General features: G+C 73.3%; 109 protein-coding genes, 2 tRNA genes, 1 other RNA gene, 1 pseudogene and 1 riboswitch (2 of these 114 running past the window's edge). Of the genes and pseudogenes, 59 read left to right on the top strand and 54 right to left on the bottom strand.

Translation table 11 applies throughout. The features are described 5' to 3' along the window. The 3 genes from D7147_RS16815 to D7147_RS16805 all read left to right on the top strand — a co-directional run. On the top strand, positions 1 to 2,109 hold the 3' portion of the coding sequence (locus D7147_RS16815) for an MMPL family transporter (protein ID WP_120678639.1). 3 nt of this gene lie to the left of the window's left edge; the window shows 2,109 of its 2,112 coding nt (coding positions 4-2,112); the start codon falls outside the window, past its left edge; its stop codon occupies positions 2,107 to 2,109. Beyond that, a complete protein-coding gene (locus tag D7147_RS16810; RefSeq protein ID WP_120678955.1) occupies positions 2,109 to 3,368 on the top strand; it encodes an NAD(P)/FAD-dependent oxidoreductase in 1,260 nt (419 codons plus the stop codon). The genes D7147_RS16815 and D7147_RS16810 overlap by 1 nt, the downstream gene beginning before the upstream one ends. 236 nt (positions 3,369 to 3,604) lie before the next feature. Further along, positions 3,605 to 3,678, top strand: a tRNA-Ile gene (locus tag D7147_RS16805). A gap of 327 nt (positions 3,679 to 4,005) precedes the next feature. Here the strand turns inward: D7147_RS16805 and D7147_RS16800 are convergent. From D7147_RS16800 to D7147_RS16785, 4 genes are all read right to left on the bottom strand, one after another. Next, positions 4,006 to 4,428 carry a hypothetical protein gene (locus tag D7147_RS16800; protein WP_233563171.1) on the bottom strand — a complete coding sequence of 141 codons (423 nt, stop codon included), beginning with the start codon at positions 4,426 to 4,428 and terminating at the stop codon, positions 4,006 to 4,008. A 381-nt stretch (positions 4,429 to 4,809) separates the two neighbouring features. Further along, the gene (locus D7147_RS16795) at positions 4,810 to 5,235 is read right to left on the bottom strand and encodes an integrase (protein ID WP_120678951.1); all 426 of its coding nucleotides are present in this window, start codon (positions 5,233 to 5,235) and stop codon (positions 4,810 to 4,812) included. A gap of 84 nt (positions 5,236 to 5,319) precedes the next feature. After that, entirely contained in the window at positions 5,320 to 5,685 is a 366-nt protein-coding gene (locus D7147_RS16790; RefSeq protein ID WP_120678637.1) for a hypothetical protein, read from the bottom strand. Between the two features lie 375 nt (positions 5,686 to 6,060). After that, on the bottom strand, positions 6,061 to 6,738 hold the full coding sequence (locus D7147_RS16785) for an alpha/beta hydrolase (protein WP_158609362.1): 678 nt from the start codon (positions 6,736 to 6,738) through the stop codon (positions 6,061 to 6,063). A gap of 104 nt (positions 6,739 to 6,842) precedes the next feature. On the opposite strand from D7147_RS16785, the gene D7147_RS16780 reads away from it, so the two are divergent. Both D7147_RS16780 and D7147_RS16775 read left to right on the top strand, forming a co-directional pair. Beyond that, positions 6,843 to 7,466 carry a TetR/AcrR family transcriptional regulator gene (locus tag D7147_RS16780; RefSeq protein WP_120678633.1) on the top strand — a complete coding sequence of 208 codons (624 nt, stop codon included), beginning with the start codon at positions 6,843 to 6,845 and terminating at the stop codon, positions 7,464 to 7,466. 32 nt (positions 7,467 to 7,498) lie between these two features. After that, entirely contained in the window at positions 7,499 to 8,425 is a 927-nt protein-coding gene (locus tag D7147_RS16775; RefSeq protein ID WP_147437406.1) for a phosphotransferase family protein, read from the top strand. Between the two features lie 32 nt (positions 8,426 to 8,457). Here the strand turns inward: D7147_RS16775 and D7147_RS16770 are convergent, their stop codons facing one another. Beyond that, positions 8,458 to 8,961: an SRPBCC family protein gene (locus D7147_RS16770; protein WP_120678630.1), complete on the bottom strand. Its 504-nt coding sequence runs from the start codon at positions 8,959 to 8,961 to the stop codon at positions 8,458 to 8,460. Positions 8,962 to 9,713: 752 nt separating this feature from the next. Here D7147_RS16770 and D7147_RS16765 point away from each other — a divergent pair. The 5 genes from D7147_RS16765 to D7147_RS33080 all read left to right on the top strand — a co-directional run bounded on the left by D7147_RS16765 (position 9,714) and on the right by D7147_RS33080 (position 14,482). Next, positions 9,714 to 9,983, top strand: a complete 270-nt coding sequence (locus tag D7147_RS16765; protein ID WP_120678628.1) for a hypothetical protein — start codon at positions 9,714 to 9,716, stop codon at positions 9,981 to 9,983. Further along, positions 9,983 to 11,020, top strand: a complete 1,038-nt coding sequence (locus D7147_RS16760; protein ID WP_120678626.1) for a hypothetical protein — start codon at positions 9,983 to 9,985, stop codon at positions 11,018 to 11,020. The genes D7147_RS16765 and D7147_RS16760 overlap by 1 nt, the downstream gene beginning before the upstream one ends. 167 nt (positions 11,021 to 11,187) lie before the next feature. Beyond that, the gene (locus tag D7147_RS16755; protein ID WP_120678624.1) at positions 11,188 to 12,117 is read left to right on the top strand and encodes an LLM class F420-dependent oxidoreductase; all 930 of its coding nucleotides are present in this window, start codon (positions 11,188 to 11,190) and stop codon (positions 12,115 to 12,117) included. Between the two features lie 320 nt (positions 12,118 to 12,437). Continuing rightward, a complete protein-coding gene (locus D7147_RS33085) occupies positions 12,438 to 13,193 on the top strand; it encodes a hypothetical protein (RefSeq protein ID WP_147437405.1) in 756 nt (251 codons plus the stop codon). A 50-nt stretch (positions 13,194 to 13,243) separates the two neighbouring features. Continuing rightward, positions 13,244 to 14,482 (top strand): FAD-binding protein, encoded by a 1,239-nt coding sequence (locus tag D7147_RS33080; protein WP_120678949.1) that lies wholly within the window; start codon positions 13,244 to 13,246, stop codon positions 14,480 to 14,482. Positions 14,483 to 14,546: 64 nt separating this feature from the next. On the opposite strand, the gene D7147_RS16735 is transcribed toward D7147_RS33080, so the two are convergent. Continuing rightward, a complete protein-coding gene (locus D7147_RS16735; protein ID WP_120678619.1) occupies positions 14,547 to 15,692 on the bottom strand; it encodes a site-2 protease family protein in 1,146 nt (381 codons plus the stop codon). A gap of 294 nt (positions 15,693 to 15,986) precedes the next feature. Between D7147_RS16735 and D7147_RS16730 the strand changes: the two genes are divergently transcribed. Then, complete coding sequence (locus tag D7147_RS16730) at positions 15,987 to 18,086, top strand: prolyl oligopeptidase family serine peptidase (protein WP_233563170.1); 2,100 nt, start codon at positions 15,987 to 15,989, stop codon at positions 18,084 to 18,086. 136 nt (positions 18,087 to 18,222) lie between these two features. Here the strand turns inward: D7147_RS16730 and D7147_RS16725 are convergent, their stop codons facing one another. Next, positions 18,223 to 19,077, bottom strand: coding sequence for an alpha/beta hydrolase (locus D7147_RS16725; protein ID WP_120678617.1), 855 nt, complete (start codon positions 19,075 to 19,077; stop codon positions 18,223 to 18,225). 314 nt (positions 19,078 to 19,391) lie between these two features. Between D7147_RS16725 and D7147_RS16720 the strand changes: the two genes are divergently transcribed. Genes D7147_RS16720 through D7147_RS16705 form a run of 4 tightly spaced genes read left to right on the top strand, consistent with a single transcriptional unit; the run spans position 19,392 to position 22,876 of the window. After that, positions 19,392 to 20,291 (top strand): ABC transporter ATP-binding protein, encoded by a 900-nt coding sequence (locus D7147_RS16720; protein WP_120678614.1) that lies wholly within the window; start codon positions 19,392 to 19,394, stop codon positions 20,289 to 20,291. Positions 20,292 to 20,293: 2 nt separating this feature from the next. Further along, the gene (locus tag D7147_RS16715) at positions 20,294 to 21,094 is read left to right on the top strand and encodes an ABC transporter permease (RefSeq protein WP_120678612.1); all 801 of its coding nucleotides are present in this window, start codon (positions 20,294 to 20,296) and stop codon (positions 21,092 to 21,094) included. A 28-nt stretch (positions 21,095 to 21,122) separates the two neighbouring features. Further along, complete coding sequence (locus D7147_RS16710; protein WP_120678610.1) at positions 21,123 to 22,256, top strand: sensor histidine kinase; 1,134 nt, start codon at positions 21,123 to 21,125, stop codon at positions 22,254 to 22,256. Further along, the gene (locus D7147_RS16705; protein WP_120678608.1) at positions 22,253 to 22,876 is read left to right on the top strand and encodes a response regulator transcription factor; all 624 of its coding nucleotides are present in this window, start codon (positions 22,253 to 22,255) and stop codon (positions 22,874 to 22,876) included. Before D7147_RS16710 ends, D7147_RS16705 begins: the two co-directional genes overlap by 4 nt. A gap of 69 nt (positions 22,877 to 22,945) precedes the next feature. Here D7147_RS16705 and D7147_RS16700 read toward each other — a convergent pair whose 3' ends face one another. Continuing rightward, positions 22,946 to 23,854: a L,D-transpeptidase gene (locus D7147_RS16700; RefSeq protein ID WP_233563169.1), complete on the bottom strand. Its 909-nt coding sequence runs from the start codon at positions 23,852 to 23,854 to the stop codon at positions 22,946 to 22,948. Positions 23,855 to 24,031: 177 nt separating this feature from the next. Between D7147_RS16700 and D7147_RS16695 the strand changes: the two genes are divergently transcribed. Beyond that, entirely contained in the window at positions 24,032 to 25,633 is a 1,602-nt protein-coding gene (locus tag D7147_RS16695) for a ferric reductase-like transmembrane domain-containing protein (RefSeq protein WP_233563168.1), read from the top strand. Continuing rightward, positions 25,630 to 27,099: an NADH-quinone oxidoreductase subunit NuoF family protein gene (locus tag D7147_RS16690; protein WP_120678604.1), complete on the top strand. Its 1,470-nt coding sequence runs from the start codon at positions 25,630 to 25,632 to the stop codon at positions 27,097 to 27,099. The genes D7147_RS16695 and D7147_RS16690 overlap by 4 nt, the downstream gene beginning before the upstream one ends. Before the next feature lie 96 nt (positions 27,100 to 27,195). Here D7147_RS16690 and serS read toward each other — a convergent pair whose 3' ends face one another. The 3 genes from serS to D7147_RS16675 form a co-directional block, all read right to left on the bottom strand. Further along, positions 27,196 to 28,482 carry a serine--tRNA ligase gene (gene serS, locus D7147_RS16685; protein WP_120678943.1) on the bottom strand — a complete coding sequence of 429 codons (1,287 nt, stop codon included), beginning with the start codon at positions 28,480 to 28,482 and terminating at the stop codon, positions 27,196 to 27,198. Between the two features lie 189 nt (positions 28,483 to 28,671). Further along, positions 28,672 to 29,748: a DNA polymerase III subunit beta family protein gene (locus D7147_RS16680; RefSeq protein WP_120678941.1), complete on the bottom strand. Its 1,077-nt coding sequence runs from the start codon at positions 29,746 to 29,748 to the stop codon at positions 28,672 to 28,674. A gap of 31 nt (positions 29,749 to 29,779) precedes the next feature. Then, the gene (locus D7147_RS16675) at positions 29,780 to 30,988 is read right to left on the bottom strand and encodes a saccharopine dehydrogenase family protein (protein ID WP_120678602.1); all 1,209 of its coding nucleotides are present in this window, start codon (positions 30,986 to 30,988) and stop codon (positions 29,780 to 29,782) included. A gap of 114 nt (positions 30,989 to 31,102) precedes the next feature. Between D7147_RS16675 and D7147_RS16670 the strand changes: the two genes are divergently transcribed. Further along, on the top strand, positions 31,103 to 34,090 hold the full coding sequence (locus tag D7147_RS16670) for a LuxR C-terminal-related transcriptional regulator (RefSeq protein ID WP_407663354.1): 2,988 nt from the start codon (positions 31,103 to 31,105) through the stop codon (positions 34,088 to 34,090). Here the strand turns inward: D7147_RS16670 and D7147_RS16665 are convergent. The 3 genes from D7147_RS16665 to D7147_RS16655 are packed head-to-tail and all read right to left on the bottom strand — an operon-like array spanning position 34,087 to position 35,870. Then, positions 34,087 to 34,635 (bottom strand): DsbA family protein, encoded by a 549-nt coding sequence (locus D7147_RS16665; protein ID WP_120678601.1) that lies wholly within the window; start codon positions 34,633 to 34,635, stop codon positions 34,087 to 34,089. The two genes, D7147_RS16670 and D7147_RS16665, sit on opposite strands and share 4 nt — an antisense overlap. Further along, positions 34,632 to 35,129 (bottom strand): redoxin domain-containing protein, encoded by a 498-nt coding sequence (locus D7147_RS16660; RefSeq protein WP_120678599.1) that lies wholly within the window; start codon positions 35,127 to 35,129, stop codon positions 34,632 to 34,634. Before D7147_RS16660 ends, D7147_RS16665 begins: the two co-directional genes overlap by 4 nt. 54 nt (positions 35,130 to 35,183) lie before the next feature. Further along, entirely contained in the window at positions 35,184 to 35,870 is a 687-nt protein-coding gene (locus tag D7147_RS16655) for a BON domain-containing protein (RefSeq protein WP_120678596.1), read from the bottom strand. Positions 35,871 to 36,044: 174 nt separating this feature from the next. Between D7147_RS16655 and D7147_RS16650 the strand changes: the two genes are divergently transcribed. Next, on the top strand, positions 36,045 to 36,683 hold the full coding sequence (locus D7147_RS16650) for a maleylpyruvate isomerase N-terminal domain-containing protein (protein ID WP_120678594.1): 639 nt from the start codon (positions 36,045 to 36,047) through the stop codon (positions 36,681 to 36,683). A gap of 116 nt (positions 36,684 to 36,799) precedes the next feature. Here D7147_RS16650 and D7147_RS16645 read toward each other — a convergent pair whose 3' ends face one another. After that, a complete protein-coding gene (locus D7147_RS16645) occupies positions 36,800 to 37,207 on the bottom strand; it encodes a hypothetical protein (protein WP_120678592.1) in 408 nt (135 codons plus the stop codon). Between the two features lie 243 nt (positions 37,208 to 37,450). Further along, on the bottom strand, positions 37,451 to 37,591 hold the full coding sequence (locus tag D7147_RS32445; RefSeq protein WP_158609361.1) for a hypothetical protein: 141 nt from the start codon (positions 37,589 to 37,591) through the stop codon (positions 37,451 to 37,453). Positions 37,592 to 37,930: 339 nt separating this feature from the next. Between D7147_RS32445 and D7147_RS16640 the strand changes: the two genes are divergently transcribed. Both D7147_RS16640 and D7147_RS16635 read left to right on the top strand, forming a co-directional pair. Beyond that, entirely contained in the window at positions 37,931 to 38,293 is a 363-nt protein-coding gene (locus tag D7147_RS16640) for an STAS domain-containing protein (RefSeq protein WP_120678590.1), read from the top strand. A 223-nt stretch (positions 38,294 to 38,516) separates the two neighbouring features. After that, the gene (locus D7147_RS16635; RefSeq protein WP_120678588.1) at positions 38,517 to 38,987 is read left to right on the top strand and encodes an SRPBCC family protein; all 471 of its coding nucleotides are present in this window, start codon (positions 38,517 to 38,519) and stop codon (positions 38,985 to 38,987) included. Positions 38,988 to 39,014: 27 nt separating this feature from the next. Here D7147_RS16635 and D7147_RS16630 read toward each other — a convergent pair whose 3' ends face one another. From D7147_RS16630 to D7147_RS16605, 6 genes are all read right to left on the bottom strand, one after another. After that, positions 39,015 to 39,533, bottom strand: coding sequence for a hypothetical protein (locus D7147_RS16630; protein WP_120678586.1), 519 nt, complete (start codon positions 39,531 to 39,533; stop codon positions 39,015 to 39,017). Between the two features lie 125 nt (positions 39,534 to 39,658). Next, positions 39,659 to 40,723 carry a coiled-coil domain-containing protein gene (locus D7147_RS16625; protein ID WP_199734196.1) on the bottom strand — a complete coding sequence of 355 codons (1,065 nt, stop codon included), beginning with the start codon at positions 40,721 to 40,723 and terminating at the stop codon, positions 39,659 to 39,661. A gap of 13 nt (positions 40,724 to 40,736) precedes the next feature. Beyond that, positions 40,737 to 40,866: riboswitch (cyclic di-AMP (ydaO/yuaA leader) on the bottom strand. Between the two features lie 152 nt (positions 40,867 to 41,018). Then, complete coding sequence (locus tag D7147_RS16620; protein ID WP_120678937.1) at positions 41,019 to 41,933, bottom strand: cation diffusion facilitator family transporter; 915 nt, start codon at positions 41,931 to 41,933, stop codon at positions 41,019 to 41,021. Positions 41,934 to 42,039: 106 nt separating this feature from the next. Next, the gene (locus D7147_RS16615; RefSeq protein ID WP_120678582.1) at positions 42,040 to 44,157 is read right to left on the bottom strand and encodes a HelD family protein; all 2,118 of its coding nucleotides are present in this window, start codon (positions 44,155 to 44,157) and stop codon (positions 42,040 to 42,042) included. Positions 44,158 to 44,284: 127 nt separating this feature from the next. Beyond that, positions 44,285 to 45,223, bottom strand: coding sequence for an alpha/beta fold hydrolase (locus tag D7147_RS16610; protein WP_120678580.1), 939 nt, complete (start codon positions 45,221 to 45,223; stop codon positions 44,285 to 44,287). A 263-nt stretch (positions 45,224 to 45,486) separates the two neighbouring features. Next, entirely contained in the window at positions 45,487 to 45,816 is a 330-nt protein-coding gene (locus tag D7147_RS16605) for a hypothetical protein (RefSeq protein WP_120678578.1), read from the bottom strand. Positions 45,817 to 46,135: 319 nt separating this feature from the next. Here D7147_RS16605 and D7147_RS16600 point away from each other — a divergent pair, with 319 nt between their 5' ends. Both D7147_RS16600 and D7147_RS16595 read left to right on the top strand, forming a co-directional pair. After that, a complete protein-coding gene (locus tag D7147_RS16600) occupies positions 46,136 to 46,627 on the top strand; it encodes a DUF3145 domain-containing protein (protein ID WP_120678576.1) in 492 nt (163 codons plus the stop codon). 95 nt (positions 46,628 to 46,722) lie between these two features. Continuing rightward, positions 46,723 to 48,453 carry a glycoside hydrolase family 3 protein gene (locus D7147_RS16595; protein ID WP_120678574.1) on the top strand — a complete coding sequence of 577 codons (1,731 nt, stop codon included), beginning with the start codon at positions 46,723 to 46,725 and terminating at the stop codon, positions 48,451 to 48,453. Positions 48,454 to 48,458: 5 nt separating this feature from the next. On the opposite strand, the gene D7147_RS16590 is transcribed toward D7147_RS16595, so the two are convergent. Together D7147_RS16590 and D7147_RS16585 are read right to left on the bottom strand one after the other, a co-directional pair. Further along, positions 48,459 to 50,291 (bottom strand): potassium channel family protein, encoded by a 1,833-nt coding sequence (locus D7147_RS16590; RefSeq protein ID WP_120678571.1) that lies wholly within the window; start codon positions 50,289 to 50,291, stop codon positions 48,459 to 48,461. Positions 50,292 to 50,363: 72 nt separating this feature from the next. Further along, on the bottom strand, positions 50,364 to 51,263 hold the full coding sequence (locus D7147_RS16585; protein ID WP_120678569.1) for a helix-turn-helix domain-containing protein: 900 nt from the start codon (positions 51,261 to 51,263) through the stop codon (positions 50,364 to 50,366). Between the two features lie 95 nt (positions 51,264 to 51,358). On the opposite strand from D7147_RS16585, the gene D7147_RS16580 reads away from it, so the two are divergent. After that, a complete protein-coding gene (locus D7147_RS16580; protein WP_120678568.1) occupies positions 51,359 to 51,577 on the top strand; it encodes a hypothetical protein in 219 nt (72 codons plus the stop codon). A gap of 74 nt (positions 51,578 to 51,651) precedes the next feature. Here D7147_RS16580 and fabF read toward each other — a convergent pair whose 3' ends face one another. The 7 genes and pseudogenes from fabF to D7147_RS16545 all read right to left on the bottom strand — a co-directional run bounded on the left by fabF (position 51,652) and on the right by D7147_RS16545 (position 58,593). Further along, positions 51,652 to 52,878 (bottom strand): beta-ketoacyl-ACP synthase II, encoded by a 1,227-nt coding sequence (gene fabF, locus D7147_RS16575; protein WP_120678566.1) that lies wholly within the window; start codon positions 52,876 to 52,878, stop codon positions 51,652 to 51,654. 2 nt (positions 52,879 to 52,880) lie between these two features. Beyond that, positions 52,881 to 53,120: an acyl carrier protein gene (locus tag D7147_RS16570; RefSeq protein ID WP_120678564.1), complete on the bottom strand. Its 240-nt coding sequence runs from the start codon at positions 53,118 to 53,120 to the stop codon at positions 52,881 to 52,883. Between the two features lie 86 nt (positions 53,121 to 53,206). Beyond that, positions 53,207 to 54,151 carry a beta-ketoacyl-ACP synthase III gene (locus D7147_RS16565; protein WP_120678562.1) on the bottom strand — a complete coding sequence of 315 codons (945 nt, stop codon included), beginning with the start codon at positions 54,149 to 54,151 and terminating at the stop codon, positions 53,207 to 53,209. Between the two features lie 127 nt (positions 54,152 to 54,278). Further along, a pseudogene (locus tag D7147_RS16560) lies at positions 54,279 to 55,196 on the bottom strand (ACP S-malonyltransferase); the annotation flags it as partial. A 78-nt stretch (positions 55,197 to 55,274) separates the two neighbouring features. Then, the gene (locus D7147_RS16555; protein ID WP_120678558.1) at positions 55,275 to 56,552 is read right to left on the bottom strand and encodes a PucR family transcriptional regulator; all 1,278 of its coding nucleotides are present in this window, start codon (positions 56,550 to 56,552) and stop codon (positions 55,275 to 55,277) included. 77 nt (positions 56,553 to 56,629) lie between these two features. Next, complete coding sequence (locus D7147_RS16550) at positions 56,630 to 57,400, bottom strand: response regulator transcription factor (protein ID WP_325050660.1); 771 nt, start codon at positions 57,398 to 57,400, stop codon at positions 56,630 to 56,632. Next, the gene (locus D7147_RS16545; protein ID WP_120678555.1) at positions 57,397 to 58,593 is read right to left on the bottom strand and encodes a sensor histidine kinase; all 1,197 of its coding nucleotides are present in this window, start codon (positions 58,591 to 58,593) and stop codon (positions 57,397 to 57,399) included. Before D7147_RS16545 ends, D7147_RS16550 begins: the two co-directional genes overlap by 4 nt. A 210-nt stretch (positions 58,594 to 58,803) precedes the next feature. Between D7147_RS16545 and D7147_RS33535 the strand changes: the two genes are divergently transcribed. Further along, complete coding sequence (locus D7147_RS33535) at positions 58,804 to 59,175, top strand: hypothetical protein (RefSeq protein ID WP_120678552.1); 372 nt, start codon at positions 58,804 to 58,806, stop codon at positions 59,173 to 59,175. Positions 59,176 to 59,244: 69 nt separating this feature from the next. Here D7147_RS33535 and D7147_RS16535 read toward each other — a convergent pair whose 3' ends face one another. Next, the gene (locus tag D7147_RS16535) at positions 59,245 to 59,895 is read right to left on the bottom strand and encodes a hypothetical protein (RefSeq protein WP_120678551.1); all 651 of its coding nucleotides are present in this window, start codon (positions 59,893 to 59,895) and stop codon (positions 59,245 to 59,247) included. A gap of 270 nt (positions 59,896 to 60,165) precedes the next feature. Between D7147_RS16535 and D7147_RS16530 the strand changes: the two genes are divergently transcribed. Next, positions 60,166 to 60,774, top strand: a complete 609-nt coding sequence (locus tag D7147_RS16530) for a copper resistance CopC family protein (protein WP_233563167.1) — start codon at positions 60,166 to 60,168, stop codon at positions 60,772 to 60,774. Between the two features lie 512 nt (positions 60,775 to 61,286). Here D7147_RS16530 and gltX read toward each other — a convergent pair. From gltX to D7147_RS16515, 3 genes are read right to left on the bottom strand one after another with little or no spacing between them, the layout of a single operon-like run. Further along, positions 61,287 to 62,696, bottom strand: a complete 1,410-nt coding sequence (gene gltX / locus D7147_RS16525; protein WP_120678547.1) for a glutamate--tRNA ligase — start codon at positions 62,694 to 62,696, stop codon at positions 61,287 to 61,289. 47 nt (positions 62,697 to 62,743) lie between these two features. Beyond that, complete coding sequence (locus tag D7147_RS16520; RefSeq protein WP_120678545.1) at positions 62,744 to 64,021, bottom strand: MFS transporter; 1,278 nt, start codon at positions 64,019 to 64,021, stop codon at positions 62,744 to 62,746. Then, positions 64,018 to 65,367, bottom strand: coding sequence for a GH1 family beta-glucosidase (locus tag D7147_RS16515; protein ID WP_120678543.1), 1,350 nt, complete (start codon positions 65,365 to 65,367; stop codon positions 64,018 to 64,020). The genes D7147_RS16520 and D7147_RS16515 overlap by 4 nt, the downstream gene beginning before the upstream one ends. 187 nt (positions 65,368 to 65,554) lie before the next feature. On the opposite strand from D7147_RS16515, the gene D7147_RS16510 reads away from it, so the two are divergent. Beyond that, on the top strand, positions 65,555 to 66,001 hold the full coding sequence (locus tag D7147_RS16510) for an SRPBCC family protein (protein ID WP_120678541.1): 447 nt from the start codon (positions 65,555 to 65,557) through the stop codon (positions 65,999 to 66,001). A 199-nt stretch (positions 66,002 to 66,200) separates the two neighbouring features. On the opposite strand, the gene aceE is transcribed toward D7147_RS16510, so the two are convergent. Further along, entirely contained in the window at positions 66,201 to 68,945 is a 2,745-nt protein-coding gene (gene aceE, locus D7147_RS16505; RefSeq protein WP_120678539.1) for a pyruvate dehydrogenase (acetyl-transferring), homodimeric type, read from the bottom strand. A gap of 176 nt (positions 68,946 to 69,121) precedes the next feature. Here aceE and D7147_RS16500 point away from each other — a divergent pair, with 176 nt between their 5' ends. From D7147_RS16500 to D7147_RS16470, 7 genes are all read left to right on the top strand, one after another. After that, positions 69,122 to 69,493, top strand: a complete 372-nt coding sequence (locus tag D7147_RS16500; protein ID WP_199716526.1) for a hypothetical protein — start codon at positions 69,122 to 69,124, stop codon at positions 69,491 to 69,493. Between the two features lie 26 nt (positions 69,494 to 69,519). Then, positions 69,520 to 69,924 carry a secondary thiamine-phosphate synthase enzyme YjbQ gene (locus D7147_RS16495; RefSeq protein ID WP_199716525.1) on the top strand — a complete coding sequence of 135 codons (405 nt, stop codon included), beginning with the start codon at positions 69,520 to 69,522 and terminating at the stop codon, positions 69,922 to 69,924. 52 nt (positions 69,925 to 69,976) lie between these two features. Next, complete coding sequence (locus D7147_RS16490; protein ID WP_120678535.1) at positions 69,977 to 70,456, top strand: MarR family winged helix-turn-helix transcriptional regulator; 480 nt, start codon at positions 69,977 to 69,979, stop codon at positions 70,454 to 70,456. Positions 70,457 to 70,630: 174 nt separating this feature from the next. After that, a complete protein-coding gene (locus D7147_RS16485; protein WP_407663363.1) occupies positions 70,631 to 73,111 on the top strand; it encodes a thiamine pyrophosphate-dependent enzyme in 2,481 nt (826 codons plus the stop codon). Positions 73,112 to 73,221: 110 nt separating this feature from the next. Continuing rightward, positions 73,222 to 73,659, top strand: a complete 438-nt coding sequence (locus D7147_RS16480) for a DUF3052 domain-containing protein (RefSeq protein ID WP_120678531.1) — start codon at positions 73,222 to 73,224, stop codon at positions 73,657 to 73,659. A gap of 108 nt (positions 73,660 to 73,767) precedes the next feature. Next, the gene (locus D7147_RS16475) at positions 73,768 to 74,232 is read left to right on the top strand and encodes a peroxiredoxin (RefSeq protein WP_120678529.1); all 465 of its coding nucleotides are present in this window, start codon (positions 73,768 to 73,770) and stop codon (positions 74,230 to 74,232) included. Between the two features lie 80 nt (positions 74,233 to 74,312). After that, positions 74,313 to 74,384, top strand: a tRNA-Val gene (locus tag D7147_RS16470). Here the strand turns inward: D7147_RS16470 and D7147_RS33700 are convergent. The 4 genes from D7147_RS33700 to D7147_RS16450 all read right to left on the bottom strand — a co-directional run bounded on the left by D7147_RS33700 (position 74,344) and on the right by D7147_RS16450 (position 77,570). Continuing rightward, entirely contained in the window at positions 74,344 to 75,216 is an 873-nt protein-coding gene (locus D7147_RS33700; RefSeq protein ID WP_120678934.1) for a GNAT family N-acetyltransferase, read from the bottom strand. The genes D7147_RS16470 and D7147_RS33700 overlap by 41 nt on opposite strands. A gap of 49 nt (positions 75,217 to 75,265) precedes the next feature. Next, positions 75,266 to 76,558: an MFS transporter gene (locus D7147_RS16460; protein WP_120678527.1), complete on the bottom strand. Its 1,293-nt coding sequence runs from the start codon at positions 76,556 to 76,558 to the stop codon at positions 75,266 to 75,268. Then, entirely contained in the window at positions 76,555 to 77,091 is a 537-nt protein-coding gene (locus D7147_RS16455) for an ArsR/SmtB family transcription factor (RefSeq protein WP_120678525.1), read from the bottom strand. The genes D7147_RS16460 and D7147_RS16455 overlap by 4 nt, the downstream gene beginning before the upstream one ends. A gap of 215 nt (positions 77,092 to 77,306) precedes the next feature. Then, positions 77,307 to 77,570, bottom strand: coding sequence for a hypothetical protein (locus D7147_RS16450; protein ID WP_147434604.1), 264 nt, complete (start codon positions 77,568 to 77,570; stop codon positions 77,307 to 77,309). A 116-nt stretch (positions 77,571 to 77,686) separates the two neighbouring features. On the opposite strand from D7147_RS16450, the gene D7147_RS16445 reads away from it, so the two are divergent. Continuing rightward, positions 77,687 to 78,100, top strand: a complete 414-nt coding sequence (locus D7147_RS16445) for a cupin domain-containing protein (protein WP_120678521.1) — start codon at positions 77,687 to 77,689, stop codon at positions 78,098 to 78,100. Positions 78,101 to 78,128: 28 nt separating this feature from the next. On the opposite strand, the gene D7147_RS16440 is transcribed toward D7147_RS16445, so the two are convergent. Continuing rightward, the gene (locus D7147_RS16440) at positions 78,129 to 78,839 is read right to left on the bottom strand and encodes a SanA/YdcF family protein (protein ID WP_120678519.1); all 711 of its coding nucleotides are present in this window, start codon (positions 78,837 to 78,839) and stop codon (positions 78,129 to 78,131) included. A 71-nt stretch (positions 78,840 to 78,910) separates the two neighbouring features. Here D7147_RS16440 and D7147_RS16435 point away from each other — a divergent pair, with 71 nt between their 5' ends. Together D7147_RS16435 and D7147_RS16430 are read left to right on the top strand one after the other, a co-directional pair. Further along, a complete protein-coding gene (locus D7147_RS16435) occupies positions 78,911 to 79,420 on the top strand; it encodes a mycothiol transferase (protein WP_120678517.1) in 510 nt (169 codons plus the stop codon). Between the two features lie 87 nt (positions 79,421 to 79,507). Further along, the gene (locus tag D7147_RS16430; protein WP_199734189.1) at positions 79,508 to 80,413 is read left to right on the top strand and encodes an aminoglycoside phosphotransferase family protein; all 906 of its coding nucleotides are present in this window, start codon (positions 79,508 to 79,510) and stop codon (positions 80,411 to 80,413) included. A gap of 11 nt (positions 80,414 to 80,424) precedes the next feature. Here the strand turns inward: D7147_RS16430 and D7147_RS16425 are convergent, their stop codons facing one another. The 7 genes from D7147_RS16425 to D7147_RS16395 form a co-directional block, all read right to left on the bottom strand. Next, positions 80,425 to 80,934 (bottom strand): GNAT family N-acetyltransferase, encoded by a 510-nt coding sequence (locus D7147_RS16425; protein WP_120678513.1) that lies wholly within the window; start codon positions 80,932 to 80,934, stop codon positions 80,425 to 80,427. 199 nt (positions 80,935 to 81,133) lie between these two features. Next, a complete protein-coding gene (locus D7147_RS16420) occupies positions 81,134 to 82,144 on the bottom strand; it encodes a hypothetical protein (protein WP_147437404.1) in 1,011 nt (336 codons plus the stop codon). A 96-nt stretch (positions 82,145 to 82,240) separates the two neighbouring features. After that, the gene (locus D7147_RS16415; RefSeq protein ID WP_120678509.1) at positions 82,241 to 82,633 is read right to left on the bottom strand and encodes a hypothetical protein; all 393 of its coding nucleotides are present in this window, start codon (positions 82,631 to 82,633) and stop codon (positions 82,241 to 82,243) included. A 189-nt stretch (positions 82,634 to 82,822) separates the two neighbouring features. Then, positions 82,823 to 83,566, bottom strand: coding sequence for an SDR family oxidoreductase (locus D7147_RS16410; RefSeq protein WP_120678507.1), 744 nt, complete (start codon positions 83,564 to 83,566; stop codon positions 82,823 to 82,825). Between the two features lie 173 nt (positions 83,567 to 83,739). Beyond that, complete coding sequence (locus D7147_RS16405; protein WP_147437403.1) at positions 83,740 to 84,327, bottom strand: Pr6Pr family membrane protein; 588 nt, start codon at positions 84,325 to 84,327, stop codon at positions 83,740 to 83,742. A gap of 20 nt (positions 84,328 to 84,347) precedes the next feature. Beyond that, positions 84,348 to 85,547, bottom strand: coding sequence for a glycosyltransferase (locus D7147_RS16400; RefSeq protein WP_120678503.1), 1,200 nt, complete (start codon positions 85,545 to 85,547; stop codon positions 84,348 to 84,350). Positions 85,548 to 85,560: 13 nt separating this feature from the next. After that, positions 85,561 to 86,160, bottom strand: coding sequence for a dihydrofolate reductase family protein (locus D7147_RS16395; RefSeq protein WP_120678501.1), 600 nt, complete (start codon positions 86,158 to 86,160; stop codon positions 85,561 to 85,563). 78 nt (positions 86,161 to 86,238) lie between these two features. Here D7147_RS16395 and D7147_RS16390 point away from each other — a divergent pair, with 78 nt between their 5' ends. From D7147_RS16390 to D7147_RS16380, 3 genes are all read left to right on the top strand, one after another. Further along, entirely contained in the window at positions 86,239 to 86,856 is a 618-nt protein-coding gene (locus D7147_RS16390) for a TetR/AcrR family transcriptional regulator (protein WP_120678499.1), read from the top strand. After that, entirely contained in the window at positions 86,853 to 87,356 is a 504-nt protein-coding gene (locus tag D7147_RS16385; RefSeq protein ID WP_120678497.1) for a GNAT family N-acetyltransferase, read from the top strand. Before D7147_RS16390 ends, D7147_RS16385 begins: the two co-directional genes overlap by 4 nt. Before the next feature lie 83 nt (positions 87,357 to 87,439). Then, positions 87,440 to 88,582 (top strand): polysaccharide pyruvyl transferase family protein, encoded by a 1,143-nt coding sequence (locus tag D7147_RS16380; protein ID WP_120678495.1) that lies wholly within the window; start codon positions 87,440 to 87,442, stop codon positions 88,580 to 88,582. Positions 88,583 to 88,591: 9 nt separating this feature from the next. Here D7147_RS16380 and D7147_RS16375 read toward each other — a convergent pair whose 3' ends face one another. Beyond that, the gene (locus D7147_RS16375; protein ID WP_120678492.1) at positions 88,592 to 88,798 is read right to left on the bottom strand and encodes a hypothetical protein; all 207 of its coding nucleotides are present in this window, start codon (positions 88,796 to 88,798) and stop codon (positions 88,592 to 88,594) included. A 78-nt stretch (positions 88,799 to 88,876) separates the two neighbouring features. On the opposite strand from D7147_RS16375, the gene D7147_RS16370 reads away from it, so the two are divergent. The 3 genes from D7147_RS16370 to D7147_RS16360 all read left to right on the top strand — a co-directional run bounded on the left by D7147_RS16370 (position 88,877) and on the right by D7147_RS16360 (position 93,504). Then, on the top strand, positions 88,877 to 89,398 hold the full coding sequence (locus tag D7147_RS16370; protein WP_120678490.1) for a DinB family protein: 522 nt from the start codon (positions 88,877 to 88,879) through the stop codon (positions 89,396 to 89,398). 111 nt (positions 89,399 to 89,509) lie between these two features. Beyond that, positions 89,510 to 92,605: a DEAD/DEAH box helicase gene (locus D7147_RS16365; RefSeq protein ID WP_120678488.1), complete on the top strand. Its 3,096-nt coding sequence runs from the start codon at positions 89,510 to 89,512 to the stop codon at positions 92,603 to 92,605. Further along, positions 92,602 to 93,504, top strand: coding sequence for an SWIM zinc finger family protein (locus D7147_RS16360; RefSeq protein ID WP_120678486.1), 903 nt, complete (start codon positions 92,602 to 92,604; stop codon positions 93,502 to 93,504). The genes D7147_RS16365 and D7147_RS16360 overlap by 4 nt, the downstream gene beginning before the upstream one ends. A gap of 103 nt (positions 93,505 to 93,607) precedes the next feature. On the opposite strand, the gene D7147_RS16355 is transcribed toward D7147_RS16360, so the two are convergent. Next, entirely contained in the window at positions 93,608 to 93,865 is a 258-nt protein-coding gene (locus D7147_RS16355; protein ID WP_120678484.1) for a DUF3040 domain-containing protein, read from the bottom strand. A gap of 997 nt (positions 93,866 to 94,862) precedes the next feature. Next, positions 94,863 to 95,534 (bottom strand): bifunctional DNA primase/polymerase, encoded by a 672-nt coding sequence (locus D7147_RS16350; RefSeq protein ID WP_120678483.1) that lies wholly within the window; start codon positions 95,532 to 95,534, stop codon positions 94,863 to 94,865. Between the two features lie 246 nt (positions 95,535 to 95,780). Here D7147_RS16350 and D7147_RS16345 point away from each other — a divergent pair, with 246 nt between their 5' ends. The 9 genes from D7147_RS16345 (at position 95,781) to mctP (ending at position 105,376) form a co-directional block, all read left to right on the top strand. Beyond that, entirely contained in the window at positions 95,781 to 97,010 is a 1,230-nt protein-coding gene (locus D7147_RS16345; protein WP_120678481.1) for a helix-turn-helix domain-containing protein, read from the top strand. A gap of 16 nt (positions 97,011 to 97,026) precedes the next feature. Then, positions 97,027 to 97,599 carry a flavoprotein gene (locus D7147_RS16340; RefSeq protein WP_120678479.1) on the top strand — a complete coding sequence of 191 codons (573 nt, stop codon included), beginning with the start codon at positions 97,027 to 97,029 and terminating at the stop codon, positions 97,597 to 97,599. 117 nt (positions 97,600 to 97,716) lie between these two features. Next, positions 97,717 to 98,547, top strand: coding sequence for a Nif3-like dinuclear metal center hexameric protein (locus D7147_RS16335; protein WP_199716537.1), 831 nt, complete (start codon positions 97,717 to 97,719; stop codon positions 98,545 to 98,547). Further along, positions 98,544 to 99,281, top strand: coding sequence for a zinc ribbon domain-containing protein (locus D7147_RS16330; protein WP_120678474.1), 738 nt, complete (start codon positions 98,544 to 98,546; stop codon positions 99,279 to 99,281). The genes D7147_RS16335 and D7147_RS16330 overlap by 4 nt, the downstream gene beginning before the upstream one ends. A 5-nt stretch (positions 99,282 to 99,286) precedes the next feature. Further along, positions 99,287 to 100,510, top strand: a complete 1,224-nt coding sequence (locus D7147_RS16325; protein ID WP_120678472.1) for a bifunctional RNase H/acid phosphatase — start codon at positions 99,287 to 99,289, stop codon at positions 100,508 to 100,510. Continuing rightward, entirely contained in the window at positions 100,444 to 100,674 is a 231-nt protein-coding gene (locus D7147_RS33695; RefSeq protein WP_407663353.1) for a putative leader peptide, read from the top strand. Before D7147_RS16325 ends, D7147_RS33695 begins: the two co-directional genes overlap by 67 nt. 114 nt (positions 100,675 to 100,788) lie before the next feature. Then, a complete protein-coding gene (locus D7147_RS16320; RefSeq protein ID WP_120678471.1) occupies positions 100,789 to 103,245 on the top strand; it encodes a M14 family zinc carboxypeptidase in 2,457 nt (818 codons plus the stop codon). Between the two features lie 239 nt (positions 103,246 to 103,484). Continuing rightward, positions 103,485 to 103,727 carry a DUF3311 domain-containing protein gene (locus tag D7147_RS16315; RefSeq protein WP_120678469.1) on the top strand — a complete coding sequence of 81 codons (243 nt, stop codon included), beginning with the start codon at positions 103,485 to 103,487 and terminating at the stop codon, positions 103,725 to 103,727. Next, positions 103,727 to 105,376: a monocarboxylate uptake permease MctP gene (gene mctP / locus D7147_RS16310; RefSeq protein WP_120678467.1), complete on the top strand. Its 1,650-nt coding sequence runs from the start codon at positions 103,727 to 103,729 to the stop codon at positions 105,374 to 105,376. The genes D7147_RS16315 and mctP overlap by 1 nt, the downstream gene beginning before the upstream one ends. 69 nt (positions 105,377 to 105,445) lie before the next feature. Here mctP and D7147_RS16305 read toward each other — a convergent pair whose 3' ends face one another. Next, entirely contained in the window at positions 105,446 to 105,919 is a 474-nt protein-coding gene (locus tag D7147_RS16305) for a MarR family winged helix-turn-helix transcriptional regulator (RefSeq protein WP_120678465.1), read from the bottom strand. A gap of 53 nt (positions 105,920 to 105,972) precedes the next feature. On the opposite strand from D7147_RS16305, the gene D7147_RS16300 reads away from it, so the two are divergent. Then, complete coding sequence (locus tag D7147_RS16300) at positions 105,973 to 107,205, top strand: MFS transporter (protein WP_120678463.1); 1,233 nt, start codon at positions 105,973 to 105,975, stop codon at positions 107,203 to 107,205. A gap of 179 nt (positions 107,206 to 107,384) precedes the next feature. Here the strand turns inward: D7147_RS16300 and D7147_RS16295 are convergent, their stop codons facing one another. Next, a complete protein-coding gene (locus D7147_RS16295; RefSeq protein WP_120678461.1) occupies positions 107,385 to 108,146 on the bottom strand; it encodes a sulfite exporter TauE/SafE family protein in 762 nt (253 codons plus the stop codon). 170 nt (positions 108,147 to 108,316) lie between these two features. Between D7147_RS16295 and rnpB the strand changes: the two genes are divergently transcribed. From rnpB to D7147_RS16275, 4 genes are all read left to right on the top strand, one after another. Continuing rightward, an RNA gene (gene rnpB / locus D7147_RS16290) (RNase P RNA component class A) lies at positions 108,317 to 108,731 on the top strand. A 414-nt stretch (positions 108,732 to 109,145) separates the two neighbouring features. Beyond that, positions 109,146 to 109,361: a hypothetical protein gene (locus tag D7147_RS16285; RefSeq protein ID WP_233563166.1), complete on the top strand. Its 216-nt coding sequence runs from the start codon at positions 109,146 to 109,148 to the stop codon at positions 109,359 to 109,361. Between the two features lie 412 nt (positions 109,362 to 109,773). Beyond that, complete coding sequence (locus D7147_RS16280; RefSeq protein WP_120678456.1) at positions 109,774 to 110,055, top strand: DUF7660 family protein; 282 nt, start codon at positions 109,774 to 109,776, stop codon at positions 110,053 to 110,055. Positions 110,056 to 110,223: 168 nt separating this feature from the next. Further along, entirely contained in the window at positions 110,224 to 111,021 is a 798-nt protein-coding gene (locus D7147_RS16275) for a DUF4259 domain-containing protein (protein WP_147437402.1), read from the top strand. Positions 111,022 to 111,153: 132 nt separating this feature from the next. Here D7147_RS16275 and D7147_RS16270 read toward each other — a convergent pair whose 3' ends face one another. Then, on the bottom strand, positions 111,154 to 111,645 hold the full coding sequence (locus tag D7147_RS16270; RefSeq protein WP_147437401.1) for a hypothetical protein: 492 nt from the start codon (positions 111,643 to 111,645) through the stop codon (positions 111,154 to 111,156). Between the two features lie 99 nt (positions 111,646 to 111,744). Between D7147_RS16270 and D7147_RS16265 the strand changes: the two genes are divergently transcribed. Further along, positions 111,745 to 112,083 (top strand): hypothetical protein, encoded by a 339-nt coding sequence (locus D7147_RS16265; RefSeq protein WP_120678450.1) that lies wholly within the window; start codon positions 111,745 to 111,747, stop codon positions 112,081 to 112,083. 90 nt (positions 112,084 to 112,173) lie between these two features. After that, positions 112,174 to 112,211: the start of a hypothetical protein gene (locus D7147_RS16260; RefSeq protein WP_120678448.1), read on the top strand. 169 nt of this gene lie beyond the right edge of the window; 38 of the gene's 207 nt are visible here — the first part of the coding sequence; its start codon is at positions 112,174 to 112,176; the stop codon falls past the right edge of the window.

Here is a 112,211-nt window from a genome sequence, read left to right as displayed (position 1 = left end):
TCCGGAGCGCTGGGTCGCAGCCGGGCCACCCTGATCGCGCTCGTCGTGGTGCTGGCGTGGCTGGTCGTCGGCGGGGTCGCCGGCCCGTTCTCCGGACGGCTGGGCGACGTGGCCACGAACGACAACGCCGCGTTCCTGCCCGCCGACGCGGAGGCCACCCGGGCCCAGGAACGCTCCCGCGGCTTCGTCCAGCAGGAGACCACGCCCGCCCTCGTCGTCTACGAACGCACCACCGGCCTCACCGAGGCGGACAGGCGGAAGGTGGCCGCCGACGCCGAGCGCTTCGCCCAGGTGCCCGGGGTGGTCAAACCGCTGCCGCCGCCCATCCCCAGCGCCGACGGGCAGGCGCTGCAGGTCGTCGTACCGATCGACGACGCCGAGGGCGAGCGGATCGGCACGGTCGTCGAGCAGCTGCGCGACATCACCGGCGACGGTAGTGGCGGGCTACGGGTGGACGTCGCCGGGCCGGCCGGCCTGCTCGCCGACCTGATCGAGGTCTTCTCCGCCATCGACGGGGCGTTGCTGCTGGTCACCCTCTGCGTGGTGCTGGTGATCCTGCTCGTGGTCTACCGCAGCCCGGTGCTCTGGGTCTTCCCGCTGCTCGCGGCGGGGATGTCGTACGCCCTGGCGTCGCTCTTCGTCTACCTGCTCGCCGACGCCGACCTGATCACCCTCAACGGGCAGGCGCAGGGCATCCTCACCGTGCTCGTCTTCGGCGCCGGCACCGACTACGCGTTGCTGCTGGTGGCCCGCTACCGCGAGGAGCTGCACCGGCACGAGCGCCCGTGGGGCGCGATGCGGGCCGCGTGGCGGGGCGCCGCCCCCGCCGTCATCGCCTCCGGCGGCACCGTCATCCTCAGCCTGCTCTGCCTCCTGCTCTCCAGCCTGAACTCGAACCGGGCGCTCGGCCCGGTCGCCGCCGTCGGCATCGCCGCGACCCTGCTGGTGATGCTCACGTTCCTGCCGGCGCTGCTGGTGCTCGGCGGCCGGTGGGCGTTCTGGCCCCGACAGCCCCGGTACGACCCGACCACCACGCAGCTCGAGCACGGGATCTGGAGCCAGGTGGCCGGCTTCGTGGCCCGCCGCGCCCGCCCGGTCTGGCTGCTCACCGCCGTCGGCCTGGGCGTGCTCGCGATCGGCCTCACCCAGCTCGGCACCACGACGCTGGGCCAGTCCGACCTCTTCACCAAGCGCACCGACTCGGTGGCCGGTCAGGACGTGATCGCCCGGCACTACCCGGCGGGAACCGGCAGCCCGGCCACGATCATCGTCAACGAGGGGGCCGCGCCCCGGGTCACCGAGGCGGCCCAGGGCACTCGCGGGGTGGCCGACGTCCGACCCGTCACCCGGGCGCGGGCGGCGGGTTCCGGACCGCCCGGCCCGCCGCTGGTGGTCGACGGCCGGGTCCAGCTCGAGGTGACGCTCGCCGACCCACCGGACAGCACGGGCGCGGAGCGGACCATCCGCGACCTGCGCGCGGCGGTGCACCGGGTGCCGGACGCGGACGCCGTGGTCGGCGGGTTCACCGCCACCAACGTGGACATCACCACCGCCGCCGAACGGGACCAGAACGTCATCATCCCGGTCGTGCTGGCCGTCATCGCCGTCATCCTGGCCCTGCTGCTCCGCGCCCTGCTCGCCCCACTCCTGCTCATCGCGACGGTGCTGCTCTCGTTCACCGCCACCCTCGGGCTCTGCGGCCTGCTCTTCCGCCACGTCTTCGACTTCCCGGGCGTGGACGCCGCGTTCCCGCTCTTCGCCTTCGTCTTCCTGGTCGCCCTCGGCATCGACTACAACATCTTCCTGATGAGCCGGGTCCGCGAGGAGTCGGTGCGACGCGGCACCCGGGCCGGTGTCCTGGCCGGCCTCGCGGTCACCGGCGGCGTGATCACCTCTGCCGGCCTCGTGCTCGCCGCGACCTTCTCCTCCCTCACCGTGCTGCCCCTCGTGGTCCTGGTCGAGCTGGGCACCGCGGTCGCGGTCGGCGTGCTCATCGACACCGTCGTCGTCCGCTCGCTGCTGGTGCCGGCGCTCGCGTACGACATCGGGCCGACCATCTGGTGGCCGGGCCGGCTGGCCCGGACGAGCCGTGCGGAAGGGCGGACGTGATGCCGGCTGAGACGGACGTGGTCATCGTCGGCGGCGGGCTCGCCGGGCTCGCGGCCGCCCGCCGGCTGCACCGCGCCGGCGTGCCCTGGCGGCTGCTGGAGGCCGGCGGCCGGCTCGGCGGCCGGATCGCCACCGACGAGGTCGACGGCTACCTGCTGGACCGTGGCTTCCAGGTGCTGAACACCGCCTACCCCCGGCTCGGTGCCCTGCTCGACGTGACCGGCCTGCGCCTCGGCCACTTCACCTCCGGTGTGCTGGTCCGCAAGGGCGACCGGCTGATCCGGCTCGTCAACCCGCTACGCCAACCGGCCGCCGCGCCGGGCGCCGCGCTCGCCGAAATCGGTTCGCTGCTCGACCGGCTCCGGCTCGCCGCGCTGGCCGGCGGCTGCGCCGTCCTGCCCGCCGGCCGACTGCTCGCCGCCCCGGAAACCACCACCGAGGTCGCGCTGCGCCGCGCCGGACTCTCCGACGCGTTCATCGAGGAGCTGGTCCGCCCGTTCCTCTCCGGCGTCTTCATCGACCGGGAACTGGAGACCTCCAGCCGGGTCCTCGCGATGATCCTCCGCTCGTTCGCCCGCGGCCGGATCGGCCTGCCCGCCGAGGGAATGGCGGCGCTGCCCCGGGCGGTCGCCACGCCACTGCCGGCCGACCTCGTCGACCTGAACACGCCGGTCAGCGAGGTCGCTCCCGGGCGGGTCCGCACCCAGGCCGGCGAGATCCCGTGCCGCGCCGTCGTGGTCGCCGTCGACCCGCCGACCGCGGTCCGGCTGCTGCCGACCCTGACGACGGTACGGATGCACAGCTACACGACCTACTACCACAGCACCGAAGAGGCCCCGGTCGACGAGCCGATCCTGCTCCTCGACGGCGATCGCCGGGAGCTGATCGCCAACACGGTGGTGGTGAGCCGAGCCGCGCCCACGTACGCGCCAGCCGGGCGGCACCTGGTGGCCACCTCGGTGGTCGGCCCCACGCCCCCACCCGAGCCGGCCGTACGCCTCGAACTGACCCGCCTCTACGGACGCTCCACAGCCGACTGGACCCACCTGACCACGGTCACGGTTCCCCAGGCGCTGCCCGCCGCGCCCGCGCCGCAGGGGCGGCTACGCAAGCCGGTGGCGCTCGGTGGCGGGCTCTTCGTCGCGGGCGACCACCGGGACAGCCCGTCCATCCAGGGAGCGTTGACGAGCGGCTGGCGGGCCGCCGGCGCGGTCCTCGCGGAGCTGCGGTTCGGTGGGGGTCCAGCGCGCGGCCACTGACTCTCCCCGCCGGTCCCTCGCCGCCTTCCGGGGCATTTCCGGGGTGCCCTCGGGCGTCTTCCGTGGTCCTCGGGGTGCGAGGGCGGGTTGCGGGACGCCGTCCCGGTCGGCTCACTGCGCGCTGTTATCCTCGCGTTGCCCATCGTGCTGCTGTTCCGGCGACGCCGATGAGTGACGGCGCCGGTTCCGCCCCTGGCCGATGATCCACCTGCCAGGATAAGATCCGGCGCGGTGCCGGGGCGGTAGCTCAGCCGGTTAGAGCAGGGGACTCATAATCCCTCGGTCGCGGGTTCGAGTCCCGCCCGCCCCACAAACCGTTTTCCCTGGTCAGCCATGCTGCCGGTGGCCAGGGCGGACCGCGTCGAGGTCTGGACCGACGCCCTCAGTCCGCACTGAGTCCGCAGCAGCACGACCCGCCGCCCGGTCAAGGCGGCCCGCAAGCGGGCCGCGCCGGACGCGCTCGGCCTGCTGGCGGCGCAAGCGCCGGCATCGGCCCGCGCGCCGGCCGAATGAAGGGCATGCCTCCGGCGGGGGCCAGACGACTCCGAGATGGAGTTGCCGAACGTTTCCGGTTCGTGGGTGGTGGGATGGCAGCAGAGGTTGGCTCAAGTGCCTGACCGAGCACGCCGTAGCCCTTCTATACAGGTCGTAGGCGGTCGAGAATCCTTCGGGCCTCGTCGCGCACCCCGGCGTCTTCATCCATCGCTAGGTCCCGAAGGTGCTTGGTCAGGCGGTCTGCGCCCGCGGGCGTCATCCAGTCAGAGTTGCAGTCCAAAGCAGCCTGGATCTCGTCGGCGGTGGCTTCGTCGGCGGCATAGCTACGGGCTAACAGCACAAGGCGTAGGCCCATGGCGTCTATGCGTTCCAGCAGCGCCTTGGCCGTTTCCCAAGTCACCGCAGTGTCTTGGGGATCTAAGAGAAGGCGGTGGAGGGTGTCGGCTACCTCGTCGATTCCGCGAGATCTCGCAAGATGCCGCCCGGCTGCGGCGCGAACTGACCAGGTAGGCGAGTCGGCATCTCTGATCGCTGTGCCCAGTTCTTGATCGTCGGAGAACACCATGCCTCCAGACTGCCAGGGGTGCTGCCACTGGCGCTGACCAGCGACCTGCAAGGCAGAGGCCGGCCAACTGACCACCTCGTGGCAGCGAGCAGTCCGCATCCGGTCCGCAAGAGGTCGACGGGGGTGGGGGAGCGGTGAGAGATGTCGAGAGGTGTTTCCGCTGGTGGGAGGCCACTTGTGCAGGTCGCAGGATCGCCCATCTCGATCTCATAATCCCTCGGTCGCGGGTTCGAGTCCCGCCCGCCCCACCACACGAAACCCCTGGTGAGCTTCGGTCCCGGTCGCGCTCTGGGCGTGCAAGTTCGGGGAAGTTGTCCCCTCCTGGGCGGCCGACCGAACAACTTCCCTGAAGTTGCTGCGTCCTCCGCTGCGCGGCGTCCGCTAGGTGATGCTTCGGGCCTCGTCGGCGCGGATCACCCGGGTGGTGGGATCGGCGCTCTCGGGCGTCCGGAGCCGATCGGTCAGCAGGAATTCGGGCAGCGCGAAGTCAACCGCGTGCTCCTGCTCGGAGAGTACGAACGTTCCACCTTGCTCCTCGGGTTGCCAGCCGTGCAGCAGGGCATAGTCGATGACGGCCCGTACGTCGGCCGACGTCGGATAGGCGGTGTCGGTCGCGCACGCGCCCCAGGGCGAGCCCCAGGTCACCGAGAGCAGGTCGGCCTGGAGCGCCCGGCTCGTCTTTCCCGCTGCCCAGACCCGGAGCCGGATGCACCGGTGGCAGTCGCCGCTACCCGACACGTGCCGGATCTTTGCGCTCCACACGAAGGTCCGGTCATCGATCCGCAGCTGCCGCAGTCGCGTCCGCACGTGGATCACCTCTGCGGTCGATCTTGCCGCACCAGTGCGAGCCGCCGCGCCGATTTTCCGCGGCACTCTCAAAGGGTCCGGTGCCTATCCGACGTACCAGTCGAACAGCTCCCATCCGGGCGGTGTCGCCATGACAAGCAGCATGATCACGCCGGCGATGCTCACCACGCAGAGCAGACGCCATCGGCGGTCCTGCGCCCGGAAATCGGCCGAGGCCAGCAGCGGTAGCGCCACCAGGAGGCAGAGCAGCCCCGGAACGAAGCCCACACCGACCGCGGCGACCGCCGGCCAGGACCAGGCGGGCGGGGCCTGCTCCGGGAAGTACCCGGCGTCAGCCACCAGGTACGCGACCACGGCGTAGCCGTAGGCCAGCACGACGGTCACCTGTACCGACACGGTCGCCCAGACCCATCGGCCGGTGCCCGTCGACGCCTTCACCGTCGTCTGCATCGCAGCAGGATAGGCGGCGGTGCCCGCCGATCGCCCACAGGACGCTGCCGAGCACCGTCGGCTCCACCCATTTCAACGCCAGCGTCGACCCGTTCCTGCCGGCCGGTCCCCACTCGGCGGAGGTCACGGCCCGTTCCGGGCCGGAGGCGAAGTAGTTGGTCATCGTGCGCACGCCGGACCCCTTGATCGACTCGGGTTCCGTGAAGTCGGGGCATCACGCGGCCGGGACACGCCGACATCAAGGAAACCGAGTCGATCATCGGGCGTCCGGGGCGATGAGCGGACGGGGTCGCGGGGCTGCTCCGCGGCGGAAGAGCGGCCCGGTGGTCGGGGCCGCCCCGTTCAGGCAACCCCGACGACCGGTGACGGTTTCGGTCAGCCCTTGACGATCTCGTCGATGAGCGTGGCCAGCTCACTCGGGCGGGCGAGGTGGGGGGAGTGGCCGGTGGGGATCCGGTGGGTGGCGTTCGCGCGGGTCGCCATCTGCTCCTGCAGCTCGACCGGGAGCGAGGCGTCCCGCTCGGTGAGGACGTAGGTGGACGGGAGGGTGTGCCACGCGGCCCGGGTCACGCGGTCGGCCCACGGCTGGAGGCGCTGTTCGACGAGGCTGCTGATGGCCTGCTCGGCCACCGCGTCGGGGACGTCGGCGTAGAGCTGGGCGCGCGGGTCCGAGCCGATCGGGAAGAGGCCCTCCGCCGAGTCGGGGTCGGGCATGCCGTGCAGGGTGAACATCGACTCGTTCACGTCGGGCACGTAGGCAGCCAGGTAGACGAGGTGCCGGACGTTGCTCAGCCCGGCGATCCCGTCGGTGGCCGGGATGCCACCGTACGAGTGGGCCACGACGACGACCGGACCGTCGATCGCCTCGACCGCCGCGCGGATCGCCTCGGCGTCGTCCCGCAGGCCGCCACGCGGGTCGGGGCCGGTCGTCGGCAGTTTCACCGCACGGCTGGCGTAGCCGAGGGTGTCTAGCTCGCCGCGCAGCAGATCGAAGGTGGACGGGAGGTGCCAGGCGCCCGGTATGAGCACGAGGGTGGGCCGCTGAGGGGTCACGATGCTGTCTCCGCATGAACAGGCGATAGGTCGGAATCTACGAGACGTGCTGTCGAGACAGAATGTCTCGTCTAAGCGTATGGCCTCGCCCCTAGACTCGCCCTATGGCCTCTGTCACCCGTCGCTCCTCCACCAGGGCAAACCGCCGGGCGACCGCCGACGCCAAGATCCTTCAGGCGACCGAGCAGTTGCTGGCCGGTGGCGCGAGCTTCACCGAGCTGGGTGTGCAGCGCATCACGACCGAGGCCGGCGTCGTCCGCTCGACCTTCTACCTGCACTTCCGCGACAAGAACGAGCTGCTGCTGCGACTCATCGAGCCCCTCGCTGACGGCGCCTACGACCTGATCAGCTCGACCACCGTGGAGCAGGGCCTCGAAGGCGTCGTCGCGGTCATGATCCAGGACATGCGCTACTACCGGGAACGGCGACACCTGCTGGCCGCCGTGCTCGAGGTCGCCGGTTACGACGCCGTGGTGCGGGAGTTCTGGAACAGCCAGATCCAGCGCTTCACCGACCTGGCCGAGGTGTGGCTGCGCGCCGAGCAGGAGGCCGGTCGCACCGCCCGCGACCTGGAGCCGGCCACGGCCGCCCGGGTGTTCACCTGGGGCGGTTTCCAGGTGCTGGCCAACCATGTGCTGAGCGGCCCCGAGAGCCAGGACGAGACGGTGGCGCGGGAGATCGCCCTGCTCGAGTGGTACGGCGCGTTCCGCCGCCCCGCCCAGGCGTGAGCCGGGTCGACCGGAGCGTCCGGGTGGGAGCGATGACAGGACCGACGGTCGGGCTCGACGTCGTACGCGATGCGTTGGCCGAGGCGTGTCCCGGAATCGGAATCATGGGCATCCGCCGGCTCGACGCCGGTTACACCAGCAGGCAGTGGGTCGCCGACACGGACGAGGGCCCGTTGCTCGTCAAGACGCCGGTGCGGAACGCGGACCCCGAGCACCTGCGGCGGTTGATCGCCACCACCCGTCGGGCTGCGGAGGGCGGCATCCCCGTGGTGCGGTTCCGCGCTTTCGTGCCCCGCAGCGGGCTCCTCGACGCGCCGCTGCTCGTGCAGGAGTACCAGGACGGTGTGCCCGCCGACGAGGCGTGGGCGGCGATGAGCTCGGCCCAGCGGCTGAGCTTCGCCGAGGCCTTCGGTGAGCTCGTGGGGCGGCTCCACTCCTGCGTCGGCCCCTGGTTCGGCGACGTGTTCGGCATCCGGAAGCACCCGGATGTCCGGAGCTTTCTGCACGCCCTCGTCGACGATCGGCTCGCGGAGGCGCCCGCGGACCTCACCTCGGCCGGGCGCGACGGGCTCGCCACCGCGCTGCACCGCGCCGTCGACGCGGTGCCGTCCAACGGCGTACCGGCGCTGACCCACGGAGACCTGTGGCGGCAGAACGTCGTCCTGCGCGACGGGCGGATCGCCTGCCTGCTCGACTTCGAGCACGGGCTGTACGCGGACCGTTTCCTCGACTTCGGCAAGCTCGACGAGCACGTCTTCGACGCGTACCCCGAGGGGCGCCGGGCGTTTCTCGACGCGTACGACGAGGTGTGCCCGCTGCCGGACGACTGGCAGGCCCGGGTACGGCTCGCGCACGCCGTCCACGCGCTGTCGATGGCCGTCTACTTCCTGCGTTGGACCCCCGAGTACGCGCCGCAGTACGTGGGCGAACTGGAGGAGTGGCTCGCCGAGCGGGCGTGACCGGCACTGTCGGAGTCGGTCGGGGCCGGCCGCTACCTGGGCTCGCCGAACTTGCCCCTGATCGCGTGCGCGGTCTCCGTCACCTCGCCGGTCTCCAGGAGTTGTTTCAGCCGGCGCAGGTTGGCGGCCACCTCGGCGGCCGGAGGCTTGCCGATCAGCACCAGCGCGGCGTGGCCGAGCCTGCCCAGCGGCATCTCCAGCACCTCGTGGACCTCCGTACGCGCCGGGTCGGCCGCGGCGGCGAACCGCACCGTCCAGCGCGCCCGCAGCCCGGGCGGCCCCGTCGTCTCGTAGCGGATCAGCTCGTTCGTACGCTCCTCGGTCAGCCGGATCATGGACCGCACCCGGACGCCGAGCGGGCCGACGATCGTCCAGCGGAACGTCGCGGGGTCGACCCGCTCGATCGCCGTGACGTCGCCGAGGAACCGCGGCAGGTTCTCCAGGTCGTGGTAGAAGCCGTAGACGTCCCCGACGGGGCGCTCGATGGTCACGCTCGCCTCGACCAGGTGCGCGCCCGGACGGGACGGGTGGCTCATCGCTGCCTCCGACAGGTTCGTTCGACTCCGCCGCGCCGCCCCGGGCGAGACGCGCACCGAGGGTGGCCCGACCCCCGGCTGCCGGCAGCGCTTGCCCGCGGGCCGGCCCGCTAAACCGGGGCGCGCGGAGAACACCTCGACCGGCGCGCCCGCTCGTCACCGTCGGCGGCGGTTCGGATGGTCAGGCCCCGGTCGATCGGCCGGAAGTCGACCGCAGGACCGGTGCCGCAACCCGCCCTGTCCGATAGCTGACAGGACGCCGGGGGTCTTCGCGTCGCACTGTTGTAGCAGGTGAGAGGCGTGCGGATGGCGGGCCACATCCGATTCCTCCGGCCCGGTGGCGACAGCAGCGTCGCGCCGGTGCCGTGATCACCGGGTCCGGCCCCGCCGCCGCGGCGGCACCGGCGTAGCGCAGCGCCGGCCCGTACGCACCGACGAGGTCGCGGCCGGTGGAGACCGTCCCGGGCGCCCGGGACCGCCACCTTCGACACCGACGTCGCCACCCTCGCCGCCGTACGTCGGGCGCGCCCTGACGCCGCTCGACCCGAACGGGGCCACCGCGATCCGAGTCCGGCGCAGCGCCGCAGCACACCTCGACGCGAACCGGCCGGCCCGACGCGCGTAGCGCCCACCCGGGGAACCCGCGGGAGCACCGACGCGCCCGGCGGCCCCGGTCGTTGCCGCAACCGACGACAGTCCGCCGGCACCGGTCACGAGCCGGTCCGGCGTCGAACAAGGAAGGAGGGGCCGGCATGGCCGCTCCCACCGCGTCCGCATCCCTGAACGCGTCGACCTACTCACCCGGTGACCAGATGAGCCTCACCGTCACCTACGGCGACGCCGACACCAGACCGCTGACCCTCACGATCGTGGTCACCGACGCGCAGGGCAACAGCAGCGCGCCGGTCCGCGTCGCCGCGGTCATCGACCCGCTCACCGTCACCGTCACCGACGACTCCGGCCGCACCTGGACCCGGCTGTCGGACAACGGCGCGGTGGCCGTCTACCGGGCGGTGGCGTGATGCCCCGGGTGACCGTCACGGTGCGCGACTCCGGCGGGCGCACCGCCACCGCCAACGCCGACTACACCATCGCCCAGCCGGTGCTCGGCGGCTACTACCTCTCCGGTGGCGCCGATCCGACGGCCGACATGGCGGGCGGCAACTTCCGGTCGCTCACCCAGTACCGCAGCTTCGCCGACGGCTACATCTTCCCCGGCTACCAGCGACCGTGGCTGACCACCCTCGGCAAGTCGGGCATCAAGATCAATATGGTGTTGGAGCTGAAGCACTACGGTGCGCCGAACGCGGGACCGCAGACCTTCACCGTGGACGGCACCTCCTACACCGTCCCCGCGCCCGCGATGACCATCCAGCAGCGTCCGGGGACGACCTGGCCCAAGGCGTACGGCTACGGCCAGGTGCTCGCCGGGCAGTGCGACGGGCTCTTCGCCCGAGCCCTGTCCCAGTACCGGACGCTCGGCTTCCCGGTGAACATCCAGCTCGCCTCGGAGCTGGACACCGACCACGAGTTCGGCACCAGCGAGGCGGGCAAGGCCTACACCTGGGCCGAGTCGGACGCCCGGGCGGTGCAGGCGGTGACGTACATGGTGAACTGGTTCAGGGGCCGGGCACTGCCGGCCGGCACCACCTTCTCCGTCGGGCTGGGCGGCTTCGACCGGGCCTGCTTCCAGCGCACCCACCCCGAGTCGCTTATGGCGCGCCTCGACCACCTGCAGTGGAACGTGTACGCGACCAACCCCGGCCACACCGCGCTCGACCGCTTCCGGCGTACGAAGGACTGGGCCGTGGCCGACCTCGGCCCGGTCGCGCTCTCCCGCCCGGTGATCATCGCCGAGTGGGGGGTGCGGGTGGCCGAGATCCCGAACCAGGCCGCCTGGATAGCCACCGTGCCGGCGGCGATCGCCAGGCTCAACGCCGAGCGGGGACCGCGAATCGTGCAGACCAACTACTTCAACTCCGGCTGGGGCACACTCTCCCCGAAGGCGACGGGCCTGTCGGCGCTGAAGGCCGCCTACGCCACCCGCCCGTACGTCTGAGGTGGGGCCGGCGGCGCCGGGCGGACCGGCCCGGCGCCGCCGCGGCTCACCGACGGTGCCGGCGGTGGGCTGCCGCTGCTGCCGGCGTCGACGGTGGTCGCGTGAGATCGCCCGCGACGACGACCATGCGCTTCTCGCGGGTCCGGCCGGCTCCATATGCTCGGGGCATGGAACTGCGGATCTTCACCGAGCCCCAGCAGGGCGCCAGCTACGACCAGTTGCTCACCGTGGCCCGCTGCGCGGAGGACGCCGGCTACGGCGCGTTCTTCCGCTCCGACCACTACCTCATGATGGGCGAGGCGAGCGGCGAGCCCGGCCCCACCGACGCGTGGACCACGCTGGCCGGCCTCGCCCGGGAGACCAGCCGGATCCGGCTCGGCACGCTGATGACCGCCGCCACCTTCCGGCTGCCCGGGCCGCTGGCGATCACCGTGGCGCAGGTCGACCAGATGAGCGGCGGCCGGGTCGAGCTGGGCATCGGCACCGGCTGGTTCGCCGAGGAGCACACCGCCTACGGCATCCCGTTCCCGTCGCTCGCCGAGCGGTTCGACCGCCTGGAGGAGCAGCTCGCCGTCATCACCGGTCTCTGGACGACGCCGCGTGGCGAGCGGTTCGACTACGACGGGCGCTACTACCCGGTGGCCGACTCGCCCGCGCTGCCGAAGCCGGTGCAGGCTCCGCGTCCACCGATCCTGATCGGCGGTACGGGCAGGAAGCGCACGCCGCAGCTCACCGCCCGGTACGCCGACGAGTTCAACCTGCCCTTCGCCTCGGTGGCGGATTCGGCGGCCCAGTTCGACCGGGTACGGGCGGCGTGCGCCGAGCTCGGCCGTGACCCGGCCGAGCTGTGCTGGTCGAACGCGCTGGTGCTCTGCTGCGGCCGCGACGACGCCGAGGTGAACCGCCGGGCCGCGGCGATCGGCCGGGAGCCCGAGGAGCTGCGCGCCAACGGCCTGGCCGGTACGCCCGCCGAGATCATCGACAAGATCGGCCGGTACGCCGAGATCGGCGCCGAGCGGATCTACCTCCAGGTGCTCGACCTCGCCGACCTCGACCACCTCGAGCTGGTCGCGGCCGAGGTGATGCCGAAGGTCTGACGCCCGTTCGCTGACGTGTCCCGCCGGGGCGGCGGGGAGGGCGTCGGCACCGGCGTCGGCGCGGGCGGTGGCGCCGGCGTCGGCCGGGGCCCGGGCGACGAGCCGTCCGGGCCCGCCCCCGCCGCCGCGCCGCCGACCGGGGCGGTTCGCCTCGGCCAGGGAAGGGCGTCTCCGCCTGGCTTCGGATCGAGGTGACTGTTCATGGGCGTAGGGTTCCCCGAGGCGCCGGTGCCAATCGTGTCCGAATGACCGGTGCCCGCCGGCCCCGGGCTGTCGGAGGATGCGCACACTGACGACCATTGCCAGAACGGGGGAAGGGCGTGGAACTGCGGCGGAACCGAGGCTCACTCGTACTACCCGTGGTCTGCGTGCTGGTGGGCGTGGCGCTGCTGGTGGTGCCCCGGGAGGCAGCGTTGCTGCGCAACCTCGTCGCGGTCGGCGCCATCGTGCTGGGCGGCGTGGTGCTGCTCGGCGCGTTCCGGCCGTTCCGGTTCGGTATCGGCGCGGAGGGGCTGACCGTACGGCGGCCGGGGCTGCGCCGGGTGATCAGCTGGCCGGAGATCGACGCGCTCGTGCTCGACGAACCACTGCCCGTCGAGGGCAACCCCGCCTTGCCCCGGCTGCTGCTGGTGCCCACTCCCAGCCAGCTGCTCGGCGTGCCGACGAACGCCCGCCACCCGGTGGACGGCCGGCCCGCGGTGGAGCTGCTCGACCTGGGTCAGGTGCGGGAGCGGCCGGACGAGATCTCTGCGGCGCTGACCCGGTACGCCGGCGCCCGCTTCACCGACTCGCTGCAGCTGCGCCGTGCCGCCTTCACCGTGCCGGAGCTCGGGATCGGGCTGCGCGGCTACCAGACGGACCAGGTCGACAAGCTCCTCCGGGTCGGCCAGGAGGCCCTGGCCTGGGGCGGGGCGCCGGAGCGGCAGGCCGCCCGCGCCGAAGTCGAGCGGGCCCGGGCGGGCGGGTTGACCACCGCCATGCGCGGCTACAGCACGATCGACGTCGACGAGGCGCTGCTCGCGCTCGACACAGCCCTCGCCGAGGACCGCTCGACCGACCGGGAGACCACCTCGTGACCAGCGCGGACGAACTGACCGAACCCGCGCCCGCCGGTGCGCGGGCCGACGTGCCGCGCCGGAACTGGGCGGGGAACGTGCGGTACTCGGCGCGACGATTCCACCGGCCGGCCGACGTCGATCAGCTGCGCCGGCTGGTCGCCGCCGCCGAGCGGGTGCGGGTGGTCGGCACCGGGCACTCCTTCAACCGGTTCGGCGACACCCCCGGCGACCTCGTGAGCCTCGCCGGGCTTCCGCCGGAGATCAGCATCGACCCGGAGCGTCGGCAGGTCACGGTCACCGCCGCGCTGCGGTACGGGGACGTGGCCACCCGGCTGCACGCCGAGGGGTACGCCCTGGCCAACCTGGCCTCCCTGCCGCACATCTCGGTCGCCGGGGCGATCGCCACCGGCACCCACGGCTCCGGCGAGCGCAACGGCAACCTGGGCACCTCGGTCGCCGCGCTGGAGTTCGTCACCGCCGACGGTGACCTGCGCCGGGTCGACCGGGACGCCGACGGGGAGGTCTTCGCCGGCATGGTGGTCGGCCTCGGCGCGCTCGGCGTCGTCACCCGGGTCACCCTTGATCTGCTGCCCACCTTCGAGGTGCGGCAGTACGTCCGGCTGGACCTGCCGCGCGAGCACGTCGCCGAGGCGCTCGGCTCGGCGTACAGCGTCAGCCTCTTCACCGACTGGCGAACGCCGCGGATCAACCAGGTGTGGCGCAAGCAGCGGGCCGGTGAGCCCGCGCCGCCGCTCGACTGGCTCGGTACGACGCCCGCCGACGCGCCGCAGCATCCGGTGCCCGGCATGCCGGCCCGCAACTGCACACCGCAGCTCGGTGTGCCCGGGCCGTGGCACGAGCGGCTGCCGCACTTCCGGCTCGGCTTCACCCCGAGCAGCGGCGACGAGCTGCAGTCGGAGTACCACGTGCCCCGTTCGGCGGCGGCCGAGGTGCTCGCCGCGCTCGACCCGATCGCGCACCTGATCGCGCCGGTGCTGCAGATCTGCGAGCTGCGTACGGTGGCCGCCGACCGGCTCTGGCTCAGCCCGAACCACCACCGGGAAAGCCTCGCCGTGCACTTCACCTGGGTCGACGACCCCGCCGTGGTGCTGCCGGTGGTGGCCGCCGTCGAGGAGCGGCTCGCACCGTGGCACCCGCGCCCGCACTGGGGCAAGGTGTTCGGGCTCGACCCGTCCCGGGTGGCCGCCGCCTACCCCCGGTACGCCGATTTCGCCGCCCTGCTGACGCGCCTGGATCCCCGGGGCGTGTTCCGCACCGAAGAGCTCGACAAATACTTCCCCCGCTGATCCCCGCGTCGGACACTCGGCGGCGGCCGTCCGGGGTCGGCAACTCTCGCCGGCCGTCCGGGGGTCAGCGTCGCTCGCCGGCCGTGTGTTCGCGGAGGCTGCCCCGCTGCACCGCCCGGCTGATGTCGCTCGGCGAGACGATGCCGATCAGCTGATCGCCGGTCACCACCAGCGCGCGTCCGTCCGCGCACTCGTTGAGCCGGGGGAGCAGCTCGTTCAACTGCTCGTCCGGGTTGGCGAGCACCAGCTGCTCCTCGCGGCACGCCACCTCGGCCAGCGTGGTCGCCGACCGGCGCTCGGGCGGGATCCCGCGTACCCGGTCCAGCGTGACCAGGCCGATCGGCCGCCCCCCGTCCTCGGTGAGCGGCAGCGCCGAGTGCCGGTACGCGAAGAGGTACCTGTCGACGAAGTCGGCGACCGTCATGTCCGCCGACGCGGTCTGCGGCTGCGCCGTCATCACGTCGCTCACCCGGACGCCCTGCAGCGCGCTGCCCATCCGGGCCTGCCGTTCCTCCATGGCGGCGGCGCCGATCAGGAACCAGCCGATCAGCGCCAACCAGAGCCCGCCGAACCCGACGCCGGCCAGGAACTGCCAGATGCCGAGGGCGATGAGCAGCGCGCCGAGCGCCCAGCCGGCGCGGGCGGCCACAATCGTGGCCTTCGTCCGGTCCCCGGTCCACCGCCACACCCCGGCGCGCAGCAGCCGTCCGCCGTCGAGCGGAGCGGCCGGCAGCACGTTGAAGACCGCCAGCAGGATGTTGATGCCGGCCAGCCAGGCCAGCACCCCGAGCGCGAGTCCCCGGTACCCGACCTGGGCGAGGATGATGGCGAACGCGCCGAAGACGACGCCGATGCAGAAGCTCACCAGCGGGCCGATCCCGGCGATGCGTAGCTCGGCCCCCGGGTCCTTCGCCTCACCGTGCAGCTCGGCCACCCCGCCGAAGAGCCAGAGCGTGATGCCGCCGACCTCCAAGCCGTTGCGCTTGGCCACGATCGCGTGGGAGACCTCGTGGGCCAGCAGCCCGACGAAGAAGACCGCCGCCGCGACCAGCCCGGCCAGCACGTACAGGATCACCGGCCGGTCCGGGTAGGAGCGGGGGAACTGGCTCGCGGCCAGCCCCCACCAGATCAACGCGAAGATGACCAGGACGCTCCAGTTGACCCCGACCGGTACGCCCGCGACCCGCCCGAGCCGAAAACTCGCCCTCATGAACGGGTGATACCCGTGCAGCCTCCGGCCATGCCAGGGGTGAGAGCCACCCGGTGGGCGGTATGGCCGTTTGTCCGCCGCGCGAAGACCTGCGCCAACGTGGTCCGGTCCGGCTGCACGACGTCAACGAGCCGCATCATGTCCAGAGTCCGGACATCCTTCGCGTACGGCGTGGTGTTTGCTCGAACGGCGGTGAGTGGGCTCAACCGGCGCCGGCCGGGTGCAGCCGTGAGTCGCCATGCCGACAAGCCTCGGACAAGGGATGTAGCCTGCCTGTCCGGGATAGTTGCGTAGGTGGCGGCACGGATCGACGAGGATGATGACCCGTACCTCTGGATGGAGGAGGTCGACGGGGCGGAAGCTGTCGGGTGGGTGCGGGATCGCAACGCGGAGACCCTCGCCGCGCTGACCGGCGGGGAGCGGTTCGCCGCACTGCGGACCGAGATCCGACAGGTGCTCGACGCCGACTACCGCATCCCCTACCCGGGCTGGCGCGGGGATCGCTTCTACTACGGCTTCTGGCGGGACGCCGCGCATCCGCGCGGGGTCTGGCGCCGAACCACCCTCGACCAGTACCGCCGGCGCGAGCCGGAGTGGGACGTGCTGCTCGACGTCGACGCGCTGGCCGCCGAGGAGGGGGAGAGCTGGGTCTGGGGCGGGGTGACGGTGCTCCGGCCCGGATACCGGCGCTGCTTGATCAGCCTGTCCCGAGGTGGTGCCGACGCGACCGTGATCCGCGAGTTCGATCTGGGCCGCCGGGAGTTCGTGGCCGGAGGCTTCTCCCTCTCCGAGGCGAAGAGCGCCGCCGGCTGGATCGACGCCGACCACATCTACGTGGCCACCGATTTCGGGCCCGGCTCGCTGACCACCTCCGGCTACCCGCGCGTCGCCAAACGATGGCGGCGGGGCACGCCGCTGGCCGAGGCCGAGGTCGTCTACGAGGCCCGTCCCGATGACGTGACCGTCTACGCCTCGCACGACCCGACGCCGGGGTTCAGGCGCGACTTCGTGGGCCGTCATCTGGACTTCTACCGGTCGGAGAACTTCCTGCTGACGGAGGCGGGGGAGCGGATCCGGATTCCCGTGCCGGCGGACGCCGCATGGGACGTACACCGCGAGTGGCTGGTGATCCGGCTCCGCTCGCCGTGGCGGGTCGCTGGGCTGACCCACCCCGCGGGTGCCCTGCTGGCGACCCGGTTCGACGCGTTCCTCGCCGGCGAGCGGGAGCTGACACCGCTGTTCCGCCCCGACGAACAGACTGCCCTGAGCTACCACGTCTGGACCCGCAACCATCTGATCCTGGCCACCCTCGTCGACGTGCGGAGCCGGTTCACCGTGCTGACGCCCGGCGAGACGGGGTGGCGGCGGGAGCCACTCGCGGGGGTCCCGTCGAACGAGCACAGCCGGCTCGTGGAGACCGACCCGGAGCTGGGCGACGAGTACCTGCTCGCGTCGGAAGGGTTCCTCCAACCGGCGACCCTGCGACTCGGCGAGGTCGGTGGCCCGGTCGAGGTGCTCAAGCAGGAGCCGGCCTCGTTCGACGCCGGGAACCTCGCGGTACGCCAAGGCTTCGCCACGTCTGCTGACGGCACCCGCGTCCCGTACTTCCTGGTGGGGCCCGAGCCCACCACCACCGGGCCGACGCTGCTCACCGGATACGGCGGGTACGAGATCCCGATGACACCGGACTACGACGGCGCCATCGGCTGCGGCTGGCTGGCCCGGGGCGGCACCTACGTGGTGGCGAACATTCGCGGCGGCGGCGAGTACGGCCCGCGGTGGCATCACGCCGCGATGCGTGAGAACAGGCGGAGGGCGTACGAGGACTTCGCGGCGGTGGCTTGGGACCTGGTCGCACAGGGGATCACCACGCCGGCGCAGCTTGGCATCGAGGGCGGCAGCAACGGCGGTCTGCTCATGGGGGTGATGCTCACGCGCTTCCCGGCGCTCTTCGGCGCGATAGTCGCTCAGGTGCCGGTGCTGGACATGCGCCGCTATCACCGGCTGCTCGCCGGCGCCTCCTGGATGGCCGAGTACGGCGATCCGGATCGGGCGGAGGACTGGTCCTATCTGCGGGAGTACTCGCCGTACCACAACATTCGCAGTGGGTTGGCGTATCCGCCGCTCCTGCTCGTCACCTCGACCCGGGATGATCGGGTGCATCCGGGGCACGCTCGGAAGATGGCTGCTCGCCTGCGCGAGCACGGCCATGACGTCACCTACTACGAGAACGTCGAAGGCGGGCACGGCGGCGCTGTCGACAACGAGCAGTCCGCGTTCATCTGGGCGCTGATGCTGGAGTTCCTCTGGCGCAAGCTGACGCCGATGGGCCCGGGTGTGCCGCGCCAGTCTGCACCCGCGGTGAGCGAGCAGGCTCAGGTTTCCGAGCGATAGCGGTGACGTCCGTCCGACCTGGAGCCGCAGCGCCACCATGCTCCTCGGGGTCGACATGACGAACCTCATGTCGACCGGCTGGTGGTGGTAACGGGCTGCCGAGGAGCCCCAGGGCTGACTCCGGCCCGATCAGGAGTCAGCGGCGGGGGCTCTCGCTCGCGATCGTCGCCGCTCGGGGCATGGCGGCCGCCTCCAGCGCCCAGTTCAGCGCGAAGTCGGCAACCTCTTCCCAGCCCTGTTCGCCCACGGTGAAGTGGGACCGCCCGGGGAACGGGTGGTACGCGGTCAGCGCCCGGGACTTCGTGTAGAGCGCGGCGTTGCTGCGGACCACGCCGGGCGGGACGACGTGGTCGGCGCCCCCGGTGATCAGCAGCAGGGGCGCCCGGTCGTCGCGACGGGTGTCCACCTCGGCGACCGAGTTCGGATCGAGATTGGCGAACGCGCTCTCGAAGAGCACATGCCCGGCCCCGGGGACGGCGTAGCGCTGCCAGGCGCGGTCGGAGTCGGCGCGGCTCATGGTGTTGCCGAACGCGTAGTGGAAGTCGTCCTGGGTGAACGGGACGGCCCGGTGCCGGTTCGCCGGGTTACGCAGGATCGAGAAGCCGGAGCGCAGGGTGCTGAGCGGCAACTTGACCACGCCCTTGATGGCCACGGGGTGGACGCCCACCCCGGCCGCGCCGAAGCCCCGGTCGAGGAGGAGTTGGGTGATGAGCCCGCCGATCGAGTGCCCCATGATGATCGGCGGTCGGGGAAGAGTCCGGATGGTCTGCTCGTAGTGGTCGACGATGTCGGCGATCCGCTGCCCCGCGATCGGCGTGGGGTCGTCGCGCAGCTGCTCGACCTCGCCCTCCATGCCGGGCCAGGAGGGGGCGAGCACCCGCAGGCCGTGTGCCTGGTATCGGTCGACCCACCCTTCCCAGCTCCGGGGGGTCATCCAGAGCCCGTGGATGAGTACGACGGTGTCCACGTTTCCCTGCGGCGCGCTGCCCATCGGCGTCCCTCCCCGGTCGCGACGTGCGGACCCCGGCGGTTACCCGGTTGGCGCGGCCGGAACCCTCCGGCTCCCGGCCGCCCGATAGGTGCGTGAATTGGGGTCTCTGATGCGCCTGGTAGCCAGGTCGCCCCGGAGTCCGATACCTCAGAGGCATCTTTATGTCGGTGAGGTATCACCCCGCGCAGGCATGACAGCCCGGCGGCCCGGGCGCTCACCGGGGAGCGCGGCCGCCCCACCCCTGACAAATGTCACGGCGCGAACGTGACGGGCGCTCGGGGTACGAGACCCCGCCGGGCAAGAGCATGGTTCCCATGACGAGCACGCAACCGGCCGTGGAGCTGAGCGGCCTAACCAAGACCTTCGGCGCGGTCACCGCGGTCGACGGGCTGAGCCTGCGGGTGGAGCCCGGCGAGGTGGTCGCCTTCCTCGGCCCGAACGGCGCGGGCAAGACCACCACCATCGACATGCTGCTCGGCCTGGCCCGCCCGGACGCCGGCTCGGTGCGCATCCTCGGGGGCGAACCGGCGGACGCGATCGCGCGTGGCCGGGTCGCCGCGGTGCTGCAGACCGGCGGGCTGCTCAAGGACCTGACCGTCGGCGAGACGGTACGGCTGACCGCCAACTTCTACCGGCACAGCCGCCCCGCCGAGGAGGTGCTGGAGCGGGCCGGGATCACTGGCATCGCCGACCGGGTGGTGGGCAGGTGCTCCGGCGGCCAGCAGCAGCGGCTGCGCTTCGCCCTCGCCCTGCTGCCCGACCCGGACCTGATGGTGCTCGACGAGCCGACGACCGGCATGGACGTCGAGGGGCGGCGCGAGTTCTGGCAGGCACTGCGGCGCGACGCCCGGTCCGGACGGACCGTCATCTTCGCCACCCACTACCTCGACGAGGCCGACGCGTACGCCGACCGGATCGTGCTGGTCCGGCAGGGACGGATCGTGGCGGACGGCACCACCGCCGAGATCAAGAACCTGGCCGCCGGCCGGCTCGTCCGGGCCACTCTCCCCGGCGCCGACCAGGCCGCGCTCGCCGCGCTGCCCGGCGTCGACGCGGTGGAGGTGCGCGGCGACAGCGTGCTCGTGCGTACCGCCGACTCCGACCTGGTCGCCCGGCACCTGCTCACCCGGACCGCGGCCCGGGACGTGGAGATCACCTCCCGCAACCTCGAAGACGCCTTCCTCGCCCTCACCACCGACCACGCCGGAGCCTGACGATGACCACCGCGCTGAACGCCACCACCGACCGCGTCGCCCCCGACCGGCGGCCCCCCGCCCTTGGCGGCTTCTCCCCGGCCGTGCTCGGCATCGAGCTGCGCCGGGTGCTGCGCAACCGCCGCACGCTCGCGTTCACCCTGATCATGCCGGCGGTCTTCTTCCTCATCTTCGGCCTGCCGCAGCGCGGGCAGCAGCTGCCCAACGGCCGCGCGGTGACCGCGTACATCATGGTCAGCCTCGCCGTGTACGCCGCCATGGTCGCCACCACCAGCATCGGCGCCGCGGTCGCCACCGAGCGGGCGCTGGGCTGGAGTCGGCAACTGCGGCTCACCCCGCTGCGTCCCACCGCGTACGTCGCCGCGAAGGTCGTCACCGCGATGGTCCTCGGCCTGATCGCCGTCTGCGTCGAGTTCGTCGTCGGCGCGGCGACCGGCGTACGGCTCTCCGCCGACGTCTGGCTGCTGACCGGCCTCGGGGCGTGGCTCGGCTCGCTGGTCTTCGCCGCGTTCGGCCTCTTCGTCGGCTACCTCTTCCCGGCGGAGAACGTCATGCAGTTCATCGGCCCGATCCTCGCCGTGCTGGCGATGTTCGGTGGGCTCTTCGTTCCGCTGGAGGTGCTGCCCGAGGTGCTCCGGGACGTCGCGCGGTTCACCCCGGTGTACGGCGTCGGCGAACTCGCCCGCGCCCCGCTGACCGGCGACGGCGTGAGCCTGGCGGCACTGGCCAACCTGGTCCCGTGGACGGCCCTCTTCGCGCTCGGTGCGACCCGGTTGTTCCGCCGGGACACCGCCCGGGTCTGAGCGGAGACCGACGGCTAGCGTGAGCCCGATGGACGTTCCGAAGGGTCAGCCCCAGCCGGTGAGCCGAAAGTGGCGGCTCACCGGCTGGTTGCTGGCCGCGGTCTGGCTCTTCTTCCTCAACGTGCCGCTGGGCACGGCGTTGGGACAGGCCGAGCCGTGGCGCAAGTGGCTCGGGATCGGCACGCTGGTCGCCTTCGGGGTGGCGTACGTGCTGCTCTTCGAGTGGGCCCGGGCGCACCGGCAGGCCGGCCGGCCGATCCCGCGCGGCCGGGCCGCTGCCTCGCTGCTGGGGCTGCTCGCCCTCGGCCTGGTCGGCATCCCCGGCACCGGTGCGGACTGGATGACCACGCTGGTCTTCGTGGCCACGGCCGGGGTCTTCCTCCTCCCCGCGGTGTGGGCGCTGGTCGTCGTGGTGCTCGCCGCGCTGACGCCGCTGGTGGCGGGCTACCTGGTGCCCGGCTGGTCGGGGGTGAGCGGGGTCTTCTTCGCCGTGCTGCTCGCCTCGTTCGCCATGTTCGGCGTGGCCGCGCTGGCCCAGCGCAACGGCGAGCTCCGGGCGGCACAGCGGGAGATCAGCCGCTTGGCGGTGGCCGAGGAGCGGGCCCGGACGGCGCGGGATCTGCACGACATCCTCGGCCACTCGCTCACCGTGGTCGCCATCAAGGCCGAGCTGGCCGGCCGGCTGGTGGAGGTCGACCCGTCCAGGGCGGTGGCGGAGATCGCCGAGGTGGAGCAGCTCGCCCGGGCCGCACTAGCCGACGTCCGGGGGACCGTCGGGGCGTACCGGGGGGTGCGGCTGGCCGACGAGCTGGCGGGGGCGCGGTCGGCGTTGACCGCCGCGGGCATCACGGCCGACCTGCCTGCGGAACTGCCGGAGTTGCCGGCCGAGCGGGACACGCTCTTCGGCTGGGCGGTACGGGAAGGGGTGACGAACGTGGTGCGGCACAGCGGGGCGCGCCACTGCACGATCCGGGTGGAGCCGGACGCGGTGGAGGTCAGTGACGACGGCCGGGGACCGACGGCGCAGGCCGAAGCCGCCGGGCACGGCCTGGTCGGCCTACGGGAGCGGGCCCAGCGGCTCGACGCGACGGTGAGCGTCGGCCGTCGCCCGCAGGGGCGCGGGTTCGTGCTCCGGGTCGGCCTGCCGGCGGGTGCCCGGTGACCGAGCCGATAAAGCTGCTGCTCGCCGACGACCAGGCGCTGGTCCGGGGGGCGTTGGCGGCGCTGCTCTCCCTCGAACCGGACCTGACGGTGGTCGCCGAGGTGGGCCGGGGCGACGAGGTGGTGGCCGAGGCGCGGCGGACCGACCCGGACGTGGCGCTGCTCGACGTGGAGATGCCCGGGCTGGACGGGATCGCCGCCGCCGCGGCGCTGCGGGCGGCGCTGCCGGCCTGCCGGGTGCTGATGGTGACCACCTTCGGCCGTCCCGGTTACCTGCGCCGGGCCATGGAGGCCGGTGCCAACGGCTTCGTGGTCAAGGACACCCCGGCGCGCCAGCTCGCCGAGGCGGTCCGCCGGGTGCACGCCGGGCTGCGGGTGGTCGACCCGACGCTGGCGGCCGAGACGCTGGCCACCGGGGCGAGCCCGCTCACCGAACGGGAGACCGGCGTGCTGCGGGCGGCGCGTGACGGCGGGACGGTGGCGGACCTGGCCGGCGCGCTGCACCTCTCCGAGGGGACGGTACGTAACCACCTCTCCGCCGCCATCGGCAAGACCGGCGCCCGCAACCGGGCCGAGGCGGTCCGGATCGCGGAGCAGAACGGCTGGCTGCTCGGCGACTGAGGCGGCGCCGGGCGAGGCAGGCGCGGCCGGCGTCTCGGGCGGTGGGTGGTGGTCGCGCCGGCGTCCGGCTCAGGCGGTCGGGGGTGGGGTGGGCAGCTCCTCGACCACCACCACGCTGCTGCCGGGGCGTACCTCGGCGAGCAGTTCGCGCTGGCCGCTGCGGGTGAGCCGGATGCACCCGTTGGTGGTGTTCTCGCCCAGCTCGTCGTCGTTGTACCAGGTGTGCACGCCGATGTGGGCGCCGCGCAGGCCGGCCGGGACCGCGTCGAGGTCGTCGGGGATCGAGCCGAGGGCGTAGATGTCGACGCCGCCGTACACGTCCTCCGGCGGCGGGGTGCGGCCGAGGACGAAGGTGCGGCCCAGCGGTGTCTCCTGCCCGCGCTGGCCCAGGCTCACCTCCCAGGTGCGCACCGCCTTGCCGGCCCGGTACCAGGTGAGCCGGTGCACGCGCCGCTCCACCACGATCTGGTCCCGCAGCGTGACGGTGGTGTGACCGCCGGGCGGAAGCCAGGCGAGCTTCCGGTTGGCCGAGGGGAGCAGGACGGCCGTCCATCCCGACCGCCGATCGGCGATCGGCATGATCAACTCGACCTCGCTGATCGTCGGCGCGAGGAAGGCGATCGGCTTGCCGCCCGGCGCGTCGTAGGCGGGGATCTTCCGGGTCGGGTGCAGCCCCTCGGTGAGCGGTGTGGTGTCCAGGGCGGCCGGGTCGGCCGGGAACCCGGCCGGTGCCGGGTCGTACGTCACCACCGGCAGCCCAGGTGGGGCCGGCGCGGCGGGGAGCACGCTCTCCTCGGGGCTCTGGTCGACCTCGCTCGGCGTCGCCGTGATGACGGGGGCGGCGTTGCTGGCCACCGGTTCCGTCTCGGGGGTAAGCGCCAGGCCGGTGAGCAGCGCGGTGACGAGCAGTGCCGGTATGCCGACACCGGCGGCCAGCCAGCCCCGACGTCCGGAGGATTTCATTCGGTCAAACGGCACAAAATTACTGTACGAGGGTCTAACGCCGCAGCGGGTCGAATACCGCCAAACCCGCCGAGACTCTCCGCCCACGCCCCCGCTCGGCCGGTGCCACACGCGTGATCCCGTCCGCCGGTTCGATCCGGCGGGAAATTTCTTCGGCGGCGGTGATCCGGCCGCCTCGTCGATCCGTACTGGATGGCGGAGTGCAGCCGGCCGGCGGTCCGCCGCCGTTGGACGATCGAGGAGCAGATGGCCCGGGTCAAGCAGAAGCAGAAGGCGACGCCCGTCCGGACCAGCACCAGCAGCCGGGGCGTGCGGGTCTCGTCCGGGTCGGCGATGACCGTGCTGATCGTCTCCGCCCTCGCGGCGTTGTGGGCGGCCGTGATGCTCACCGGCGCCGGCCAGCGGGCGTACGCGTACGGCTTCTTCTTCACCGAGTTCTTCGCCGGGGTGGTGACCCTCGTCTCGCTCAGCCTCACCGTGATGATGGGGCTGCTCGCCACGGACCGGCTGGTCCTGCTGATCCGGCACCGGGTGCTGCTGCAGTCCGCGCACCGGGCCACCGGCGTCCTCGGGGTCGCCGGCCTCGGCCTCCACGTGCTCACCAAGATCGCCACCGGTCGGGCCGCGAGCACCGACGCGGTGGTGCCGTTCGTCTCCGGCACCGGGCTCTACGTCGGGCTCGGTACGGTCGCCGCACTGCTGATGGTGGCCGTGCTCTGGACGGGGATCGTCCGAGCCCGCTTCGCCAACGTCGGTCCGAAGTGGCTGTGGCGGGCGTTGCACTCCACGGCGTACGCCTCCTGGCCGTTCGCCCTGGTGCACGGCCTCAACGCCGGGCGCGCGGCCAAGCCGTGGGTGACGCTGAGCTACCTGGTCTGCGTGCTGCTGGTGGTGGCGGCGCTGCTCGTCCGCCTCTCGGTGACGCTGGGGCGACGCAGCCGCGAGCAGAACCAGGCCGCCGCCAGGAACAAGGCCCTCGCCGGCCGGCCCGCCGAGGAGGGGCGCCGGCCGGTGCTCGGTCTCGGCCGCCGCGGCGAGGCCAAGCGGGCCGCCGAGGCGGCCCGGCAGCGCCGCGACGCCGAGTGGGCGCAGGCCACCGCCGAGATGTCCGTGCCGTCCACGCGGCGCGGCGCCGACCGGTTCGCCGTGCCGGTGGTGCCCGAGCCGGCCGCCGCCCACGAGCGGACCCGATCGCGCGGACGCCGGCGGGACGAGGAGCCGGCCCGGACCGGTGCGTCGACCCGGCGGACGGGACGGTACCGCGACGAGCGGGACGAACGGGACGAGCCCGCGTCGCGCCGGCCGCGGAACGAGGAGGTCGAGCCGGCGGCACGCCGGTCGCGGCGGCGTCGCGCGCAGGAGCCGGAGCCGACCGGCCGGGTGTCGGCGTCCGCCGGGTCGCGCCGCCGCGCCGACGACCACGACGAGTCCGGTACGGAAGCCCGGATCCCGGTGCCGGCTCGCCGCGTCGACGAGCCGGAGGAGCCGTGGACCAGCCCGAGCCGCTGGGAGGCGACCGAACCCGTCTCCGCCGAGCCGATCTCCGCGCAGCCGACGAGCGGCGGGCGGCACAGCGTCGAGGACGACACGCCGGAGGAGCCCGACTACTGGCGCCCGCCGACCCAGTACCTGCCCGAGGAGGCGCCGGTCGACGACACCCCCACCCTGGTCGATCTGGCGTCCCGGCGAGCCCGGCGGGCCGCCGGCGAGGGACGGGCGAGTCGCCGCCGCCGAGCCAACGCCGACGCGGTGGACGGCGCGTACTGGGCCGGACTGCGGGGTGAGGCCAAGTGAGGCGGACGACCGTCCCTCCGGTGGCCTGTGTCGGCGAACCACGGCTGACCGCGGGCTTCGCCGAGTTCGGTCGGCTCGACCTCGCCGCGCACGAGGAGACCCACGGGCCGGTCGGCCCGCTGGAGGCGGCCGCTCTGCTCCGCCTCGCCGAGGGGATCCAGCTCAAGGGCAAGGGCGGCGCCGGCTTCCCGTTCGCCCGCAAGCTCCGCGCCGTGCTGGACTCCTGCGAGCGGCAGGACCTCGGCGCCGTCGTGGTGGTGAACGCCACCGAGGGAGAGCCGGCCAGCTGGAAGGACAAGGTGCTGCTCACCCGGGCCCCGCACCTGATCCTCGACGGCGCGGCGCTGGCCGCGTACGCGCTCGACGCCGAGGAGATCGTGCTCGGCGTCACCGACGACGAGGTGGGTCGCGGCTCGCTGATGGAGGCGTTGGCCGAGCGGCGGATGCCCGTCCCCACGAGCGTCGTCACCGTTCCGCACCGGTTCATCTCCGGCGAGGGCGGGGCGCTGGTCAACGGCATCAACGGGCTGCCACACATCCCGCCGGGCACCAAGAAACGCTCCAGCGACTCCGGGGTGAACGGACTGCCCACCCTGCTCTCCAACGCCGAGACGTACGCCCAGCTCGCCGTCGCCGCCCGGCTCGGGCCGTACGAGTACGCCTCCCTCGGCACCGACGACGAGCCCGGCACCGTGCTGCTCACGGTCACCGGCGCGGCCGGCCGACCGGCGGTGGTCGAGTGCGCGGCCGGCACCCCGCTGCGGGACATCCTCGACCTCTGCGAGGTGCCCGACGGGCCGGGCATCCTGACCGGCGGCTACCACGGAAAGTGGATCACGGCGGAGGCGGCGGCTCGCGCCGAGATCTCGCGCAAGGGCATGGCCGCGGTCGGCGGCACCCTCGGCGCCGGCATCATCGTTCCGCTCGGCGGGGACACCTGCCCGCTCGGCGAGGCGGCCCAGGTGGTGCGCTACCTGGCCGGGGAGTCCGCGGGGCAGTGCGGCCCATGCAAGCGGGGCCTGCCCGACCTGGCCCGGGCGGTGGACCTCGCGGTCGCCGGCAGTCAGCCCGCCGACATCGTCCGGGCCGCCGCCGGTGAGGTGAAGGGAAGGGGGGCGTGCAGCCACCCGGACGGTACGGCCCGCTTCGCGCTCTCCGCGGTCGAGGTCTTCGTCGAGGACCTGCGGCTGCACGCGGCCGGTGAGGGGTGCGGCCGGCGGGTGAAGGGTGTGATGGGCCTGCCCGGCGCGCCGGATGCGGCCCCCCAGAAGCTGACCCTCGACTGGTCCCGCTGCGACGGGCACGGCCTCTGCGCGCACGTCGTACCGGACTTCATCCGGCTGGACGCCAACGGCTACCCGGCCTTCCCCCCGACGCCGGTGCCGACCTGGCTGCGGGAGGGGGCCAGCAAGGCGGTGAAGGTCTGCCCCGAGTTGGCGCTGCGCCTCACGAAGGTCGACTCGTAGCCGCGTTCCGCAACGCGCGTTCCACCTCGCCGGCCAGCCGGCGGCCGCGCGTGGGACGGGAGCCGGCCGTCACCGGCCCCCGTCCACGGCGCAGGCTCAGCGGCCCGGCGTGAGGCGGTCGACGCCCAGCCGGTCGCGGAGCACCTCGGGCACCAGCACCGAGCCGTCGGGCTGCTGGAACTGCTCCAGAATGGCCGGGAAGAGGCGGCTGGTGGCCAGCGACGACCCGTTGAGCGTGTGCACGAACCGGGTCTGCTTGCCGCCCGGCTCGCGGTAGCGGATGGCCGCCCGGCGTGCCTGGTAGTCGCCGGCCCAGGAGACCGACGACACCTCCTTGTACTTGTCCATGCTCGGCATCCACACCTCGATGTCGAGGGTCTTGCGCATGGACGCGCTGGCGTCGCCGGCCGACAGCAGGCTGCGCTGGTAGTGCAGGCCCAGCTTCTCGACCAGCCCCTCGGCGTGGGTGACCATCGCCTCCAGCGCCGCCTCCGCCTGCTCGGGCAGGGTGAACTGGAAGATCTCCACCTTGTTGAACTGGTGGCCCCGGACGGTGCCGCGCTCGTCCGAGTGCGAACCGGCCGCCTCCCGGCGGTAGCACGGCGTGTACGCGAACCGCTTCAGCGGCAGCGTCGTGGTGTCCAGGATCTCGTCCTGGTACGCCCCGAGGATGGCCGTCTCCGAGGTGGGCAGCAGGAACTGGCCACGGGGAGCACCCTCGCGGTCGAGGTGGTAGACGTCGTCGTAGAACTTCGGGAACTGCCCGGCGGCGAAGCCGGCCGTGTCGAGCAGCAGGTGCGGCGGGAGCAGGAACTCGTAGCCGGCCTTGACGTTCTCGTCGATGAGGAAGTTCAGCAGCGCCCACTCCAGCCGGGCACCCATCCCCGTGTACATCCAGAAGCCGGAGCCGCCGAGCTTCACGCCCCGCTCGTGGTCGACCAGGCCGAGCATCCGGGACAGCTCCACGTGGTCGCGGACCTTCTCGATCACCGGCGCCGTACCGAAGGTCTTGACGACCTGGTTGGCCTCCTTGCCGCCCGGCGGCACCTCGTCGGCGGGCAGGTTGGGCAGCTCGCTCATCGCGGTGCGCAGCCGGTCCTGCACCTCGTCCAGCTCGGACTCCAGCTCGGAGAGCTGCTTGCGGCCGGCCTCGGGCGCGACGACCTCCGGCTCGCGGCCGGCCCGCTTCGCCTCCGCGTAGGCCCGTGCCTCTGCCTTGCGGCGCTGCCGATCGGCGTCGATCTCACCGATCAGGGCGCGCCGCTCCTGGTCGAGCCGCTGGATCTCGTCCAGCGCCCGGTTGACCTCGGCGGGATCCAGACGCTTCGCCAGCGCGGTCGCCACCGCCTCGCGATCCTTCCGGATCAACTCCATGTCGAGCATGCTGCTCCGTACGCCTCCGTCCGGCAGTCGGGTGGATCCCCAGATGCTACCGTCGCAGCCCGCCGCGTTCGGGCCTGGGGAGCGCGCCCGGGCCGCCTCGACCGAGCGGGCGGCCCCCGATCGGCGGCCGCCGTGTCGGCCGGCCGGCACCGTCTCCGCGCGTCGTGGTTCCGGCCGGTGGCGTGCCGGTCAGAGTCGGATCGGCATCAGGATCGAGAGGGCGGCGTCGTCGTCGGGGCGGCGTACGGCCAGCGGGGTGATCGGGCCGTCCAGCTCCAGCACCAGCTGCGGCCCACCGGCGGCGTCCAGCGCGTCGAGCAGGTAGTCGCCGTTCACCCCGAACCGGAGTCCGCCGTCCGGGCCGGTCTCGTCCGGTTCCAGCACCCGCAGCGCACCCCGCCCGTCGACGCCGAGCACGCTCACCGCGATCGGCGCCCCGTCGTACTCCCGGGCGATCGTCGGCGCGCCCGGTCGACGCAGCGCCGTCCGCAGCGCCGCCACGTCGACCGGGATCCGGTACGTCGGGGCGTCGCCGGCGGCCGCCCGGAGCAGCCGCTGGTAGTCCGGGAAGTCGTACGGCAGCAGCGAGCCGGTCACCGTGCGGCCGGCCACCGAAACCGCGATCGTGTCGCCCTCGACGGTCAACCGGACCGCCGAGGTGAGGTCGGCGCCGCTATCCAGCAGGGCCCGGACCTCGTCGACGAAGCCGGCCGGGGCGAGCACCCGCACGGCCGACCCGTCCATCCGGGTGACGTCGGCCCGGGCGAGCGCCATCCGGTGCCGGTCGGTGGTGACCAGGCGGACGCCGTCCGGCGCCACGTCGAACAGGACGCCGGTGAGGGCCGGCAGCTCCGGGTCGGTGCCGACGGCGAACCGGACCGCGTCGACGGCGTACGTCAGCTCGGCGCGGGAGAGCACGACGCGGACGGCCCGGGTGGGCTTCTCGGGGCCGACCAGGGCGCGGATCCGGGAGAGCTCGCGGCGGGCGTCGGCGAGGCCGTCCTCGAGCCGGCGCAGGTGCACGTCGAGCAGCCGGTGCACGGCGGCCGGTTCGGCCCGCACCGCGGCCGCGATCTCGGCGACCGGCATGCCGACCCGGCGCAGCCCGGCCACCAGCCGGGCCGGGGCCAGCTGCTCGTCGGCGTACCAGCGGTAGCCGGTCACCGGGTCGACCAGGGCCGGCACCAGCACCCCGGCCGAGTCGTAGAACCGCAGGGCGCTGACCGTGAGCCCGCTGGCCCTCGCCAGTTCGCCGATGCTGCGCAGTTCGCTCTCCACGTCGACCGATCCTGCCGTCTCAAGCTGGTCGAGGGTCAAGCCCGTCGGTGTCGACCGCCTCCAGCACCCGGAAGGTGATCCCGGCGCGGGTGAGCCGGGTGAGCAGCGCCTCGCCCATCGCGGTCACCGGAGTGACCTGGCCTGCGGTCGGCGGCAGGTCGTCCAGGGCCAGGCAGAGCGCCGACTCGGCGAGCATCTTCGCCGTCTCGTCGTACCCCGGGTCACCCCCGGCCACCTCGGTGCGTACCCGGCGCCCGCCGCCCTCGCCGACGAACCGGATCCGGAACCACGACTGGGCCCGCCGCTGCGCCGCCGGTCCCTGCCCGGAGGTGAGCCGGCCGAGCAGCCAGCGCCGGGTCGGCGCCAGCCGCACCAGGCCCGCCACGGCGCCCAGGCCGACCCCGGCGGCCAGCACCGTGGGCAGCCGCTTCACGGCGGCGAAGTGCCGGTAGCGGAAGTCGGGACCGTACGCCGGGCAGGTCGCCGCCGAGCGCCGGACGATCTGGGGGTCGATGGTGGGCAGCGGTACCGCCCACATGCCCAGCCCGTCCGGGCGGGTGAGCCGTCCGCGTACCGCGCGGACCCGCCGGCCCTCGGGCCGCGGCTCCGTGGACCTCCGCTGCCGGGCGACCCGGCCGGCCTGCGCCGCCCGGGAGAACGCGATGAGGGTGGAGTGGTACGTGCCGGCGGAGAACCGTCCGCCGGCGCGGACGAAACCGTCGACGGTGATCGGCGCGTCGGACGGGAGCTGCCGCACGGTGAACCAGGCGCCCAGGTCGTGCGGGATCGAGTCGAACCCGCAGGCGTGCACGAGACGCGATCCGGTGCGTACCGCCTCGGCGTGGTGGCGCAGGTACATCAGGTCGACGAATTCCGGCTCCCCGGTGATGTCCAGGTAGTCGGTGCCGGCGGTGGCGGCGGCGGCGACCAGCGGCTCGCCGTGTCGGATGAACGGGCCGACGGTGCTGGCGACGACCCGGGTCTGCTCCGCCAGTGCGCGCAGAGAACGGGGGTCGGTGGTGTCGGCGGTCAGCAACGGCAGCTCGGTCAGCGCCGGGTCGATCGCGGTGAGCCGGTCGCGGACCGCCGCCAACCGGTCGGAGTTGCGGCCGGCGAGCGCCCACCGCAGCCCCGCCGGCGCGTGCCGGGCCAGGTACTCGGCGGTCAGCCCGCCGGTGAAGCCGGTCGCCCCGAAGAGCACCACGTCGTACGCCCGCTCTCCAGCCATCCCGCGAGTGTGCCACCCGCCATCGCGCCATTCGAGAGGGCTGTCCGGGATATCCCGTCAAGTCCGGTCTGCACCCTCGGCCCGTTCAGGGGTGAACGGGCTCGCCCCGAAGGGGTGAACGGCCCCGCGCCGGGTATCCGCCCGCCGACCGGGGGGTGGAACGCGTCCGTGGGGGTGGGCCGGATGCCGGAACAGCGAAGCGCCGTACGCGTGGGGACGGCGGACGACGTCCGGCCGCCGCTGCTCGCGTCCCGCCTGCACCCGCCCGCGCTCGGCGAGTCGGTGCTGGCCCGGCCCCGCCTGCTGCGCCGGCTCGACGCGGGCAGCGCCGGGCCGGTGACGCTGGTCAGCGCGCCCGCCGGCTGGGGCAAGAGCACCCTGCTCGCGGCCTGGACCCGGCTCGTGGGAGGCAGCTCGGGCGAGGGCGCCGAGGTGCGCCCGGACGGCAGCGTCGTCGAGGCGGCCCGGCCGGTGCCGGCCTGGGTGTCGGTGGAGGCGGGCGACGACGGCGACCGGCTCTGGTCGTACCTGGCGGCTGCGCTCCGGGCCGGCACGGGCCCCGGGCGGGACGGCGCGCAGGTGCCGGACCGACCGCCCCGGCCGGATCAGCTGGAGCTGCTGGCCGCCGGACTGGCCGCCCGGGAAGAGCCGGTGCTACTGGTCCTCGACGACCTGCACCGGGTCACCGACCCGGCCGCGCTGACCGGGCTGGACTTCCTGCTCCGCCACGCCGAGCAGCGGTTGCGTCTCGTGGTCGGGGCGCGGGCCGGGCTGCCGCTGGCCGTGCACCGGCTGCGGTTGGCGGGAGAGCTGACCGAGATCGGTCCGGACGAGCTGGCCTTCACCGACGACGAGGTGGCCGACCTGCTGACCGCGCACGGCGTGGCGCTGACCGGGGCGGCACTGCACCGGCTGCGGGAGCGGACCGGTGGGTGGCCGGCGGCGCTGCGCTTCGCCGCGCTGGCCTTGCAGCGGCAGCCCGACCCGTCGCGCTGGGTCGAGCAGTTCGGGGGCGACCAGCCGGACGTCGCCGGCTACCTGCACGAGGAGGTGCTCGCCGCGGTCGAGCCGGCGGCCCGCGAGCTGCTGCGGCGCACCGCGCTCGCCGAGACGGTCTGCGCCGACCTGGCCGACGCGCTCACCGGCGGGTCGGACGCCGAGCGGACGCTCGCCGACCTGGCCGGCGACGGTGGCCTGCTGCGTCGCGACGAGAGCCGCCCGCCCTGGTACCGCTGCCACCCGCTGCTGGCCGACCTGCTCCGGGCGGAGCTGACCAGGCTACCCGCCGACGAGCTGCGTGAGCTGCATCTTCGGGCGGCCGGTTGGTACGCCGACAACGGCCGGCCGGCGGAGGGGCTGCGGCACGCGCTGGCCGGCGGTCACTGGGACCGGGCGACCGAGATCTTCGTCGCGCAGTGGCCGGAGCTGGCCCCGTACGACCGGTCCGACTTCGGCGCCCCCGTGCCGGCGCCGCCACCACCCGAGGTCGTGCGCCGCGATCCCGAGCTGGCCCTCGCCTGCGCCGCGGAGCGGGCGCACGCCGGTGACCCGCAGGCCGCCACGGCGCACCTGCACGCCGCGGTCGCGGTCGCGGACACCCTGCCCGCCCAGCGCCGGGACCGTTTCCTCCGGCTGGCCACCGCGGTGGAGCTGACGCTGGCCCGGCTCGCCGGCGACCACGCCGAGGTGCGCGCCGCGACCGCGCGGCTGATCCGGGCGCACCCCACGCCGCCCGGGCGGTCCAACCTGGCTGCCCCGAGTGGGGAGCCCGCCACCGGTCCGGCCCAGCGCTCGGCCCCCGCCGCCGGGGTGCGCGCCCCGGAACCGTTCGCCGCGCCGGTGGCCGGCGGGCCGAGGGGCAGCGCCACCGAGGACGCCGAGCTGCGGGCGTTCGCCGGTACCGCGCTCGGGCTCGTGGAACTGGCCGAGGGGCAGCTGCCCTCGGCGCGGTTCGCCCGGGCGCTGGGTGCGGCGCGGGAGGCGGGCCGGCTCCGCGTCGAGCTGGTCTGCGCCAGCCGCTCGGCGCTGCTCGACGCCGTGCAAGGGAGGTTGCGGGCCGCCGAGGCGTCCGCCCGGGCCGCGTTGGCGATGCCGCCCTGCCACGGCTGGGCCTGCCGCCTCGACTGCGCGTACGCCCAGCTGGCGCTGGCCGTGGTGGCTCTGCACCGGGACCAGCCCGAGGAGGTCGCCGGGAACCTGGCGCTGGCCCGGGCCGCGACCGGGGAGTCGGAGACGCCGGCCCGTGCCGGGAGTGCCGTGGGGGAGACCACGGCCGCGGCGGTCGCCGCGCTCTGCCGGGCGCAGCTGCTGCACGACCGGGGTGAGGTGGCCGCCGGTCACCGGCTGCTGGCCGAGGCGCGGCACCGGATCGCGGACCGGCCGGCCGCCGTGGAGCTGGCCTACCAGCTGCTGGCCGCGGACGCGGACCTGCTCGGTGCCCGGGGTGACCTGGAGGCCGCCCGGGACCTGCTGGCCGGGCCGCTGCGGGACCAGGTCGAGCCGCTCGCCTCGGTCGCGGTGGCGCTGGCCCCGGTGGCGGTGGCGCTGGCCCGGGTCGAGCTGCGCGCCGGTGACCCGCGGGCGGCCGCTCGGGCCCTGCCGGACTGGGCGGCGCCGGAGGCGGAGCGGTGGTCGCTGCCGGTACGCGTGGACGCGGGCCTGCTCGACGCGGTGCTGGCGCGCCACGGCGGGGACGAGCGCCGGGCCGGCCGGACGTTGGAGCGGGTGCTCGACCTCGCCGGTCCGGAGGGCGTCCGGCGGGTCTTCACCCGCGCCGATCCGGCCGTGCGGGATCTGCTCGCCGCGCACCTCGACACCGGCACGGCGCACTGGTCGATGGTCAGCGACCTGGTGCGGGGCGCGGACGAGCCGGCCGAACGGGGGCCGGTGGAGCCGGGGCCGACGCTGGAGGAGCCGCTCACCGAGCGGGAGCTGACCATCCTGCGCTACCTGCAGAGCATCCTGTCCAACGTGGAGATAGCCAGTGAGCTGTCGCTGTCGGTCAACACGGTGAAGACCCACGTGCGCAACATCTACCGCAAGCTCGACGCGACCCGCCGGCGAGAAGCGGTCCGGCGGGCGCGCGAGCTGCGGTTGATCTAAGTGTCGGCCGCGGCGTCGACGGCGGCGAGCAGGTCCGGCAGGGCGTACCCGCCGTCGTGCCTGGCGTCGTTGACGAAGAGGGTCGGGGTGCCGTTGACCCCGCTGCGGATCCCGCCCACGAAGTCCCGGCGTACCCGGTCGGCGTGGGCGTGCCGCTCCACCTCGGCGTCGATGTCGTCCGGCGGCATGCCGAGCTGTTCGACGCCGAGCGACAGGTGCACCGGGTCGAGCTGGTCCTGGTGCTCGTAGAGCCAGTCGTGCATCTCCCAGAACCGGCCGCGGACCCCGGCCGCCTCGGCCGCCTCGGCCGCGCTCTCCGCGTACGGGTGCACGTTGGCGATCGGGAAGTAGCGGTAGACGAGCCGTACCGTGCCCTCCCGCTGCCGGAGCAGCTCGGTGAGGTTCGGGTACGCGGCGCCGCAGTAATGGCACTGGAAGTCGCCGTACTCGACGATCGTCACGGGGGCGTCGGCCGCGCCCCGAACATGGTCGGATCCGGTCACCGGCGTACGCAGACGGGCGGTGACCTGCAGCGGAGTCGTCATCCGACCCTCACCTCCCCGCTGGCGCACATCCGCTCCAGCGCGTCGAGGATGCCGTCCGCGCCCGGGTTGACCTCCGGCGGGTAGAGCTGGGACCAGGCGACCGCGCCGTCCGGGTCGACCACCACGAGCGCCCGCGCGGCCTCACCGCTGCGGGTGTACGCGCCGTACGCGCGGGCCACCTCCCCCTTCGGCTCGAAGTCCGCCAACAGCGGGAAGCCGACGCCCTGGTCCTCGGCGAACGCCCGGTGCGACCACAAGCTGTCCACGGAGATGCCCAGCACGGCCGCCCGGTACTGGTCGAACTCCGGCATGGCGGCCTGGTAGAGCGCCATCTGGTCGCCGCAGACCGGACTCCAGTCGGCCGGGTAGAACGCGAGCACCACCGGTCGGCCGCGGTACTCGCGGACGCCGGTGCGCCGCCCGTCCGGGGTGGCCGGCAGCGCGAAGTCCGGCGCCGGCCGCCCCGGTCCGATCAGCCCGTTCGGATCAGTCATGACTCCCACGCTCGCCGCCGGCCGGGTGAAGTCGGCTCACCCTGCCGGGGTGGTTCAATGCAGGACCGGGGCGACGGCGATGTGGTTCTGCACCTCCCGGATGCCCGGCGCGGACCAGGCCACCCGTTCCACCTCGGCACGTTCCGGGATCGAGTGCACCAGACCGGCCAGTAGCACCGTGTCGCCGTGCACCCGCACCGTGACGTGCTCGGACTCGGTGGCCCGGCTGCGGGCGAGGGCGTCGACGATCCGCTCGGCCAGTTCGTGCCCGTCCGCGCGGATCGACGGCCGCACGGTGATCCCGTTGCTCAGGCCGCGTACGCCGGTGAGTCGGCTGACCGCCCGTTCGGCGGCTCGCCGCTGGTACTCCCACTCCACCTCGCCGTGCAGGGTCACCCAGCCGTCCGAGACGGTGACCTGCAACTGCTCCAGGGGTACGAACGCGTCCCACTCCAGGGCGTGCCCGACCGCGCCGGCCACCTCCGGGTCGGCCCGCTCCGCTCCGCCGGGCAGCTGCACGGTCAGATCGTTGGCGACCGCGCGGACCCGGGGGACCCGGTGCGCCGCCCGCTCGGCGGCCCACTTCTTCGCGTAGCTCTCCACCCGGCCGGTGAGGGTGACAACGCCCTCGGAAACGGTCACGCCGATCTCGTGCGGCCGGACCCGTGGCTCCCAGGTCAGCTCGTCGAGGACGTCGGACTGGATCTCCTGATCGGTACGGGTGACGGTCTCGGTGGCCATCGGCTCCCTCCTCGTCTCGCATGGGGGCTTCCGCAGGCACGGCCGCCCGGGGGCGATGCTGCCGCCGGTCGGGGTGAGCCACCCTCGCCCGACCCGGGTGATCGCGGTCCGACGATCTTGGAGGTGGCCGTCGGGGTCTAGGCTCGCGTGGTCCCACCCCGAAGGAGGTACGACATGGCTGCGATCAGAACTGCCTACCTGACGGCCGCTCGCTCGGCCGTGCGGCTGCTGGGCGACCCGGCGGTCGCCGAGCGCTGGGACCAGCCGAGCGCGCTCGCCGAGTTCGGTGTCGCCGGCCTCGCGGGGCACCTCGCCTCGCAGGTCTTCCAGGTCGAGGCGGTGCTCGCCGAGCCCGTGCCGGCCGGTGATCCGATAGGTCTGCTCGACCACTACGCGCGTGGCAGCTGGATCGGCGCGAGTGTCGACGACGACGTGAACGTGGGCATCCGCCGGGTGGGGGAGGGGATCGCGCAGGAGGGGCCGCAGGCGTTGGCCGCCCGTACGGCCGAGGCGGTGCAGCGGCTCACCGAGGCGTTGACCCGGGAGCCGGCGGGGCGGGTGGTGCACCTGGCTCGGGGGCCCTGGTCGCTCACCCTGGACGACTTCCTGACCACCCGCCTCATGGAGATCGCGGTGCACTCCGACGACCTGGCGGTCAGCGTCGGTGTGGCCACTTCAGAGCTACCCGTCGACGTCTTCGAGCCGGTGCTCTCGTTGCTGGCTCGGCTGGCGGTACGCCGTCACGGCCAGCCGGCGGTGCTGCGCGCCCTGGCCCGCGCCGAACGCGCGCCGGAGCGGATCAACGCCATCTGACTCGACCTGATGTCGGGGTGTCGTCGAGGTGCCGGACACCCCGACATCAACGAACCCGGGGTCGTTCGTCCGCTGCGGATGCGCGGCGGGCCGGTCGGGACCGTCCTTGCTCGGGCTCAGGTGTCGAGGTTGGCGGGGGAGTTGGGGCGGTCCACGTCCACGAAGTCGATGTCGTCGACCGCGCGGTCGTCCCGGCTGCCCGCGGCCCGGGCGGCGGTACCTGCGGCCCAACCGATGGCGGCGCCGACCAGCGCCACACCGATCAGCAGCGTCCACGGCAGCGCCGGACGTCGACCGGCGAGCGCGTCGAAGGCGAGGGTGGCCCGGCGGCGGGCCTCGTCGGCAGCGTTGCCCACGACGTCACCTGCTCCGTCACTGAGCCGGTGTCCGCCGCGTTGCGCGGAGCGGGCGGTGCCTCGGACGGTGTCGCCGGCGGTGTTGACGCTGGAGACCAGGTGCTGCCACGCCTGGTCCGCGATTCGCTCGGGTCTGCTGCGGCGGTCCAGCAGGGTCGTTCCGAACATCGGGATTACCTCCTCGGTGCGCCGGCCACGGCGGGCGGGTCGGCTCCCGGCCATCCGGATCGGCGCGTCACGGTTCGCCTACCCGCCAGTGCCCCGCCCATCGGCGCCCCAAACCCGCCGAATCACCCCAGCCGGACCGCCCGAAGTGGTGGGGCCTGACGGCCGGGGTCGCGCCGGGTTCACCATGCCCCGGCGGCCGGCCGCGCTCGGGCGGCCGGCCCGTTCGAGACGGAGATGGGGTGGTCAGCGCACCGAGACGACGGCGGCACCCCGGGCGAAGTCGTCGTCATCGTCGTCATCGTCTCCGCTGCCACCGAAGCCGCAGGCCAGTACGAGGGCGAGCAGGGCACCGACGCCGGCCAGCCCGGCCAGTCTCTTGATCATTGATCATCCCCTCTGTCGTGGACTCCCGGCCGATGCTAGGCCGCCCCGGCAAACGCACCCGCGCCGTGCGAAATCGGATCATGGGTCCGGACCCTTACCGGCCGCGTCGTTTCCGCCCGGCTGGCGCGGACCGGCTACCCTGGGCGGCGGTGCGTCGGTCCGAGGGGCCGTCGAACGAACAGACGAAGAGAAGAATCCGGACAAGGGTGACGAGATGTGCCCTGATCCGCGAATTGCTCATCCCCCGGGGGTGGCGACCGAGGCCATCGGAGGAATACTCTCGGTCGCGGCCCGCGTACTGATGAGGCGCCCGGGGGACGGGCGGGTGGAGGTGCTCGCGTGAGCCTGTCGATCGTGAAGTCGGTACTGTCCGGCGGTGTCGTGGAGATTGCCCCACGCGGCGAGATCGACGTCGACACCGCGTACGAGGTGCGTGAAGCGATCGCCGAGGTGCTGGCCAAGGGGCATCCGGCGCGCATCGAGCTCAACATGCGCCTGGTCACCTTCATCGACTCCGTCGGCATCAGCGCGATGGTCGCCGGGTTCCAGACCGCCGAGGTGAGCGGCGTCAAGCTCGTGGTCACCGAGCCGAGCCGGTTCGTGCACCGGCAGCTCTGGGTGACCGGCCTGCTCGGGCTCTTCGGTGCTCCGGAGCCCTACTACGCCGGCACGGCCACGCCCGAGGTGCTCCCCGGCGCCTGAGCCGCGCTCATCCCCGATCGGGCTCGACAACCCTCTCGTCGAGGCCGGAGAGGTCCACGTCGCCGGCTTCGCTGACGCCGCCGACCGGCTGCGGAGTCCCACCGGCTGATCGCCCGGCCGACAGGCACCCGAAGCCGCGGTATGCGCTCCGGAGGCCGCTCAGCCGTTGCCACCTCGCCCCTGGTGGGTGAGGATCGGGCGACCGGCGACGGCGGGAGACGGTGTGCTCAGGCGGGACTCCTTCAGCTACAGCGTCCAGGCGCGCTGCTCGCCGTCGGACGCCGCCGCGCTCCTCGGCGACCTCGACCGGCAGGGCGAACTGCACCCGCTGATCGTCCGGGTCCGCCGGCTTCCGCCCCGCCCCGGCGCGCGGGCCAGCTACACCGTCAGCGACCGGCTCACCGCCGGACCGGTGCGGTTCCGGGTGCGGTACCAGGCCGACGTGCTGGTCCAGGCGGAGGACGAGATCGTGACGGTGGCCCGGCAGTGGCCGGCCACCACCGTGCGCAGCCGCGCCCTGCTCCACACCGAGGCGGACGGGCAGCTGCGCATCGACGTCGAGATCACCCTCGCCGCGCCCGCGCCGCTCTTCGCGTACGCCTTCCGGCAGGCCCGCGCCGCGCACCTGACACTGGCGAACCGGCTCGCCGGTGCGCTCGACCGCGACCGGAAGGGACCGCCCGCCACGTCCTGACAGACGCCGGGGGTTTGGTGGAGCCGGTCAGGCGCCCGCGCGGCCGGCCACCGGCGAGCGCCGGCCCGGCGCGGGCGACCCGGTCCGGCGCATCCGCCCCCACGGCTTGTACGTGGAGAGCACCGTCGCGATGACCATCAGGCCGGTCGACACGGCGGGCGCGATCACCAGGTCGGCCCGGTCCCGCGCCGGGAGGGCGGCCCCGAGCTCGCCCGCGGCGCGCAGGTTCGGGGTGAGCAGAAAGAGCACCAGCACGACCATCGCCGTGGTGATCAGCAGCTTCACCAACACCCAGCGGTACCGGAGGAGCTTCCACGGGGTCAGCAGGGCGCTGGCCACGCCGACCGTCCACACCGCGACGGCCAGCGGGGCGAAGAGCACCGTGCCGATCAGCGCGGCCACCGGATAGACCACGTCCGGGTCGGCGCCGCGCAGCACCGCCACGCCGAGGGTGAGCAGGACCAGGTCCGCGCCGAGCCACCCCAGCGAGGTGACCAGGTGCAGCGTGAGCAGCGCCTTGCGCGCGGTGGGCGGTGTTCGGGTCATGCCCGTGATGCTGCCCGCGCGGACCGGCCGGATCGTCCGCCGAGCGACGACATCCCGGGTACGTCCCGCGACGTACCGCCTCCGGCGGTGCGGGTGGCCGGACCGGGCCACCCGCGGCCGCGAGGTCAGTACACCGAGAGGTGCACGTGGTTCGTGTGGTCGCTCGACGGGTCTCCGCCCGCCCCGCTGTACGACTTCCATCCGCTGCTGGGCAGCCAGATCTGCCGGTACCAGATCACGTAGAGCACCGCGAGCCGGTCGGAGTTGCGGATGAAGTACGCGGCCAGGTTGTTGCCGTACGTCTTGTCGCCGCCGGTGGCGTCGCCGCCGAACCCGTTCTTCTGCGCGGCGAAGTCGCAGGCCCGGCCCTTGGGGTGTTCGCCGGAGCCGCCGTTTCGGTGGCAGGAGACGTAGCGGGTGAAGTCGGCCGCCTTGGCCTGGTTGAGCGCGTGCAGCATGCGTGGGGTGATGCAGCCGCTCGCTGGTGTCGGGTCGTTGACGCTGCACGACTCCTTCGGCCAGGAGCCGTCGGGGTTGCGGGGCGCCGGTGCGGCGTTCGCGGTGGAGGTGCCCCGGTTGGAACCTCCGGCCGTGGCGCGGACCGTGTTGGCGTTGGCCACCTCGATGGCCCGCTCGGCCTGTTGCTTGCGCTTCGCCATCACGGCGACCTGCTTGCGCTGCTCCTTGATCTCACCGTCCAGCGCGGCGCGGGTCCGGTTCGCCGTGTCCCGGGTCTCCATCAGCTCGCGCAGCACCCGGTCCTCGTTGGCGGCTACGGCGTCCAGGGCGGCGGCGCGGTCCATGAAGCCGTCCGGGCTGGTGCTGTTGAGCAGCGCCGAGATGGTGCCGAGCCGGCCGGTGCGGTAGGCGACCCCGGCGATCTCGCCGACCTTGCCGCTGCGCTGCGCCAGTTCGGTGTCGGTCGTCCGGAGCTGCGCGGTGAGCTGCTGCTGCCGCTGGGTCGAGCGGGCGAGGGCCGCCTTCGCGTCGAGCCAGCCCTTGCTCGCCGCCTCCAGTTGGGCGCGGAGCGCGGGGGTGCCGCCCTCGGCGTCGTTGCTGGGAACCGCGGCGGGCAGGGCCGCTGGGGGAGTGGACGCGGTGGCGGTGCCGGGGCTGAGCGCGACGGCGAGGGCGAGCGTCGCGGCGATCAGGGCCACCATCCGGGCGGCGCGTCGTCGTACGGGTGCCACTACTGGCATGCGCATGTCCTTCCGCCAGCCGACCGGGTTAGCTGACGGGTTCGGGACGGAAGATCCCTACCGCTCGCGCGGATGCACCCCAGGAACGTGGTTCCCCGGCTCGCCGAACGTCGGCGATTAGGCGTTGGCCGCCGCCGGCGCCCGTGAGCGCCACCTACCGGAGGCCGGAGCCGAGACTACCGGGGCCAGCGAGCCCTACGCAGCAGATGTGACTCTCGGTGCTGCTGTGGTCACCGATAATTCCGGCATATCGGACAATACACTCCCAGAATTAAGGATGTGCTCATTACCACTCACAGGACCCGCAGGCCCCGGGTGCCGCGCCCGGCTCGATCTGCAACGTGGCGTGCTCGATGTGGAAGTCCTCGTGCAGGGCGGTCCGCGCGGCGGTGAGCACCGTGCCGACGTCGGCGCCGGAGGCCATGGTGAGGTGCGCGGAGGCGACCTCCATGCCCGAGGTGAGCGTCCAGACGTGCAGGTCGTGGACGCCGGCCACACCGGGCACGGCCGCGAGCCGATCGTGCACCGCCGTCACCTGGAGGTGCTTCGGCGCGGCCTGGACGAGGATGCGGACCGCCGCCCGGCCGAGCTTCCAGGTGCGCGGCAGGATGAACACGCCGATGGCGATCGCCACCAGCGGGTCGGCCCACCACCAGTCGGTGACCGTGATGAGCAGCGCCGCGCCGATCACGCCGAGCGAGCCGAGCAGGTCGCCGAGCACCTCGAGGTAGGCGCCCTGGAGGTTGATGCTCTCCTTTGCCCCGGGCCGCAGCAGCAAGAAGGCGACCACGTTGGCCAGCAGGCCCAGCACGGCCACCGCCAGCATCGGGCCGGCGAGCACCTCCGGCGGGTCGCCGAAGCGGCCGACGGCCTCGATCACCACGTAGACGGCGACCCCGGAGAGCAGGACGGCGTTGGCGAGCGCGGCCAGCACCTCGAGTCGGTAGAGCCCGAAGGTGCGCTGCGGGTCCCGGTTGGCGTGCCGGGTCGCGGTGATCGCGGCGAGGGCCATGCCGATGCCGAGCACGTCGGTGAACATGTGCCCGGCGTCGGAGAGCAGGGCCAGCGAGCCGGTGCGGAGGGCGGCCACAGCCTCGACCACCATGAGGACGGCCAGCAGTCCGAATGCCGCCCAGAGTCGGCCACGGTGATGCTGGGCGGCGTTCGCCACCGTCTCCTCGTGGCCATGACCCGCGCCCACGAAACCACCCTCCGTCGACGGTTCGGACCGGTCAAACATATGCTCACATCGCAATGTATGCAACCGTCGGCCATGCGCGACGGCCGAACCGAGAAGTCGGGGAACGTCAGCCGGTCGGGTCGACCGTGCTCAGCCGCTGGGTGGCGCGGGAGAGCGCCACGTAGAGCGTCCGGACGCCCGAGCCGGGATCCGCCCGGATCTCGCTCGGCGCGACCAGCACCACCCCGTCGTACTCCATACCCTTCGCCTCCAGGCTGGTCACCACCTGGAGGCGGGACCCGCCCCGCGCGCCGAGCCAGCCGGCCACCTCGTTCCGGCGGGGCACCGGCGTGATCACCCCGACCGTCCCCTCCACCTCGTCCAGCAGCGTCGCGGCCGCCGCCACCGTGGCGCTCTCCAGCTCCGCCACCGGCACCGCCAGCTCGACCGGCTCGACGCCGGTGGAGCGGACCGCGGTGGGCAGCGCCAGGTCCGGGTCGAGCCGGCGGATCTCGGCCGCCGCCACCGCGAAGATCTCCGCCGAGTTGCGGTAGTTGGTGGTGAGCGTGAAGTGGTGCCGGCGGCGCCGGCCCAGCGCCTGGTCCCGGGCCCGGGTCAGCTCCGCCGGATCACCGGTCCACGCCGTCTGCGCCGGATCGCCCACCACCGTCCAGGACGCCAGGCGGCCGCGGCGACCGATCATCCGCCACTGCATCGGCGAGACGTCCTGCGCCTCGTCCACCACCACGTGCGCGTACTCCCGGTAGTCGGCCGGGCGCTCCCGCGCCGCCTCCCGGGCCGCCCGCTGCCGGTCGGCGTAGGTGCTCAGCTCACGCACCCCGCCGGCCAGCTGGAACGGATCCCGCTTCGCCCGGGCCGGCCGCACCGGCTTGCCGAGCAGCGCGTCGAGCTCGTCCAGCAGCGCGATGTCGGCGATCGTCAGCCCCTCGCCGTCCAGGGTCCGGTACGCATTCGTCAGCAGCCGGATCTCCGCCCCGGAGAGGACGCCCCCGGCGTACCGGCGCAGCCGCTCGGGGCTCGCCAGCCAGCCCAGCACGTGCCGGGGGTGCAGCCGCGGCCACCAGGCCTTGAGGAACTCCCGGAACTCCGGCCGGTCGGCGATCTCGTCCTCGAAGGCGCGCTGCTCCGGCAGCCTGCCGATGTTCAGCCGGCGAGCCTGCGCCCAGAGCGCCGCGAAGACACCGTCGAAGCCTGCCCGGCGCACCTCGTTACGGCGCGCGCCCCGCGGCAGCGCACGATCCCGGATCGCGTCCAACTCCCGCCGCTCCAGCCGCAGCAGTTCGCCGCGGTAGAGCAGGCGCAGCTCCGTCGGCCCACCCGGTACGGCGTCCCGGGCCGCGCGCTCCAGCACCCGGCGCATCCGCAGCGAGCCCTTCACCGCGGCGACCTCGGGCGGGTCGGTCCGGGTCGCCGTCATCCCGGGGAAGAGCGTGCCCAGGGAGTGCAGGGTGGCGGTCTCCTCACCGAGGGAGGGCAGCACCGAGGCGATGTACTCGACGAAGACCGAGGAGGGGCCGACGACCAGGATGCCGCCTCCGGCGTACCGGCTGCGGTCGGAGTAGAGCAGGTAGGCCGCCCGGTGCAGGGCGACGGCCGTCTTGCCGGTGCCGGGGCCGCCGGAGACGATCGTGACTCCGGAGCCGGGGGAGCGGATCGCCTCGTCCTGCTCCCGCTGGATGGTCGCCACGATGTCCCGCATGCCCCGGCCGGTGGCCCGGGAGAGCGTGGCGAGCAGCGCACCGTCGCCCACCACCGCCATCTCCGGCGGCGCGGCGCCCGGATCGAGCAGGTCGTCCTCGATCCGTACGACCCGCTCCCCGCTCGACTGGATCGTCCGGCGGCGCACCACGCCCTGCGGCTGGGCCGGCGTCGCCTGGTAGAAGGCGGCTGCCGCCGGAGCCCGCCAGTCGACCACGAGGCTGGCCGCGTTCTCGTCCCGGATGCCGAGCCGACCGACGTGCAGCACCTGATGGTCACGCAGGTCGAGCCGGCCGAAGACCAGCCCCTCGTGCTCGGCGTCGAGCGCGTGGCGCCGCTGCGCGGCGTGGAAGACCATGGCGTCCCGCTCGACCAGAGCGCCGAAGTTCCCGACCCGGGCGAGCCGGTAGCCGTCCCGTTCGGCGCGGACCGCCGACCGCCGCAGCTCGGCGAGTCGGGCGTACACCCGGTCGAGATGCCGCTGCTCGACGGCGATCTCCTGCTCCAGGGTGGTCTGGTCGGTCACGCTCGCTCCTGATCCCTTGCCGGCGGCGGGCACCGCGGTACACCACGGGCCGCACGTCGGGCCAACCGAACGAGGGTACGGCCCCGACCGGCGGCACCACGTCGCCAGGTGCGCCCGTCGCGCCTCGTCAGGCCGGCGAGGCGGGGGTGAGCCGCCCGGCGGGCCGTGGCCGATCGAGCACTTGGCGGAGCACCCCGAGCAGGGCGGAGTTCACCTCGTCCGGGCGCTCCATCATGAGCATGTGCCCGGCGCCGGGGCAGACGGTCAGCTCGGTGTTCGGCAGCACCGCCGCGATCGACTCGGCGCACGGTGGCGGGGTGAGCCGGTCCCGGTCCCCGACGAGGGCGGCAGCGGGCAGGTGGGCCAGCTGGGCGAGGGTGTCGAGGCGGTGCTGCGCGCCGATGGAGGCGCGGAACCCACCTATCGAGCGGAGCGTGGCGCGCGCCACCGACGAGGTGACCAGCCGGATGTCGGCCGGGTCGCACGTCTCGCCGAAGAGCAGCCACCGGATGCTGGGACGCAACGCGCGCAGCAGCGCCAGCGGCGGCCGCCACGATCCGCAGCGCGCCAGTACGCCGGCGCCGGTGGTCTCGGCGAGCCGGATCAGCCGGGTGATGCGGGACGAGAGCCCGTAGACGGTGTGCGTGTGCCCCTCGGCGGTGGTCGAGACGAAGGCGAGACCGGCGGTACGCGCCGCGAAGTGCTCGGGATGCCGGTGCGCGTACTCCATGATCGTCATACCGCCGAGGGAGTGCCCGACCAGGACGATCCGGCCGGTCGGGGCCGTCGCCTCGATCACCGCGGCGAGATCGTCACCGAGCTGGGCCAGGGTGGCCGTGCGCAGCGGCATGCAGCTGGAGCGGCCGTGACCGCGCGCGTCGTACGCGACCAGCCGCACCGCCGTGCCGGCCGCCTCGCCCAGCGCGGCGAGTTGCCGGTGCCAGCTCCGGCCGTCGAGCGTCCAGCCGTGCAGCAGGATCACCGTGACCTCGGCGTCGACCGCCCCGGAGGTCTCGACGTGCAGGCGCACCCCCTCGTCGAGGCGCACCTCAGACTGCTCCGGCATCGCCGCCTCCCCGGGCCGCCCGGATCCCGCCACCGGGGTACCCGGTGGTGACACCGGCTACCCCGCATGACACCACGCCAACCCTCGCGACGGAAAGAGCCCGCGCCCGGCGGCGGCCCGCACCTGTCGATCATGAGGTTGGCGGCGGTTCCGGCGATCCGTCAACCGGCTGAGGGCGGGGAGAGGGGGAAGGTGGGGGGACGCAGAACCGCCCGCCGGGATGTCCCGACGGGCGGTTACGTGTTGCTCAGCGAGAGGGCTGCTCAGCCCTCGAAGACGCCGGCCTCGACCAGGCGCTTCTCGGTCGCGTCCCAGCCGTCGCCGGGGTGCACCTCGGCCAGCGTGTTCAGCTCGGCGCGGATCTTGGTGGCGTGGCCGGCGGCGGCCAGCACCCGGATCTCCTCGACGAAGGCCTCGGAGTCGGTGCGCAGGTGCGCGGTCTTGCCGTTGGTCAGGTTCCGCACGTAGGCGTGCTTGCCGCCGTTGAGCGGGATGAGGTACTTGAACTCGCCCAGCACGCTGAGGGCGCCACCCTGGCCAGCCTGGCCGGCCCGGACGGACGCGCGCGCGGTCTTAGAGGTGTTGCTCGCCACGGAGGTACTCCTTGCAAGACGTACGGGAGGACTGGAACGTCCGGGGGCTGTGCGGACGACTCCGGATGGATGGGCCCGCAGAAGTTGTGCGCGGCACAAGCCGCCGATGAAACTGTACACGAACACGATCCCTGGCTGGTCATCGCGCCGTCGTGGGTTCCAACGGCGGCCACCCTTGCGGCTATTCCGGCGGCTCTTCCCGGTGAATTTTCCGATTCCCTGGCGCACCGTCCGTCACAGGAGTCATCATGTGTCACAGGAACCACTCGGGTGGTCGAGGTCGTAGGGGAAGACGCACCTCGCTCTCCGGGAGGTCACCGTGCCAACGCGTGGCGTCGTATACGTCCACTCGACCCCGCTCGCCGTGTGCTCACACGTCGAGTGGGCGATCGCGCGCGTCCTTGCCGCGCCGGTCAACCTGCAGTGGACTGCACAACCCGTCGATCCCGGCGTCCGCCGGGCCGAGTGCGGGTGGACCGGTCGTCCGGGAACGGGCGCCGAGCTGGCTGCTGCCCTTCGGCAGTGGCCCATGATCCGTTTTGAGGTGACCGAGGAGCCGAGTCCCGGGGCCGACGGCGAGCGCTTCATGCACGTGCCGGGCCGAGGGCTCTTCCGGGCCACCGTCGGCGCGGCCGGTGACATCCAGCTGGGCGAGGACCGGCTACGCAGCATCCTGGCGACCGCCCGCGCCCCGGAGGCGATCACGCACGCGATCGAGAAGGCGCTCGGCGCCGCCTGGGACGCGGAGCTGGAGCCCTACCGCCACGCCGGCGACGGCGCCCCGGTGACGCTGCTCACCCGGGTCGGCTGAGGGGCCCCCGCCGCGCGTATATCCGGTGTCAGCGGCGGCCCCCACGGGCGGGCCGGGATGGGCCGGGTTGCCCCGATACGCGGTGAACTGGTGGGATAGGTGGCGTGTCCCTTCGCCCCCGCCGCACCGTCGTCGCCATAGCAGCCCTGGCCGCTCTGCTCCTCTCCGGTTGCTCGGGGTCCCCGCAGCAGCCGTCCTCCTCGTCCGCTCCGTCCTCCCCGTCGGCGCCGCCGAGCGGTGACCCGGCGGCCGGCGACCCGGCCGCCCGTGCCACCGCCCTGGTCGCCACCCTCCCGGACGAGGACCTCGTCGGCCAGGTGCTGATGCCCTACGCCTACGGCAGCGCGGCCGATGACGTCTCGGCCGGCTCGGCCGCCGGCAACCAGGGGCTCGCCGGGGTGGACACCCCCGCCCAGATGATCGCCAAGTACCGCCTCGGCGGGCTCATCCTGGTCGGCTTCAGCGCCGACGACCCGACCCAGGGCAACCAGGAGACCACCAACGTCGACAGCGCGAAACAGGTCCGGGAGCTGACCACGGGGCTGCGCGGCGCCGCGGCCAAGCTGCCCACCGGCGCCGCGCCGTTCCTGATCGGCACCGACCAGGAGTTCGGCGTGGTGACCCGGATCACCGACCGGGTGACCGTGCTGCCCAGCGCCCTGGCCGCCGGGGCGGCGGGCGACCCGGCCCTGACGGAGGCGGCCTGGCGGGCCGCCGGCAGCGAACTGGCCGCGCTGGGGATCAACCTGGACTTCGCGCCCGTCGCCGATGTGCTCGCCACCCGCAGCACCGTGATCGGTTCCCGCTCGTTCGGCTCCGACCAGGGGCGCGTCTCGCCGCAGGTGGCCGCCGCGGTCCGCGGCCTGCAGAGCGCGGGGGTGGCGGCCACCCTGAAGCACTTCCCGGGACACGGGCACAGCGCCGACGACTCCCACAAGGAGCTGCCGGCGCTCACCCAGTCGCGGGCGAAGCTGGAGGCCGAGGCGTGGCCGCCGTTCAAGGCAGGCATCGACGCGGGCACCATGGCGGTGATGTCCGCCCACCTCGACGCGAGGTCGGTCGACCCGGGCACGCCGGCGACCTTCTCGCACAAGCTCCTCACCGACGTGCTCCGCGGTCAGCTCGGCTTCCAGGGCGTCGTCATCACCGACGGCATGAACATGGCGCCTGCCAAGCGCTGGTCACCCGGGGAGGCCGCGGTGCGTGCCCTCAAGGCCGGCAACGACCTCATCCTGATGACCCCCAACGTCGGCCAGGCGTACGACGGTCTGCTCGACGCGCTGCGCGACGGGTCGCTGCCGCGGGCCCGGCTCGTCGACGCGGTGACCCACGTGCTGACCATGAAGTTCCGCCTCGCCGGCACGACGGCGCCGGAGATGTCGACGCTGGACGACCCGGCGCACCGGGCGGCGGCCGACGCGCTCGCCGCCGCGGCGGTGACGGTCCTCCGCGGCTCCTGCGACGGCACCCCGATCCCCGGGCCGGTGACCGTCACCTCCTCCGACGGCCGGGACCACACGCGGAGCCTGCTGACCGACGCGCTGAAGGCGGCCGGGGTGCGGGTGGTGCCCGAGGGCGGCACCGTCGTGCACCTGGTCGGCTACGGCGACGGCACCGGCGACCTGCGCGCCGACGCGGCCGTGACGGTCGCCATGGACACCCCGTACGTGCTGGCCAAGGCGAAGTCGCCGACGCTGCTGGCGACCTACTCGTCCAGCCGGGCGGCCATGACCGGGCTGGCGGCGGTGCTCGCCGGCAAGGCCCGCCCCGGCGGCCGCTCCCCGGTGACCGTCTCGGGCCTGCCGGCGTCCACCTGCACCAGCTGAGCCGGTCAGGGTCCGGTAGCCGCCGGGGCGTCCGGGTCGGAGAGATCCGCCGGCCGGTGCCGCGCCTGCGTGCCCAGCAGGCGCAACGGCGGCGGCTCGACCAGCGCGGGCGGGTCCGCGCTGGGTACCGCGCGGGGGAGCAGCGCGGCGAGACCGGCCCGGGTCGCCACCACGACGAGCCGGTCGGTGCGGACCAGCGGGCGTCGTCGCGGCAGCGCCCAGATCGTCTGCCCGGCCCGGCCGGTACGCATCGCGATCACCCGGACCTCGCCCGGGCGTGAGAGGTCGGGGCAGAACCGTCCCTCGAGATCCGAGCCCGCGCCGACCGGCAGCTCCGCGACGAGCAGCAGGTGCCGGCCGATCGGGATGGTGTCGATCACCTCCCGGCCCATCATGGCGGCCGCGAACGCCGGTGCGGCGAGGTACGACACGCTGCGCGAGTGGGTCAGCCCGAAGGTCCGCTGCACCCGCTGGGCGAAACCGTCGTCGAAGAGCCGGAGCACGACCCGCAGCGACCCGTCCGGTTGACCGGAGGCCGCCCGGGCGGTGGCGTGCGCCGACCGACCCGACAGGGCGGTCTCCAGGTTCGTCATGTCGTCGCTGGTGAGCACCACCAGCGCCCGGCAGGTCTGCACCGATGCGGCGCGGAGCGTCTCGGGACTCGTCGCGTCCCCGATGATCACGGGCAGCCCCAACTCGCGCCCCACAGCCACCCCGCGTGCCGACTCCGTACGGTCGATGCCGACCACCGGCAGGCCCGACGAGTGCAGCTCCTGGAGCACCCGGGTGCCGATGTTGCCCAGGCCGACCACGATCACGTGCCCCGCGACCGGGTCGACCAGCCCGCCCGCCGCCACCCTGAGCCGGGCGTGCACGAGCGCGTCGACGACCAGCGCGGTCACCGTGGGCACGATGGCGACACCCGAGAGCACCAGGACGACCGCGGTCACCTTCTCGGCGAGCGGGGCCGCCGGGTCGGCCTCGGCGCCGCCCAGCGCGGTGAGCAGCACGAGGTAGGCCGCCTCGGCCGGGGCCAGGCCACGGACGTACCCGAGCACCGCGCCGGCGGCCGTGAAGAGCAGGGCCATGCCGGCCAGGGCCAGCCGCAGGTTGCGCCCGAAGACCAGGGCGGTGGTACGCAGCAGCCGTTGCCGGCGTCGCGGCAGCGGCTCGGCGCGGGGGCGACCGTACGCCCGGACGAGGACCAGGTCCGCCTCGTCCTCGTCCGCGGGCAGCCGCACCAGCTCGGGCCCGCCGGTGTCCGCCAGCCCGCAGACGACCTCGGCGGACTCGTCGAGGGTGCGCCGGTCGGCCACGCGGACGAGCTCGTCGTCGGGTAGCCGCAGGTACGCCGAGGCCTCGTCGCCCAGGGTGGCGGCCACGAACGCCGGGGCGGCGATCTCGGAGCCGGAGAGGACGGCGCAGTCGCCCAGCATGGTGGCGACACCCTCGCCGAGGACCGGATTGAAGAGCCGGACCACCAACCGTACGTCCGGATCCAGCTCCCGGACGATCGTCGCACCGTCCACGTTGGTGACGTCGTCGTCGGCGACCAGCGCCACCGCCGCCGCCTGCGCCACCCCGGCGCGTCGCAGCACCTCCGCGGTCAGTCGGCGGGCCACCAGGACCTCCGGGCGCAGCTCCGGCCGGCCGGTCCGCGGCCCGAACTCCGCGATGTCGGGGGCGTGATTGTCGTTCAGCGACGGCAGGACCACCGTGACCGGCAGCCCGTACCGGTCGACGAGTTCTCCCACCAGCCGGTGGGCCAGCGCGCCGTCGCCGCAGACGACGAAGCGCTGCCCGGAGGGCTCGGGCGGCGGGTTGGTGTCGTCGGACACGGCGGCATCGTAGCCGCTCGATTCGACGTCCTGGCAACGAGAAAGCGAAGCGTCAGCGCGTGCCCACCCGCGTCAGCCCCGCGCGCGCAGCGCGGCGATCAGCCACTCCACCGGCGGTACGGCCGGCGGGAACGGCTCCCGGCCGTTGAGCACCCCGATCAGCTGCCAGTACCGCTCCACCCGCCGGTCGGTGAAGGTGGCGAGGGAGTCGGCCAACTCCCGCCGCTGCTCCGGGGTGAGCGCCCGGTCCACCATCTCGTCGAGCACCGCCTGCCCCTCGGCCGAGGCCGGCTCGGTCCCGGCGGTCAGCGCAGCCCGTGCCAGGTCGAGCCGCGTCATCGGCTCCGGTGGGGGCGTCGGCTCCCCGGTCGTACCGGCCACCGCCATCTCGCGCACCCGGCGGCGGAAGTCCGGGTCGGCCACCAGCTCGGCCAGCTCCAGCCAGGCGTCCACCTCCTCGTCGGTGGGCTCGTCGGGCAGCTCCGCGGGGAGCGCGCGCATCGCCTGCGCCAGCCCGGCCGGGGGGCCGTCGACGCCGGCGAACACCTCGGCCACGAAGTCGTCGATGATCTGCTGCCGCTCCCGTGCGGAGAGCCGGGCCAGGTCGCTCATGAGTCTCAACTCCTCGGTCGTACTGCCACGTCGGGTGATCGACCGCAGCACCGCCCGACGCAGCCGCAGCGTCCGGAACTCGGCGTCCAGCGCCCGCAGGTGCGCCCGCGCCACGTCCTGCACGCTCGCCTGCCGATCCAGGATCCGGCGTACGTCGTCCAGGCCGATGCCCAGCTCCCGCAGGCTGCCCAACAGCTCCAGCCGGGCCACCGCGGCCAGGTCGTAGCGCCGGTAGCCGGCGGCCGAACGGGCCGTCGGCGGCACCAGCCCCAGGTCTGACCAGAACCGGATGGTCCGGACGGTGAGACCGGTCCGGCGGGCGAGTTCTCCGATGCCGAACAGGTCGCTGCGCTCGTTCACAGTGGTCAGCCTCCCGTCTCCAGCCGCTGGAGAGTCAACCCGGTCGGCGCAGAATCAGGTCGCGCGGTCCGCGGGGCTCCTGTCACCCTCATCGGATGGCGGAGGCGGCGGGATTCCGGTACGTCGAACGGGCCGACGGCACCGTGGTGATCTGGCACCACGGGCGGACCGCCGGCACCCTGCGCGGCGGTCGGGCCGCGCGGTTCCTCGCCGAGGTCGACGACGACCCGCAGCTGGTGATGGCGCGGTGGACCGGCAACTACCGTCGAGGCAACGAGCGGACCGCGCAGCGACACCCGCGCAACCAGGGCTGACGACGAGCAAGGGCCCGCGCTATGTGAGCGCGGGCCCTTGACGGGTACCAGTCGTTACCGGGGGCGGACCGTGCTCAGACCCGGGTGAAGACGAGCGCCACGTTGTGCCCACCGAAGCCGAACGCGTTGTTCAGCGCGGCGGGGACCTCCATGTTGCGCGCCTTGTGCGCGGCCACGTCCAGGGTGAGAGCCTCGTCCGGGTCGTCGAGGTTGATCGTCGGAGGAACGACACCGTCGCGGATGGCGAGGATGGTGGCGATCGACTCGAGCGCGCCGGCCGCACCGAGCAGGTGCCCGGTCATCGACTTGGTCGCGGAGAGCACCGGATGGTCGCCGAGCGCCTTGCGCAGCGCGCCGATCTCCAACATGTCGCCGATCGGGGTCGACGTGGCGTGCGCGTTGACGTGCACGATGTCCTGCTTCGCGACACCCGAGTCGGCGATCGCCTTCGAGATCGCCCGGATCGCGCCCTCGCCCTCGTTGTGCGGCTGCACGATGTCGAAGGCGTCGGAGGTGATGCCGGCGCCGGCCACCCGCGCGTACACGTGGGCCCCACGGGCAGCCGCGTGGTCGGCCCGCTCCAGGACGAGGACGCCCGCGCCCTCGCCGAGGACGAAGCCGTCCCGACCCTTGTCCCACGGCCGGGAGGCCTTCTCCGGCTCGTCGTTGCGGGTCGACATCGCCCGCATCGAGGCGAAGCCGGCGATCGGCAGCGGGTGGACGACCGCCTCGGTACCACCGGCGACCACCACGTCGGCCCGGCCGGAGCGGATGATGTCCAGGCCGAGCGCGATCGCCTCCGCACCGGTCGCGCAGGCGCTGGCCATCGAGTGCACGCCGGCCTTGGCGCCGACCTCGATCCCGACCCAGGCGGCCGGGCCGTTCGGCATCAGCATCGGCACGGTGTGCGGAGACACCCGACGCGGCCCGGAGGCCTCCAGGATGTCGTCCTGGGCGAGCAGGGTGGTCGCGCCGCCGATGCCGGAGCCGACGCTCACCGCCAGCCGCTCCGGGTCCAGCCCGGAGCCGGCCAGCCCGGCGTCCGCCCAGGCCTGCTGCGCCGCGATGAGGGCGATCGCCTCGGAGCGGTCCAGCCGGCGCAGCCGGACCCGGTCCAGCACCTCCGAAGGCTCGACGGCGAGCTGTGCGGCGATCTGGACCGGCAGTTGCGCCGCCCACTCCTGGGTGAGCGGACTCACCCCGGAGCGGCCGGCGACCATGGCGTCCCAGGTCGACGCGACGTCCCCGCCGAGCGGGGTCGTCGCGCCGAGCCCGGTGACGACGACGTCGGGGCGAGTCATGATCAGGACTGCGCCTCGATGTAGCTGACCGCGTCACCGACGGTCTTGAGGTTCTGCACCTCGTTGTCCGGGATCTTGACGCCGAACTTCTCCTCGGCCGCCACGACGACCTCCACCATGGAGAGTGAGTCGACGTCCAGGTCGTCGGTGAAGGACTTCCCCTCGGCCACGTCGTCCGGGTTCACCCCGGCAACCTCCTCGAGGATCTCGGCGAGGCCGGCGGTGATCTCTTCACGGGTCATTGCTGTCGGTTCCTCTCATCGGGTTGATCTCGTCGGGCGGCCTCGCCGCCGACGTTTCGGCTCGACGCTGCGCGCCGAGTCGGGTCTCAGGGGCAGCGGACGACCTGACCCGCGTAGGTCAGGCCGCCGCCGAAGCCGAAGAGCAGCACCGGGGCCCCGGACGGGATCTCCCGCCGCTCGACGAGCTTGGACAGGGCCAGCGGCACGCTCGCCGCCGAGGTGTTGCCGGACTCGACGATGTCCTTCGCGATGATCGCGTCCGGGATGTCGAGCCGCTTCGCGATGCCGTCGATGATCCGGGCGTTCGCCTGGTGCGGCACGAACGCGGCCAGCTCCGACGGGGCCACCCCGGCCCGCTCGCAGGCCTGCAGGGCCAGCGGGGCGAGCGCGGTCGTCGCCCAGCGGAAGACCGTCTGCCCCTCCTGCTGCACGTACGCGCGCCAGCCCTCGATCCGGACCGCGTCGCTCTTCTCGGGCACCGAGCCCCAGAGCACCGGGCCGACCCCGGTGGGCTCGTCGTCGCCGGTGGCGGTGACGACCGCGGCGCCCGCCCCGTCACCGAAGATGATGCAGGTCGAGCGGTCGGTCCAGTCGGTGAAGTCGGAGAGCTTCTCCGCGCCGATGACGATCGCGTTGCGCGCCGCACCGGCCCGGATCGCGTGGTCGACCGTGCCGAGCGCGTACGAGAAGCCCGAGCAGGCGGTGTTGATGTCGTACGCCCCGGGCGCGTCGATGCCGAGCTTGGCGGCCACCCGGCAGGCCACGTTGGGGCTGCGGTCCACCGACGTGCAGGTGGCGACCACGACCAGGTCGATGTCGGCGGCGGTGAGGCCCGAGTTGGCCAGCGCCTTTCCGGCGGCGGCGGCGGCCATGTCGGCCACCGTCTCGTCACCGGCGATCCGCCGGGTGGCGATGCCGACCCGGTCGCGGATCCACTCGTCGCTCGTGTCGACCATCTGGGCGAGTTCGTCGTTGGTGACGACCCGCGAGGGCTGGTAGTGCCCCAGGGCGACGATCCGGCTTCCGGCCATCAGTTCCTGCCTTTCGTTCGCGACTGCGGGGCCCGCGGGATCGTCTCGTTCCTCGCGCTCGCCGTGGTGTCGTTCGTTCGGGGCCGCGGGATCCGCGGTCTCGGCTCGTTCCTCGCGCTCACCGACTCCCGCCGACCCGCGCGATCAGGTCGCGCGCGGCGGGCAGGTCGTCCGGGGTGTTCAGGGTGACGATCTCCGGGACGTTGCCGCCCTTGAACTCCCGCTTGATCAGCCCGGCCAGCGTTCCGGCCGGCGGCAGTTCGATCACGCCGGTGACACCGAGGTCGGCCAGCGTACGCATGCAGAGATCCCAGCGGACCGGCGCGGTGACCTGGCGGACCAGGCGCTGCACCAGCTCCCCGCCGTGCTCGACGGCGGTGCCGTCGAAGTTGGAGAGCAGGACCCGGGCCGGGTCGGCCGGCGTGATCCCGCCGGCGATCGCGGCGAGCGCGTTCTCCGCCGGTGCCATGTACGGGGTGTGGAACGCGCCGGCCACCTGGAGGCGGATGATCCGGGCCTTCGCCGGTGGCTCCGCGGCGAGCTTGTCGAGGTTCTCCAGCGCGCCGGCGGCGACGATCTGCCCGGTGCCGTTGCGGTTGGCCGGGTAGAGCCGGTGCGCCTCGATCGCGGCGATCACCTCGTCGGGGTCCCCGCCGAGCACGGCGGCCATCCCGGTCGGCTCCAGCGCGCAGGCGGCGGCCATCTCCCGGCCACGTACGCCGGCCAGCGTGATCGCGGTCTCGGCGGAGAGCACGCCGGCGAGGGTGGCTGCGCCCAGCTCACCGACGCTGTGTCCGGCGGTGACCTGCACGTCGTTCATCGGCAGCTGCTCGGCGGCGAGCAGCGCGGCCGCCACCAGCAGCGGCTGGGTGCGGGCGGTGTCCTTGATCTCGTCGGCGTCGGCCGCCGTGCCGAGGTGCACCAGATCGACCCCGGCGAGCGCCGACCACCAGCGCAGTCGCGCCTCAGCGCCGGGCAGATCCAACCAGGGGGTCAGGAAGCCGGGCTTCTGGGAACCCTGCCCGGGGGAAAGTACGGCCAGCACGACTACGACTCTTCCGGATACGCGCGGGTAGCGCTGTGCCGCCCTCGACCAAACCACACTAGAACCTTTGGTGGGATCCTACAAAGATCGGCGGTGATCATCACCTGTCTGTGACGTTTTGCCGACGCCTGGGCCCATTGTCTGAGTCGGGACTGGCGGGGCCACCGGGTCGAGCCGGCCGACCGTCAGCGCCACCTGGAGCCCGAACGCGTCCCGCGGGGTGAGCGGCGACAAGCCGGTCACCTCGGCGATCCGGCGCAGCCGGTACCGCACCGTGTTCGGGTGCACGAAGAGCGCCCGGGCGGCGCTCTCCAACGTGCCGCCGGCGGCGAAGAAGGCGTCCAACGTCTCCAACAGCTCGCCGCCGGCGCGGATCAGCACCCCGTACACGTCGTGCCGCAGTCGCCGGCGGGCCTCCGCGTCCCCCGCGAGAGCCCGCTCCGGCAGCAGATCGGTGGCGGCCACCGGCCGGGGAGCGCCCGGCCAGGCCGGCGCCGCCCGGAAGCCGGCCAGGGCGGCCCGGGCCGACTCGGTCGCCGCGTCGAGGCTCGGCACCGCCGGGCCGACCACCACCGGCCCCTCGCCGAACGCGCTGAGCAGCTTCCCGGTGGCCGTCAACGGATCGTCGGCGCCGCCGAGCACGACGACCAGCCGGTCCCCGTGCACCCCGCCGATCACCTCGGCGCCGATCCGACGGGCCTGTCGGTACACGGTGTGCAGCACGGCCGAGACCTCTCCGCCCGGGGAGCGCCCGACCGCCACCGCGACCGGCGGCGCGTCCGCCCAGCCCAGCGCGGCCGCGCGACTGGCCAGCACGTCCGGTGAGTCCCCCCGCAGCAGCGCGTCCACCAGCAGCGCCTGCAACCGGGCGTCCCACGCGCCGCGCGACTCGGCGGCGCGGGCGTACACCCGGGCGGCGGCGAAGGCGATCTCCCGGGAGAAGCGCAGCACCGCGTCGTGGAGCTGCTGCTGCTCGCCCTCCGCGGCGAGGTGGGGCACCTGCTCCTCGACGACGTCGATGGTCACCTTGATCAGTGCCACCGTCTGCTGGAGGGTGATCGAGCGGGCCAGCGCCTGCGGGGCGGCCGCGAAGACCTCGTCGGAGACCTCCTGCGTGCTGTCGGCGCTGCCGCCGCCGGAGCCGAGCCACTGCACCAACGAGCGGACGCCCGCCTGAGCGACCAGCATGACCCAGGAGCGCTGGTCGGCCGGGAGGGCGCGGAACCAGGGCAGCGTCTCGTCCATCCGGGCGACGCTCGCCGTGGCGAGAGCGCCCGCCGCCCGCTCGATGCGTCGCAGCGTGGCGGTCAAGTCTCCGTCGCCCGGCTCGTTCCCCACCACACCAGCCTGACACATGCGCTGACCAGCGCCGTCCCGGCGGTGGGCTGCGGGCGCCGCCGGGTGGGGCGGCCCGGTGCGGCGACGGCCGGCGGTCAGCCGGAGGGCGGCGCGGTCAGCCCCAGCTCCTGGGCCAGGATGGCCGCCTGCACCCGGCTGCGCAGCTCCAGCTTGGCCAGGATCCGACTCACGTGGGTCTTGGCGGTGCTCTCCGCCATCACCAGCCGGTCGGCGATCTGCTGGTTGGACAGGCCGAGGCCCAGGCAGGCCAGGACGTCGCGCTCCCGCCGGGTGAGCCCGTCCACCACGGCCCGGCTCGCGGCCGGGGCGGTGGACGCGAAGGCCCGGATCAGCCGCCGGGTCACCGCCGGCGCGATCACCCCCTCGCCCCGGGCCACCGCCCGCACCGCCGCCAGCAGGCCGGCCGCGTCGGTGTCCTTGAGCAGGAAGCCGGCGGCCCCGGCGCGCAGCGCGCCGAAGACGTACTCGTCGAGGTCGAAGGTGGTGAGCACCAGCACGTCGGCGAGCCCCTCGCCGACGATCTCCCGGGTCGCCGCGACCCCGTCCCGCCGCGGCATGCGGATGTCGAGCACCGCGACGTCCGGGCGCAGCTCGTGGCAGAGCCGTACCGCCTCGTCGCCGTCGCCGGCCTCGCCGACGACGTCGATGTCCGGCGCGGCGGCCAGGATCAGCCGCAGCCCCGCCCGGACCGCCGGCTGGTCGTCGGCGAGCACCACCCGCGCGGTCGGGCCGGTCGCCCCCGTCGGCGGGCCGGTGCCGTCGCCCGCCGGCTCCCCGACGGGGTCCATCCGCAGGGCGGCGGGGGGTTCGTCGGAAGGCGCCGGGTGGGCGCCGCGGACGGTCACGACGGCTGGCGGGCGGCCGGCAGGGCGGCCTGGACCCGCCAGCGGCCGTCCGTCGGGCCGGCGACGAACCGGCCGTCCAGCAGCACCGCCCGCTCCCGCATGCCGATCAGGCCGGCGCCCGCCCCGGGCAGCCCGCCCCGACCGACGCGGACCGGATTCTCGACAGTGACCAGCACCTCGGCCGACCGGTACGTGATCTCCAGATCGGCTTCACCGCTGCCGTGCTTGAGGGCGTTGGTCAGCGACTCCTGCACGATCCGGTACGCCGCGAGGTCGACGCCGACCGGCAGACCGTCCAGATTCCCCGTCGTGCTGACCCGGACGGCGAGCCCCGCGGCCCGGGCACGCTCCACCAGCCGGTCCAACTCGCCGAGCCGGGCCGGGACCGCCGCGTCGGGGTCACCGCCGTCCACGGCGGCCGGCTCCGCCGGTGCCCGCAGCACGCCGATCATCTGCCGCATCTCGGTCAGCCCCTGCACGCTGTTCTCCCGGATCACCCGCAGCGCCGAGTCGACCTGGCCCCGGTCGAGCCCCGGCACGGAGAGCGCGGCCGTGGCGTGGATGGCCACCGCGCTCAGATGGTTGGCGATCACGTCGTGCAGCTCACGGGCCATCCGGGCGCGCTCCGCGGCGACCGCCTGCCGCCGGTCCAGTTCGACGAGGCGGGCGGTCTGCTCGGCCCGGGCCCGCTCGGCCGCCGCCTGATCGCGGTACTGCCGCACGCTGATCCCGGTGAGCACGGGCATCACTCCGGCGAGTACGAACGGCGTACCGAACCCCACACCACGCCAGTTGCCGACCAGCAGTACGCCGAGCGCCATGCTCAGCACACTCAGTGCGACGGTGACGCGCAGCAGCCACCGCCAGGTGCGCGGCGAGCCGTACACGCACGAGTCGTAGAGGACCTGGGTGTAGACGAGCACCGTGCCCAGGGAGGCGCCGAGCAGCAGGTCGGCCACGACCGCGACGGTGCCGACGGCGAGGCTGGCGCCGGTGGCGACGCGGCGCAGGCCGACCGCGACGCAGGCCGCGACCAGGGGCGGCAGGAACAGCGCATCGGGTAGGCCCGGATCCCAGGAGAGCTGCCGTTGGATGCCCAGGGCGAACAGGAGCAGCCCGCCGACGAGCGACGTTCCGGCCAGCGCGAGGTCCCGGCCCCGGGTGCCGGAGCCGAGCCACGGGGGCAGTCGCATGGCCCGATCTCACCACATCGACAGCCGGTCACCCTCCGTCCACGGGAGGAGTCCCGGGCCCGTCCGACTCCGCCGAAGGTGGTACGCGAGGGCACTCCGCGCGGCGGGAGATCCTGGTACGCCCCGCAGAGCCGTCGGGAGCGGCCAGTACGGTGGCAGGGCACCTCGGCGCTACCGCCGAGGTGCGATCGCGAGTGTGAGGAGACCGGGATGGCGCAGGGGGAGGCCGATCACGGCTGCGCCCAGGGGGAGCCGTGCCGGCCGGGCCACGATCAGCAGGCGGCCGCGAAGCACCGTCGCCTGGGCGGTGGCTCGCCCTCTTTCCCGGCGGAGCCGGCCGCGGGGCGGTCGGGGCTGACCGAACCGGCGCCGGGGCGGGGCGCCGAGCGGCCCGAGGAGGAGCCCGCCGTGCCACGGCAGCGGGCCGCCGAGCCGGCCCCGCCCGTCGAACCGGAGCCGGTGTCGCCCCGCTCGGGGTGCCGGAGCGACCTGCCTGGTTGGGCCGGCGCGCACCGGCACGGCGCGGTCCGCCCACCGCTGCGCGGCACCCGTCATGAGCGCCCGCCGCGCCGCTGGTGCTGACCTGCCGTGATCTTCGACGACCGCCGCTCCCGCCGCCCCCGGTCAGGGCGGTCGGCGGGGCGGTGACGGTCAGCGGGTGCGGCGGCGGATCAGCAGCGCGATCCCGGCGAGGCCGGAGGTGATGACCAGCACCACCGCGACGTTCAGCAGCAGCAGGCGCTGAAGGTCGCCGAGCGCCTGGTCGATGTCCCGCGCGGGGTTGAGCGCGTCCTCCGGGATGACCCGCTCTCCGCCGCCCACGCCGCCGCTGACCGTGTCGTACTCGCGCTCCAGCGGGACGCCCGCGTTGCGCAGCGTCTCGGACATGGAGAGCCGGCCGAGGAACCAGCCGGCCTTGGTCTTGCGGGAGTCGGGCTGCTTGGCCGGGCGGTAGATGCGTGGCCCGCCGACGGCCTTCGGGTACAGGTCGTACGTCTGCTTCGGGGTGTCCCCGACGAGCACGACGACGGTGTACTTCGGACCGAGGTCGGCCGGCTTCGGGCCGGTGGCCGCGCCGGTGCGGCCCAGGAAGTTGACCTGCTCGATCACCGCGGTGACGTGCGCCGGCTGGGCGTTCGCGCGCAGCTGCAACGGCGCCGAGAGGCCTGCTCCGGCGATGTCCACTCCGGGCGGTGGCGGCGGCTTCGGGGCGGCGTGCGCCGGGCCGGCGAAGCCGACCGACAGGGCGGCTGTGAGCGCGCCGGCCAGCACGGCGACGAGTCGCCTCACCTGTCGGACCATAGCCGCCTCCTCGCCCCGTTCGATGGCTGGCTCTGCTGCGCCGGAGACCTCATCGGCGGTGGCGACCCGGTCCGATGACCGGACGCCACCCTTCAAGACTCCGTGAGATGTCGATTGGTTGCAGCTCGTGGAACAGTAATTGGAACTATTTGCGATCCGGGCTCGACCAACGAACAGGCCGTTGATCAGCGGGCGGATCGTACCTTTACGGAGGTCTCCATGGGGGGCAGGGTCGCACGGCTGACACGCCTCGTGCTAGCCGTATCCGGCGTGGCGCTCGGTGTGTCGCTGGCACTGCCGGCGGCTCCGGCCGCCGCGCACAACTCGTTGACCGGCAGCGATCCGCGTGACGGCGCCCGGATAGCGACCGCGCCGGCCCGGATCGAGCTGCGTTTCCTGTCCCGACTGGACCCGGCTACGACGAAGATCACAGTCACCGGTCCGGACAATGTGGTCGCCGCGGGCGGCGCTCCGCGCTTCGCCGGCAGCCGCGTGAGCGTGCCGTTCAAGCCGGGACGGGCGGGGCTCTACATCGTCGGCTACCGGGTGGCGTCCGGCGACGGGCACCCGATCAACGGCGAGGTGCGCTTCACCCTCACCACCGGCACGCCGGCCGACCCGTCGGCCTCCCCGGCCGAGCCGTCCGCCACCGCGTCGGCGACCGCCGGCCCGCCGGGCGCCTCGCCCACGGCCGCCCCGTCCGGACCGGCCCTGACGGCGGGGCCGGACGGAGCCAGCCCGAGCTCGGCCGTGGTACGCACCGCGGACGAGCGGGACGACGTCAGCGGCTGGCTCTGGGCGCTCGGCGCGCTGGTGCTGCTCGCCGTTCTGGCGGGTGGAATGCTGTTCCGCCGACGGTCCGCCCGCGGCCGCCGATAGCGCGCCCGACCGCTGCCTGATCGCCGGGCACCCGCGGCTGTCGGGGGTGCCCGGGATACCTGCCGGGCACCCGGGGCTGTCGGGCGGTGCGCGGGCTGCCCTGCCGGGCGCCCCGCGACTTTCGGGCGGTGCGCGGGCTGCCCTGCCGGGCGCCCCGCGACTTTCGGGCGGTGCGCCGACGCCTCGGCGTTACCGTCCGTGACTTACGCAGTGACTGCTCGTGCGTCACGGTCGATAACCGGCCGCGGGGGCCTCCCGTTGCCCGATCAGGTGGCCCACTCGGGCGTCACCTCGCTGACCTGCGGGATCGCGCCACGCCTTCAGGGCGCTCTGCCCACCCCTCAGCCGCCTTTGCTCTGCACCCACATACGCGCCGGACGCGGAGCGTGCCTGGCGCGTATGTGGGTGCAGAGCAAGGGCGCGGAGGTGCGGTGGTCGCTGGTCGGGTCGTTGTGACAGCCAGTGATCACCGTAAGCGTCAGCGGCTGCTCCCCGCAGGGGGCGAGGCGTGATCAGACCAGGCGGACCCGGGCGGCACGCAGCCGGGTGAGGGCGCGGTCCCGACCGAGCACCTCCAGCGACTCGAAGAGCGGCAGGCCCACGGTCCGGCCGGTGACCGCGACCCGTACCGGCGCCTGCGCCTTGCCGAGCTTGAGCCCGCGCTCGGCGCCGACCGCCTCCAGGGCGGCCTTGATCGCCTCGGCCTCCCACGAGGGCAGCGCCTCGAACGCCGAGATCGCGGCGTCGAGCAGCTCCGCCGAGCCCTCCTTCATCGCCTTGGCCCAGGCGGCCTCGTCGATCGTGGGGGTCGCCAGGAACAGGAAGTCGACGTTCGGCACGATCTCGCTGAGCACCGCGATGCGGGTCTGCGCCAGCGGAGCGACCGCGGCGAAGACGGCCGGGTCGAACTCGTCCGGCTGCCAGGGCGGCGGCGCGATCGTGCTGGTGCCGGTCAGCCAGGGCTGGCAGGCCGCGACGAACCCGTCCGCTGGGAGCGCCCGAATGTACTCGCCGTTGAACGCGCGCAGCTTCTTCTCGTCGAAGAACGCGGGCGACGGGTTGACGCTCTCGAGGCGGAACTCCTCCTCGATCACGGACCACGGGACGATCTCCCGGTCGCCGGAGGGCGCCCAGCCGAGCAGCATCAGGTAGTTCCGCATCGCGTCGGCGAGGTAGCCCTCGTCGCGGTACGCCTCCAGAGCGACCTTGTCCCGTCGCTTGGAGAGCTTCTGCCGCTTCTCGTTGACCACGACCGGCACGTGCGCCCAGATCGGCGGCTCGGCCCCCAGCGCGGCCCAGAGCAGCTGCTGCTTCGGCGTGTTCGGCAGGTGCTCCTCGGCGCGGATCACGTGCGTGATCCCCATGATCATGTCGTCCACGACGTTCGCCAGCAGGAAGACCGGCGAGCCGTCGCCGCGGGCGATGACGAAATCCTCGATCAGCTTGTTCTCGAAGGTCGGCTCGCCCCGGATCAGGTCGACCACCACGGTCTCCCCCTCGTCGGGCGTGCGGAAGCGCAGCGCCCGCCCCTCGCCCGGGCCGAGGCCCCGGTCCCGGTGGTAGCCGTCGTAGCCGGAGTGCTGCGAGCCGGTGCGCGCCTGGACGTCCTCCCGGGTGCAGTCGCAGTAGTACGCCCGGCCCGACTCGTAGAGCCGCTGCGCGGCGGCCCGGTGCTCGTGGGCGTTCTCCGACTGGAAGTGCGGGCCCTCGTAGCTGGTGCGTTCGATGCCGATCCACTCCAGCGCGGAGAGGATGCCCTCGGTCCACTCGGGCTTGTTGCGGGCCGCGTCGGTGTCCTCGATGCGGAGCACGAACACCCCGCCCTGCTGCTTGGCGTAGATCCAGTTCTGCAGGGCCGAGCGGGCGCCGCCGACGTGGAACATACCGGTCGGGGAGGGGGCGAAGCGTACACGTACCGTCACGCCCCAAGCCTACGGCGCTGCGCGAGCGTATTCGGCCAGGGGTCCGCTCAGGGCACCGAGCGGATCTTCACCACCAGGGCGCTGCCGAGCAGGGTGATCGCGGCGGTGACGGCGTAGAGCGTCGGGTAGCCGCCCAGGTGCACGACGAGCGGCGCGGAGAGCGCCGGGCCGAGCACCTGCGGGGCCGAGTTCGCAATGTTGATCACCCCGAGGTCCTTGGCGCGGTCCGTGGCGCGGGGGAGCACCTGGGTGATGAGCGCCGCGTCGACCGAGAGGTAGACGCCGTAGCCGGCGCCGAGCAGCAGGGCGGCGACGACAGCCATCGGCCAGACCGGGGCGACGGCGAGCAGCAGCGCCGCCACCGTCATGATCAACCCGGAGACGATCACGAAGACCTTGCGCCGTCCCGAGCGGTCGGAGAGCCGGCCGGCGACGACCGCGGTGAGCATCATGCCCAGCGTGTAGAGCAGGATGAGCACCAGCAGCGACCCCTCCGGGTCCGCCACCCGCACCCCGTCGGTCAGGAAGTACAGCAGGTAGAGGGTGCCCAGGGCGTTGCCGGTCTGGACGAGGAACCGGGTGAACCACGCCCAGGCGAAGTCCGGGTGCCGGCGCGGGCTGACCCACATCGAGGCGAACAGGGCGCGCCACCGCAGCGCCGGCCGGTGCGTACGGGGCAGCGGATCGTCGGCGGTGAACAGCGCGAACGGCAACGCCAGCACCAGCATCGCGAGTGCGATCGCGGCGTACCCGGCGGCGTTGTCGGTGACCACGGCGGTGACCAGCACCGCGCCGACCACCAGCCCGAGCGCCTGCGGGATGCCCACCCAGCCGGAGACGCCGCCGCGCTGCGCCACCGGCACCCGGTCCGGAACGGCCGCGGTGAGGCTGGCCAGCATCGCGTTGAAGCAGACCTGCGCGGCGACCCAGCCGAGCGTCACGCCCAACACGGTGCGCTGCTGGGCGAGCAGCAGCAGGGCGAGCGCCCCGAGCACGGCCCCGCCGGCCGTCCAGACGTGCCGTCGGCCGAACTCGCGCCCGCCCAGGCGCAGGCAGGTCCGGTCGGAGAGGGCGCCGGCCAGCGGGTTGGCGAGCACCGCGGCGACGGCGCCCAACCCGGTGACCAGGGCCAGCATCTCCTCCTTGCCGTCCGGCGAGATCCGCTCGACCTGCTGGGGCAGCAGCACCTGGATCGGGGTGAAGAAGGCCATCCAGACCCCGAGGTTGGCCGCGAAGACCAGCGCGATCCAACCCCGCCGCACCGGCGTCGTCGGCTCGGCCAGCGCCGCCGGCAGCGCGGCGGATGCCGGGTCGACGGTGGTCACCGGGCCGGCTTCCGGCGCGCGGCCGCGATCGCGTCCCGCAGCCAGGCGTACGAGGACTTCGGCGTACGCGCCTGGGTGGCGTAGTCGACGTGCACCAGGCCGAAGCGTTTGGTGAAGCCCTCCGCCCACTCCCAGTTGTCCAGCAGCGACCAGACGAAGTACCCGCGTACGTCGACCCCGTCGTCGAGCGCGGCCCGTACGGCGCGCAGGTGTCCGTCCAGGTACGCGACGCGCTCCGGGTCGTGCACGCGTCCGTCGGCGTCGGGCACGTCGTCGTACGCGCAGCCGCTCTCGGTGATCTCGACGGGCGGAAGCGCGTCGCCGTACGTGCGGTGCAGCCAGCCGAGCAGCTCGTGCAGCCCGTCCGGGGCGACCGGCCAGTCGAACGCCGTCCTCGGGTATCCGTCCAGCGGCGCCAGCTCGAACGGCAGCGGCGAACCCTCCTGCGGGGCGCGTACCCCGGTCGGGTTGTAGTAGTTGACGCCGAGCACGTCGATCGGGGCGGCGATGACGGCGAGGTCCTCGTCGCGCACCACGGACGGGTCGCCGACCGTTCCCTCCGGGTAGCCCCGGCCGAGCAGCGGGTCGGTGAAGAGCCGGTTGTGCAGCGCCTCGTACGCGGCGGCGGCGCTCCGATCCGCGTCGGTTCCGCCGAGCGCCCGCACCGGCGAGTAGTTGTTGGCGATCGCGACCGGGCTGCCGCTGCGGGCCCGTAGCGCGGCGACTGCCAGCCCGTGCCCGAGCAGCTGGTGGTGGGCGACCGGGAAGGCGTCGAAGAGCAGCGTCCGTCCGGGCGCGTGCGCGCCGGTGCCGTAGCCGAGGCTCATCTGGACGAACGGTTCGTTCAGGGTGATCCAGAGCTTGACCCGGTCGCCGAGGCGGGCGGCGACGAGGTCGGCGTACGCGGCGAAGCGGGCCGCGGTGTCGCGGGCCAGCCAGCCGCCGGCATCCTCCAGCGGCTGGGGCAGGTCCCAGTGGTACAGGGTGGCCACCGGATCGATGTCGTGGGCGAGCAGGTCGTCGACCAGCCGGTCGTAGAAGTCGAGTCCGCGGGGGTGGGCCGGCCCGGTGCCGCCGGGTTGGATTCGCCCCCAGGCGACGGAGAAGCGGTAGGCGGTGACGCCGAGCCCGGCCAGGAGCGCGACGTCCTCGCGGTGGCGCTGGTAGTGGTCGCAGGCGACGTCGCCGCTGCTGCCGTCGGCGATCCGCCCGGGGGAGTGGGCGAAGGTGTCCCAGATGGACGGTCCGCGGCCGTCGGCGCCGACCGCGCCCTCGATCTGGTACGCCGAGGTCGAGACGCCCCAGCGGAAGCCGGCGGGAAACTGCGGCAGCGGTGCGGTCGGCATGGCGTCCTCCCGATCAACGTGAAACGTGTTCGGGACTCTAGGACGCGAGTCGGGATTGCGCTATAGGCCGTCATGACTGTCCGCGCAATGCTTTTCGGCGTGTCTTTTTCCGAACCCGTCCCAGTACGTCCAAATTTGCGCATAGAGTGCCGAATATCGCGGATGTCCTCACTGGAGGAAGACGGAAATGATCCTCGTGGAACGTAGTGCGCATGTGGTTGCGCCGGTGGAAGCGGTCTGGGACGTCGTACAGCGGGCCGAGCAGTTGCCGGCCTGGCTGGCGGGGGTTCGCGCGGCCGAAGTTCTCTCGGGTGAGGGCTTCGGGCGGCGGCAACGGGTCCAGGCCGGGCGCGGCTCGGCACACGAAGCCGAGGTGATCGCCTTTCAGGAGCCGACCCTGATCGGGTGGCGCGAGCGCGCCAAGGGTGCCGGCGCCCGAGCGGAGGCGCGCACCGAGATCTACGTACAGCTCACTCCCGACGAGGAGGAGGGCGGCACCGTCGTGCGGCTGATCGTCGTACGGTGGCCGGCCGGTCCGGTCAAGGCCGCCCTGCTCCGGCTCGGTCTGCGTCGGGTCGGCGCCGATCTGGAGGAGTCGTTGGCCCGGCTGACCGACCTGGCCGCCGTCGGCTGACCGGGCCCGCCCCCGGCGTCACCCGCGATGGTGGTGGCCCGGCGTCCCCGCCAGGGGCACCGGGCCATCGCTTGCTCCTCCGCCCGCGCAGAAGCCACCTCGGCCCTGCGGGGCGGCAGCACCCGTACACCGGGAACCGGCCCGGGAACGACGAAGGGCCCGCGCGATCTGCGCGGGCCCTTCGTGCGGACGGGTGCGGTCAGCTGTCGCCGCCGGTCTCGCCGACCGGGGCCGCGCTCACGTCGTCGATCGCGTACTTCTTCGCCGCCTCGCTCGGCACGTTCGCCGGAACCGTGCCGCGCATCGCGAGCTGCCGCAGCGTGGCGACCGCCACCGACTCGGCGTCGACGTGGAAGTGCCGGCGCAGGGCGTGCCGGGTGTCCGACATGCCGAACCCGTCGGTGCCCAGCGAGGTGTAGTCACCCGGTACCCAGCGGGCGATCAGGTCCGGCACGGCGCGCATGAAGTCGCTGACCGCGACCTTCGGCCCGTCCGCGTCGGCCAGCTTCCGGGCCACGTACGGCACCCGCTGCTCGGCACCCGGGTTGAGGAGGTTGTACTCCTCGCACTCCACCGCGTCGCGGCGCAGCTCGGTCCAGGAGGTCACCGACCACACGTCGGCGGCCACCCCCCAGTCCTGGGCCAGCAGCTGCTGCGCCTTGAGCGCCCACTGCATGCCGGTGCCGGAGGCCAGGATGTTCGCCTTCGGCGCTGCGCCGTCCAGCTTCGGCGCGGCCGCGTAGCGGTACACGCCCTTGACGATGCCCTCGACGTCCACGCCCTCCGGCTCGGCCGGCTGGAAGATCGGCTCGTTGTAGACGGTGAGGTAGTAGAAGACGTTCTCCTGCGCCTCGCCGTACATCCGGTGCAGACCGTTCTCGACGATGTGCGCGATCTCGAACGCGAACGCCGGGTCGTACGCGACCACCGCCGGGTTGGTGGCGGCGATCAGGAGCGAGTGGCCGTCCTCGTGCTGAAGACCCTCACCGTTGAGCGTGGTCCGACCGGCGGTGGCGCCGAGCAGGAAGCCCCGCGCCATCTGGTCGGCGGCCGCCCAGAGCCCGTCCGCGGTGCGCTGGAACCCGAACATCGAGTAGAACATGTACATCGGGATCATCGGCTCGTCGTGCGTGGCGTACGCCGAGCCGGCGGCGGTGAACGACGCGACCGAGCCGGCCTCGTTGATGCCCTCGTGCAGGATCTGCCCGACGGTCGCCTCCTTGTAGGACAGGAAGAGCTCCCGGTCCACGGAGGTGTAACGCTGCCCGTGCGGCGAGTAGATCTTCGCCGTCGGGAAGAGCGAGTCCATGCCGAAGGTGCGGGCCTCGTCCGGGATGATCGGCACCCAGCGCTTGCCGAACTCCTTGTCCTTCATCATGTCCTTGAGCAGGCGGACGAAGGCCATCGTGGTGGCCACCTTCTGCTTGCCCGACCCCCGCTTGACGTCGGCGAAGCGCTCCGGCCCGGGGATGACCAGCCGCTTCGAGTCGGTCCGGCGCGACGGCAGGTAGCCACCGAGCTGCTGACGCCGCTCGTGCAGGTACGCGATCTCGTCGGACTTCTCGCCCGGGTGGAAGTACGGCGGCAGGTAGGGGTTCTCCTCCAGCGCCGAGTCCGGGATGTCCAGGTAGAGGCGGTCGCGGAAGGTCTTCAGATCCTCCAGCGTCAGCTTCTTCATCTGGTGGGTCGCGTTGCGGGCCTCGAAGTGCGAGCCGAGCGTCCAGCCCTTGATCGTCTTGGCGAGGATCACGGTCGGCTGGCCGGTGTGCTCCGTCGCCGCCTTGTAGGCCGCGTAGAGCTTGCGGTAGTCGTGGCCACCCCGCTTGAGGTTCCAGATCTCGTCGTCGCTGAGGTGCTCGACCATCTTGCGGGTGCGCGGGTCGCGCCCGAAGAAGTGCTCCCGGATGTACGCGCCGGACTCCGCCTTGTAGGTCTGGTAGTCGCCGTCCGGGGTGGTGTTCATCAGGTTCACCAGCGCGCCGTCGGTGTCCGCGGCGAGCAGCGGGTCCCACTCGCGGCCCCAGACGACCTTGATGACGTTCCACCCTGCGCCCCGGAAGAACGCCTCCAGCTCCTGCATGACCTTGCCGTTGCCCCGGACCGGGCCGTCCAGCCGCTGCAGGTTGCAGTTGATCACGAAGGTGAGGTTGTCCAGCTCCTCGCGGGCGGCCACACCGATCGCGCCGAGCGTCTCCGGCTCGTCCATCTCGCCGTCGCCGAGGTAGGCCCAGACGCGCTGGTCGGAGGTGTCCTTGATGCCCCGGTGGTGCAGGTAGCGGTTGAACCGCGCCTGGTAGATCGCGTTCAGGCCGCCGAGACCCATCGAGACGGTGGGGAACTCCCAGAAGTCCGACATCAGCCGCGGGTGCGGGTACGACGGCAGCGCGCCACCCGGGTGCGACAGCTCCTGCCGGAACCCGTCCAGCTGGTTCTCGCTCAGCCGCCCCTCGAGGAACGCCCGGGCGTACATGCCGGGGGAGGCGTGACCCTGGTAGAAGATCTGGTCGCCACCGCCCGGGTGGTTCTTGCCACGGAAGAAGTGGTTGAAGCCCACCTCGTAGAGCGACGCCGAGCTGGCGAAGGTGGAGATGTGTCCACCGACACCGATCTCGGGACGCTGCGCCCGGTGCACGAGCATCGCCGCGTTCCACCGGATGTAGGCCCGGATCCGCCGTTCGATGTGCTCGTCACCCGGGAACCACGGCTCCCGCTCGGGGGCGATGGTGTTGATGTAGTCCGTGGTGGTCAGGGACGGAACCCCGACCTGGCGCTCCCGAGCGCGCTCGAGCAGGCGCAGCATCACGTAGCGAGCGCGCTTGGTTCCGCGCTCGTCGATGACCCCGTCGAGCGACTCGACCCATTCGCTGGTTTCGTCCGGGTCGATGTCCGGGAGCTGGCTCGGCAGGCCGGCAGTGATCACCGGGCGCTTGCGTTCCGTAGCCACAGGCGGTCCCTCGGTTGTGTGTGGGATAGGTCTCTAGCGCCATCCTGCCCTCTGCTGGCACCCGCCGTCACGTCTAGGTGCCTCGGACGCGACGCTGAACACACGTACCCGTCGGTAACTTTGGGGGTTTCGCCACCTCTCCCGGCCCGCTTGTCCGTTCTCAATAGCATGCCGACATGAATGGGCGGCGAACGGTCTCGGGCGCGCTTCTCCTGACGGCGGGCGTGCTCCTGGCGCTCCCGGTGGTGCCTGTGCTGCTGGTCCGTGACTCCGCCGCGCTGCCGGTGGCGCTCGTCGCCGGGCTGGGCGTGGTTCTCGGCGCGGTCCTGCTCGTGGGCGGGCTGCGGGCCCCGGCGCCCCGACGGCGCTCCGGGATTCCGGCGCCGCGTCGGCGGCACGCCGACACCGTCATCCCGCACCAGGGCCCGCCCGACTCGTACTCGTGGTGGGACTCGACCCACCACCGGTGGGGCGGCGGCTGGTCCGGCGGCGGGGACTCCGGCGGTGGCGGCGGGGGCGGCGACTCCGGCGGTGGCGGCGGCTCCTGACCCCCGGCTCCGGCAGAATGCGACGTATGCGCAGCGAAGTGATCACCGTCCAGACCGGTTCCCGGCCCGCCGTCCGGGACATCACCGCCGAGGCGCAGAACTTCGTCTCGGGCGAGGGCGACGGCCTGCTGCACGTCTTCGTGCCGCACGCCACGGCCGGGCTGGCGCTGATCGAGACCGGGTCCGGCTCCGACGACGACCTGCTCACCGCGTTGGACGAGCTGCTGCCGACCGACGACCGCTGGCGGCACCGGCACGGGTCGCGCGGCCACGGTCGGGACCACGTGCTGCCCGCCCTCGTTCCGCCGTACGCCTCGGTGCCGGTGCTCGGCGGGCGACTCGCGCTCGGCACCTGGCAGTCGATCTGCCTGGTCGACACCAACGGCGACAACCCCACCCGCCAGGTCCGCTTCTCCTTCCTCCCCGCCTGACTGCTTCTGACGCCGATGATCGACTACGCCGCGGCTCCGTAGACTCGACGCCATGACGTTGCCCGCCGTTCCCGCGGCCCGCCCCGATCCGGGTGGCCGCTCCGGGCTGGCGGCCGAGACGGTGCGCAGGATCATGCACGTCGCCTTCGCCATCCGGCAGCAGCAGGACACCGAGATCGGCTCGCTCGGTCTGACCCCGGCGGTCGCCCGCGCGCTCTACGAACTGGACCCGGACCGGCCGTTGCCGGCCCGCGACCTCGCCGAGCAGCTGCAGTGCGACCGGTCCAACGTGACAGCTCTCGTCGACAAGCTGGAGCAGGCCGGCCTGGTGCAGCGCCGGGTCGACCCCGCCGACCGCCGGCAGAAGACGCTGGTGGTCACCGACGCCGGCCGGCTGATGCGGCAGCGCGTACACGAGGTGATGTCGGACTCCCGACTGCTCGACGGGCTCACCACCGGCGAACTCGCCGCCCTGCGCGACCTGGTGCACAAGGTCTCCGACGGCGGCCGCCCGCAGGGCTGCGGGACGTAGCGTCCCGGCCCGGGTGGTGTGTGTCCGACTGGGCGCGACGGGCGTGCGTCGGTAATGCTGTCGGACGTGACCACCCCGCAAGATCTCGACGACCGGTTCCGGGAGACCCTGGCCGCGCTGGGCCCGACCGCGCGCCGACGTGACCCGGCCGAACCGGTCACCGACGGCGCGACGCTGACCGGCGCGCAGGCCCTCGACATCTTCGACGCACAGGTCACCAGCCGGCAGCTGGATCTGGCCGGTCGCTGGCTGCGCAGCTTCGGCGAGGGCTTCTACACCATCGGCTCGGCCGGCCACGAGGCAAACGCCCTGGTCGCCGCCGTGCTGCAGCCGACCGATCCGGCCCTGCTGCACTACCGCTCCGGCGCGTTCTACTGCGTCCGCGCGGCCCAGGGCGCGGCCGGCCCGGCCGCTGAGGCGGCCGTGGCGCATCCGGCCGATTCGGCCGCCCACTCGCCGTCCGATCTGGGGCGCGAGGCGGCCGCGGACGCCTCCGACGTGGGAGTGGGACTCTTCGACGCTGCCGGCGAGTCGTCCGACGAGCAGCCCGACGCGGGCGCCGCCGCGCCCGAGGACTCGGCGCGGGCCGCCCACGGGGCGGACGAGGCCCCGACCGGGGCCGACGGTGGGCGGGAGGCCGCCGAGGGCCCTCAGGACGCCGTGGGCGCTGCGGCGCGGCCGGAGCGCCCCTGGGCGTACGCGGAGGCGGCCGGGGACGTGCTGCGCGGTGTCGTCGCCTCGGCCCGGGAACCGATCGCCGGCGGCCGGCACAAGGTCTTCGGCCACCCCGACCTCGCGGTCGTGCCGACCACCTCCACCATCGCCTCGCACCTGCCCCGGGCCGTCGGCATGGGGCTCGCCGTCGAGCGGCTGCGCCGGCGGGAGACCCGACGGGCCGGCGGGGTGGACGCCGGCGACGAGGCGAGCGAGAGCCCGACCTGGCCGTCCGACTCGATCGTCGTCTGCTCGTTCGGCGACGCCTCGATCAACCATGCCAGCGCCACCGCCGCGTTCAACACGGCGGGCTGGTACGACCACACCGGCCTGCGCATCCCGGTGCTCTTCGTCTGCGAGGACAACGGCCTCGGCATCAGCGTTCGGACGCCGCAGGGCTGGGTGGAGGCGGCCCTGCGGTCCAAGCCGGGCATCCGCTACTTCGCCGCCGACGGCAGCGACCCGGTGCGGGCGTACACGGCGGCGGAAGAGGCGGCCGCCTGGGTGCGCCGGCACCGGCGCCCGGCGGTCCTGCACCTGCGTACGGTCCGGCTGATGGGGCACGCGGGCGCGGACGCCGAGACGGCGTACCGCAGCCCGGCGGAGCTCGCCGGGGACCTCGACCGGGATCCGGTGGCGGCCACGGCACGGCTGCTGGTCGAGGCGGGGGTGGCCGGTGGCGAGGAGCTGCTGGCCCGGTACGACGAGATCGGCTGGCTGGTCCGCCGCGTCGCCGAGGAGGTGATCGGCGAGCCGAAGCTGACGGGCGCGGCCGACGTGGTCGCGCCGCTGGCCCCCCGGCGGCCGGCGCGGCTGGCCAGGGCGGTGGCCGAGGCCGCCGCGCGGGCCGCGGGCCCGGGCGCGGCGGCCCGCGACGCGACGTTCGGCGGCCGGCTGCCGGAGCTGGCCGGGCCGTTGACGCTGGCGCAGAGCATCAACGCGGCGCTCAGCGACGGAATGCTCGACCACGAGGAGATGGCGGTCTTCGGCGAGGACGTGGCCGCGAAGGGCGGCGTGTACGGGGTGACGAAGGGGCTGCGCGACCGCTTCGGGCCGGCCCGGGTCTTCGACACCCTGCTCGACGAGACGTCGGTGCTCGGGCTCGGGTTGGGCGCCGGGCTGGCCGGAATGCTGCCGGTGCCCGAGATCCAGTACCTGGCGTACCTGCACAACGCCGAGGATCAGCTGCGCGGCGAGGCGGCCACCATGCAGTTCTTCTCCCAGGGGGCGTACCGCAATCCGATGGTGGTGCGGGTGGCCGGCCTGGCGTACCAGGAGGGCTTCGGCGGGCACTTCCACAACGACAACTCGGTGGCCGTACTCCGGGACGTTCCCGGTCTGGTGATCGCGGTGCCGGCGCGGCCGGACGACGCCGCGCCCATGCTGCGTACCTGCCTGGCCAGCGCGGCGGTGGACGGCAGCGTCTGCGTCTTCCTGGAGCCGATCGCGCTCTACCACACCCGGGACCTCTACACCGAGGGCGACGGCGAGTGGCTCGCCGGCTACGCGGAGCCGGGCGCCTGGGCGAGCGGGCACGTGCCGATCGGGCGGGCCCGGGTGTACGGAGTGGGGTCCGCCGAGGATCTGACGATCATCACGTTCGGTAACGGCGTTCGCCTGTCGCTGCGGGCGGCGGCGGCGCTCGCCGACGAGGGGGTCGGCACCCGGGTGGTGGACCTGCGCTGGCTCGCCCCGCTGCCGGTGGCGGACATCATGCGGGAGGCCTCGGCGACCGGGCGGGTGCTGGTGGTGGACGAGACGCGCCGCTCCGGAGGGGTCGGCGAGGGCGTGCTCGCCGCACTGGTCGATGCCGGATATGTCGGTGCGGCGCGGCGAGTAGCCGGAGTTGACTCGTTTGTACCATTAGGTCCGGCCGCGCGTCAGGTTCTGGTCTCTGAAGAAGCCATTACCCAGGGTGCCCGCACTCTCCTGGCACGGTAAATTCCGTTCCACCCGGTGCGCCACTTGCGCGGGGAGGCACAACTGTGTGGACTTTGCCTGACGGCGCCGAACCGGCGTCGCGCAGGGACGAGATGAGGAGGCACGCGACAGTGAGCGCGACCGCTGGTCAGGCCGCCGACGGGGTACGCAGCCTGGCGGACCGGTTCGGAATCGAGCCGGGGATGGTCGTCATGGAGATGGGGTACGACGACGACGTCGACCACGACCTCCGTGAGGCCCTGACTGACCGCTCTGGAGATCTCGTCGACGAGGACACCGACGAGGTGGTCGACGCGGTGCTCGTCTGGTACCGCGACGGCGACGGTGATCTCTTCGAACTGCTCGTCGACGCCCTCGGCCCGCTGGCCGACAACGGGGTCGTGTGGCTGCTCACGCCGAAGGCGGGGCGCGACGGACACGTCGAGCCGAGCGAGATCGCCGAGTCCGCCCCCACCGCCGGCCTCCAGCAGACCTCGACGGTCAACGCCGGCCGGGACTGGAGCGCCGCGCGTCTCGTCCTGCGCCGGGGGGCCAAGAGCAAGAAGTAGCCCACCAGCCGCCCGTCGCCTCCCCGGGGACGACGAACGGCCACCCGGTCGCCCGGCGGAACCGCCGCCGGGTGTGGCTCGTGCCGTCCCGACGCGAGGAGTTCACGCATGCCGACAGCCGTCGGCGCCGAGGCGCCGGACTTCGTGCTGAAGGACCAGAACAACCAGGAGGTACGGCTCTCCGACTTCCGCGGTCGGCGCACGGTGCTGCTGGTCTTCTACCCGCTCGCCTTCACCGGCATCTGCCAGGGCGAGCTGGCGGAGATCCGCGACAACCTCGACGAGTACGCCAACGACGACGTCCAGGTGCTCACCGTCAGCGTCGACTCGGTCTACAGCCACAAGGTGTGGGCGGACCGCGAGGGCTACCACTTCCCGATGCTCGCCGACTTCTGGCCGCACGGCGCGGTCGCCCAGGCGTACGGAGTCTTCAACGAGGTCACCGGCGTCGCCAACCGGGGCACCTTCGTGATCGACGGAACCGGGGTCGTCCGGTACGCCGAGATGACGATGCCGGGGGAGTCGCGCGACCAGCAGAACTGGCGCAAGGCGCTGGCCGAGGTCGCCGGCTGAGCGATCCGGCCACGCCGTGCGACCGGGCCGGCGGCGAGCAGGTAAGCTTGCCAGCCACCGGCCCGCCGTACGGGCGTTCCGGGCGCGTAGCTCAGTGGGAGAGCACTCGCCTTACAAGCGAGGGGTCGCAGGTTCGAAACCTGCCGCGCCCACCCCTTGACGACCAGGCAGAACCCGCCCGAACCCAGGGTTGTTGCCTCTTCGCTCAGACAGTCCCTCGCGAGGCGGCGTCAGGCGCCTGCCCAGGCTGAGGTCATCGACGTAGGCGCCGTCGATCAGAAACTCGTCGACGTATCGGCCTTCGACGGCGTAACCGTGCTGTTCGTAGAGCCGTATGGCACCGGTGTTGGTCGCCAGGACGCGTAGTCCGACTTTCCTCGCGCCCTGTGAGGCGGCGAGGCGTTCGGCGGCGGTGAGCAGGGCTGAGGCGATGCTCATGCGGCGGGCTTGCTCGGCTACCAGCAGGTTCCACAGCCCGTAGACGTGCGCGCCTTCCGGGAATGGGGTCGTTCGGTGGGTGCTCACGGTGCCGACGATCTGGCCGCCGAGAGTGGCGACGAGGTGGGTTTCGGGCTTGCGTCGTTCGTCGAAGTAGGCCGTTCGCTCGTCGGTCCGGGTGGAGGGGAGTCCGGACCCGGTGGTCCAGGCCGCGCGGTCGAGGGCGAGGAGACCGGCGTCGTCCTCCGTTGTGGCCGGCCGCACCAGGGGCAGCCAGTCGACGGTGAGCGTGTCCCTGGTCGCGAATCGCAGCAGGTGGCGGGTGATGGTGTCCTCCACCGCCGCGATCGCGTCCGCCGTGCCGGCTTTGACGATCATGTCGAAGTGGGCGGTCGAGGCCACGAGCAGGCAGCTGCCGAGGCTGAACGTGATGGACCCGCGATCCTCGTCGAGTTCGGTGGGCACCTTGCGCCCCATGTGTGAGACCAGTTGCTTGATGTAGCGGTGGGGGCGGTCGGTGACGACGCGTGCGGTCGAGTAGAGCATCTGATGCCTTTCCGGCAGTCGTGACTTCGGAGCTGGCGGGTGGTGCCGATCAGGCAGAGACGGCCGCGTCGGCCACCCGGGCGGGGCGGCTGTTCTCTGCCGAGCGCTGACGGTCGGAAGAATCACGTAGCGCCGCCTCGACCCGGCGGTTGCTGGTCATGGTCGCCGTGACGGCGGTCATGGCGAGGAGGAGGCCGGCGGCGGCGTAGAGCGGGGTGCGCACGTCGTAGGTGGTGGCCAGCCAGCCGCCGAGGAAGGCGCCGAACGGGGCGGCGCACATGGCGAGCATCCGGGAGGTGGAGGCGACCCGACCCATCAGGTGGGCCGGGACAATCGCCTGCCGCAGGGAGGGTGCGAGCACCATCGTGGCGCCCATGCCCGCTCCGCAGACGGCGAGCGCGAGCCCGGCCACGTACGGATTCGGGGCGGCGGCAAGCCCCAGGATGGCAAAGCCCTCAACTGCGGCCGTGCAGGTCAGTGCGGTGCCGGTACCGAGTCGCCGGCCGAGGAAGGTGGCGATGCCCGCCCCGAGCAGACCGCCGGTGGCCTCCGCCGTGAGGAGCAGGCCGAAGCCGTAGGTGTCGATGCCGAGGCGGTCGTGCGCGAAGAGGGCGAGGACGGTCTCCACGGCGAGGAAGGCGACGTTCCCGACCGCCGGGCGCAGCGCGAGCCCGAGCAGCAACCGGTCCCGGAAGACGTACGAGGCACCGGCGCGGGCCTGCCGAAGCAGCGACTCTCGGACCTCCGGCACGGGCCGGGGCATGGCGGGCAGCGACCGTACGAGCAGGGCGGAGAGCGCGAACGACAGCGCGTCGGCGAGCAGCGGAACCGCCCGCCCGAGCGCGAGCAGCGCACTGCCCGCAGGCGGCCCCGCGAAGCCGGACATCGCGGTCTGGGCGCCGCGCAGGCGGGAGTTGGCGCGCTCCAGGAGTGCGGGATCGCGGCGGAGCAGATCCGGCAGATACGCGGTGGCGGCCGTGTCGAAGAAGAGCCCGCCGAGGCCGAGCAGGAAGGCGACGGCCGCGAGCAGCGGAACGCTCAGCACGTCGAGCGCGGCGGCGGTCGCCGGTATCGCGAGCAGCGCCGCACGCGCGGTGTCCGCGATCCACATCGTGCGTCGGCGGTCCCAGCGGTCCACCAGCGCGCCGCCGAGCACGCCGAAGAGCAGCCAGGGCAGCGTCCCGGCGGCCGCGACGACGGCGAGCGCCATCGGATCCCGCGTCACCGTCAACGCGAGCAGCGGCAGGGCAGCGTGCATCACCCCGTCGCCGAGCGAGGACACCGTCTGTGCGGTCCACAGCCGCCCGAACCCGGTTGGCAGCTTCCTCGCGTCTGAGGTCATTTGGCCTCCCCTTCGGCCTGCTGGCCCCGCGCCGGGTGGAAGAGTGCGAAGACGAGTGAGGCGTCCGGCAGCGACGGATCCGACAGCTCCCGGTACTCGTCCGCCAGTGCCTGCAGCCGCGCTCCCAGCTCGGCGAACTGCTCCTCGGTGAGCCGCAGATGCGCCATCCGTACGTGCCGCCCCTCCACCGGCGACGCCTCCAGGTCCGCCACCGCATGGCGCATCAGCACATCCGGCCCGCCCTCCCCCGGATCCGGCAGCACGATCGACCGCGCGGCCATCGCGTAGTACCGCTCGGTGACACCGCGCACCTTCCGCGTCCGTACCACCTTCACCAGGCCGGCCCGCTCCAGCAGCCGCACGTGATAGCTGGAACTCCCCTTCGCGAGGCCCACCCGCTCGGCGATCTGGGTGATCGTTGCGGGCTCGAAGCGGAGCACGGCCATGATCCGGTGACGGGTGAGGTTGGAGACGGCACGTAGCTGCTCGTGCGTGGTGACGTGAAACGTCTCGGGAAGCTCATCGGCAGGCATGCGAGCAATGGTCAACGTTTCTTGACCATTGCGCAAGGGGGTTCCCCGCGGTCTTTTCGGGTTGAACCAGGTGGAAAGGCTGATTCCGGGTGGGAGTCACGCCATAAAAGAGGGATGCCAAAACGGCAGACACCGCCGCATAACGTCTCCTGCAGTGAACAGGGTCACACAGCCGCGGCTGTGCGGGACGGGGACTGGGATGGAGCCCAGACTCCCTACGGCCCCTCCTTCGTCCGCTCCGGGTGCATCTCTCCCGGTGCCACGGGGCGGCCGGGGATGTTGATGCAGAGCTGTCCCGGCTCGGCGCCGCAGACCGGGCAGGGGCGGTACGACTCGACGGGCCCCGGATCGAGCTCCCTCGCCTGGGCCGACCGGGCGATCTCCTCGGCCGCCCGGTGCAGCTCGAGGTCCCGGTGCCGCACGGCAGCCTCGTGGATGCGGCGAAGTGCGCGTCGGGCCCGCTCCGATGGGTCGGTCATCCGAACGGCCTTCCCGCTCTGCCGACCGGCACACGCCCAGTCCCTCTTCCGTGGAAGCGCACGACGCCACCCCGGGCGTTCACGGTCCGTGCACCGCCGGCGCCTAGCATGATCGTGTGGACAAGGTGCAGGTTCGGCGGCTCACGGTGACCGCGCCGCCCCTCCCCGACGAGGGCGGGCGGCTCCAGTCGCCGGCGGGCGAGTTCGCCCGGATCGTCAACGGCGGGACCTACCGGTACCTCGCCTATCTGGAGTTCCTGCCCGAGACCGGGAGGCCACGCGGGAACCACTACCACGAGCGCAAGATCGAGATCCTCTACGTGATCAGCGGGCGGCTCCGGGCCGTATACGAGGACCTGGAGTCCGGCGAGCGCGGCCAGGCGACCCTGGAGGCCGGCGACCTCGTCACCGTCCTGCCCCGCTGCGCCCACGTCTACTACGCCGACGGGCCCGCCCAGGCCGTCGAGTTGGCCGCCGAGCCGTACGACCCGGACGACGTCCACCCGTACGAGGTCGGCGAGGCCGCCTGACCGGGCCCGATCCCGGCGCCGAAGGCCGTCAGTCGTCGCGCAGCGCGTCGTCGACGCCCGGATCACGCGGGCCGAGGCGGTCCGGGTCCCGGCCGGAGAGCAGGTCCAGCGCCGCCTTCACGCACGCGCCGTACTCGCGGGTGGAGCTGACGCGCCAGCGCCCGGCGTGCTGCCCTCTGGCGGTCTCGTCGCCCACGCCGTTGGCGTCGATGCCGAGGCGCCGGCACAACGCCACGGCTCGGGGCAGATGGAACGACTGGGTCACCACCGTGGCGCGCTCCACCCCGAAGATCCGCTTCGCTCGCGCGCACGAGTCGTACGTGTCGAAACCGGCCCGGTCCAGCACCACCTTCCGGGCCGGCACGCCCCGGTCGACGAGCCAGCGCCGCATCGCGCCGGGCTCGTTGTAGTCGGCGTTCATGTTGTCGCCGGAGACCAGCACCGCCCGTACCTTCCCCGCCTCGAAGAGCCGCCGGGCGAGATCCAGCCGGGCGGCGAGGAACGGTGACGGGCTGCCGTTCGCGTCCACCTTGGTGCCCAGCACCAGGGCGACCGGCGCGTCCGGCACCCCGGACTCGTCGTAGAGGTGACCCTCCGCGCCGCCGCGGATCCACGCCACGCTCGCCGCCGTTGCGCCGCCCACCAGCACCGCGCCGACGACCAGCACGGCGAGCGCCCAGCGGACGAGCAGCCGACGTTTCCCGTACCACCGTCCGGCCGCGCCGATCCGCCCCCGCATGCCGCGGAATTATTCCTGTCGCGCCGCACCGCCGACGGGCGGGTCGGCCGTGATCAACCGATAATGGCCGGGTGACCGTGGAGTTCCCCGAACCCACCGTGCCGGCCGCCGGACGTGCCGAGGTGTTCCTGCGCTACCTCGACTACTTCCGGGAGAGCGTGGTGGCGAAGCTCTCCGCGCTGCCGGAGGCGGAGGTGCGCCGCAGCACGCTGCCCTCCGGTTGGACGCCGCTGGAACTGGCGAAGCATCTGCGCTACGTGGAGCTGCGCTGGATCGAATGGGGTTTCCAGGGGCGCGACGTCGGCGACCCGTGGGGCGACCGGCGTGCGGACCGGTGGTACGTCGCGCCGGAGGAGAGCCGCGAGCAGTTGCTGGCCGCGCTGCGTGCCCAGGGCGCGCACACCCGCGCGGTCGTGACGGGCACCGGACTCGACGTACGCGGAGCGCCGAGCGAACGTTGGGCGGGCGCCGAGCCACCACCGTTGGAGCGGGTGCTCTTCCACCTCCTGCAGGAGTACGCCCGCCATCTCGGGCACCTGGACATCGTGACGGAGTTGGCGGGCGGCCCGGTCGGCGAGTAGTCGGCGACGCCCGGACGTGCCGACTCGTCCACCCGGGGCCGGATAACCACTGGCACCGCCCGCGCCCGGGCGGGAAGCTGTCGGGTGATGTTGCACGAGAACGAGATCCGGGTCGACGAGGACGTCGTCCGGTCACTGCTGAAGGAGCAGCGGCCGGAGTGGGCCGACCTGCCCGTCGTGTTCGCCGGGGCGGGAACCGACAACACCATGTACCGGCTCGGTGACGAGCTGCTCGTACGGCTGCCGCGTACCCCGGAGAAGGCGAACGCGCTGCGCAAGGAGCGGACCTGGCTTCCCCGGCTGGCGCCGCACCTTCCCTGCCGGGTCCCGGAGCCGGTCCACGCCGGCGAGCCGGCCGCCGCCTTTCCGGTCGCCTGGGCCGTGTACCGCTGGATCGACGGCGAGGTCCTCGGGCCGGGGCGCGTCACCGACTGGGCGACCTTCGGTCGGGACCTGGCGGCGGCCGTCCGGAGCCTGCACGCCACCGACCTGATGGGCGCGACCCGCGAGGGTGATCTCAGCTGGTACCGCGGCGGCGCGCTGGAGCCGTGCGACGGCTGGGTCACCCGGAGCTTCGCGGACTGCCGGGGCATCAGCGGCCTCGACCTCGACGTCGCGGCGCTGGAACGAATGTGGCGGGACGCGCTGCGCCTGCCCGAGCCGACCGGCCGGCCGGAGTGGTTGCACGGGGACCTGCGGCCCGCCAACCTCCTGGCGCACGAGGGCCGGCTCCACGCGATCATCGACTTCGGCGGTCTCTCGGTCGGCCACCCCGATGCCGAGCACGCCACCGTGTGGGACCTCCCCGCCGGGGCGAGAGCGGCCTACTGGGAGAGCACCCGCCTCGACGAGGTGACCTGGCTGCGTGCCCGGGCCTGGGCCGTCGCCGTGGCGGTCAGCGGCGTCTCCTACTACTGGGACAGCTACCCGGCGTTCGTACGCGAGTGCCGGGCCCGGCTGACCGGGATCCTCGACGACGCGCGGGATCGCTGACCGGCCCGCGATCAGCCGACGACGGGACTGCGGCGCTCGATGAGCGTCACGTCGCGCCAGACGCCGTGCTGGCGGCCGATGCGTCGGCGGATGCCGACGGTGCGGAAGCCGCAGGCCGCGTGGAGCGCGAGGCTGGCGGTGTTCTCCGGAAAGACCCCGGACTGGATGGTCCAGATCCCGGCCCGCTCGGTGGAGGCGATCAGCGCTTCCAGCAGGGCACGGCCGACGCCTCGACCGTGGGCGTCGGGGTGTACGTAGACGGAGTGCTCGACGACGCCGGCGTAGACGCACCGCTCGGAGACGGGCGAGCAGGCCACCCAGCCGAGGACCCGGCCGGTCGGGTCGACGGCGACCCACCGGTGCCCGGGTAGCCGGGTGGCGGTGAAGTGGTCCCAGGCGGGTGGCTCGGTCTCGAAGGTGGCGTCGCCGGTGGCGATGCCGAGCCGGTAGATGGCGAGCACGGCGTCGGCGTGCCGGTCGTCCATCGCGGCGATGGCGATCCCGGTGGTGCTGGTGCTCATCGTGCCTCCTCCCACCGGGCGAGGGTACGTCGCCCAGGGCGTGTGTCGAAGTCCCTGGCCGGCCTGCGGCGGGCCCAGACGACGACCGGCGGCGTCGGCGCTTCGTCCGGATACAACACCGGTATCCGAACGAATCCCCGCCTTGCCGGACCGCCGCCTGGACTCCGCCTCGGCTCGACCGAGGACTTCGACACGCGCCCTAGCGGCGGGTCCGGCGTCGGCGGACCAGCCCCGCGACGCCGGCCCGTGGTGGACGGCGGGACGGGACGGTGGAGGTCTGCGCCGGCACGGGAACGGAGGGTGGTGCCGCCCCCTGCGGGCGCAGCCGGCCCAGCACCCCGCCGAGCAGCCGCTCGACGCCCCCAGTCAGACGGGTGACCACGATCGTCGAGAGCACGGTCGTGGCGGCGCCGACGAGCCAGGCGGCCGGCCCCCAGGAGAAGAAGTCGTCGAGGTTTCGACCGAGCGGGTTGCGCAGCCAGGGGGCCCGTACGGTGACCAGCACCGTTTCGCTCTCGGCGTCCAGCGCTACGGTGGCGACCTCCTGGCGGCGCGGCGCGTCCGCGAGCCCCTGCGGTGCCGGCGCGATCACCCCGAGCGCGCCCTTCGGCGCGCTGATCGTGGTGAGCGACCCCTCGCCGGGCATCAGCCGCACCCCGTCGGGCCGGCGGCCGAGCGTGATCGGCAGGTCGACCTCGGAGAACGCGGGGGACGCCGCGCGGAACGGGAGATCCCGGCCGCGCCGGTAGACGGAGACTCCGTCGACCGTCCGGTCGAGTCGCCAGCCGAACTCGGCGACCCAGGTGGCGTCGACGCCCAGCTCCTTGCCGCTGATCTCCTCGTCGAGCCGGAGCGTGTCGCCGTCCAGCACGGCCTCGGCGCGGTACGCCACGGTCTCGATCTTCACGGGCGCCGCGCCCAGACCGGGCCCCTCGTCCGAGGTGGTGCCGAGGCGCACCGCGACCGCCGCGATCGCGCCGGTCAGGCCGACGAGCAGGACGGTCACCGTCAGCGCCACCCGGCGACGCCGGAGGATCCCGACGAGCACCGGCAGCAGTACGCCGACGCCGACCGTGACGATCAGGAGCGGCTGACGCCAGAGAATGCCGGCGCTCACCGCGGCGAGGACCGCGACGAGCCCGCCCAGCACCCACCAGGTCGCCCGCACGGGCCTGCCGGCGCCCCGTCCCAGCCGTGCCTCGCTCGTCATGAACCTGCCTTCCCAGGGACAGCCGCGGAACCTCGCGCTGACACGCTAGGGCCGCGCATCGGCGGCCACAAGGCCGCCCGGTGATGAACCGTCCACTCAGGATGGGAGGCGACTTTCCGCCGGGTGCGGGTCGCGCCGCTTCGCCAGCGCGACGGTCAGGCCGGCGTCCACGACGGTCAGGACGGACATCGCGGCGACCCCGGCGCGGGCACCGGCCCGGCGGCCGGATCTCCTGGCTTCGGCCGCGTACGCGGCGACCAGCACGGCGTTCAGCGCCGCCCGCGAGGCCATCCACGGCCAGCGCGGTCCGGCGCGGAGGAGCCCGCCGGCGATGACCAGGTCGGCCAGGCCGATCGCCCGCACCGGAACGGCACCGACGTCCAGGCCGAGTGCCCGGGCGCTGGGCAGCGGCGCGACGGTCAGCGCCACACCGAACCCGAGGGTCACCGCGCCGACCACTCGCGTCAGCTTCCCGGCGACCGAGCCCACCCGTCGATGATGACAGGTCGGCCGCCTCGCCGGTGACCGGCCGGGCGAGCGGTTCGGTGCACCCGGCCCCGCCTCCGGCCACCCTCTCGTTCCCGCACCACGCCTCCGTCCGACCGGGGCACACGACCCGCGAGGGCGGCCCGGGAGGCCGGGCGCGACAGTTCGTTCCCGCCGCGCCCGGCCCCCCGATCAACTGGTGAAGCCGCCGTCCACGTTGACCACCGCGCCGGTCACGTACCCGGCCTCGGGCGCGGCCAGGTGGGCGACGGTGGCCGCGATGTCGGCGGGCCGGGCGTAGCGGCCCAGCGCGGTGAAGCCGGCGATCGTCGCGGCGTTCGGGCCGTCGGCCGGGTTGCTGTCGGTGTCGGTCGGCCCCGGGTTGACCAGGTTCACCGTGATCCCGCGCGATCCCAGCTCCCGGGCCAGGCCCCGGGTCAGTCCGGCCAGGGCGGTCTTGCTCATCGAGTAGAGCGCGAGCCCGGGGAAGACCGCTCGTTCGCCCACGTTGCTGCCGATGCTGATGATCCGTCCGCCCTCGCCGAGGTGCCGGGCCGCGGCCCGGGCGGCCACGTACGAACCGCGGACGTTCACGGCGATGGTCTGCTCCACCTCGTCGGCGCCCAGTTCGTCGACCGCGCCGACCAGGAAGACCGCCGCGTTGTTCACCAGGATGTCCAACCTGCCCAGCACGATCGCCGTCCGGTCGACCGCGCCCTCGATCGCCGCCGGGTCGGCGCTGTCGGCCTGGACGGCCAGCGCCCGCCGGCCCAGTGACTGGATCTCCTTCACCACCGTCGCGGCCTGCTCCGCGCTCTGCCGGTAGGTCAGCGCCACGTCCGCGCCGTCCTGGGCGAGGCGCAGCGCGATCCCCGCCCCGATGCCTCGCGCGCCGCCGGTGACCAGGGCGACCTTGCCCTCCAACGTTTTCGTCATGCATCGATCCTCGGCTCGGCGCGGGCCCCGGTCTGGCGGCGATCGGACGGCGCGTTCCCCGCCCACCACCAGGTCCGATCCCCGCCATCGGCCTACCCGCGCCGGCACGACGATCGCCCGCGACGTCGCGGACGCCGGTCGGTGACCGGGCCGCTCCGGATCGGCCGAGGGGGTCAGGGCAGTCGGGCGGCGGGGGCGGGGCGGGAGAGCCGGGCGGCGGCGAGGCCCAGCAGCAGTACGAGCGTGGCGAAGGCCAGCGCGTTGACGACGACCGTCGGGTAGCCGAGGCGGGGCACGTCGACGAACGGGTAGAGGTAGCGCTCCTGCGCCTGGTCGGAGCCGGCCCCGCGGACCAGGATCGCCGTGAGCCAGGCGAGCGGGTAGGCGAGCAGCGTCACCGGGTACCTCCGGGGTGGCGCGGGCCGGGGCCGGTGGCTGAGCCAATCGGCGGCCGCCAGCGGTGGCGCCACCACGTGCAGCAGCAGGTTGCCCGCGTCCGAGACGGCGCCTCGGGCGTCGGCGGTCGCCATCATGCTGTAGCCGCTCCACGGGTTGGCGAGCACCAGCACGAAGACCAGACCGGTGACGACGAGGTAGACGGTGAGCGCGGTCCGCAGCCGGTCGGCCCGCCCGAGCCGCAGCACCGCGAGGTAGGCGAGGTCCACCTGGATGGTGAAGTACCAGAGCAGCTCCAGCGGCTCGTCGCGGGCCGCCACGAGGGCGAGCGCCAGCCCGACCAGGAGCACCACGATGGTGCTCACCCGCAGGACCCGGCCGGCCGTCATCCGGCTGGGCGGCGCGTAGGGGAGTGGCGGAGCGTCGTGTAGAGCCGGGTCAGCTCGGCCAGGTAGCGGGCCCCGCTCCACGCCGTGACCGCCGCGCGGCCCTCGGCGGTCACCCGTTCGCGGAGGGCCTCGTCGGTGAGCAGCCGGCGGAGCAACGCCCCGAACTCGGCGGGTGTGCCGGCGGCGCACGGCCGGCGGGTGCCGGTGCCCGGCCGGGCGGCGAGCTCCGCGTCCACCATGGCCACCGGGAGCCCGTGCGCCTCGGCCTCGCCGAGCACCAGCCCCTGGGTGTCGGTCGTGGACGTGAAGGCGAGTACGTCGGCCGCCCGGTAGTACCCGCCGACCCGCGTCCGGGGCACCGGGTCGAGCAGGTGCGCCGCGTCGTCGACGGCGAGCCGGCGGGCCGCCCGGCGCACCGCGACCCGGTTGCGGCGTACGCCGAGCAGCACCAGCCGGGCCGCGGGCAGCGCGCGGCGTACCTGGGCGAACGCGGCGAGCAGCAGCTCGGGATCCTTCTCCGGCGACGCCCGCCCCACCGCGAGCAGCACCGGGGCGTCGGGCGGGATGCCGAGTTCGGCCCGGATCCGTCGCCGGTCGTCGTCGTCGGGAGTCGGGGCGGGGACCGGTGTCGGCAGCACCACGATCGGGGTCCGGCCGGCCATCGGCGCCATCGCCTCGGCGGTCTTGGCGGAGGGGGCGAGCAGCAGGCTCATCTGTGCGAGCAGGCACCGGCCGAGTTCGGTCAGGCGCGCGTCCCGCCCCGGGCCGGGCCGGGCCAGCTCCCGCAGCGCCCGGGCGCGCCAGGGCAGGCCGAGGCGCAGCCCCGCGTACGCGGCCCCGAGTGGCACCTCCGGGTAGTGCGGGGCGTACGCGATCAGGTCGGTGTGCCAGGTGAAGACGACGGGCAGGGATCGGGCGGCCGCGTAGCGAAGCCCGGCGATGCCGACCGGGCCGGTGGTGTGCACGTGCAGCAGCTCCACCGGCGCGTCGGGGAGCCGGGGCAGCGCCAGCCGGTACGGCCGGGTCGGCACCGGCAGCGAGGGCAGCTCGCCCGGGCGGCGGCGCGACAGCGGCCCGGGCGAGTAGAGGGCGACCTGGTGCCCGGCGGCCCGCAGCAGCGCCACCGTGGCGCCCACCGAGGTGGCCACACCCTCGACGTTGGCGAGGTGGCTGTCGCTGACGTGCGCGATTCTCACCTCGCCATCATCGTCAGCCGTCGCTACCCCGGCCGTCCTCCGACCGGGTGTAGCGCAGGATCACCACTCCACTGTCGAACGGTCGCGTCTCGGCGAGCGTGAAGCGGCGTGGATCGAAGGCCCGGCTGACGAGCGGGATGCCGCTGCCGACCACGACCGGGTTGAGCTTGAGGATCAGCTCGTCGATCTCGGGCAGGAGCTGGCCGGCGAGCTGCCCGCCGCCGGCCAGCCAGATGTCCTTGCCGTCGCGCGTCTTGAGCGCGCGTACGAAGGCGACCGGGTCGTCGGCGACGATCTCCACTTCCGGCTCGGCGGCGGGCGGCAGCGAGCGGGAGAAGACGTACTGCTGGAGGTGGGCGTAGGGGCTGGTGATGCCCGCCGCGAGCCCCGGGTCGTAGGTGCCCCGGCCCATCACCACGGCGTCGAACCGGCCCTCGGGGTGGTCGATGCCGAACTGCGCGTGGGCGAAGGTCGGCAGCGTCTGGGGGTAGTCGGCCAGCATGTGGTCGAGCACGTCGGGCTCGGGCACGAGGGGGAAGAAGTCGTACGACCCGTCGGGTGCGGCGATGAAGCCGTCGAGGGTGGCGGCGACGTAGTACACGAGCTTGCGCAAGCGGGAACTCCCTGCAATCACTACGGTTGTCGTGGATCAAAGTACAACAGGTGTCGTGGTTTTGCTAGGGTCTTCTCCGTGGCACGGAACATCGAACGACGGGCGGCCCTGGCGGACGCGGGCCTGCGGGTGCTGGCCGCCACCGGTGCGCGGGGGTTGACGCACCGCGCGGTGGACGCCGAGGCAGGGGTGCCCGTCGGCACCGCCTCCAACTACTTCCGCTCCCGCGACGCCCTGCTCGGCGCGCTCGGCGAGCGGATCATGGAGCGGTTCACCCCGGACGACGAGGTGCTCGCCGCGCTCGCCGCCCGGGAGCCGTCGCTGGAGCTCTTCACCGACTACGTCCGCTACGTCGTCGAGCGCACCACCCGACAGCCGGAGCTGACCCGGGCGCTCTTCGAGCTGCGGCTGGAGGCGGTCCGCCGTCCGGACCTGGCCCGGATCCTCGGCGACACGCTGCGCCGCGGCTACCGCGACGACGTGGCCTTCCACGTGGCCGCCGGGCTGCCGGGTGGCGCGTTCGAGGTGGCTCTGCTGCACTACGCGATGGACGGGCTGCTGCTCGACCTGCTGACCACCTCCGTCGACGCCGGCTTCGACGCCGACGAGGTGGTCTCCGCGTTCGTCGCCCGCCTGGTCGCCGGGGTCGCCCCGTCGCTCGGCCGGGCCCACCCAGGAAGGACTCCCACCGCATGACGCTGACCCTCGCCCCGATGACCGACGAGGAGCTCGCGCCACGGCTCGGGGCGCTGCACCGGTCGTACGCCGAGGAGCTGACCCGGCACCGCGCGGTGCCGGCGGCCGAGGCGCTGGACCGGGCGGTCGTGCAGACCGGGAGCCTGCTGCCCGCCGGTGCGGCGACCGAGAAGGTGCTGCTGCGCGTCGCCCGGGTCGGCGACGTGCAGGTCGGCTGGATCTGGGTGACCCTGCCCGGCGCGGCCGGGGCGTCCGACGCGCTGGCCGGGTCGGGGCGAGCCTGGATCCACAACATCGAGGTGGATCCAGAGCAGCGGGGACGCGGGTACGCACGGCGGATGATCCAGCTCATCGAGGCCGAACTCGCCGCACTCGGGGTTACCGAGCTGGGGTTGAACGTCTTCGGGACGAACTCGGTCGCCATCGGCCTCTACGAGAGCCTCGGCTTCCACGTCACCGCCCAGCAGATGGCGAAGCGGCTCGACCCGGGCGCGGCGTAGCCGTTCCGGGCTGAGCTGGGGCACAGGAGTGTTCACCGGCCCAACGGGAAAGCCGCGCCGACGCACCCGGGGAGGAGCGACGGATGAGGCATGGCGCCGGACTGACCATCGGTGTGCTCGGCTCGTACGGCGGTCGGAACCTCGGTGACGAGGCGATCCTCACCGGCCTTCTGGCCGATTTGCGCGAGCAGGAGCCGAATGCCCGGATCATCGTCTTCTCCCGGAACCCGGAACACACCCGGGTGGCCCATCCGGATGTCGAGGCGGTGCCCTGGGAAGGGGTCAGCCGCACCGACTCGGCGTTGGTGCTGGCCCAGCTCGACCTGCTGATCCTCGGCGGCGGCGGCATCCTCTACGACAAGGAGGCCCGTCGCTACCTGCGGGTGGTCCGGGTCGCCCAGGAGCGCGGCCTGCCACTGATCACGTACGCGGTGGGGGTCGGGCCGTTGAGCGACGGAGTGGACACCGGCATGGTCCGGGAGACCCTGGCCGGCGCGACCCAGGTGACCGTCCGTGACCAGGAGTCCCGGATGGTGCTGGAGGAGGCCGGGCTGGTCAACCCGATCACGGTCACCGCCGACCCGGCGTTCCTGCTCGAACCCGAGGACTTCCCCGCCGAGCTGCTGCGGGAGGAGGGGGTGCCGGCCGGCCGACGGCTGGTGGGGATGAGCGTACGGGAGCCGGGGCGGGCCGCCGAACGGCTGGACGTGGACGGCTACCACCGCCTGCTGGCCCAGATCGGTGACTTCCTGGTGCACCGGATCGACGCGTACGTCCTCTTCGTCCCCATGGAGCGCGACGACATCCGGCACTCACACGGGGTGCTCTCGCACATGATCGCCGCCGAGCGGGGCCGGATCCTGCACGGCAAGTACTCGCCTCAGCAGGTGCTCGGCCTGATGCGCCACTTCGACCTGGCCGTCGGTATGCGGCTGCACTTCCTGATCTTCGCGGCGATGGTGGGTACGCCGTTCCTCCCGCTGCCGTACGCCGGAAAGGTCTTCGACCTGGCCCAGCGACTCGGCGTGCCGGCGCTGCGCGGCGTGGAGCGGGAGGTGGAGGGTCCGCTGCTCGCCGAGGTCGACCGGCTCTGGGACGAGCGGGAGCGACGCGCGGAGGCCACCGCCCGCCGGGTCGCGCAGGTCTGCGACGAGGCCAGGGGCACCTCGCAGGTCACCCGGGCCGTGCTCGACAGCCTGCGGGCCCACACCCTCACCCGCGCCTGAGCGGAGAGCTCAGGCGGCCGGGCCCCGCCAGCAGTAGCGCCAGTCGCGGGCCTCGTCGCCGGTGGACTCCAGCTCGTAGATCTCCGCGGCGGCGAGCCCGCCCGGGCCGAGGTGGTGATGGGTCAGCGGCGGACGGCCGTTGCTGTCCAGCTCGACGGTCACGCGCTGCCCGCCGGCCGGGCCGTCCACGAGGGGAATCTCTACCGTTGCGGCCATGGGCCCATCCTGCCCTCCCGGACCGGGCCGCGCAGCGGATAGCGGGCGGCGGGTGGGCGGTTGCCCTAGGGTGCGGAGATGACGGAGATCTCGATCGATCCCACACTCGGTCCGGTGCTCGCCCGCACGGGCGACGAGCGGGCGGTGCTCGAATCGTTCCTCGACTTCCACCGCAGCGTGGTCCTGCGCAAGGTGCGCGGTCTCTCCGACGCCGACGCGGCGCGCCGGCTGGTGCCGTCCGCGACGACCCTCGCCGGCCTGCTCAGACACCTCGCGCTGGTCGAACGCAACTGGTTCCCGTGCCTGCTCGCGCCGGGGCCTGGGGACGTCTACCTGACCAGCGAGGAGGACGCCGTGACCAGCTTCGTCCTCGCCCCCGATGACACGGTGGAGCACCTCGCCGCCGGCTACGAGCAGGCGTGCGCCCGCTCCCGGGAGGTCGCCGCCCGCTTCGACCTCGACCACGTGGTGCCGCACCCCCAGCTCGGCGAGGTCTCGCTGCGCTGGATCCTCGTCCACATGATCGAGGAGACCGCCCGCCACGCCGGGCAGGCGGACATCCTCCGGGAACTCACCGACGGGCGTACCGGCACGTTGTGACCCCGTGCGCCGCTCCCCGAGGGCGCCGAGCGCGGCGGCCCCGGCCCGGTGGCGACGCCGCGCCGACCCGGGCCGCCTATCCTGGGCCCGGGCGTCGACGAGGGGGAGCACGTGCTGGTCATCCACGGGTTGTGGCTGCCCGGCGCGCCCGGCGAGCCGGTGCTCGCCGTCTGGGGCGAGGAGAGCGCGCTGCCGGCCGAGGCGCCGCGGCGCCCGGGCCGGCCGCCCCGGGAACGCCCCCACCCGTTCGCCGCCGACCATCCGGCGCTCGCCGCCGCGCTCGCCGAGGTCGCCGAGCCGACCGGGCTCGGCTCGGCGCTGCTCACCCTGCCGGCCCGGGGCGGCGTACCCCTCGAATCGCCGGAGCTGGTCCGGCCCGCCGTCGGGGACCCGCCGCGCGGGCGGGTCACCCTCACCGGCTGGCGGGTCCCCGTCCTGCGGTACGCCACGGACGCCGCGCTGCCCCTGCTGCGCGCCCTGGACGAGCTGCCGGTGGCGCCCGGGGCGACCCTGCGCCACCTCGCCGAGCTGGCCCACTTCGCCGTCGACCTGGTGGCCCGCGGCCGGGTCCTGCCCGGCGTGGCCGACGGGCACCCGGCGCGGGCGGTGTGGCGACCGCTGCTCACCGGCGTCGACGCCGGCTGGGCACGCTCCCTCGCGCTCGCCCTGCCCCCGGCCGCCCGCGCCGCCGAACCCGACCGTGCCCCCGGTGACCTGGTCGCCGACGCCCTGGACGCGCTCGCCGACGCCGCCGCCCGCGCCGTGCTCGCGGAGACCGCGCTGGCGCGCGGGATGCGGCCCGGCGGCCCACTGCCCGCCTGGCTGGCCGCGCTCGCCGGCCCGCAGCGGGAGTTCACCGCCGACCCGGCCGCGCTGGCCGCCCTCCGGACCGAGCTTCACGCGTGGCAGCGGGACGCGGCGGGCGGCCGGGTGCGGGCCAGCTTCCGGCTGGTCGAGCCGCCCCCCGAGGAGATCACCGAGCCGGTGCTGGTGACCGTCCCCGGTGCGGAGGCCGCCGACCTGGTCGGCCCCGGCGCCGTCGCCGAGGGCCGGTGGCGGCTGGAGTTCGGGCTCCAGGCCGCGGACGAGCCGAGCCTGCACGTCGACGCCGGGCAGGTCTGGCGGGATCCGGCGGCGGTGACCGCCCTCGCCGGCCGGACCGGCAACACGCAGGAGACCCTCCTGGCCGAGCTGGGCCGGGCCAGCCGGCTCTGGCCCGAGCTGGACGAGGCGCTGCGGACGGCCGCGCCGGAGCTGCTGGAGCTGGACGTCGAGGGCGCGCACCGGTTCCTGCGGGAGGGCGCCCCGGTGCTGCACGCCGCCGGGTTCGGCGTGCTGCTGCCCGCCTGGTGGCGGCGCCCCTCGGCCCGGCTCGGCGCCCGCCTGCGTGCCCGTGGCCGCGCCGCCCCGGGCACGGTCGCCACCAGCGGCGGCGGCGTCGGGCTGGACGCCCTGGTCGACTACCGGTGGGAGGTGGCCCTCGGCGACCAGCCGCTCACCGCCGAGGAGCTGGCGTCGCTGGCGTCGCTGAAGACCCCGCTGGTCCGGCTGCGGGGCCGCTGGGTCGAGCTGGATCCGAAACGGCTCGCCGCCGGGCTGCGCCTGCTCCGCTCCTCCGGCGAACTGACCATCGCGGACCTGCTGCGCCTCGGCCTCACCGCAGGCGACGATGAGGCGGCGTTGCCGGTGCTGGAGGTGACCGCCGACGGGGCGCTGGGCGACCTGCTCGCCGGCTCCGTGGAGCGGCGGCTCACCCCGCTGGACCCGCCCGCGTCGTTCCGCGGCGTGCTGCGCCCGTACCAGCGCCGTGGGCTGGCCTGGCTGGCCTTCCTCCAGTCGCTCGGCCTGGGCGGCGTGCTCGCCGACGACATGGGGTTGGGCAAGACGGTGCAGCTGCTCGCGCTGCTCGCCGGGGACCCGCCGTCGGCGGGGCCGACCCTGCTCGTCTGCCCGATGTCGCTGGTCGGCAACTGGCAGCGGGAGGCCGCCCGGTTCGCGCCGGAGCTGCGCGTACACGTGCATCACGGTGCCGAGCGGGCGCGAGGGGCGGAGTTCACCGAGGCCGTGCAGCGCGCGGACCTCGTGCTGACCACGTACTCGGTGGCGGCCCGCGACGCGGTGGCGCTCGCCGGCATCGACTGGCACCGGGTGGTGGTGGACGAGGCGCAGGCCATCAAGAACGCGGCCACCCGGCAGGCCGAGGCGGTCCGCGCGCTGCCGGCCCGGCAACGGGTGGCCGTCACCGGTACGCCGGTGGAGAACCGCCTCGCCGACCTCTGGTCGATCATGCAGTTCGTGAACCCCGGGCTGCTCGGGCCGGCGGCCACGTTCAAGAAGCGGTACGCCGAGCCGATCGAGCGCCACGGCGACGCCGAGGCCGCCGAGCGGCTGCGCCGGATCACCGGCCCGTTCGTGCTGCGCCGGCTCAAGACCGACTCGTCGATCATCTCCGACCTGCCGGAGAAGTTGGAGATGGAGGTGGTCTGCAACCTGACGGCCGAGCAGGCCTCGCTCTACCGGGCGGTGGTCGACGACATGCTCGCCAAGATCGAGTCCACTGAGGGCATCGAGCGACGCGGCCTGGTGCTGGCCACCATGACCCGGCTCAAGCAGATCTGCAACCACCCCGCCCAGCTGCTGCGCGACGGCTCGCCGCTGGACGGCCGCTCCGGCAAGCTGGCCCGGCTGGAGGAGATCCTCGACGAGGTGCTCGCGGCGGGGGAGAAGGCGCTGCTCTTCACCCAGTACGCCGAGTTCGGTGGCATGCTGCGCGGCCACCTCTCCGCCCGCTTCGGCCGGGAGGTGCTCTTCCTGCACGGCGGCGTCGGCAAGGCGGACCGGGACGCCATGGTCACCCGGTTCCAGTCCCCGGACGGCCCGCCGATCTTCGTGCTGTCGCTGAAGGCGGGCGGCACCGGCCTCACCCTGACCGCGGCGAACCACGTCGTGCACGTCGACCGCTGGTGGAATCCGGCGGTCGAGGACCAGGCCACCGACCGGGCGTTCCGGATCGGCCAACGGCGTCGGGTGCAGGTACGCAAGTTCGTCTGCGCCGGCACGGTCGAGGAGAAGGTCGCCGCCCTGATCGCCGACAAGCGCAACCTCGCGGCCCGGGTGGTCGGCACCGGCGAGCAGTGGGTCACCGAGCTGTCGACGACGCAGCTGCGTGAGTTGTTCGCGCTGGAGGCCGGGGCGGTGGTGGAGTGAGCGAGAGCAGTTCACGCTTCGCCGACTACGGCCGCCCCCGGCGGGTGGAGGGTGGTCTGCGGGCGCGCAGCACCCGGGGCGCGATCGGCCAGTCCTGGTGGTCGCGCCGGTTCCTGGAGGTGTTGGAGTCCTTCGCCCTCGGCACCCGGCTCACCCGCGGCCGGTCGTACGCGCGGGCCGGTCAGGTCGTCCGCCTGGAGATCGCCCCCGGGGTGGTGCGCGCCGCGGTGCAGGGCTCCCGACCCCGCCCGTACGACGTCCACATCGGACTTGCGGCGTTCCCGGCCGAGCTCTGGGACCGGGTGGAGGGGGAGCTGGCCGCCCAGGCGTTCTTCAGCGCCCGGCTGCTCGCCGGCGACCTGCCGTCCGAGCTGGAGGAGCTCTTCACCACGGTGGGCGCGCCGCTCTTCCCGGCCGGGATCGACGAGTTGGAGCAGCGCTGCAACTGCCCGGACTTCGCGGTGCCGTGCAAGCACCTGGCGGCCACCTTCTACCTGCTCGCCGAGGCCTTCGACGCGGACCCGTTCGAGCTGCTGCACTGGCGTGGCCGGGGCCGCACCGAGCTGCTCGACCGGCTCCGGGCGCTGCGGGCGTCCACCACCGGCGCGCCGGCGCCGATCCCGTCCGTGGCGAACGACGCGCCCGACGCGGTCGACGTGGAGCCTGTGGACGCCCCGCCGGCCGGGGCCGCGCGGGCGCTGGCCACCCTGCCGCTGTCGCCGCTGGCCGAGGCGGTCGACCGGTTCTGGTCGCCGCCGGTGCCGCTCCCCGACCGGCCGCCGACCCTCGCCACCGGACCGGACCTGCTGCTGCGGCAGCTGGGTCCGCCGGCGCCCGCCATCGGCGGACCGGGCCTGCTGGAGCGTCTCCGACGGGCCTATCGCGCCTTCGGCGGCTGACCGGGGTGGACGTTGTCGGAGGTGGGTGACTTGCGTCGACGTCCACGCCGGCCGGCTCGGGGTCCCGTCTCGTACGGAACCCGGGGCCGGCCGGCGCGGACGGTCATAGCCAGCGGCGGCGGAAGCGCCACATGAGCACCGCGTTGGCCACCAGTACCACTGCGCAGATGGCGCCGGCCATCCGCCCGGCCAGTACGGTCATCGCCGGCAGCGCGGCCCACAGCACGATGGTCAACAGCAGCAGGTAGCGACCACGGCGACCGCGTGCCCGGTTGTCGAGCCGGGCGAAGAACGCCGGGTCGCTCTCGCGGAGCTGCCGGGTGATCTGTTCGAACCTGCGCTGATCCTCTTTGCTGAGCATGGCGGTGCCTTCCCCTCACGGTTCAGCGGTTCGGCGGCATACCCGCTGCGGCGACGGCTCACGCCGCCCGCTGCCGGTCCTTTTGCCCCCGGCCCGGGCCGGCCGCGCTGCCGTGTTACGCGCCCCGCCCGGCCGTGCCACACCCTCGGTGCCTCCGCCTCGCCGCACGCCGCAGGGGCGTGCCGGGGCGGGGGTCGGGGCCGACAAGAGGTGCCGGAAGCACCAGCGAGGGCGGGCTGCGCGAGCGGTGACTTCCCGCGACCTTCCGGGCGCTCGCGGCAGCCCGCCCGGCAGGGGCGGATACGGATGATCCGGCAGCAACAGGCGGGGCCCGGCGGGCCGGGCCGGGTGGGCCGACGCGGTGGTATCCGCGCTGATACCGCCGGGTCGTACTCACACCGCGGCGGTGGCGCGCTCAGCTGATCGACACGACTGTCGGGCTGCCCGGATAGCCGGGCGAACGGAGTCCGCGACCTCGGGGGAGGGGCGTGCCGGAGGTCGCGGACTCCAGAGTGGAGCTGAAGCTGCCCGGCGCGCGTGCCACTTCACCGATCCGACGAAGTCGGTGCGCGTGGCGGTGCGCGAAGTCGGTGCGCGGTGGCGGTGCGACGCCGGGGTACCGCGGCCGGAGCGAGGTGACCCCGGCGGGGCGGGCGGCGGAGCGGACGGAGGGTCGGGTCAGCGGATCGGGCGGTGGGTGCCGGCGGGGCGGGAGCCCATCGGCCGGGGACGACCGGGGCGCGAGCCCGCCGGTCGGGTGCCGGCCCAGCGACGTCGCGGGCGGCTGCGGTTCGGCGGCTCGCTGCCGCCGGTCTGCGGCGCGGTGTTGTCGGTGGACATCATTCCCCCGCTCCCGGCGCGGGTCCGCGCCGTCACCGTGCTCAACGAGGCCGGGTGCTCCGACGACGCTGCCGTCGTCGTACCCGAGCCGGCGATGTCGCGGGCCCACGTCGGCCGCGGGCCCGCCCGGCTGAGCCGTCCGACCTGGACCGGCGGATCACATGCCGCGTCGGGGCAGGGGCAGGTGACCGGGGATCAGGTCGGAGGTGAGCGTGATGCCGGTCGCCCGGAGGGCGTCGATCAGGGTGTTCTGCACGAGGTAGGAGTCGGGCAGCTGCCAGCGGGCCTGCTCGGGTGCGACGGCCCAGCGTACGGCGCCCTCCGGCAGCCGGGTGGGGGGCGCCGGGATCCACGATCCGGGCCCGTGCCGCACCACGTGGAAGCAGTGCTCGAGCTCGGGCCGGAGCGGGTCGCCCGGGCGTACCAGGAACATCCAGCGTCCGGTCGGGGTGACCAGCACCGGCCCGCGGACGCCCGTGCCGGCCGGGTGGGTCTGGAGCGCGTCCAGCACCAGCCGACCGAGGTGGGCGGGGACCTCGAGGACGTCGAACGCGCGGCCGGTGGGCAGCAGGACGCCGTGCGGCCGGGTACGCCACCAGGTCGCCACCCGGGCCGGGTCGGCGCTCGCCGCGTGCTCCCAGTTCTCCAGGGCGGGGTGGCAGCCGACCGTGGGGCAGCCGGCGCGTCCGCAGACGAAGCGGCTACGGGCCAGGCACGCCCCGGGCGTCACCTCCCAGCCGTGCAGGGCGTAGCGCACCGCGACCCGGCGCAGCCGGACCCGTTCCAGAGGCGACAGTTGCGCGACCCGCGGGCCGACGTTCCCCCACATCTGTGCCACTCCTCTCGTCGGGCCCGACGGGCTTCGCTTGTTACGTCGAGCGCCGTCACTGTCGTAACCCGCGATCGTTTAGTTGACGAACGGCTGATGCAACTTGCACGAAAACTACGAGGACTGGCTGTACGGCTGACGCACTGGCTGTGCGACCAGGGAAAACCTGAAGAAGGCGGAACGCCCCCCGCGCCTCCGCCGCCCGGCACCAAGCGGCGACCACGCCGTACAGGGGAGGGATCGGAGATGGAGGACCTACCCATAGGTCGTCGGGTGGCCTACTGGCGAGGACGGCGCAAGATGTCCCAGCAGGTCTTCGCCGACCGGTTGGGCAAGTCGAAGAGCTGGGTGGACAAGGTCGAACGCGGCGTCCGCCGGCTCGACAAGTTCTCCGTCCTCTACGAGATCGCCGACATCCTCCAGGTCGACGTGCAGCTGCTGCTGGGCAAGGACCCGGAGCGGCGTACCGACGCGCTCAACTGCATCGACCAGGTCGAGGTCGAGGAGATCCGGGCGGCCCTCGAACGGTACGACTCGATGAGCGCCTACTTCGACGCCGCGCCGTACCCGCCACCGCTGGCCGACATGCGCAAGGCCGTCAACCACGCCTGGCTCACCTACCAGTACGGCCGCTACGGGATGCTCACCCGCGCGCTGCCGAAGCTGCTGCGCGACGCCCAGGCGGCGGACGCCGGCTGCAGCGGCGACGACGGCCGCGAGGCGGCCCACCTGCTCGGGCAGGTCTACCAGATCGCCTCCTCGGTGCTGCGCAAGCTCGGCGAGTGCGACCTGGCCTGGCTCGCCGCGGACCGGTCGATGGCGGTCGCCCAACGGGCCGACGACCAGCTGCTGGCCGGCATCGCCACCACCCGGGTCTGCAACGCCCTGGTCGCCATGGGCCGCCCCCGGCCGGCGCTGGAGCTCAACGTCACCATCGCCAACCGGCTCGCGCCGGGCGGCGCCAACGACGCCTCCCCGGAACGGCTCAGCGTCTACGGCCTGCTCCTGCTCCAGGGTGCGATGGCGGCCGCCCGGATCGGTGACTCGGCCACCGTCGGCGACCTGATCAGCGGTGCCGAGGAGGCGGCCGTCCTGCTCGGCAGCGACCAGAACCACTACTGGACGTCGTTCGGCCCGACCAACCTCGAGCTGCACCGGGCGGCCGCCGCCGTCGAGCTGGGCGACGGGGGCCGGGCCGTGGAGGTGCACCAGCTGCGCATCAAGGAGCCGCCGTTCAACGCGCTGCTGCCCGAGCGGCGGGCGCACCACCTGCTCGACATCGCCCGCGGCTACGCCCAGATGGGCGACGTCGCCAACGCCGGGGAGATGCTGCTGCGCGGCGACCGGCTCGCGCCGTCGGAGATCCGCTGCCGGCCGATCGCGCACGAGGTGATGTCCGACATCCTCCGTCGCACACGTGGTGCGCCGCCTTCTCCGATTGCGGAGTTGGCTGAGCACATGGGAGTAGGAGTATGAGCGCGGAGTCGGCCTGATGGCCGGCCCGCAACTCGTCAACGAGCGCCGTGAGGTGCTCTACGTCATCGCCTGCGGTTCGCCGCTCGCCCGCAACGTCGGCCGGCTGGTGAGCCTGGCCCAACAGGACGGCTGGGACGTCTGTGTGATCACCACGCCGGACGGCGCGAAGTTCGTCGACCGGCCCGCCCTGGCCCGCCAGACCGGACATCCGGTCCGTTCCCACTACAAGCAACCCAGCGATCCGGACCTGCTGCCGCCCGCCGACGCGATGATCGTCTGTCCGGCGACGGTCAACACGGTCAACAAGTGGGCGGCCGGGATCACGGACACCCTCGCGCTGGGGCTGCTGGTGGAGGCACAGGGGCTCGGCAAGCCGATCGTGGCCGTACCGTTCACCAACGCGGCGATGGCCGCCCACCCGGCGTTCCGGGCCGGTCTCGCCCGGCTGGACGAGTGGGGCGTGACCGTGCGTTTCGGCGACGACGTCTTCCCGCTGCACGCGCCGGGCACCGGGGAGCGGCACCTGCACGCCTTCCCGTGGGAGGTCGGGCTCACCGCGCTCCGCGACCGGCTCTGCCCGGTGGTCTGACCCGCCGGTCGGGTGGCGCTGCGCAGCTCGTTCGGCGGGGGAGGCGGTCGGGCAGGGCCCGCGCCGGTAAGCTGGCGCGCCGTGAGCACAACCGGAGCAGGGCCGACGGTGACCGACGTGGTCGCCGAGCTGGAGCGGCGCTACCCGCCGGTCTGGGCCGAGGAGTGGGACCGGGTCGGCCTGGTGCTCGGTGAGCCGTCCGCCCCCGTTCGTCGGGTGCTCTGCGTGGTGGACGTGGTCCCCGAGACGGTCGCCGAGGCGCTCGACGCCGCCGTCGACATGATCGTCGCCCACCATCCGCTGCTGCTGCGCGGAGTCTCGTCGGTCGCGCCGACGACGTACAAGGGGCGGATCGTCCACCAGCTGATCCGGGCCGGGGTGGCGCTCTACGTGGCGCACACGAACGCCGACGTGGCCGCCCCCGGGGTCTCCGACGCCCTCGCCGCCCGGTTCGGGCTCACCGGTCTGCGTCCGCTCCGCCCGGCCGCGCCCGGCTCGCCCGCGTACGGGCCGGGTCGGGGATTCGGCCGGGTGGGTGAGCTGCCCAGCCCGATGACGCTCGCCGAGCTGACCCGGCACGCCGCCGCGGTGCTCCCCGCCACATCCTGGGGGGTACGCGCGGCTGGCGACCCGGGCCGGACGGTGCGTACGCTCGCGGTCAGCGGTGGCTCCGGCGACGCCTTCCTCGGCGACGCGACCGCAGCCGGGGCGGACGCCCTGCTCACCGCCGACCTGCGACACCACCCGGCCGGCGAGCACCTCGCCGCCGACGGGGCCGCGCTGCTCGACGCCGCCCACTGGGCGACCGAGCGACCCTGGCTCGACGACCTGGCGGCGCTCCTGCGGGAGACGACGGGCGTCGAGACGCTGGTGTCCGACCTGGACACCGACCCCTGGACCGTGCATGCTTCCACCCCCGCCGTGGACGACAAGGAGCCCCGACCGTGAAGGCTGACCCGAAGGTCCAACGCCGCCTGCTCGACCTCCAGGCGATCGACACCGCCCTCGCCCAGCTCGCCCACCGCCGCCGCGCGCTGCCGGAGCGGGCCGAGCTGGAGGCGCTCGCCCGGGAGCTGTCCGCGCTGGAGGACGAGCGGGTACGCGCCCAGGTGGCCGTCGACGACCTGGACCGGGACATCGCCCGGGTGGAGAAGGACGTCGAGCAGGTCCGGGCCCGCAAGGAGAAGGACGAGGCGCGGCTCGCCGCCGGCAGCGGCCCGGCCCGTGAGCTGGAGGCGCTGCAGCACGAGCTGGTCTCGTTGAACCGGCGCCAGAGCGACCTGGAGGACTCCGAGCTCGAGCTGATGGAACAGCGGGAGACCGCCCAGGGCGCCCTCGACGGGGTGGAGCAGCGGCTGGCCGGGTCCCGGGACAAGCGCTCGGCCACCGAGCAGCGCCGCGACGAGAGCCTCGCCGAGATCGCCAAGGAGGAGGAGTTCAAGCGCGGCGCCCGCCAGCCGCTCGCCGACGACCTCCCGTCGGACCTGGTCACCCTCTACGAGCGTATCCGCGAGGAGACCGGCCTCGGCGCCGCGCTGCTCACCGCCGGGCGCTGCGGCGGCTGCCGGCTGGAGCTCTCCGGCGCGGACCTGGCGCGCATCCGCAAGTCGGCCCCGGACGACGTGGTCCGCTGCGAGGAGTGCCGCCGGATCATGGTGCGCACCAACGAGTCGGGTCTGTAACGGCGATGACCGGACGGGTGGTGCTGATCGAGGCGGACGGCGGGTCCCGGGGCAACCCCGGCCCGGCCGGTTACGGCGCGGTGGTCCGCGATCCGCAGACCGGTGAGGTGCTCGCCGAGCGGTCCGAGTCGATCGGGGTGGCCACCAACAACGTGGCCGAGTACCGCGGTCTGATCGCCGGCTTGGAGGCCGCCGCCGAGCTGGGCGCCACCGAGGTCGACGCCCGGATGGACTCGAAGCTCGTGGTCGAGCAGATGTCCGGTCGCTGGCAGATCAAGAACGTCGGCCTCCGCCCGCTCGCCGCGCAGGCCGCCGAGCTGGTGGCCCGGTTCGCCGCGGTCCGGTTCAGCTGGGTGCCGCGGGAACGTAATCGGCACGCCGACGCCTTGGCGAACGCGGCGATGGACGCCGCCGCCGCCGGCGTACCGGCCCGCGCGGCCGTCGAGCCACCCCGGATCGTCGAGCCGCCGCGCGAGGTGGCGGGCCCCGATCCGGCGCTGCGGGACCGGGCGGGTGAGGTCGCCGCCAGCGCCGCCGACGCGCGGGTCACCGGCGGCGACGCGAGCACCGCGCCCGCCTCCTGGGAGCCCCGGCCCAGCCTCACGGCGACCCGGCTGGTGCTGGTGCGGCACGGCGAGACCGAGTACACCGAGCAGGGCCGCTACTCCGGTCGCGGCGACGTCGCGCTCTCCGCCCGGGGGCGCGAGCAGATCCGGGCCACGGCGGCCCGGGTGGCCGCGCTGGCACCGGGCGCGGTGGCCGTGGTCAGCTCACCCCTGTCCCGGTGTACTTCGACGGCGGCGGCGATCTCCGAGGCGCTCGGCGGCGTGCCGGTGCGCCGCGAGGACGACCTCATCGAGTGCGACTTCGGCGCCTGGGAGGGGCGGACCTTCGCCGAGGTGCGCGCGGGTTGGCCGGGGGAGCTGGACGCCTGGCTCGCCTCGACCGCCGTCGCGCCGCCGGACGGGGAGTCCTTCGTCCAGGTCGCCGAGCGGGCCGGCCGGGCGGTGGCGGCGCTCTGCGCGGCGTACCCCCGGGAGACCGTGGTGGTGGTCTCGCACGTCTCGCCGATCAAGCTGATGCTGCGCGACGCCCTCGCCGCCGGTGACGCCTTCCTGCACCGGCTCTACCTCGACGCGGCCGGCGTCTCGGTGGTGGATTTGTGGCCGGACGGCGGGGTGGCGGTCCGGCTGGTCAACGAGACCGCCCACCTGAGCGCGATCGCCTGAACGCGGCCGGTGGTGTTCCGCGCCACAGTGCACGTTCCGTGTACCTGTTGACAGCGCGGCGTGAGACATCGAAGATCTGTTACGTGCGAAGCGTTCACCTGACGAAGCGGGGTCACATCGACCTCCTGCGCGTCGCCAGCGCTGCCTGTCGACGCTCCCTCTGACGCCGGGTTCCACCCTTCCTCGCACGCTGCTGGCGATATCCCGACTCCGCAGGTCTCCGGCCCTGCGGTGCGTCCGCCTGCGCGCACCCCCTCCGCACGACAGGAGACCTGTCCTTGTCGGTTCGTAGACTCGTACCCCGACTCGCCGCCACCGCGGTGGCCAGCGCGGTCCTCTCGACGGCGGCGTTGACCGCCCCGGCCGCCGCGTCGGCGCTGCCGACGGTGCCACCGGCCGCCCCCGACCTCTCCGACATCCGGGGCTATCCCCAGCAGAACGTCCTGCGGGTCTGGCCCGACAACCCGGCGGACGCCTCCATCCCGATCGGCGTCATCCCCTACGACGACATCGCGCCGAAGCTCAACGCCCTCCAGGCCGCCAGCCGCCGGGTCTCCGCCCGGGTCGCCGGGCGCTCCGCCGGCGGCTACGACCTGTACGCGGTCACGGTGACCGCGCCGGAGAGCCGCGCCGAGGCCCGGCAGCAGGAGCTCTGGAAGCGTCGCATCGAGGACGAGCCGAGCCGAGCCCAGCGGGACCGGGCGCTGCTGGCCGGCTACAAGACCCCGCTCTTCGTCAACGCCAACATCCACGGCAACGAGTGGGAGGGCACCGACGCGGCGCTGCGGGTGATCGAGCAGTTGGCGACCGACACCAGCGCCGAGACGACCCGGCTGCTGGAGCGCAACCGGCTGGTCTTCAACATCACCTCCAATCCGGACGGCCGGGTGGCCGGCACCCGGCCCAACGCCGCCGGGTACGACCTGAACCGCGACCTGACGATCGTGTCGCAGCCGGAGACGAACCTGATCCGCGAGCTGATCGTGGACACCAAGCCGATCATCACCCTCGACCTGCACGGCTACGTCAACCCGACGCTGCTGCACCCCAGCACCCCGCCGCACAACGTGAACAACGAGTACGACCTGTACATCAAGCACGGCCTGCCGAACGCCCTCGCGATCGAGCAGGGTCTGCGTGAGCTCGGGTACGCCGAGACCCAGCGGGCCCGCATCCCGTTCCGCGACGACGAGCCGGGGGTGTGGGACGACTTCCCGCCGATCTACGTGCCGTCGTTCGCGATGTTGCAGAGCAGCATCCCCTACACGATCGAGGCGCCGCTGAACCCGCGCGGCAGCGACCTCACGCCCGCCGAGCGGGTCCGCCGCTCGGGCATCAACACCGACGTCCACGAGGTGGCGATCCGCACGTCGCTGCGGTACATCCAGGAGCACCGGGCGCAGGTGCTGCACGACCAGGCCGAGGTCTACCGGCGTGGCTGGGCGGGTGAACCGCTGCGGGAACTCCCGGACGGGTACGTGCCGGGGTGGGGTCCGGAGGACGACTACCGCACCACCTTCCCCCGCGCGTACGTCATTCCCGGCGGCGCCGGGCAGCGCTCCGAACCGGCCGCCGCCCGCCTCGTCGACCTGCTGATCGGCAGCGGTGGCCGGGTGTGGCGGGCGAAGAAGTCGTTCACCGCGGAGGGCCGGCGCTACGAGGCGGGCTCGTACGTCATCGACCTGCACCAGCCCAAGCGCGGCCTGGTCAACTCGCTGCTGGAGCCGGGCGCCGACATCACCGACCGGGTGGACGACCTCTACGCCGGCCCGGCCGCCTGGAGCCAGGGGCTGACCTGGGGCGCCACCGTGGACACCCTCTGGGACGAGCTGCCCGACGTGCGCCTGGAGCGGACGTACGACGGGGTGGCCGAGGGGTATCTGCCGCCCGGCAACGGGGACCTGCGCCTCGACCTGCGCGACGCGGCCGACCTGCTCGTGGTCAACTCGCTGCTGGGTAAGGGGGTCGCGGTGCACCGGCTCGTCGACGGGTCGGTGGTCGTACCCGGCACGCCGGGGAACCGGAGGCTGGCCAGCGCCGAGGTCCAGGCGCACGGCGTGACCTTCGAGCGGGCGCCGAAGCACTGGCGGGGGATCCGGCTCGACGAGGTCGTGGTCGGCTACCTCGGCACCGTCGAGGAGCGGGACACGCTGGCCGAGCTCGGCTTCCCGGCCCGTGCGCTGACCGCGAGCACGCTCGGCACCACCCTCACCGCGGACGTCGACGTGCTCGTGGTCGCCGGCAGCGTCAACCTGGCGAACCTGACGCCGGAGAACCGGGCCGCGCTCGACGCCTTCCTGGCCCGCGGCGGCGGTGTCGTCGGTGTGGGTACGCCCGGGGCGGGCTTCAGCAACGCCGCCGGTCTGCTCACGGTGACCGCGACGGCCGGCCCGAGCCTGGCGAGCGGGGTGGCCAACGTGGTCAACGCCGGTGGTCCGGTCAGCTCCGGCGCGGCCGAGCACTCCTTCATCAGCCAACCGGTCTGGTTCACCGGCCTGGGTGCCGGAGTGACCGTCGAGCAGTCGTACGCCGCGGACCCGCTGCTCTCCGGCTGGTGGGCGACCGAGGGGGCCGGCGGCCAGTCGGCGGCGGCCGACCGGGCCAGCATCGTCCGCGGGGTCTCCGCCGGGGGCAACGGCGTGGTGCTCTTCGGCACCGACCCGACGTTCCGCCTGCACCCGAAGGGTCTGCAGGCGCAGCTCGGTCGCGCCCTGCTCTGGGCGGCGCGGCGGTGACCTCCATCCGCTGAGCCCTGGGGCGGGCCCGGGTGCCGAAGGGCGCCCGGGCCCGTCCGGGTCGGCGCGAGCGTCCACCGGGGACGCCGGTGCGGCGGTGGTCCGCCCCCGTGCGCCGTTCGGCGCAGCCCGCCCGCCGTTCGGCGCAGCACCTCCCGGACGGGTCGCGTGACGGCAGTCACACGGTCGTAGCCTCCGGCCGTTACAACGCGTGCTACGACTTCCCGGAGGTCTGTCACATGGCTGCACCGGACCCGGAGGCGCCGCCGACGGCGTCGACCAGGGCGAAGGACAAAAGCCCCTGGAACTGGTTGCTCTTCATCCCGATCGTGGTGCCGCTGGTCCCGGCGTTCTTCAACGGGGACTCGCCGCGCCTCTTCGGCTTCCCCCGCTTCTACTGGCTGCAACTCGCCTACATCATCCTCGGCGTGACCACCACCACCGTGGTCTACCAGCTCACCAAGAAGCGGGGTGATCGCTGATGTGGCGCGACCACCTCACCGAGATCATCATCTTCTCCCTGCTCTTCCTGCTGGTCAGCGGCATGGGCTTCGTGGCCGCCCGGTGGCGGGCGCCGAAGGACATGGCCCACCTCGACGAGTGGGGGCTGGGCGGGCGGAACTTCGGCGGCTGGATCACCTGGTTCCTCGTCGGCGGTGACCTCTACACCGCGTACACCTTCGTCGCGGTGCCGGCGCTGGTCTTCGGGGCCGGCGCGATGGGCTTCTTCGCGGTGCCGTACACCATCGTGATCTACCCGTTGGTCTTCCTGGTGCTGGCCCGCCTCTGGTCGGTCTCGCACCGGCACGGCTTCGTCACCCCGGCCGACTTCGTCCGCAGCCGGTTCGACTCGCCGGTGCTGGCGCTGGTCATCGCGATCACCGGCATCGTGGCCACCATGCCGTACATCGCGTTGCAGCTGGTCGGCATCGAGGCGGTGCTCAAGGCCATGGGCGTGACGGGGGAGAGCACCCTCGCCCGGCACCTGCCGATCATCGTGGCGTTCGCCATCCTCGCCGCCTACACCTACCAGTCGGGGCTGCGCGCGCCGGCGCTGATCGCGTTCGTCAAGGACTCGCTGATCTACATCGTGATCCTGGTCGCGATCATCTACCTGCCGTACAAGCTCGGCGGCTGGGGCGACATCTTCGCCGCCGCGGACGCGAAGTTCGACGCGTCACCCGCTCCCGGTGACGGCGTGCTGCTCAACGCCAACAACCAGCTCCAGTACGTGACGTTGGCGTTCGGTTCGGCGCTCGCGCTCTTCCTCTACCCGCACAGCCTCACCGGCGTGCTGGCGAGCCGGAACCGGGACGTCATCAAGCGGAACATGTCCGCGCTGCCCGCGTACAGCCTGCTGCTCGGTCTGATCGCGCTGCTCGGCTACATGGCCATCGCAGCCGACGTGACGCCGCTGCCCGGGGCGTCGGAGGGCACGGTGGACAGCAACACGGTCGTGCCGCTCCTCTTCGACCAGCAGTTCCCGAGCTGGTTCACCGGCATCGCGTACGCGGCCATCGGCATCGGCGCGCTGGTGCCGGCGGCGATCATGTCGATCGCGGCGGCGAACCTCTTCACCCGCAACATCTACAAGGAGTACCTGCGGCGGGACGCTACCGCGGCGCAGGAGGCGAACGTCTCGAAGATCACCTCGCTGGTGGTCAAGATCGGCGCGGTGGCCTGCATCGTCTTCCTCGACCCGCAGTTCTCCATCGATCTCCAGCTCATCGGCGGCGTGATCATCCTGCAGACGCTGCCGGCGGTGGCGCTGGGCATCTACACCCGCTGGTTCCACCGGGGCGGCCTGGTCGCGGGCTGGGTGGCCGGCATGGGCCTCGGCATGTGGATGCTCTACCAGATCTCCAGCCCGACCCGGAAGCACTTCGCCGGCTCGGCGTTCCCGCTGGAGAAGTTCGGCTTCGACACCCAGAAGACCATCTACGTCGGAATCGTCGCCGTGCTGGCCAACCTGCTGGTCGCGGCAGTGGTGACGCTGGCGCTGCGGGCCGCCAAGGTGGCCGAGGGTGTCGACGGCACGGCGCAGGAGGACTACTTCGCCGACGAGGGCGATCCGCGGGTCACCCCCGGTGACCGCGCCGGCGCGGACGCCGCTCCCGAACCGGTCGCATGAGAGGAGGGCCCTCGGCCGGCGCTCGGCGTCGACCGAGGGCCCTCCGTGTCACGGCGCGGGCGCCTCGGCTCAGCGGTGGGGGCGGTGTTCCAGGGCCTCGTTGAGCCGGTGCAGCATGTCGGCGAGGGTGTCCCGATCCTCCGGCGCCCAGCCGGCCAGGATGTCGCCGTAGAGCCGGGTGCGGGCCGCCTGCACCGCCGCCATCCGTTGCAGGCCGGCGGGGGTGGGGGAGACCACCATGCCCCGCCCGTCACGCGGGTCGGGTTCGCGGACGATCAGGCCGTCGCGCTGCATGGCCGAGACCTGCCGGGTCACCGTCGAGCCGTCCAGGTTGAGTCGGGCGGCGAGCGCGGAGACGTTCTGCTGCCCGGCGTCGGCGAGGTGCCGCAGGATGACGTACGCCGCGCGGTCGAGCACCCGGTGCTCCGCACCGGTGCGCCGCCGGGTGGCCTCGCCGAGCCGCATCAGCATCGCCACCTCGGTCTCGATCCGGCCGAGGGTGACCTCGTCGTCGTCGGCGCCCGTGGAGAGGTCCGCATTCATAGCTGTATGATACAGGATAAATATCTGTAAGATACAGCTATCTGGGAGGCGGAGTGGATCGGCGCGCCGAACCGAACCGCAGTGCCATCTACGCCACCACGCTGGTGGCCTTCCTCGCGATCGCCGGCATCGCCGTGGTGGACCCGATCCTGCCGGCCATCGGGGAGGCGATCGGGGTCACCGCCTGGCAGGTCGAACTGCTCTTCACCGCGTACATCGCGGTCATGGCGGTGGGCATGATCCCGGCCACCCTGGCCAGCGGCCGCTTCGGCTTCAAACCGGTGCTGATCGCCGGTGTCTCCGTCGTCGGGATAGCCGCCATCCTCGCGTCGGCCAGCGACAACATCGTCCAGCTGAGCGTGCTGCGTGGCGCCTGGGGCCTGGGCAACGCCATGTTCTTCGCCACCGCCATGGTGGTACTGGTCAACCTCGCCGTCGACCGGGAGTGGGTCGTCGGACTCTTCGAGACCGCCCTCGGCCTCGGCTTCGCCGTCGGCCCCCTGATCGGCGGCCTGCTGGGCAAGATCAGCTGGCGGCTGCCGTTCTTCGTCTGCGGCGTGTTCATGGTGCTCGCCCTCGCCGTGGCCGCCCGCAAGCTGCGCGAGCCCGCCAACCGGCAGGCTCCCGTCCGGGTCGGACAGATCTTCGGCACCTACCGGCGGCCTGCGTTCATCGCGCTCTGCCTGATCACCGCGGCGTACAACTTCGTCTTCTTCGTGGTCCTCGGCTACACGCCGCTCTTCCTCGGCCTCGACGTCGTACCGCTCGGGCTGGCCTTCACCGGCTGGGGCCTCGGCCTGGCCGCCGGCATCCTGCTGATCGGGCATCGACTCGCCCACCGGATCGGCGCGGTGCAGACAATCGGCGTCGCCATCGTCGGGCTGCTCGCCTGCATGGTGCTCTTCGCCACCTCGACCAGCACCACCGAGTCCTTGGTCGTGCTGGTCCTCTCCGGACTCTGCATGGGCCTGGCCAACGCCAACCTCACCGACCTCGCCCTCGGCCTCGGCTCGGCCGACCGCCGGGTCGCCACCGGGGCGTTCAACCTGGTCCGCTGGGGCGCCGCCGCACCCGCGCCGATCATCTCGGGCAAGCTCGCCGAGCACTCGCTCGGCCTGCCGTACTGGGTCGGCTTCGCGGTGCTCGCCGTCGGTGTGCTGGTCTACCTCGGCACCGCCCACCTGATGGCCGCCGGCTACGGCGAGCGGGTGCTCTGGTCCCGCTGGAACCGGGCCGCCGCGGGCGCGGAGGGCGCGCCGGAGGAGCCGGTCGGCGAGGCGTACTGACCCACCGTCCCCCGCCCGCGCCGCCCCGCCGCACCACCCTTGCGGCGGGGCGGCGCGCCTCGGCGCCCCCGAGGCAGCACTTTCACGGAAAGTGCTGCCTCGGAGCGCGTTGAGGCAACACTTTCAGGGAATCTGTCCGGATCTTGTGCCCCGGTCCCGCCCTCGGGAGCGGGTGGGCGTCAGCCGAGGGCGCGCCAGAGCAGGAACAGGCCGATCACCGAGCCGAAGAGCACGATCACGGTCTTCAGCACCACCGGGGGCAGCCGACGCACCAGCCGCGCACCGACGTACCCGCCGACCAGGGTGGCCGGCGCGACCACCGCCACGGCCGCCCAGTTGACCGGCCCGAAGAGCGCGAAGACCACCAACGTGGTCAGCCCCACCACCGCGGAGAGCAGATTCTTGATCGCACTGACCCGGGCCAGCGTGGCGTCCAGCACCAGGGCCAGGCCCGCCACCAGCATCACCCCGAGCGCCGCGCCGAAGTAGCCGCCGTACACCGAGCCGAGCGCGACGATGCTCTGCACCGTGACGGTACGGCGGCGCGGCGACAGGTCCCGCGGATGGCCGACCAGCCGGCGCAGCGGATCCTGGAACGCCAGCACCGCGGTCGCGCCGAGCACCAGGAACGGCACGACCACCTCGAAGGCGCGGGCCGGGGTCGCGAGCAGCACCAGCGAACCGGCGATCGTGCCGAGCACGGCGGTGGGCAGCAGCGTGGCCAGGGTGCGCGCGGGCGGAAGGTCCATGCGGCTCCCGGCGACGCTCGCCACGTACCCAGGAAAGACCGCCACCGAGTTGCTGACGTTGGCCGGCACCGGGGGGAGCCCGATCGCGATCATCGCGGGGAAGGTGATGAGGGAACCACCACCGGCCACCGCGTTGACCGTGCCCGCGGCGAGGCCGGCGGCGAGCAGCAGCACGGCGTGGGAGAGGTCCATGGTCCCCCGAGGCTAGTCCCCGCCCATCCGGCCCGAGCGGCGGGCAGCGCACCGGTCGCCGTGACCGGTTGCCCCATCTGTCTCATACCGGGTTTGACGTCCAGGATCTTGCCGTGGCGGGCCGGCAATAGTCGGCCGCCCGGCGTCGTTAGGATGAACAGCGCGACGGACGAGTCGACCGGGCGGTCGCGTCGGCGGGCCTCGAGCCCGCCGCCGAGGAACGTCCGGACTCCACAGGGCAGGGTGGTTGCTAACGGCAACCCGGGGTGACCCGCGGGACAGTGCCACAGAAAACAGACCGCCGGCCCCATCGGGGACGGTAAGGGTGAAACGGTGGGGTAAGAGCCCACCAGCACCCCGGGTGACCGGGGTGGCTCGGTAAACCCCACCCGGAGCAAGGCCAAGTAAGGGCCGTCACCGCAAGATGACGACCCCGCGCAGACGCTCGAGGGCTGCCCGCCCGATGTCTGCGGGTAGGCCGCTGGAGCCTGCCGGCGACGGTAGGCCGAGATGGATGGCCGCCGCCGGCGCGAGCCTCCGGGCGCGCGCCGCGCACAAAATCCGGCGTACAGGTCGACTCGTCCGTCGCCCACCAGCTCAGAGACCTGGCCAAGGCTCTGAGCGTGGTTCTTTGTCTGGTGCCGTTGGTCGACCTTGGTCATCGTTGGGTGGCGTTTGACGGCTTGGCCACGGCTTGGGACGGCCTGGAGACGGCCTGAGTGCTGGCTCAGTTGGCCTCGGCTTCAATCCGGCCGCTGCGTCGTCGTGGCCCTCTCTCGGCCGGCGTTCGATGGTCCCGGAAGTCGACCGGCGGCCGTGGGGGAGGGGCGGGCAAGTCTTGGCGGTGGAGCTGCCGCCGCGACCCGGTGACTCGGTGGCAAGCCAGTCCCGGGGTTGGACTGGCGCGGCAGCCGGAAGCCCTGACGCACGACCAGGCCGACTCGCTGGCTTCCGTAGCGGTCTTGGTGGTCCCATTCGTGGATGAGGTGGGACGAGTGCGTGCCGGAGCTGCTGGAGCACCTGGGGGAGATGGGTCTGGTTGGGCTGGTCAAGATTGACGGAGAGCGGGAGCGCAAGCCCTGGACGGTGGTGATCTCGGGTCAGCGGCTTGAAGGCGCTTCGATCAGGGTCGACGGTCACAGCCTCGACTACTGCTTGCGGCATGCGGTTGCCGCGCTTCATGAGCGCTTCCCGGACGAACTCGCGCTGGGCTGAGATCCGACTGTGGGGGCGGTGTCCCGGCGGCTGTCGGTGGCTCACCGCCCCGGCGCCGTAGGCGGCCGGGGCGGCTTGCCGCCGGCCGGGCTTGCCGCCCCGCACCGTGCGGAGCGCGGTGCCTTGATCCAAAACAGAGAAATTCGGCAGCAGAGACCCATCCTTGGTGTCTTGTGCCCCCAAGCTCGGCCGGCGCTGAACGGCCCAAGCGGCCCAGAGACAGGCCAGGCTGACTCCTAGCTTGTTCGCGTCATGTCGGTATCGGCGCAGCTGTAACTCGGATACCGAGCTGGTCATCGAGTGCGACAACGGCCCTTAGCGCCGTCCGCCGCACCAACGACACCCCGTCACCGGATCAAAGCCCACCGACCCCGCGAGCATTAATAAGCAGAACAGGAAGGCCGATGCTTTGATGAGCAACCCCTACGACACGGGCCGATTCGCCGAGGTCACCGACCTCGACCAAGTCAACTCCCTTGCCGACCTCGCACGAGTCGTCGACGAGATGCTCAACGACCTCCGCGAACACCCCGCGGACTGGGAGAACCCGACGCTGGAACGCTTCCTCGACGCACTGTCAGCAACCCTCGACGCCCTCCCACACCTCCACGCCAACCGCGGTGAAACCCTCCCCGACCAACCCACCTGGAAGACCTTCGCCGAAGCCCTCGTCATGGCCAGCGGCTACGAATGACCCACCAGGAAGACCCGCACTTCCTAGACCAACCGCCAAGCATGTGTTGGGACGGAAACGTCAAGCATGTCGTGGGGCTAGACAGGCGACATCAGGCCCGAGGTGTCGGCGATCCCGAACCTGTGGCAGGTTGTCCAGGCGCGGACACGTGAACGCATAGGAGTGACCATGGGCGCCTGGGGGCCTGGCCTGTTCTCCGACGACACGGCATGTGACGTGCGCGATGAGTACCGCGAAATGCTCGAAGACGGCCTGGACGACGACGAGGCCACGCAATGGATGCTCGACGCCTATGCCGATGCGCTCGATGACCCAGACGAAGCCACATCAGTCTGGCTGGCCTTGGCTGTCACCCAATCCAAGCTCGGACGCCTTGACCCCAGGGTTCGCGAGCGTGCCGTCGCCGCCATTGACAAAGGGGCCGACCTGGCCAGATGGTCGGAGACCCCTCGCCTCGCCGCTAAACGCCGGGACGTGCTGGACAAGGCACGCGCACAACTGACCGGCCCGCAGCCTCAGCGCGAGAAGGTGCGTCCTCCCAGCCGACACGTCACCGACCTGCAACCCGGCGATGTTCTCAGCTACCGCGCCGTCAACGGCAATCTGGTGCTGTTGCGGGTGGCCCACATCGATGACGAGCGGCACTCCGTCGCCCCCGTCCTCGTCGCCCTCGATTTCACCGGCACCCGTATGCCGCCCCAACCGGAACTCGACAGCCTCGCCGACAAATCCAGCACGCCATTCCGGCTCGACGGAAGTCGCTTGCCCCCTTGGGCGAGCACCAGTTGGCGCGTCGCAGTCTTCAAGCGGATCGACTACGACACTGCCGGATTTCAGCGCGCCGGGCGCACCACCGCCCGCCCGGGCGACCCCGACTTCCGTACCTCGACGTACGACTCTTGGCAGCAGTTGCCCCACGAGCTGGAGCGCAACCTTACCGACGCGCCCGCCACGTTCGAGCAGTAACGCCCGCCGCCAGCCCAACTCACCTCGGCGGCTGGGTGGCCGCGTCACCGGTCTGCTCGTGCCACCGGCACCGCGAGGCCGGGGAGGGGATTCGAACCCCTCACTCCGGGTCTCCCGGCGATGGCTACCGACTCACGGGCGCAGTTTGACGATCTTGTCGGGCCGATTCGGTCGCTCGTCCAATGCCGGATCGCAGGCGATGTCGACCATGTCGACGTGCGGATCCTTGTCCGCCACCCCTGACAGTCGAACGCAGAGCCGGACGTGGACCTCGGCGGCGACATAGCCACCACCTTGGCCGGCCTCGTCATAGGCGACGTCCACCTCAAGGCGTCCGTCCTGGCCGGCCCGCTGCCCGAATACCACCCCGTGGCGGTCGGCGGCGCTTGCAGCTGTCGCCAGGGCGGTGAGCCGCTGTTCCGTAGTCTGAGCTGCGCGCTTCGGACTGGCAAGCACGGCGGTAGCGGTGTCCTGCGCGAGTGCCGCGCGAGATCGCACCGCATCGGTCGCCGCCTTCGTCGCCTGCGCCTCCGAGTCCAGACCACAGCCGGTCAGGCAGATCAGCGTGACGCCCGCGAGAAGGAGTATTTTGCTGACGGGCGTCACTGGGATCGCTCGGGTCACATGCGCATCGTATCGACGGCCAGATGGGGGTGGGGCCTCGCCGGCGAGCGCGATCGGCCCGTCGCCCCACCCGGTCAGCCGCTGGCATACGGAGTTGACATGACGCGTGGTCTCATCAGTAGCGGGGAACTCCGCCTGGAAGTTGCCAAGCTGACGTCCCTCATGCGAGACGACAGCGACTTTTCTGATCTCCGCGACGTCCTGACATCCAAGGATCTCCCTCCCGGCGACACTCTGCTGGCTGGCCTCGTCAGCGGTGAGGACGACAGTCAGTACGGCGTGCTGGTCGTCGGTGCCGGCGAGTGCGTCCTGTTTGAGATCGACTCCCACGGGTCGCTGATTCGGTGGGAGGTCGTCGATGACATCTCGGCGCTGGAAGACGATTTCGATGCGATAGCCGTCGGCGTCGAGATGAAGTCGAACGGCGAGCTGCCCTAGCCGGCCCGGAGCCGGGCCGGAACGCGGCCTACGCGTGACCCGCCGGCCATCCGGCCCGGCTGCTGGAAAGCATGTCGTAGCGTCGATGGGATGACGCTCGTGGTGGTTCTCGTCGTACTGGTGGTGCT

It is taken from the genome of Micromonospora musae (genome assembly GCF_003626545.1).
Taxonomy (GTDB): Bacteria; Actinomycetota; Actinomycetes; order Mycobacteriales; family Micromonosporaceae; genus Micromonospora; species Micromonospora musae.
The sequence above is the reverse complement of the archived record's forward strand: the minus strand, read 5'-3'. Positions and strand labels throughout refer to the sequence as shown.

Excerpts from the sequence above, each read along its gene's own strand:
- D7147_RS16810 (WP_120678955.1), top strand. The coding sequence starts at position 2,109 with ATGCCGGCTGAGACGGACGTGGTCATCGTCGGCGGCGGGCTCGCCGGG.
- D7147_RS16800 (WP_233563171.1), bottom strand. The coding sequence starts at position 4,428 with ATGGTGTTCTCCGACGATCAAGAACTGGGCACAGCGATCAGAGATGCC.
- D7147_RS16790 (WP_120678637.1), bottom strand. The coding sequence starts at position 5,685 with ATGCAGACGACGGTGAAGGCGTCGACGGGCACCGGCCGATGGGTCTGG.
- D7147_RS16780 (WP_120678633.1), top strand. The coding sequence starts at position 6,843 with ATGGCCTCTGTCACCCGTCGCTCCTCCACCAGGGCAAACCGCCGGGCG.
- D7147_RS16775 (WP_147437406.1), top strand. The coding sequence starts at position 7,499 with ATGACAGGACCGACGGTCGGGCTCGACGTCGTACGCGATGCGTTGGCC.
- D7147_RS16770 (WP_120678630.1), bottom strand. The coding sequence starts at position 8,961 with ATGAGCCACCCGTCCCGTCCGGGCGCGCACCTGGTCGAGGCGAGCGTG.
- D7147_RS16765 (WP_120678628.1), top strand. The coding sequence starts at position 9,714 with ATGGCCGCTCCCACCGCGTCCGCATCCCTGAACGCGTCGACCTACTCA.
- D7147_RS16760 (WP_120678626.1), top strand. The coding sequence starts at position 9,983 with ATGCCCCGGGTGACCGTCACGGTGCGCGACTCCGGCGGGCGCACCGCC.
- D7147_RS16755 (WP_120678624.1), top strand. The coding sequence starts at position 11,188 with ATGGAACTGCGGATCTTCACCGAGCCCCAGCAGGGCGCCAGCTACGAC.
- D7147_RS16735 (WP_120678619.1), bottom strand. The coding sequence starts at position 15,692 with ATGAGGGCGAGTTTTCGGCTCGGGCGGGTCGCGGGCGTACCGGTCGGG.
- D7147_RS16725 (WP_120678617.1), bottom strand. The coding sequence starts at position 19,077 with ATGGGCAGCGCGCCGCAGGGAAACGTGGACACCGTCGTACTCATCCAC.
- D7147_RS16720 (WP_120678614.1), top strand. The coding sequence starts at position 19,392 with ATGACGAGCACGCAACCGGCCGTGGAGCTGAGCGGCCTAACCAAGACC.
- D7147_RS16715 (WP_120678612.1), top strand. The coding sequence starts at position 20,294 with ATGACCACCGCGCTGAACGCCACCACCGACCGCGTCGCCCCCGACCGG.
- D7147_RS16710 (WP_120678610.1), top strand. The coding sequence starts at position 21,123 with ATGGACGTTCCGAAGGGTCAGCCCCAGCCGGTGAGCCGAAAGTGGCGG.
- D7147_RS16695 (WP_233563168.1), top strand. The coding sequence starts at position 24,032 with ATGGCGGAGTGCAGCCGGCCGGCGGTCCGCCGCCGTTGGACGATCGAG.
- serS (WP_120678943.1), bottom strand. The coding sequence starts at position 28,482 with ATGCTCGACATGGAGTTGATCCGGAAGGATCGCGAGGCGGTGGCGACC.
- D7147_RS16675 (WP_120678602.1), bottom strand. The coding sequence starts at position 30,988 with ATGGCTGGAGAGCGGGCGTACGACGTGGTGCTCTTCGGGGCGACCGGC.
- D7147_RS16665 (WP_120678601.1), bottom strand. The coding sequence starts at position 34,635 with ATGACGACTCCGCTGCAGGTCACCGCCCGTCTGCGTACGCCGGTGACC.
- D7147_RS16660 (WP_120678599.1), bottom strand. The coding sequence starts at position 35,129 with ATGACTGATCCGAACGGGCTGATCGGACCGGGGCGGCCGGCGCCGGAC.
- D7147_RS16655 (WP_120678596.1), bottom strand. The coding sequence starts at position 35,870 with ATGGCCACCGAGACCGTCACCCGTACCGATCAGGAGATCCAGTCCGAC.
- D7147_RS16650 (WP_120678594.1), top strand. The coding sequence starts at position 36,045 with ATGGCTGCGATCAGAACTGCCTACCTGACGGCCGCTCGCTCGGCCGTG.
- D7147_RS16645 (WP_120678592.1), bottom strand. The coding sequence starts at position 37,207 with ATGTTCGGAACGACCCTGCTGGACCGCCGCAGCAGACCCGAGCGAATC.
- D7147_RS32445 (WP_158609361.1), bottom strand. The coding sequence starts at position 37,591 with ATGATCAAGAGACTGGCCGGGCTGGCCGGCGTCGGTGCCCTGCTCGCC.
- D7147_RS16630 (WP_120678586.1), bottom strand. The coding sequence starts at position 39,533 with ATGACCCGAACACCGCCCACCGCGCGCAAGGCGCTGCTCACGCTGCAC.
- D7147_RS16610 (WP_120678580.1), bottom strand. The coding sequence starts at position 45,223 with ATGCCGGAGCAGTCTGAGGTGCGCCTCGACGAGGGGGTGCGCCTGCAC.
- D7147_RS16580 (WP_120678568.1), top strand. The coding sequence starts at position 51,359 with ATGGCGGAGGCGGCGGGATTCCGGTACGTCGAACGGGCCGACGGCACC.
- fabF (WP_120678566.1), bottom strand. The coding sequence starts at position 52,878 with ATGACTCGCCCCGACGTCGTCGTCACCGGGCTCGGCGCGACGACCCCG.
- D7147_RS16570 (WP_120678564.1), bottom strand. The coding sequence starts at position 53,120 with ATGACCCGTGAAGAGATCACCGCCGGCCTCGCCGAGATCCTCGAGGAG.
- D7147_RS16565 (WP_120678562.1), bottom strand. The coding sequence starts at position 54,151 with ATGGCCGGAAGCCGGATCGTCGCCCTGGGGCACTACCAGCCCTCGCGG.
- D7147_RS16555 (WP_120678558.1), bottom strand. The coding sequence starts at position 56,552 with ATGTGTCAGGCTGGTGTGGTGGGGAACGAGCCGGGCGACGGAGACTTG.
- D7147_RS16545 (WP_120678555.1), bottom strand. The coding sequence starts at position 58,593 with ATGCGACTGCCCCCGTGGCTCGGCTCCGGCACCCGGGGCCGGGACCTC.
- D7147_RS33535 (WP_120678552.1), top strand. The coding sequence starts at position 58,804 with ATGGCGCAGGGGGAGGCCGATCACGGCTGCGCCCAGGGGGAGCCGTGC.
- D7147_RS16535 (WP_120678551.1), bottom strand. The coding sequence starts at position 59,895 with ATGGTCCGACAGGTGAGGCGACTCGTCGCCGTGCTGGCCGGCGCGCTC.
- D7147_RS16515 (WP_120678543.1), bottom strand. The coding sequence starts at position 65,367 with ATGCCGACCGCACCGCTGCCGCAGTTTCCCGCCGGCTTCCGCTGGGGC.
- D7147_RS16510 (WP_120678541.1), top strand. The coding sequence starts at position 65,555 with ATGATCCTCGTGGAACGTAGTGCGCATGTGGTTGCGCCGGTGGAAGCG.
- D7147_RS16500 (WP_199716526.1), top strand. The coding sequence starts at position 69,122 with ATGAATGGGCGGCGAACGGTCTCGGGCGCGCTTCTCCTGACGGCGGGC.
- D7147_RS16495 (WP_199716525.1), top strand. The coding sequence starts at position 69,520 with ATGCGCAGCGAAGTGATCACCGTCCAGACCGGTTCCCGGCCCGCCGTC.
- D7147_RS16490 (WP_120678535.1), top strand. The coding sequence starts at position 69,977 with ATGACGTTGCCCGCCGTTCCCGCGGCCCGCCCCGATCCGGGTGGCCGC.
- D7147_RS16475 (WP_120678529.1), top strand. The coding sequence starts at position 73,768 with ATGCCGACAGCCGTCGGCGCCGAGGCGCCGGACTTCGTGCTGAAGGAC.
- D7147_RS33700 (WP_120678934.1), bottom strand. The coding sequence starts at position 75,216 with ATGCTCTACTCGACCGCACGCGTCGTCACCGACCGCCCCCACCGCTAC.
- D7147_RS16460 (WP_120678527.1), bottom strand. The coding sequence starts at position 76,558 with ATGACCTCAGACGCGAGGAAGCTGCCAACCGGGTTCGGGCGGCTGTGG.
- D7147_RS16455 (WP_120678525.1), bottom strand. The coding sequence starts at position 77,091 with ATGCCTGCCGATGAGCTTCCCGAGACGTTTCACGTCACCACGCACGAG.
- D7147_RS16450 (WP_147434604.1), bottom strand. The coding sequence starts at position 77,570 with ATGACCGACCCATCGGAGCGGGCCCGACGCGCACTTCGCCGCATCCAC.
- D7147_RS16440 (WP_120678519.1), bottom strand. The coding sequence starts at position 78,839 with ATGCGGGGGCGGATCGGCGCGGCCGGACGGTGGTACGGGAAACGTCGG.
- D7147_RS16430 (WP_199734189.1), top strand. The coding sequence starts at position 79,508 with ATGTTGCACGAGAACGAGATCCGGGTCGACGAGGACGTCGTCCGGTCA.
- D7147_RS16425 (WP_120678513.1), bottom strand. The coding sequence starts at position 80,934 with ATGAGCACCAGCACCACCGGGATCGCCATCGCCGCGATGGACGACCGG.
- D7147_RS16420 (WP_147437404.1), bottom strand. The coding sequence starts at position 82,144 with ATGACGAGCGAGGCACGGCTGGGACGGGGCGCCGGCAGGCCCGTGCGG.
- D7147_RS16410 (WP_120678507.1), bottom strand. The coding sequence starts at position 83,566 with ATGACGAAAACGTTGGAGGGCAAGGTCGCCCTGGTCACCGGCGGCGCG.
- D7147_RS16385 (WP_120678497.1), top strand. The coding sequence starts at position 86,853 with ATGACGCTGACCCTCGCCCCGATGACCGACGAGGAGCTCGCGCCACGG.
- D7147_RS16380 (WP_120678495.1), top strand. The coding sequence starts at position 87,440 with ATGAGGCATGGCGCCGGACTGACCATCGGTGTGCTCGGCTCGTACGGC.
- D7147_RS16375 (WP_120678492.1), bottom strand. The coding sequence starts at position 88,798 with ATGGCCGCAACGGTAGAGATTCCCCTCGTGGACGGCCCGGCCGGCGGG.
- D7147_RS16370 (WP_120678490.1), top strand. The coding sequence starts at position 88,877 with ATGACGGAGATCTCGATCGATCCCACACTCGGTCCGGTGCTCGCCCGC.
- D7147_RS16355 (WP_120678484.1), bottom strand. The coding sequence starts at position 93,865 with ATGCTCAGCAAAGAGGATCAGCGCAGGTTCGAACAGATCACCCGGCAG.
- D7147_RS16350 (WP_120678483.1), bottom strand. The coding sequence starts at position 95,534 with ATGTGGGGGAACGTCGGCCCGCGGGTCGCGCAACTGTCGCCTCTGGAA.
- D7147_RS16345 (WP_120678481.1), top strand. The coding sequence starts at position 95,781 with ATGGAGGACCTACCCATAGGTCGTCGGGTGGCCTACTGGCGAGGACGG.
- D7147_RS16340 (WP_120678479.1), top strand. The coding sequence starts at position 97,027 with ATGGCCGGCCCGCAACTCGTCAACGAGCGCCGTGAGGTGCTCTACGTC.
- D7147_RS16325 (WP_120678472.1), top strand. The coding sequence starts at position 99,287 with ATGACCGGACGGGTGGTGCTGATCGAGGCGGACGGCGGGTCCCGGGGC.
- D7147_RS16315 (WP_120678469.1), top strand. The coding sequence starts at position 103,485 with ATGGCTGCACCGGACCCGGAGGCGCCGCCGACGGCGTCGACCAGGGCG.
- mctP (WP_120678467.1), top strand. The coding sequence starts at position 103,727 with ATGTGGCGCGACCACCTCACCGAGATCATCATCTTCTCCCTGCTCTTC.
- D7147_RS16305 (WP_120678465.1), bottom strand. The coding sequence starts at position 105,919 with ATGAATGCGGACCTCTCCACGGGCGCCGACGACGACGAGGTCACCCTC.
- D7147_RS16295 (WP_120678461.1), bottom strand. The coding sequence starts at position 108,146 with ATGGACCTCTCCCACGCCGTGCTGCTGCTCGCCGCCGGCCTCGCCGCG.
- D7147_RS16280 (WP_120678456.1), top strand. The coding sequence starts at position 109,774 with ATGAGCAACCCCTACGACACGGGCCGATTCGCCGAGGTCACCGACCTC.
- D7147_RS16275 (WP_147437402.1), top strand. The coding sequence starts at position 110,224 with ATGGGCGCCTGGGGGCCTGGCCTGTTCTCCGACGACACGGCATGTGAC.
- D7147_RS16265 (WP_120678450.1), top strand. The coding sequence starts at position 111,745 with ATGACGCGTGGTCTCATCAGTAGCGGGGAACTCCGCCTGGAAGTTGCC.